The sequence below is a fragment of the Microbispora sp. GKU 823 genome, assembly GCF_002027145.1.
GTDB classification, from domain to species: domain Bacteria; phylum Actinomycetota; class Actinomycetes; order Streptosporangiales; family Streptosporangiaceae; genus Microbispora; species Microbispora siamensis.
Genome location: NZ_MWJN01000007.1, coordinates 1 through 109937 on the forward strand (window position 1 = coordinate 1; position 109937 = coordinate 109937).

Genomic DNA, 109937 nt, shown 5'->3' on the forward strand with positions numbered 1-109937 from the left:
CCGCACGTCACGACGGGCCGGTCCGGCCCCGGCACCGAGCACGCCCGCGCCCGCGTCCCGGCGGCCGGGCTGACCGCGGGCGCCCTGCTCGCGGTCGTGATCGCGACCTGGCTCACGCTGCCGGGAGCCGTGCCCGGGCTTCCCATGCCGGGCACGGTCGTGGAGTACGGACTGCCGGTCGTCCGGCTCGTGCTCGACCTGGCCGCCACCGCGACCATCGGTCTCAGCCTGCTTCCCAAGCTCCTCGGCTTCGACGACCCGGACAGGACCGAGCCGGTCGCCGCCAGGGCCCGGCACTGGGCCGTGCTGTTCTCGCTGGTCTGGTGCGCGGCGGCACTGGTGTCGGCCGTCCTCAGTGCCGCCGAGGTCACCCCGGGCGCGTTCCCCGACGTGGCGGCGTACGTCGACGGCATCGGCGCGGGGCAGGGCATGATCGTGAGCGCCTCGTGCGCGCTGGCCAGCGCCGCCGTGGGAATGCTCGCGGTGCGGTTCGGCGAGAAGGTGCCGGCCGAGCTGCGGGTGCTCGTCGCCGGGTTCGGGCTGCTGCCGCTCCCGGTCACCGGTCACGCCTCGAACTGGTACTGGCACGACCTCAGCATGGTCTCGATGGAGCTGCACGTCATCGGGGCCTGCGCCTGGGTGGGCGGCCTGGTCGCGCTCGCCGTCCTGCTGCCGCGCCACCGCGACCTGCTCGCCCGCACGCTGCCCCGGTTCTCCCGGCTGGCGACGTACGCGCTGGTCGTCGTGGGGCTGTCCGGGCTCTTCAACGGCCTGGTGGAGCTTCTGCTCACGCCCGCCGAGAGCTTCCCGGCGTCGCTGGTCACGACGGGCTACGGCCGGCTCGTGGTCGCCAAGGCGGTGTTCACCGCGGTGATCGCACTGCTGGGGGGCAACATCCGCTGGCGGCTGCTGCCGGCGGTCACGCGCCAGGCCCCGGCCGCGTTCGCCGCCTGGGCGGCCCTGGAACTCACCGTGATGGGCCTCGCGTACGGCGTCGCGGTCGCGCTGACCAAGACGCCGGTCGCCTGACCCACGGCCCCCGGACCCCGGCTCGCCCGACCCACGGCCCTGCCCGGCTCGCCCGACCCACGGCTCTGCCGGCTCGCCCCCAAGACGCCGAGAGCCGCCCCCGGAGAGGGAGCGGCTCGGAAAAGGCGCGTTGCGTGAGCGCGGGCGGGGCCCTCAGGCCGTCGGCTCGGACACGGCGGCGGGCGCGGGCGTCGCCTCGGACGCCGCCTCCGGCCCGGCGCCGGGCGCGGCATCGCGCGACGGGCCCGGCTCCGCCGTGGTCTCACTCTCCGCGGCCCGCGCCTCCCCGGCGATCCTGTCCTCCGCGGCGGCGGCCGTCAGCCCCTTGCGGCCGGTGAACCACTCCACCGCGTACCACACGACGGCCAGCGCGGCGAGCGCCACCGGCCAGGCCTCCGGCGCGTACGGCGGCGCTTCGAGCACCCGGTCCTGCGCCAGCAGCCCTCCGTACACCCCGGCGGTGGCGAGCACCGCGCCCACGAGCGGCCGCAGGTACTTGATCGGCACCAGGAAGGCCAGGTCGACGCCGAGGCCCGCGAGCAGGAAGAAGAACGGGATCGTCGACGGCGGGAACCCGCCGCCCACGAGCAGCGGCCAGATCAGGCACCGGTAGGCCACGTACGCCCCGGCGATCGCGGTGGCCGTGTAACGGCGGCCGACCATGACGCGGGCGAAGACCAGGATCGCGACGCCCACGACCCCCGCGTACACGGCATAGACGACGTCGGGGATCGGCAGCGAGAACTTGAGCACCATGGCCCGGTCCACGGCCCGCCCCATCTGGTTGGCCGCGAATTCGAGCAGCGTCGGCTCGGCGTACGGCTGCCCCCGGTCCCAGGAGGCCAGCTCCAGCACGCCGTACTCCTGCTGCAGCTGGGGGAAGTGCGCGTTCTCCAGGAAGAACGCGAACAGGCCGCCCAGCACCAGCGCACGCCGGCCGCGGGTGATCTCGGCGTAGCGGCCCGAGCCGACATACCAGCCGCGGATCGCTCCGGCGAGCATCAGCGCGGTGCCGATGTACAGCAGCGCGTGGGAGGGGCTCCACGCGGTGATGTCGAGCCCGTTGACCCGGTGGTTGATCAGGTCGAGCGGGATCGCGATGAGGAAGACGCCGGTGCCCCACACGATCAGGCGGGAGGACGTGCGGTCCACCCCGTAGCCGGTGTACCAGTGCACGATGGTCAGCGCCACGGCGATCACCGTGCCGACCGTGTTGAGCAGGTGCGGCGGGGCCAGGTCGTCGCGCAGCCACTTGAAGTGCCACGACACGTCCCAGCTCGACCCGAGCACCTTGAGGGCGAACGCCGCGAGCCAGCCCAGGTAGAGCACCCGGAAGAGGTCCTGCGGCGTCTGCCTGCCAGCCTCCCCCCGGGTCCAGTACGGAAGAGCCCACTCGATCACGCGAGCGGGGATCTGCTTGAGCGGCGTTCCATTCACGCGCGAAATGATGCCGTTCCCTATGGTGAGGCGCAATCAGGGTTTACCCCGATGCATCATCACGATTCGTGTGCGGAACGGGTCCGCGCACGCCGTCGCGGCGGTTGTCCACAGGCGCGGCGGCTCCTCAGCGGTCTCTCAGCAGAGACAAGTAGCATCGCGACATGACGTTTCCGGGTGGGCGGCGTGCCCTCGCGATCGTGGTCACGCTGGTCATCCTGATGACCGGAGGCGTGACGTGGGCCCTGTGGCCCTCCGGCCCCGTGGTGAAGGGGCACGACCTGGTCATCCCCGTCGTGGACGGACCGGCGGACGACCAGCACGTGGATCTCGACGCCACCTTCTATCCCCCGGCCTCCGGCGGCAGAGCCCCGGCCGTGCTGCTCGCCCACGGCTTCGGCGGCAGCAAGGAGAGCATGCGCGAGCAGGCGGGACGGCTCGCGGAGCAGGGCTACGCCGTGCTGACCTGGTCGGCCCGCGGGTTCGGCCGCTCGACCGGGCAGATCGCGCTCAACTCCCCCGACTACGAGGTCAAGGACGTGCGGGGGCTGATCGACTGGCTGGCCGAACGGCCCGAAGTGCGTCTCGACGCCCCCGGCGACCCGCGGGTCGGCATCGCCGGCGGCTCGTACGGCGGGGCGATCGCGCTGATGGCCGCGGCCTACGACAGCCGGGTCGACGCGATCGTCCCCCAGATCACCTGGTACGACCTCGCCGACGCGCTCTTCCCCGACGCCTCGGGCAAGGGCCCGCTCAACGGCGTCTTCAAGAAGATGTGGGCCGGCATCTTCTTCAGCGCCGCCGCCGACCGGCTGGCCCCGGACGGCGGTCTCGGCGCGGGTGGTCTCGCCGGCCTCACCGGCGCCGCCGCGGGCTCCGGCGGGAACGCGTCCGGGGGCCGGGAGACCGGCCAGGGACGCGGTCAGGGGTCCGGAGGGCAGTCAGGGCGGACGCCCGGGAGCGAGCAGGTCCAGTGCGGGCGGTTCCTGCCGCAGATCTGCGACATGTACCAGAAGGTGGCCGAGACCGGCAGGGCCACCGCGGAGGCCGTCGATCTCCTGCGGCGGTCGAGCCCGATCTCGGTGCCCGGCCGGATCAAGGTGCCGACGCTGCTGGTCCAGGGCCAGCGCGACTCGCTGTTCCCGCTCTCGCACGCCGACGCCAACGCCCGGGCCATCGCCGCCACAGGCGCTCCGGTCGAGGTCGTCTGGTTCAACGGCGGCCACGACGGCGGCGACGGCGAGGCGGACTGGCTGTCCGACCGTACGACCGGCTGGTTCGACCGCTATCTGAAAGGAACCGCTTCCTCCGGCGTCGACGACTCGGCCGCCTTCACCGTGACCAGGGACGGCGGCCGGGACCCGGGCACGCGCCGCCCGGTGCTCCTGCACGCGACCGCGGGCCGCTACCCGGGCCTGCCGGGCGTGCGGCGGACCACCGTCGCCCTCCGGGGCTCCCAGCAGCCGGTCGCCAACCCGGCGGGCGGATCGCCGTCGTCGATCTCGGCGGTCCCCGGCCTCGGCGGGCTGCTCGGCGGAAACGGCGGCGGCGCGTCGCTCGCGCTGGACATGCCCGGCCAGGCCGCCGCCTTCGAGTCCGCCCCACTGTCCGCGCCCGCACAGGTCACCGGCAGCCCCACCGTCACGATCAGGGTGTACGGCACGGGTGAGGCCACGTTGTTCGCCAAGCTCTACGACGTCTCCGGAGGGTCGCCTCCGGTGCTCCCGTCGAGCCTGGTCTCGCCCCTGCGGGTCACCGCGAGCGAGGCGGGCACGCCGGTCACGGTGACGCTTCCGGCCATCGACAGGCGCTTCGACGCCGGGCACAGGATGCGGGTGGTCGTGTCGACCACCGACCTGGGCTACGCGACGCCCGCCGCCCCCGCCGTCTATCGGATCGCGCTGGACTCCCCCACGCTGGAACTGCCCGGGGACGCGGCGCTGCGCACGCCCGCCACCGGCCCGGCCTGGTGGACGTGGGCCATGCCGCTCGCCGCGATCGTGGTCGCGACCGCGCTCCTGCTGATCGGCAGGGCCAGACGCGGCACGGAGGGGGGCGACGGCGCGGCGGTGGACGCCGAGTCGGCCGAGGTGCCCTTGGTGATCAGCGGGCTGGGCAAGCGCTACCGGAACGGCGAGAAGGCGGTCGACGGCCTGTCGTTCCGCGTCGAGAAGGGCCAGGTGCTCGGTCTGCTCGGGCCGAACGGTGCGGGCAAGACCACCACGATGCGCATGCTCATGGGTCTCATCCACCCGGACGAGGGCGAGATCAGGATCTTCGGCACCCGCGTGCGGCCGGGGGCTCCGGTGTTGTCGCGGCTTGGGTCGTTCGTCGAGGGGCCGGGATTCCTGCCGCACCTGTCCGGCCGGGCCAACCTGGAGCTGTACTGGCAGGCGACGGGACGACCGCCGCAGGACGCCCACATGGAGGAGGCGCTGGAGATCGCCGGGCTCGGCGCCGCCCTCGAACGCGCGGTGCGCACCTATTCGCAGGGCATGCGCCAGCGCCTGGCCATCGCGCAGGCCATGCTCGGCCTCCCCGACCTGCTCGTGCTGGACGAGCCGACCAACGGCCTCGACCCGCCGCAGATCGCCGAGATGCGCCGGGTGCTCAAGGCGTACGCCGAGCGGGGGCGCACCGTCATCGTCTCCAGCCACCTGCTCGCCGAGGTCGAGCAGACCTGCACCCACGTGGTCGTCATGCACCGCGGGCGGCTGGTGTCGGCCGGGCCTGTCGGCGACCTGCTCGGCACCGCGCCGGCCGCCAACGGCGCCGGCCCCCGCCTGGAGGACGTGTTCCTCGACCTGATCGGAGAGCGACGATGAGCCCGGCGAAGCGACCGGCCCCGGATCCGGCCGGACACGTCCCCGCCGGCGGGCGGGCCACTCCGGTCACCCAGGACGGGCCGGACACGCGCGGAGGTGGCGCGGGAGGCCGGGCCCCCGGCTACGCTCCGGGACGCACGCTGCCGCTGCGGGTGGAGTTCGTGCGGCAGTTGCGGCGGCGCCGCACCATGGCGATGTTCGGCGTGCTGCTCGCCCTCCCGTGGGTGCTCGTGGTGGCGTTCCAGTTCGGGCCGGCCGGACGGGGCCAGGGCAGCCTGCGCCTGTCGGACCTGGCCACGGCGGGCGGCCTCAACTTCGCGGCGTTCGCCCTGTCGGTGTCGGCCAACTTCCTGCTGGTCGTCGCCGTGGCGCTGTTCTGCGGTGACACGGTGGCGAGCGAGGCGAGCTGGTCGTCGCTGCGCTACCTGCTGGCCGCGCCCGTTCCCCGCGACCGGCTGCTGCGCCAGAAGCTGGTGGTGGCGCTGGCGTACTCGGCCGCCGCGGTGACCGTGCTTCCGCTGATGGCCCTGCTCGCCGGCACGCTGGCCTTCGGGTGGAACGACATCACCGTGCCGGGGACCGGTGAGGTGATCCCCGCCGCCGACGTGCTGCCCAAGTTCGCCGTCGTCATCGGCTACGCCCTGGTCAGCCAGCTGGTGGTCGCCGCGGTCGCCTTCCTGCTGTCGGTCGGCACCGACTCCCCGCTCGGTGCGGTCGGCGGCGCGGTCGGCCTGGTGATCGTCAGCAGCATCCTGCAGGCGGTCGAGGCGCTGGGCTCGCTGCGCGAGTTCCTGCCCACCTTCTGGAACGCCGCGTGGCTCGACGCGCTCGCGCCCGAGCCCGACTACAGCGGCATGGTGAAGGGCGTGGCGGTCTCCGTGACCTATTCGGTGGTTCTCGTCGCCCTGGCCTTCCGCCGCTTCCGGCGCCGGGACGTCGTCTCCTGACAGCACCCGCGCCGTCCCCGCACATTCCAGCTAGCCGGAAGGTCCGGGGACGGCTGGCGGTGGGGCCGGAATGGAGGCTGCCAGCGAAGACGAGCCCCCCTCGGCGGAGACATTGTGGTATCGGACCGATCAGGACATCCGGGTCGGCGCCCCTCACGCCCGGCCGAGCCCTGATCGATCACGGCGTCCGGCCCGCTGGACGCACGACACCGCTGCTGAACACGCGACCGTAGCCGGAGGTGACCGGGTGCCGATGACCTACCTGAGACCAGTGGCGCCCGGCTTGTGCCGAGCGCCCTCACCGTGGCCGCTCGCGCCACCCGCCGGGCCCCGCCACACGCCGCCTCCCCCTGCAGGCGGGGCTGCAGGGGCCGCGACACCGACGGCAGCATTGCGATGAGCGTCATGTGCCACTACGACCCCGCCCCCACCGGCGACCCGGAAACCCGCGTCCTCACCCCTGCCGGCGAGGACGAGACCGCCCCGCCGGTGCACGCCGAGAGGATGCCGGAACGGCTCGCCGACGCCGGAAGACGCCCGGACCGGAAGGCCGAGCGCCGGCGCCGGTTCCTGGTCGACGCCTCCCACGAACTGCTCACCCCGCTCGCCGGGCTGCGGGCACAGTTGGAGGAGGCCCGGCTGCACCCCGCCGAGACGGACCTCGCCGAGCTCGTCGACTGCTCGCTGAGAGACGTGGACCGCCTGCAGGCGGTCGTCTCCGACCTGCTGCTGCTCCTGAAGGCGGGGACCGAGCCGCCCCACGAGAGAAGAGCGGCCGACCTGGCCGAGCTGGTGCGGACGGAGGTCTCCAGCCGGGCGCACCGGTCGCCGGTGATGCTCCGCCTCATTCCCGGCGTGGCGGTCCACGCCGTCGAGCACGAGATCCACCGCCTGCTGGGCAATCTCCTGGACAACGCCCAGCGGCACGCCAGGAGCAGGGTGCTGGTGGAGGTCCGGCAGGAAGGCGCCCACGCGGAGCTCGCCGTCTCCGACGACGGCGGCGGCATCGCCGAAGCCGACCGGGAAAGGGTGTTCGAGCCGTTCACCCGGCTGGAGAAGTCTCGCGGCCGGGGCGGCTCGGGCCTGGGCCTGACCATCGCGCGGGAGATCGTGCGGGCGCACGGCGGGACCATCGGTGTGGAGGACGCGGCGGAAGGCGGCGCCCGCTTCGTCGTGCGCCTGCCGCTCGCCGATCCCCCGCCCGGCCGGGGGGCGTGACCGCCCCGTCAGCCGTTGCCGACCGGCATGGCCCCCCGTCGGCTCCTCCGCCCCGGGAGGTGGCCGCTCCGTCAGCGGCCGCCGATGGGGATCACGGCGGTGAGCGTCGTGCCATGGCCGATCGGACTGGTGACCTCGATCGCACCGCCGAGCGCCTGGACGCGGTCGATGAGACCGATCAGCCCGGAACCTTTGCCCGGGTCCGCGCCTCCTTTCCCGTTGTCACGGATCCAGACCCTCGCCGCGTCGCCCGTCGCCTCGACCTCGACGCACACCATCGAGGCCTGCGCGTGCTTGGCCACGTTCGTCAGGCACTCGGAGACGATGTAGTAGACCGCCACCTCGACCCGCTCCGGCAGACGCCCGTCGACCCGCACCTGGAGGTCGACGGGAACGGCCGAGCGGCGCGCGAGCATCTTCAGGGCCGGCCCGAGGCCGCCCTTGGAGAGGATCGCCGGGTGGATGCCGCGCGACAGCTCCCGCAGATCCTCCAGCACCAGCGTCAGCCCCTCGGCCGTGTGGGACAGCTGTTCCTTGAGTTTGGGCAGATCCGGTGGCACGGCGGTCTCCGCCATGCGCAACTGCAGCCCCAGGGAGACGAGGCGCTGCTGGGCCCCGTCGTGCAGGTCGCGTTCGATCCGGTGCCGGGTCTCATCCGAGGCGGCAACCACACGGGCCCGCGAGGCGGCGAGCTCGTCGCGGGCCTCGGCGTTGGAGATCGCGGTGGCGATCAGCTCGGTGAAGTCCCGCATGCGTTCCTCGACGTCGTCCGGCTGCGGCTCGGGAGCGCGGAAGAACGCGATCATCACGCCCCACAGGCGGGCCTCGACGACGATGGGACTGGCGACCGCGGAGACGATCTGCTGATCGCCGGCCCACCCGTCCAGTTCCCCTGCCGCGCCCTCCTTCGCCGTCATCCTGCCCGGCTGTCCCGTTCGCAGGACGAGGGCGGACAGGCCGCTCTCCTTGAGCGGGCGGCGCGAGCCCACCGGCGGCGGGGCCCCGCGGTCCGACCCGCTCCACGAGCCCACCAGGACGACCGTACGGTCGGGCTCGTAGCGTTCGATCGCGGTGTGGTCCGCGTTCACGATCAGGCCCATCTCGCGGGCGACCGCGCCGAAGATCTCCGTGGGCGGGACCCCGCGCGCGACCAGGGTGGCGACGCGTCGCAGGGCGGCCTGCTCCTTGGCGATCCTGGCCAGCTCGTCCCGGCTCGCCGCCAGGGCGGTGCTGATGGCCTCGCGGTCGCGCGCCGCCACCAGCAGCGTTTCCAGCGAGGGCACCACGCGCTCCCGCAGGCGACGCATCATGGTCGCCGGCAGGCCTGCGGGCACGACGAGCGTGCCGATCCCGGCACCGTCGTCGGTCAGCGGCAGCGTGATGTGGCGCGGATCGTCTCCGACCGGCCCGAGCTCGACGGCCAGGAACGGCAGGCCGAGGCCCTGTGCCAGGCGCCGGGCCACGACCGGCAGCGCCGCGCGCAGATGTTCGGCGCGCAGGAGGAGACGGGCCGTCCTGGCGTCGAGATCGGCTTCGCGGCGGCGTTCCTCCGCCTCGACGACCAGGGACCGCATCAGCGCGGCGGCCGCGCTCACCAGCAACCCGACGACCAGGAAGACCAGCATCGGCATCCACGACCAGCCGCTGAAGACAGTGACGGTATGGACGGGGGCCAACAGGAAAAAATCGTAGACGAAGCCACTCGCCACCGCGGTCAGCGTGCCGAGCCCCATGCCCCAGAGGTACGCGACCACGAGAACGCCGACCAGATAAACTACGTCCAGGGCGTTGCTGGGCGCCACCTGCGCCAGCGCAAGGGCTATGAACGTCTCGGCTGCCACGCATGCGGCGCCCGTCAGGATGCCCCACAGGAGAGGCGGGCGGCTCGCGCGTAGCAGCAACGACAGCAATCGCGCGCGCACAAGGCCACACTACTCTCGCCCGACGGATAGAGGACAGGCGAAAGCCCAGGTCAACACCGTCGCCCGCCACGCCTGACCGGCACGCCCGGCACGCGAAGAAGGCGGCAGAGCAGTGGACGAGACTCCGACGCGAGTGGTGCTGGCGGACGACGACGTCCTGCTGCGGGAGGGGCTGGCGAGCCTGCTGGAGCGATCGGGATTCGAGGTCGCCGGCCAGGCGGGCAACGCGGCCGAGCTGCTCGCCCTGGTGCGGGAACTCCGTCCGGATCTGGCCGTCGTCGACATCCGGATGCCTCCGGGGCACGCGACGGAGGGCGTCGAGGCGGCCAAGGTCATCCGCGCGGAGTTCCCCGAGGTGGGCATCCTGCTGCTGTCGGCGCACGTCGAGGTCGAGCAGGCGATGGAGCTGCTCGCCACCGGCCACCGGGTCGGCTACCTGCTCAAGAGCCGGGTGACCGCGGTGTCCGACTTCGTCGAGACGCTCCAGCGCATCGTCCACGGCGGCTCGGTCGTCGACCCCAGCCTCGTGGCCGAGCTGTTCAACGCCCGCCGCCGGCATGATCCACTGGAGGAGCTCACCCAGCGCGAGCGCGAGGTGCTCTCCCTCATGGCGGAGGGCCGGTCGAACGCGGGGATCGCGCACAAACTCTGGATCACCGAGGGCACGGTCGAAAAGCACGTGCGCAGCATCATGTCGAGGCTGCGGCTGCCGGAGACGGAGGACGACCACCGCCGCGTGCTCGCGGTGCTCGCGTTCCTCGACGCCCGCTGAGGCCGTACCGGTGTCGCCGGTCCGGCACGTTCAGGCGTCCGCGCCCCGGAGGATCTCGTCGATGGCCCGGCCCGACAGGCGCGGCTTCGACAGGAAGGCGAGGGCCGGGCTGGTCGCGATCATCTCGGCGAAGTCCTGCTCGTCGTACGTCGAGATCAGGATGACGCGCGGCGGACGGTCTCCCGCCTCCTCGTAGAGCCGCAGGGCCAGGTCGAAGCCGTTCTCCTCGCCCAGATCGATGTCGACCAGCACGAGATCCGGCCGCAGCTCCTGGATGGACCGGAGCGTCTCGGCCGTGGTGGACACCGTGCCGACGACAGCGATGCCGTCCGCCTCCAGCAACAGGCGGGCGGCCTCCTTGAAGTGATCGCTGTCGTCGACGATGAGACACCTGAGGGGCACATCTCACAGAGTGGCATCGGAACGCGTCCGCGTCATTGCAGCTAGCCGCCATCTCGCGATGCCCGTGGGCACACCCGTCGGATGGGGGCTGCCAGCGCAGACGGCGGGGCCTTCCAGAGGCCATCGTAGGGAGTGTCAGCGAACGACCGCGCCGTCTGCCGAAGGATCGAGGTGAACCTCATGTGCCCGCACACCCCGCCGTGTCCGCCCGCGTACGCCCCCGATCACGACGCCGCCCGTCTCGTGGCCTTCCACCCCGAGCAGGGGTGGGGACTGCTCTGCAACGGTGTCGTGGTCTTCGAGGACACCGGCGAACTGCTGCCCGACGGCCGCAGCCTTCTCCCCCACCGGGCCTGCTATGCCCAGGCCGCGTGAGTCCATGGGCACGGTCATGCTGGTCCCCATGGCTCGGCGGCCGGACGACGCCTACCCGTGGGAGCGGCTCCCGGCGGACGACGCGGCCGACGGGGTGACGCACGCGCACCGGGCCTCCTGGGTCCTCCCCGCCGTCCCGTCGTCCACGAGCCGGGCACGCCGGCTCGTCCGCGCCGCGCTGCGGGACTGGGCGGGCAGCGCGGCGGGCGAGGTGCCCGAGGTGGCCGAGCTGCTCGTCAGCGAGCTGGTCGCCAACGTCCTGCGGCACGGGCGGGGGGAGCCGGTCCTCACGCTCCTGCTGCGGGACGGTGTCCTGCGGTGCGAGGTCGAGGACGAGGCCCGCGTCCCGTTGCGGGCCCGCGACAGGTCACCGGACGACGACGAGGGCGGCCGGGGGCTGCTGATCGTCGAGTCCCTGTCCCGCTCCTGGGGCGTGCACCCGACGAGCAGGGGGAAGGCCGTCTGGTTCGAACTGGCCGTGCCTGAGGAGTGTCCGGCCTAGTCCCAGTGAGGCGGGCGTTCCTCCAGCAGGCGTGAGACGTCGGAGTCGGAGCGCCAATCGCCCCACCCGAGGTCGGTGTCGTCGCTCGTCTGGTCAGGCAGCACCGGCAGCCCCTCGTCGAAGAGGTCCACCGGACGCATGTCATCCGGATGCTGCACACTCACGCGGCCAATGCTACTGGCTCCGCCCGGAGCCGCGAAGCCGTGAGAGCCGTGCGGCCGGACACAGCGCCGAAGGCCCGGCGGCGCGCTGGGGCTCCTTCCCTCGAGGGGAGATCATCCCCCCTCATCGCCGGGCAAACGTCACGCCCGTACCACCGGACAGCCAACCGCACGCAAAGGTACGATGCGGGAGCAGGGAGCACGCCGGACGAACCCCCCGTGAGGCGGCATGGCAACGCCAGCAGGATGGCGGCAAGAGGGCAACCTGCCCGTGGAGCTGACCAGCTTCGTCGGGCGGACGCGATTGCTCGCGTCGCTGAGACAGAAGCTGCAGGAGTACCGGCTGATCACCGTGACGGGCATCGGCGGGGTGGGCAAGTCACGCACCGCGCTGCGTGTCGCGCACCAGGTGCGGCGGCAGTTCAGGGACGGCGTCTGGTACGTCGACCTGGCCCGGCTGCAGGACCCGGCGATGGTCTACCACACGATCACGTCCGCGCTCGGCATCGCCGACCAGTCGCCGCGTGAGGGGTCCGACACCCTCACCGAATGGCTGGCCGACCGCGAGCTCCTGCTCATCCTGGACACCTGCGAGCACCTCGTCGACGCGTGCGCCCAGCTCACGCAGGAACTGCTCAACACGGCGCCGCACCTGCGCATCCTGGCGACGAGCCGGCGGTCGCTGAACGCGCCGGGCGAGTACACCGCCGCCGTGCCTCCGCTGTCGGTGCCCGGCGACAGCCCCTCGGAGAACCCGTTCACCAACGAGGCCGTCGAGCTGTTCGGCGCGCGGGCCTCCGCCGTCGTGCCCGACTTCGTGGTCGACGAGGACAACATCACGGCCGTCGCCGAGCTGTGCCGCCGCCTCGACGGGATCCCGCTGGCCATCGAACTGGCCGCCGTACGCCTGCGCACGCTGTCGGTCGAGCAGATCCTCGCGCTGCTGGCCGACCGGTTCAGCCTGCTCGCCGGAGCCAGCCGTACGGCGCTGCCGCGGCACCAGACGCTGCGCGCGGCGATCGGGTGGAGCCACGAGCTGTGCGAACCGGCCGAACGGCTGCTGTGGGCGCGGCTGTCGGTGTTCGCCGGCGACTTCGAGCTCGATGCGGCCCGGCACGTCTGCGCCGGCGACGCCCTGCCCTCCGACCGGATCCTCGATGTGATCGGCGGCCTGGTCGACAAGTCGGTCCTGCTGAGCTTCCCCACCCCGGCCGGCCAGCGCTACCGGCTGATCGACACGCTGCGGCAGTACGGCGGCGAGTGGCTGGACAAGCTCGGCGAGACGCAGGACCTGCGCCGCCGCCACCGCGACTACTACCTCCAGCTCGCCGAGCGCAGCGAACACTCGTGGTCGGGACCGCGCCAGGTGCACTGGTACACGCGGATGCGCCAGGAGCACGACAACATCCGCGTCGCGCTCGACTACTGCCTGTCCACCCCGGGCGAGGAGCGCGTCGGCCTGGAGCTGCTGTCGGCCCTGTGGTTCCTGTGGGTCGCCTGCGGCTTCGCCCGTGAGGGCGTGATCTACCTGGAGCGCGCGCTCCAGGCCAGCCCCTCGCCCAGCAAGGAACGCTGCAAGGCCCTGTGGGTGCTCGCCTACATCCGCAGCGCCCAGGGCGACATGGCGGGCGCGCTCGCCGCGGCCGAGCAGTGCAGCACCGACGCGGTGCGCGTGGGCGACTCGGGCGCGGTGCTGCTCGCGACCAAGATGCAGGGCACCGCGGCCATGCTGCAGGGCGACGCGAAGAAGGCCACCGCGCTGCTCGGCGTCGCGATCGAGTTCCACCGCGGCGGCCGGGAGCTGAACCCGGGCCTACTGCCCGCGATCGTCGAGCTGTCCATGGTGCTGCTCGCGCAGGGCGAGTTCGAGGAGGCGGAGACGCTGCTGGTCGACTGCCTGCAGGTCTGCCAGGAGCGCGGCGAGCTGTGGCTGCGCTCCTACTCCTGGTACGTCTCCTCACTCGTCCACCGGGCGACCGGCCGGCGCGACGAGGCGCTGGTGGCGTGCAAGGAGGCGCTGCGCATCAAGCGGCACTTCCACGACGTGCTCGGGATCGTGCTGTGCGTGGACAACCTCGCGACGCTGAACCTGGAGGCCGGCGAGCCGGAACGGACGGCGACCCTTCTCGGGGCGGCCCAGGCCAACTGGCGGACCTTCGGGCTGCCCCAGTTCGGGTCGCCGTTCTTCACGACGGAGCACGAGCAGTGCGTCAAGGAGTGCAAGAAGCTGATCGGCGACGCCGCCTACGACGAGGCGTACGCCGCCGGGGCCCGGTTCAGCCTGGGCGACCTCGTCGAGTACGCGCTGGACGACGTCGACGACTTCCACCTGGACTGACCGGGCCGCCGGCCGCGGGTGATCACTGCCAGGCGCCGACGTACCGGGAGCTGGTCAGCGAGTAGTCCACGCTGCCGCTGATCCAGTACTTCAGGCCGTTCACGTACGCGTCGACGGCGGGCGAGCCGAGCGCCTCGGTGGCGGGGCTGAGCGCCGCCATCGCGGCGACCGCCTCGTCGCGCATCGCGCCGATCCGGTCCATCGCCTCCTGGACCGTGCAGCCGGTGTGCCCGACCAGCACGCTGACGAGGTTGTTGCGGATGTTCGCCTCACTCCGCTCCTTGGCGTACGAGATGAGGTCGTTGTCCCAGACGACCACGTCGTTGGCGTGCTCGGTCATCTCGTGCACCACCGGATGGCGCCACTCGTCCATAGTGAGGGGGACCTCCGCGGCCACGTCGATCAGCGCGAAGACGGTGAGCATCGCGCCGGTCCTGCGGCGCATGAAGATGTAGTCGTCGATCGTGGGAACGACGTCGTCCTCCCGGTTGGCGGCCTCCCAGACCTGGGCGAACAGGTAGTCCTTGGTCGTGGCGCGCCACCGGTCGAGCTGGTCGGCGGTGCCGTGCTTCCTGATCCGCGTCTTGATGTCGAGGAGCGCGCGGGCGAAGACGTTCTCGACCGGTTCGTCCCCCTCGTTGTCCTCGACCACGCTGTAGAGCTGGGGCAGGGCCCGGGCGATCTCGGCCGCCCGCCGGTCCGACTCGCAGTAGGCGTCGTCGAACGCGAACAGCCACACGCACCAGTCCGTGACGAGCTGGCACAGCTCCCGGGGGGCGTACGGGTAGGTCCGGGCGCCGAGCCATCCGTAGCGAGCGAGCCGGAAACGCTCGAACTGGTCGTCGTCGGCGATCATGCCGGAGGCGGCCAGCCAGGCCAGCGTGTCCCGGTTCACCTCGTCGACGTGCGGGTTCACCGCACTCGGGAAGGGGCAGGTGAGGGAGGGAAGGCGGAGGGGGCGCCCACTGAGGGAATCCGCTTTCGCAGTAGCCATCCGACAAGCATGGTCCTGCCGGACAAAGGGCGCCAGCCTTGCCATAATTACGGACACACTGGTCAGCCGGAACGGCCCAGTCGGATCAGCTCAGCCGGAACGGCTCAATCGGATCAGCCCTCCATGAGCGCGACGATCTCGTCGTCCCCGAACATGCGGGCGGTGTCGACGGCCGACGGCGTCCCGGCGTAGCGATCGGCTCCCAGCTCCAGCAGCACCCGCACGACCTCGGGCTCCTTCTTGAACACCGCGCCGGCGAGCGGGGTCTGCCCGCGGTCGTTGGCGAGGTCGGGGTCCGCGCCCCGCTCGCCCAGGGCGCGCACCGTCGCGCGTGCCCGTGGTAGGCCGCCAGCATGAGCAGGGTGTCGCCCTTCTGGTTGCGCAGGTTGACGGGCACGCCCGCGTCGACGTACGCGCACAGCGCCTCGGTCCGCCCCGACCTCGCGAGGTCGAACAGCCTGGTGGCGAACTCCTCCAGCTCAGGGTCCGGCTCCATGTTCCCCATAGTCCAACGGTAAGGTCGCCGCGACCGCCCCGGAATCGAGCGGAATCGACCGGGGGTCCCGTAGGTTCAGTAGGTAAAGACTTCGTGAGAAAGGCTGGGACACGTGTCCGACCCCACGGATCTCTATCGGCTCGACGGGGACCTGCCCGAGCTGACCGATCCGGTGCTGCTCTACCACTTCGAGGGGTTCGTCGACGCCGGCGCCGCCGGGCGGCTGGCCCTGGGGCACCTCCTCGCCGAACTGGAGCACCGGGTCATCGCGACCTTCGACGTGGACCGGCTGCTCGACTACCGGTCCCGCCGCCCGGTGATGACCTTCGACACCGATCACTGGAGCGACTACGACACTCCTGAGCTGGCCGTCTACCTGACCAAGGACGTCACCGGCACGCCGTTCCTCATCATGAGCGGCCCGGAGCCCGACCGGGAGTGGGAGCTGTTCACCGAGGCCGTCGGCATGCTGGTGACCCGGCTCAACATCGGCAGGCTGGTGACCGTCCACGGCATCCCGATGGGCGTCCCGCACACCCGGCCGCTCGGCATGACGGCCCACGCCACGCGCCCCGACCTCGTCCAGGGGCAGACCAGCCCCTTCGGCAAGGTCCGCGTGCCCGGGAGCCTCGCCGCGCTCATCGAGTTCCGGCTCGGGGCGAAGGGCCACGACGCGCTCGGCTACGCGATCCACGTGCCCCACTACCTCGCCCAGGCGGAGTACCCGCAGGCCGCCGTGACGGCGCTGGAGGCCGTCACCCGCGGCACCGGGCTGGTCTTCCCCATGGACACCCTGAGGGACGCGGCCGACAAGACCACCATCGAGATCGAGGAGCAGATCGCGGCGTCCGAGGAACTGGCCGGCGCGATCCGCGGCCTGGAGCAGCAGTACGACGCGTTCCAGTCGGGCGCCGAACGGGAGAGCCTGCTGGCCGAGGAGGCGCAGATGCCTACGGGTGACGAACTCGCCGCCCAGTTCGAGGCGTTCCTCGCCGAACGGGACGACCGCGACACCTGAGCCGCCGCGAAGCCGCCGCCCCCGACCCACCCGAAGGACCCCTCATCCCCTCATGCAGCCCTCAGATCTCCCCGAAATCCGCGTCGGATTGGCAGGTTTCGGTCCGGCCGGATCCTTCTTCCACGCGCCGCTGATCGCCGCCACGCCGGGACTGCGCCTCGCCGCCGTCGTCACCCGCGACCCCGCCAAGGCCGAGCGTGTCCGCGCCGGTCACCCCGGCGCGGACGTCGTTCCCGCCGTGGACGATCTGTGGGACCGCTGCGATCTCGTGGTGATCGCGACGCCGAACCGCACCCACGTGCCCCTGGCGACCGAGGCGCTCAAGGCCGGGCTTCCCGTGGTCGTCGACAAGCCGCTGGCCGGCGCCGCCGCGGAGGCCCGCGACCTCGTACGGCTCGCGCGCGACCGCGGGCTGATGCTGACGGTCTTCCAGAACAGGCGCTGGGACGGCGATTTCCTGACGCTGCGCGGGCTGCTGCCCGAACTGGGCGAGGTCCACCGGTTCGAGTCGCGGTTCGAGCGCTGGCGGCCGGTGCCCAAGGGCGGCTGGCGCGAGTCGGGCGGCCCGGAGGAGGTCGGCGGCACCCTCTACGACCTCGGCAGCCACCTGGTGGACCAGGCCCTGCGGTTGTTCGGCCCGGTCGCCCACGTGTACGCGGAGACCGACGTCAGGCGGGCCGGGGTCCGCAACGACGACGACGCGTTCGTCGCGCTGACGCACCGGAACGGGACCCGCTCGCACCTGTGGATGAGCGCGGTGGCCGCGAATCTCGGCCCGAGGTTCCGGGTGCTCGGCTCCCGCGCGTCGTACGTGAAGTGGGGGCTGGACCCCCAGGAGGAGCGCCTACGCGCGGGCGAGCGCCCGGACGCCGCCGACTTCGGCCGGGGTGGGGGCACCGGCTGGGGCGCCGAGCCCGCAGAACGCTGGGGCACGTTCGGGGCCGAGGGCGAGACCCGCCCGGTCGCCACCGAGCCCGGGGCGTACCAGCGGTTCTACGAGGGCGTCGTGGCCTGCCTGCGGGACGGCGCGCCGCCCCCGGTCCAGCCGGGCGACGCCGTCGAGACCATCGCCGTCCTGGAGGCCGCCGCCCTCTCGGCCGCCCGCGGCCAGGTGGTCGCCCTCCCCGATCGGGCGGAATAGCGTCCGCTACCTCGGGGCCCGCGCCGCAGGGGCGTCCGGGGCGGTGGCGAGCCTGCGGGCGACTTCGATCACCGTCTCGCGGCGGCGGGCCCAGGCGGCCTGCTCGGTCTCCTCGTCCAGGACGAGGCGGCACATCCGGGGCACCGCGAAGTTCCAGGAGATCAGTCCCATGACGGTGAACAGCAGATCCTGGCAGGCGCGGACCCGCGCGTCCTCGGGAAGGTGGCCGGCCGCGCCCGCGTCCACGAGTTGATCGACCTTCTCGCGGAAAGCGTCACGCCGCTCCCGCTCGCTCTCGCCGGGTTCGTCGCACGCCTCCAGCGCCTCCCACAGCAGCAGCCTGATCAGCTCCGGGTGATCCCGGTACCAGTCGAACATCTGCCCGACCGACTCGGCCACCGCGTCGGGATCGATGGAGACGGAGTCGCGGACCTCCTCCAGCTTCGCCCGCAGGACGGCGGCGAACAGCTTCTCCTTGCTGCCGTAATACAGGTAGATGGCCTGCTTGTTGGCCCTGGCGGCCGTCGCGATGCGGTCCACCCTGGCCCCCGCCAGGCCGTGCTCGGCGAACTCTGCCGCGGCGGCGTCGAAGATCCGCCGTCTGGTGTCCTCCGCGTCGTAGGCCATGAAGAAATTAAACCATCCGGTTGACTCCTTCCCACCCAGGCGGCAGTATCGAGGCCAGCAATAAAACAACCAGATGGTTTATTTCACCGAAAGGCTCTCCGATGAGCACCGAGACACCGAGCACTGCGACACCCATCCCCGTCCGCTCGCCGCTGCCGAGCGTCCTCTCCGGCACGACCGCCGTCCTCATCGGCGGAAGCTCGGGCATCGGGCTGGCGGCGGGCGTCCTGCTGCGTTCGGTCGGCGCCCGCGTCGTGCTGGTCGGCCGCGATCCCGAACGGCTGAAGGCCGCCGTCTCCCGCGTGCGCGGTGCGGGCGCGGCCGAGGATCCCGACGACGCCGTGCTGGGCGTTGCCGGAGACGGCGGAGACGAACAGACCCTCGCCGAGGCCTTCGACCGGGCCGGTCACGTCGACCACGTGTACGTCACCGCCGGCGGCATCACCGGCGCCGGCCCCCTGACCGGGCTGTCGGCCGACGACATCCGCACGAGCCTCGGCTCCGGCCCCCTCCAGACGGTCTTCGCCGCCGCCCGCGCGGCGGCGGCCCACCTTCCCGCGGGAGGCTCGCTCACGTTCAGCTCGGGGATCCTCGTGGTCCGCCCCTACCCCGGGATGACCGTCCCGCTGTCGGCCGCCGGGGCCGTGGAGACCCTCACCAGGGCCCTCGCCGTGGAGCTCGCCCCCGCACGGGTGCGCGTGAACACCGTACGCTACGGCCGGATCGACACCCCGCTCCTGCGCTCACTGCCGGGGCTGGACTCCGACGAGGCGATCGCCGCCGCCGGAACGTCCGCTCCCCTCGGCCGCTTCGGCACCGCCGAGGAGGCCGCCGCCACGGCTGTCTTCCTCATGGCCAACAACTACGTCACCGGCCAGGTCATCACCGTCGACGGCGGCGAAACCCTCGCCTGACCCCGCTTCCGGCGGCAGCCGGAGGTCAGTCGCGCAGCCGGCCGCGTAGGGCCTCGGTGTCGGCGTCGGTCCAGCCGTGGGTGCGCAGCCAGCCGAGGGGGCCGCCGAACCGGTCGTCCAGCGTCGACAGGAACTGGTCCATGTACTCGGGCCGCGGCAGGTGGCTGTCGGCCGGCTTCGAGTCGAGGTCCTCCCGGTAGGTGCGGCTGGCGCGCAGCCGGGCGAGGATGCCCTCCAGCCGTTCGCCGGTGGCGACGTAGTCCTCGATGATCGCCTCCCGGGTGGCGCCCGCGACGGCGAGCGCCAGGGCGCAGACCACTCCGGTGCGGTCCTTGCCCGCCGCGCAGTGCACCACGGCCATGCCGTCGTCACGGGCGAGCACCCGCAGGGCGGCCACCACCGAGTCGGGCCGGTCGCGCAGATATCCGTAGTAGTAGCCGGTCACGCGGAGTTCGGCCAGGTCCTCCTCGTCCCGCTCGCCCTGCCACGGCAGGGCCCTGTCGTCGATGGTGTCGGCCTCGACGTCGGTGAGGTGGCCGCCCTCCGCGAACAGGCTGTGGTGGTGGATGGCGACCTCCGGGAGGAGGGTCAGCGGGCCCGGCCCCTCCAGGCGTACCTCGGTCTCCGACCGCAGGTCGACCACGTGCCGCAGCTTGAGGTCGCCCACGAGCAGTGCCACGTCACCCTCGGTCAGGCCCTGCAGGTTGTCGGCCCGCAGGATCCGGCCGGACACCGTGGTCCCGCCGTCCGCGGTGGGCAGGCCACCCAGGTCCCGTACGTTCGCCGCGCCTTCCAGAACGATCCAACGCTCGTATGCATTCATCAAGCCGAGCCTATCCGTCCCTCTATGACGGAAGAATGAGTGCAGAGTGAAGATCTGTACCCGGCGTCACATCGATCCCGCTACCTGCCTCAAGGTCCCTTTCGGGTGACGCGGTCGAGCAGGGCCCGGGCGCGCGAGGCACCCGCCTCGTTGCCGAGGCTGTGGTAGATCTCCAGGGCCTCGGCGACGGGCTCGTGCGCCTCGTCCCTGCGGCCCGCCGCGAGCAGCACCTCGCCGAGCGTGCGAAGCCCCCGGGCCTGCCACCAGCGATCGCCCAGCTCCGCGAACTCGCGTACGGCCTCGCGCAGCGCCGCGACCGCCTCCTCCGTGCGGCCCAGCCTGGCCAGCGCCGCACCCTCCGACGACCGGGTCCTGGCCACACCCCAGGAGTCCCCGAGCTTCTCGAGCGTCTCCTTCGCCAGGCGCACCCCGGCGTACTCGCGCAGCCCGGCCTGCGGGTCGCCGATCTCGCCCGCGGCGCGCAGGCAGCGGGCCTCCTCCCACTCCTCCCCCCGTTCGTGGAACGCCCGGATGGCGAAGCGCAGGGCGTTGCCCGCCAGGACAAACCTGCGCTCCGCCGCCGAGCCGTCCCCGGCCTTGAGCAGCTCGCGCGCCTCCGCGGCCAGCACCTCTCCGAGCACCCGCTGGGTCTGGGCCTCCGAATAGCGGTTGCCCCCGCTCTCGAACACCGCGAGGGAGTCCTCCAGGAGCCGCCTCGCCTCGGCCAGCCTGCCCTGGGCCAGGCGCAGCTCGGCCAGGTTGCGCTGGGTGCGGGCCTGCCACCAGCGGTCGTCCTCGGCCTTGAACGCGCTGATCGCGCCGGTGAGATACCCCTGCCCGTGGTCGAGGTTGCCCTCGCCGAACAGCGTCATCCCGACCGTCCGCATGGCCCGCGCCGCCCACCACGACTCCCCCAGGCCGGTGAAGATCTCCAGCGCCCGCTCGGCGTCCGCCCTCGCCTCGGCCGATCGTCCGCTGCCGCCCACGACCGCCGCCCGTTCCATCAGCGCGATCCCCACGGCCCTGGGGTCGCCGGTGCGCTCGGCGGCCTCGCAGACGAGGTCGGCGACCTCCCGCCAGTCGGACCAGTACGCGCGCAGCGAGTGGCACAGCGAGCAGAAGGCGCGCCCGGTCGCCCAGGCGAGGTCCCACAGCTCCTGCGACCTGGCCATGTGGACGGCGGACAGCAGGGCGAGCCGCTCGGCGGTGAACCAGGCGGCAGAGGAGATCTCGCCGCTGTCGCCTCCGGTGCGTACGCCGCGCCGCCGCCAGTCCTGCGGCCAGCGCTCGGTGGCGGCGCTCTCGGCCCGGCGGCGATAGCCGTACAGGACCCGCTCGATGGCGGCGCGGCGGCGCTCCTCGGGCTCGTCCCGTACGGCGACCTCGCGGGCGAACAGCCGGACCAGGTCGTGCAGCCGGTAGCGCATGCTGCCGGTGACGTCGCGGCCCGAGCACTCGGCGAGCTGCGCGTCCACCAGCGCCTCCAGCTGGTCGGCGCCGTCGAGCTCCGAGGCGCCCAGCAGGTCGCCCGCCACCCACGCCTGCACGTCGGGCGCGGGCAGCAGGCCGAGCAGGCGCAGCAACCGGCGCTGGATGCCGGTGCAGTCGTCGTAGCTGAGCTGCAGCGAGGCCCGCACGCTGCGGTCGATCTGCGTGCCGACCTCCAGCTGGCCGAGCCTGCGCCGCTCGTCGGCGAGCCGGTCGGCCAGTTCCCGCAGGGACCACCGCTCCCTGGTCGCCAGGCGTCCGCCGCAGATGCTGATGGCCAGCGGCAGCCGATCGCACAGCCGCACGATCGCGAGGGCGGAGTCGAGGTCGGCGGCGACGCGCTCGTCTCCGGCGAGCCGGGCGAGCAGCTCGACCCCCTGCGCCTCGGTGAAGACGGCGAGCTGCCGGTCGTAGCGGTTGCGCAGGAACAGCGGCTGCCGGGAGGTGACGATCACGGCGCAGCCCGGCTCCGGCGGGATGAGGTCCCTGACCTGCTCACCGCTCTGCGCGTTGTCGAGGAATATCAGGACGCGCAGGTCCTTGGTCCACGTCCACCAGAGCTTCTGCAGCTCGACCAGGCCGCCGGGGTCGGTGGTCAGCCGGACGCCGAGGGCCCGCAGGAACGCGGCGAGCACCTCCTCGGGCCGCACCGCGCCGTCCGCGCCCCGCAGGTCGAAGTAGAGCTGGCCGTCGGGGAACTCGTCGATGACCTCGTGGGCGAACCGCGTGGCCAGCGCCGACTTGCCGACGCCGGCCCGCCCGTAGAGCGACACGACCAGAGGGGCGTCCCGGTCGCCCGAGGAAGGACGGTCTCGCAGGGCGAACTGCTCGTGCAGCTCCGCGAGCACCTCACGCCGCCCGGTGAAGTGCGCGATGACCGGCGGCAGCTCGGCGGGCGGGGGCGTCCCCTTCGCCGCCCGCGGGCCGGACGCCGGCGACTGCGGCGCGAGCGTGGCCCAGGTCAGGGCGCCGACGAGCGCCGCCGCCACCACGGTGATCACCACCCGGGCGGGCACCGGCAGCGTCCATATGTCAAGGGAGGTGCCGAGCGCGCTCGCCACGGCCGCCGCCACACCCGCGAGGGCGGGCGCGGCCAGCGAACCACGCCGGCGAGCGGGCGGCCGTACGCCCGGGACGTCGTCGTCGCGCGTGGACGGAAGCATCCGTCAGGTCCTCCAGGACGTCGGACGGCTCGGAGAACGGGCAAGGCTACAGTCGGGATTCAACCAGAATGTGGGCGACCGTTACGCCTGACGGTCAACTTCTCACCCGGTGTTCGCCAAACAGCCGTAATGTATGGCGTCGCGGACGCTTTTCGATCAACGGTCTCGGCGGATCGGAAGCGTCACCACCACGGACCCGCCCCAGGCAGCCACATCCCAATGGAGGACCCCGGATGGCACGGCCGGCTCACCGGTTGACCATTGCCGCTCTCGCCCTCGCCGTCAGCGGCGCGACCGCCGCGCTTCCCATGGCGCCGGTCCACGCGGAGTCCCTCACGGCCGCGCCGAGACCCGAAGGCGACTCGCCCGTACGGCGCCCCCTGGTCGGCGCGTGGACCACCTCGACCGACCGGATCACGGCGGCCCTCGGCGGGCAGACCGTCCGGATGGTCGTGCGCGCCAGCGTCGGCGGCGCCGGCGCGCGCCTGCGCCTGTCCAACGTCTTCGGGGAGGCGCCGGTGACGTTCGAGAACGTCCACGTGGGCGTCCAGGCGTACGGCGCCGAGATCCTCGCCGGCACCAACCGGCCGGTGACCTTCCGCAAGCGCGCCACGGTGCGGGTGCCGCCGGGCCAGGCCGTCTGGAGCGACCCGATCCCGGGCCGGATCGCCGGCGGCTCCGCCCTGGTCGTCAGCCTCCACCTGCCCGGCACGGTCATGGGGGTGACCGGGCACGAACGCGCCTACAGCACCACCTACCTGTCGGACCCCGGGGACCACGCGGCGGAGGAGAGCGGCGAGGGCTTCACCTACACCAGCACGCAGTGGTACTTCCTCGACCGGATCGCGGTCGAGGCGGGCGCGGCCACGACGGGCTCGGTGGTCGCGTTCGGCGACTCGATCACCGACGGCGCGGGCCAGGCCGTCGACGCCAACCGCCGCTGGACCGACTACCTGCGGCAGCGGCTGGCCCACCAGTCGTCGTCGCGGCGGATGGGAGTGCTCAACGCCGGCATCGCCGGGAACCGGCTGCTGCACTCCAACGTCGGCCCGAGCGGTCTCAGCCGGTTCTACCGCGACGCGCTGTCCCAGCCGGGGGTGCGCACGGTGGTGGTCTACGAGGGGATCAACGACATCGCCCGGGGCGACTACACCTCGATCAAGCCGCTCGCCTACGGATACAAGCGGCTGATCCGCGAGGCGCACGCCCGCAAGGTCAAGGTGCTGGGCGCCACGCTCACCCCCTTCTACGGCTGGAGCACCTGGACTCCGGAGCGCGAGGAGATCAGGCAGCGGCTGAACACCTGGATCCGCACGAGCGGGGTGTTCGACGGCGTCCTCGACTTCGACCGGGCCGTACGCGACCCGCAGTTCCCCGAGCAACTGGCCGTCTCGTACGACTCGGGTGATCACCTGCACCTGAGCGACGCGGGGCGGCGCGCGCTCGCCGACGCGGTGAACCCGCGCCTGCTCTGATCCCGGACCTGCCGCGGGATCGCTACGGTGTGACCATGCTCGGCCCCCTTGGTCCAGACGACCCGCGTACGCTCGGCGGGTTCCGCATCAGCGGACGGCTCGGCGAGGGCGGCCAAGGCGTCGTCTACCTGGGTCATGCGCCCGACGGCGCACCGGTCGCGGTGAAGGTGCTCAAGACCGGGCTCGACCCCGCCGTCCGGGCACGGCTGGCGCGGGAACTCGACGTCCTGCGCGGCGTCGCCCCCTTCTGCACGGCCAGGGTGATCACGGCCGTGGTGGACGGGCGCGAGCCGTACGTCGTGAGCGAGTTCGTCGACGGCCCCTCGCTCCAGCAGCGGGTGAGCGCGTCGGGGCCGCTGCGCGGAGGCGAGCTGGAACGGCTGGCGGTGGGGACGGCGACCGCGCTGGCGGCGATCCACGGCGCGGGCATCGTGCACCGCGACTTCAAGCCGGGCAACGTGCTGCTGGGTCCGGACGGTCCCCGCGTGGTCGACTTCGGCATCGCCCGCCAGGGCGAGAGCGAGACGATGACCGCGGGCCCGGTGGGCACCCCGGCCTACCTGGCGCCCGAGCAGATCGCGGGACATCCGGCCACCCCCGCCTCCGACGTCTTCGCGTGGGGAGCGACGATCGTCTTCGCCGCCACCGGCAGGGCGGCGTTCGGTGCCAGCAACGTCGCCGCCGTGCTGCACCGGATCATGACGACCTTCCCCGACCTGACGCCGGTGCCCCCGCCTCTGCGGGCGCTGGTCGAGCGCTGCCTCGCCAAGGACCCCGCCGCCCGGCCCGCCGCTCGCGACCTGCTGCTCGAACTGGTCGGCACCGCGCCCGGCCCGGCGCCCACGGCTGCGGCGGTGAACGTCCCCCCTGCCGCGCCGGCGCAGCCGTACGCGTCGCCGCCGGGGCCGACGGCCAGGTCGGTGCGTTCGACGGACCCGGTGCGCTTGGGGGGAAGGGTGCGGTTGCCGGGTTCGCTGGGGCGACCACGGTTCCCGGAGGCGTCCGGGGCGGATCGCGCACCCGGGTCCTGGCCGGAGCCGGGGCGGCCGTGGCGGCCCTCGGGATCACCGCGGCGCTGCTGGTCCCGCGCCTGACCGCGGTGTCCGCCGGCCCGTCACCCACACCCCTGGCGAGCGCTCCCGCCCGGAGCACGTACGCGCCGGAGCCGACGCCGGCCGGCACCGGAACCACGGACCCCGCGTCCGGCGACACGGGCGCGACGACCCCGGCGACCGCCTCCGCACCGGCGGGCATACCGCAGGCGTCGCCGGCAAGTGGCGGGGTCACATCGCGGACACCGCCGGCCTGCTCACGAGCGAGTACGACATCGAGATCGAGTTGAAGCGCGGCGAACCGTCCGGCAGGTGGAAGGAGCCGGCCAACTCGTGCGACGGCACGCTGCGGCTGACCGCGGCGTCCGGCTCCGCGCTCACGTTCCGGCTGGAGGACGTGCCGCAGTGCGTCCCGGGCGACGTCGTGCTCACCCGCAAGGGCGACGCTCTCTCCTACCGCCACACCGACGACCTCGGTCTGTTCGCCTACGAGGGCACCCTCACCAGGGACTCCTGATCTCCGGGTTCCGAGCTCCAGTCCCCGTCGTGAGAAAGCCGGGAGCTCCCACCCCTCGGGACCGGTGTGAGCGCGGTGGCGCCGGGTAGTGCGAGCGCGTCCACGCACAGGAGGAAACCCATGGCAACCGACGTCATCGGCCTGATCAAGGAAGATCACCGCGACGTGGAGTCGCTGTTCGAGCGGCTCCAGAAGATGCCGGAGAACCGCCCGGCCCTGCTCGCGGAGCTGGCGGCGAAGTTCATCGCCCACAGCGAGGGCGAGGAGGACGAGGTCTACCCCGTGCTCGCCAAGCGGCAGCCCGAGGAGAAGGAGGAGGTCCACCACGGCGCGGAGGAGCACCACGAGGCCGAGGAGATGATCTCCCGGCTCCTGGAGACCGCCCCGGAGAGCCCCGAGTTCGACACGCTGCTGCAAGAGCTGATCGACGCGGTGACGCACCACGTCGAGGAGGAGGAGAACGACATCCTCCCGGTCCTGGAGAAGGCCATTCCCTTCGAGGAGCGGGTGCAGCTCGGCAAGGCCTTCAGCAAGCGGAAGGCCGAGGTGCTGGCAGCTCCGATCAAGCCGCGCTCCCGGACCAAGGACGAGCTGTTGCACCAGGCCAGGGAACTGGGCGTCGAGGGCGCGTCGGGAATGAGCAAGGACGAGCTCGTCGCCGCCGTCAGGCGGAAGAAGCAGGAACAGGGCTGAGCGCCCCACGTCGCGGCGCTGTCCGTCCCCCGGCGGACCCGTCACAGGCACGCCTACAGCGCCGCGACCATGGGCTTCCACCTGGGATCGGGGCCGGTCGGGCTGACGACGAGGCGGCTCGGGGTGTAGGCGAGGGCGACGCCCGCGTCGGCGCCGGCGAAGGCGAGCGCCCCGCCCTAGCCGCTGTACCCGAAGGCCCGCGGGTTCGGCGCGAAAGGCCGGATCTCGCAGGGCAGCATGTAGCCGAGCGCGAACCTGGTCCGCGCCAGCAGGACCTCGTCGTGCCCCTCGCTCCGGGGCGCGACGGCCCGGTCGAGCACGTCCGGCCGGAGGATCTCGCACGACACCAGCCGGCCGTACAGCGTGGCGAGAGCCCTCGCGGTGGCGTGCCCGTTGGACGCGGGGATCTGGGCTGCGCGAACTCCTCGCCCGCCGGCTGCGGCCGTATTGAACAACTTCGGTCCCGGACGACCGGCGAGGGCCGCTTCAGTCAAGATTATTGCGCTGCCTGACGAGATTGGCGATGGCCAAGATCTTCGGACGGCCGGCGGCTTTGAACGACAGACCGTGACGGAAGATTTCGGGGATCCAGTACTGGTCTTCTTCGCGGAAAACAACTCCGTTGGCAGCAAGGAGATCGAGATCCTCGGCCGAGAGACCCACGATTTCGGGACTGAAAGGAATCTTCTTTTTCTCCGCACCCAGACCGTCCAGCCGGTTGAGGAGTTCTCCGACCTGCGGACTCTCCGCTCCGATCGCCGCGATCTTCTCCCGGCTGCATCTGACCAGCGCGTTTCTCATGGCGGATGGCGTCAGCAGCCGATCTGACCAGCGACTGTCATCCTTGGAGATATCCGCGGACTCCGCGATGAAAATGACGATGTCGCGCGCCTGAATCTGCCCGTTAAAATCGGAGAGGGCGGCAAGAAACCAGCCGTCCGACCTCGCCTCCCGAGAGCGAGGCGATCCCATTTTCTCCCCCCAGACAGGCATGAGCCGCCTGCTCAGATCCTTGTCCGTCGCCTTGGCCACCTCCTCGGATGACAGACGAGGGAGGCTTCCGGAGCGCTGGGCGATCCATAGGGCGAGTCGCAGCGCCTCCGCGGGGTTCCATTTGAGCTCGTACTCGCTGTATCGGGCAAGGAATTGGTTGTAGTTCTGCCGGACCGCCGCCTGGACGAGATCCCGGCGCACAAAGATGACCAGGCCGAGTGGACGGCCCCTCAAGCTGCGCAGCCAGTCGAGACAGTCGACCATGAGAACCCGAAGCGCCTGCCGCTGCGACTCATTACGAGCGAAATCTTGCAGCAGGTCCTCGAGCCCGTCGATGAGGAAGATCCGCGAGTCGGCATGGGCGAAGTCGGCCAGTTTCCGCTCGACATCGGTCGGCTCGGCATCGATGCCGACGGCTCGAGCCATGCAGGTGAGCCAGACTCGCCGCCATTCTGCGTCGGAAAGCTGCGAACGCAGCGCCCCATCGATGAGATCGCGCAGTTCCAGTTGACTCGCCGGCTCCGCCGCCCGGGAAACGCAGGCGTCGCGCTGGATCGCGCTGATCCGCTGATAAGTGTCGTCCTTCAGGTTCTTGGATATGAAGACCGGAGCCAACAGGGCCTGTAGTGCGACGCCCGGGACGCCGACGTCGGCTGCGTAATCACGCCAGGTCCGCCGGAAGCACATCTGGATTTGGGTGAACGTCTTGCCGGATCCTTTGGCACCCGCCACCACGCAGAGGGGAGGCTCGGTCCGGTGCGAGGTCAGCAGGTTCCGGAGTGACTCCGTCGGCAGGAACGCCGTATCGTCAGCGGTTTCGGCATACGCGAGCCGGCGGGCGAAGTCTCCGAGCCGCCCCCGGAGCGCGGCCAGATGCTCATCCGGACCGAAAGGCGACACAGGCGGACCCGCCTGCGGCGTGAATGCCGGCTCTTCCACTCGGCTCAGTTCATCCGCCAGCGGAGCCAACATATGGGTGAGTCGCTGACGACGCACCAGATCGACCACGGCCTCCCATGACGAGGGAAGCGCCAGGAGACGATCCTGAAACACGCTGAGTATCGGTTCCAGCGTGACATCTCCGTCGACTACCCGATCCTCGCCCTCCTGGCTGCCCGGCTCGAGCGTCTTGGAAATCACGTCACGCAGCATCGCCGCGGCTTGCACAGCGAGTTCGCCGTGACCCTGCGGATGGAACTGGGTGATGACAGCGGCACTCGCCGGGTCATCGGGGCGTGAGGGCGCCCTCCTGCCGAGTTCCTGGATAGTGCGGACAGTACCGATCAGTGCTTGGTCGCTGACTGTGGTGACGAAAATTCTCTGTACACGGGGGTCCAGGAGCACCGGGGCCGACAGCTCACTGCCGCCGGCTCGCAGGTCGATCAGAACGGCCCGCGCGTCGAGCTGATGGGCCAGTTGGCCCAGGGACTCTGTCAGGTAGTAGATCGACCGTTCGGGAGTCAGCAAGTCGGTGGGCTGGATGCGCGGTGGGGCGATGTCCTGCAGCGAACGTCTGGTCGGCATGACGATCACGTTGTCGATCGTCTGGTTCGGTAGGTAAGCGGACCCGAGCGTCACCGCGTCGTCGGGCCGCCCGTCCTCCGACGAATGCAGTAGCGACAGGAAGTCTTCGTAAGCGAAGTCCACCCGTCGGCCATGGGCTGCGAACATCCAGGTGATCCCGGGCGCTTCCAGATCGGCGTCGACCAGAAGCACCCGCTCGCCCCGCTGGGCAATGGCCTCGGCAAGGGCGACTCCGTGCAGCGTACGCCCCACTCCGCCCTTGAATGAGTGCAGAGCGGCGATCCGCACGTTGCCCGGGAAAGGACCGCCGGGTGGAGGCAGCGGTTGGCCGAGGGAACGGACGATACGACGCTCCCGCCAACGCGGCTCTCGTCTTGGCAGGTCGGGCTCCCGGTGCCGGACCGTGATCGGGAGCAGCCTGTTGGACAACCGCCCGGGGACATCGTCGAGCCGGAGTGCGGCGATCTCCTCATCGCGCACCAGCGAGCCCACGCCGAACTTCTCGCCCAGCCAGGACAGCGCGTCCTCACGCGACGCCCTCGGGTCGACAGTCAGCTCAACCCCGTCCCAGAACGCATCGCACTCGTGAAGCCATTCGGGCCACTCGTTGCGAACAGCGAGGTTGGCCAGGTGCGCATCAACGTCAACCCAGGTGTAGAGGCGATCAGGGACCGATATCTCGTCCGGCACGATCATGTCCTCAATTCTTGCCGACACCAGTCCAGCAACTCACGCAGCACGGCAAGGGCCTCTTTCTGGTGGTCCTTCCGCAGAGCGTGGCCATATCGCCACGCCTGGTGCAGATCACCGAAGGCCACGTGACCATGTGCGTCTGACTCGCACAGGGCTGCATCCGCTTGCAAAGAGAAGGAGAAAGTCTCAGTTCCTTGGCCAGGCGGTGCAGATCGTGGTTCCTGAGGTGCTCGGGAAGCTGCGCGGTGGACCGCAAGCCGAGGCGGTCCAGGATCGCCGCTTTCATGCCGCACTCTGCGCCGTAGAAGCTGAGCAAAGCCGCAGGCGGGCCGTCGGGCATCGACTGCGCGGCGTCCCTCTGGGCAGCGAAGCTCACGCGCAACTGGTTCCTGCCGACATCTACGGGCACGGCCGTGATCGTAGTACTACAGCAAGTAGCAGGTAGATCTTTCGGCCGTATCGGTGACGGCCATCTTCGATCTCCCGGGACGGCCTCGGCCGGATGACCTCGCGGCTCCAGCCGTCCCTGAGACGGTGCCCCGGAGTCAGCCGAGTGTGGGGACCAGGCGGACGAGGTCGGCGAGGCCGTCGGCGACGAGGTCGGCGCGGGCGGCGTCCGGGCGCTCGGAGTGCAGGTAGCCCCAGGGCCCCCGGCGGAGCAGGGCCGTCCGCATCCCGGCGCGCGCGGCGGGCAGGACGTCGTTGTCGAGCCGGTCGCCGACGTACAGGATCTGCCCGGGCTCATGGCCGCAGACGGCCGCGACCTTGGCGAAGAAGGCGGGGTCGGGCTTCTCCACCCCCCATCCGGCCGAGGTGTGGACGCCGTCCACCGGCAGGTCCATCGCGACCAGCGCGTCGTACGCCTGGGGTGGCTGGTTGCCCGCGACGACCAGGTCGTAGCCGGCCTCCCGCAGGGCCGCGAGGCCGGGCCGCACGTCCGGGTAGAGGTCGTCGGCGTCGAAGTTCTCGCGCAGCCCGTCCGGGTCCTCGCGCCGCCACGCCTCCATCTCGGCGTCGAGGTCGATGCCCGGCCTGAGCAGCTCGAACGCCTCCCGGTGGCTCCGGTCGAGGGCGGCCATGCCGCCGAGCACGCCCATGAAGGTCAGGCGCGGCACGCCCAGCCGGTCGGCCCATCGGGACCAGATCCGGGTCTCGTCGATGAGCGTCTCCCCCACGTCGAACACGAGCGCCCGGACCATGACCGCCTCTCCTTTTCGTCCTGTTACGGCAGCCACTCTATGGTGTGCCGTAACATCGCCGAACGTGAGCGAGACTCGGTATGCCCTGAACGGCATGGTATGCACCGTCGATCATCTGGCCTCCGCGGCGGGCGTCGCCATGCTCGACAGAGGCGGCAACGCGGTGGACGCGGCCATCGCCGCCAACGCCGTGCTGGCGGTCACCGCCCCGCACATGTGCGGTCTCGGCGGCGACCTGTTCGCCCTCGTCCACGACGGAACCGTGAACGCGCTCAACGCCTCGGGGCGGGCCGGCTCGGGCGCCGATCCCGGTCGGCTGCGGGCGGAGGGCCTCGGCCGGATGCCCCATCTGTACGACATCCGCTCGGTCCCGGTGCCCGGCTGCGCCGACGGGTGGCTGGCGCTGCACGAGCGGTACGCCCGCCTGCCGCTCGCCGACCTGCTGGCCCCCGCGATCCGGCTCGCGGCCGAGGGCTTCCCCGCCTCGCCGCTGCTCGCCCCGGGCGGGGAGTTCATCGGCTCGCTGCCCGGAGCGGGGGACTTCGCGGCGGCCCGCCGCGCCGGGGACGTGATCCGCAGGCCCGGCGTCGCCCGGGCACTCACCGCGCTCGGCGAGGGCGGCCGGGCGGCGTTCTACCAGGGCGAGTTCGGCAAGGGGCTGCTGGAACTCGGCGGCGGCGAGTACATCGAGGAGGACCTGGCCCGGCCGAACGCCGACTGGGTGGAGCCGCTGAGCGTCGAGGTGTTCGGGCACCGGATCTGGACCGTTCCGCCGAACTCCCAGGGCTACCTGCTCCTGCTGGCCCTGGAGATCCTCGCCGAGCTCGGCCCGCCCGCCGACCCGGCCGACCCGCGCTGGGCCCACCTGCTGGTCGAGTCGCGAGGGCGGCCGGGCACGACCGGCTCGACGTCCTCCACGAGGCCGCCGTCGCGCCGCTCGGGACGGCCGCCGCCCGCCGCGCGCTGGTCGACCCCGAGCGGCGCTCCTCCCTGCCCGACGCCCCCGCCGGGCCGGGCGACACCACGTACCTGTGCGTGGTCGACGGGGACGGCATGGGCGTCTCGCTCATCCAGTCGAACGCGTCGGGCTTCGGCAGCCTGCTCTTCGAGCCCAGCACCGGGATCAACCTGCACAACCGCGGCATCGGCTTCTCGCTCACGCCCGGCCACCCCGCGGAGTACGGCCCGGGCCGCCGCCCGCCCCACACGCTGTGCCCGGCGCTGGTCACCCGGCCGGACGGGACGCTGCGCACGGTCCTCGGCACGATGGGCGGCGACGCGCAGCCGCAGATCCTGCTGCAGCTGGTCACCCGCCTGCTCGCGCACGGCCAGACGCCCGGCGAGGCGATCGGCGCCCCGCGCTGGGCGCTCGGCAGCGGCACCGGCTTCGACACCTGGCGGTCCGCCCCCGTGGTCGAGGTCGAGGAGGGCGCGCCGTGGGCGGACGGCCTGCGCGAGCGCGGGCACGCCGTCGAGACGGTGGAGTGGGGCTCCAACTTCGGGCACGCCCACCTGATCGACCTGCTCCCGTCGGGCGTGCTCGCCGGGGCGGCCGACCCCCGCGCGCTGATCGGCGCCGCGCTCGGCCGCTGAGCTGTGTCCGGAAAACCCTGCCGCCGGGGTCACCCGGCCCGGGCGGCGGACTCGACCTGCTCCATGGCCTTGCGGATGCGCTTCTCGGAGACCGGGGTGGGAGTGCCGAGCTGCTGGGCGAAGAAGCTCACCCGGAGCTCCTCGATCATCCACCGGATGTCCCGTACGGCCTTGGCGTCCCGCTCGGCGGGCTTCAGCCGGTCGAGCAGGTCGCGGTACTCGTCCTCGACGTCGTGCACGCGGTGCATCCACTCGCGGTCGCGGCGGGGGTCGTCCGGGAGCTTGTCGAGCCTGCGCTCGACCGCCCGCAGGTAGCGGTGCACGTCCGGCAGCCGGTCGTAGCCCGTCTCGGTGACGAACCCGTCGTGCACCAGCCCGTCGAGCTGGTCGGCGATGTCGGCCCTGAGATCGGCCACGCCGCCGCCCAGCGCGCCGAGCCGGTTCTGCGCCGCGTGCCAGGCCGCCAGGACGCGCTCCACCCGGGAGACGACCTCCTCGGTCGTCTCGAACAACGAGGCGCGCACGTGGTCGCGCAGCCGCTCGAACCCTGCCTCGTCCCAGACGGGCCCGCCCGCCTCCGCCATCAGCTTGTCGGCGGCGCACGCCGTGCAGTCGTCGAACAGGGCGGCGGCCCCGCCGTGCGGGCTGCGGCTGAGGGCGAGCTTCTGCGCGGTGGTCAGGGTCCGCAGGATGGCCTTGGCCGGGTTGACCACGTTGAGCAGCAGCAGCCTCCTGGTGCCCGCCCACATGGCCCGGTCGCGCTCGCGCTCGGTCTCGAACATCCGGACCGCGACGCTCGTGCCCTCGTCCACCAGGGCCGGGTAGGCCCGCAGCCTGCCCTGCTCGAACACCTGCGGCAGGGTGCCGATCGTCCAGCCGTGCAGGCCGTCGCGTTCGAGGTCGTCGGCGGCCTTCGACAGCGTGGCGCGCAGCTTGGGTGCGAGCCGCCGCTTGAGCGCCTCCAGGTCCTTGTCCTCGTCCACCGTGCGCTTGCGGTCGTCGATCACCCGGTAGGTGATCCGCAGGTGGGCGGGGAGCTGGTCGAGGGCCCACGCGTCGCGCGGCACCTCCACCCCGGTCAGCGCCCGCAGCTCGCGCTCCAGCGCTTGCAGGAGCGGCTCGCCGCCGGGCCGTACGCGTTCCAGCACGGCCTTGGCGTAGTTGGGGGCGGGCACGAAGTTGCGGCGCAGGTTCTTCGGCAGCGACCGGATGAGCGCGGTGACGAGGTCCTCGCGCAGGCCGGGGATCTGCCAGTCGAAGCCGGTCGGGTCGACCTGGTTGAGCACGGCGAGCGGGATGTGGACGGTCACGCCGTCCGCCTCGCCCGTCTCCACCGCGCCGGGCTCGAAGCGGTAGGTCAGCCGCATCCGCTGGCCGTTCTGCCGCCAGGCGTCGGGGTAGTCCCTGGCGCTGACCCCGGCGCTGTCGTTGACCAGCATCTCCGGCGAGAACGTCAGCAGGTCGGGCGTCTCCCGCGACGCCTTCTTCCACCAGCTGTCGAAGTGCCTGCCCGAGACCACGTCGGCCGGGATCCGCTGGTCGTAGAAGTCGAACAGCGTCTCGTCGTCCACGAGGATGTCGCGGCGGCGGGCCTTCTCCTCCAGCCGCTCGACCTCCTCGAGCAGCTTGCGGTTCTCGTGGAAGAACTTGTGGTGGGTGCGCCAGTCGCCGTCGACCAGCGCGTGCCGGATGAACAGCTCCCGGCTCAGCTCGGGGTCGATGCGGCCGTAGTTGACCTTCCGCTCGGTCACGATCGGCACGCCGTACAGCGTGACCTTCTCCAGCGCGACGACGGCGGCCTGGTCCTTCTCCCAGTGCGGCTCGCTGTAGGTGCGCTTGACCAGGTGCTGCGCGAGGGGCTCGATCCAGCCGGGCTCGATCTTGGCGTTGACCCGGGCCCACAGCCGTGAGGTCTCCACCAGCTCGGCCGACATCACCCACTGCGGCTGCGCCTTGGCGAGGGCCGAGCCGGGGAAGATCGCGAAGCGGGCGTTGCGGGCGCCGATGTACTCCGTGATCGGCCTGCGGCCGTCCTGCCTGCGCTTCTCGACGACGTCCTTGACGCCGATGTGCGACAGCAGGCCGGCCAGCAGCGACTGGTGGATGCGCTGGGGATCGGCGGGCACGCTGTTGGGCACGATGCCCAGGGTCTTGGCCACCTGGCGGAGCTGGCTGTCGATGTCCTGCCACTCGCGCACGCGCAGATAGTTGAGGTATTCGGCCTTGCACAGCCGCCGGAACGCGCTCGACGACAGCTCCTTCTGCCTGTCGCGGAGGTGGTTCCAGAGGTTGAGGTAGGTCAGGAAGTCCGATTCCTTGTCGGCGAATCGGCGGTGCTTCTCGTCGGCCGCCTGCTGCTTGTCAGCCGGCCGCTCGCGCGGGTCCTGGATGGACAGCGCGGCCGCGATGATCATGACTTCGCGGGCGCAGCCGTTCTTGTCGGCTTCCAGCACCATCCGGGCGAGGCGGGGGTCGACCGGGAGCTGGGCCAGCTTGCGCCCGAGCGGCGTGAGCTGCGTGCCCTTCCCGGCCTCCCGGCCCGCGTCCTTGTCCGCGAGGGCGCCGAGCTCCAGCAGCAGGTTGACGCCGTCCCTGACCTGACGGCTGTCCGGGGGCTCCACGAACGGGAACGCCGCGACGTCGCCCAGGCCCAGCGACGTCATCTGCAGGATGACGCTCGCCAGGTTCGTACGGAGGATCTCGGGGTCGGTGAACTCCGGCCGGGAGAGGAAGTCCTCCTCGGAGTAGAGCCGGATGCACACGCCGTCCGACGTACGGCCGCAGCGGCCCTTGCGCTGGTTGGCCGACGCCTGGGAGACCGGCTCGATCGGCAGCCGCTGGACCTTCAGGCGGTGGCTGTAGCGGGAGATCCGGGCCGTGCCCGGATCGACCACGTACTTGATGCCGGGAACGGTCAGCGAGGTCTCGGCGACGTTGGTGGCGAGCACGATGCGCCGGCCCCTGTGGGGCTGGAAGACCCGGTGCTGTTCGGCGGCCGACAGCCGCGCGTACAGCGGGAGGACCTCCTCGGGACGGCCCTTGAGCGCGTCGGCGGTGTCGCGGATCTCCCGCTCGCCGCTGAGGAAGACCAGGATGTCGCCCGGCCCCTCGGCGCACAGCTCGTCCACGGCGTCGACGATGGCCTGGGTCTGGTCGTCGTCCTCGTCGACCGGGCGGTAGCGCACCTCCACCGGATAGGTGCGTCCGGACACCTCGATCACGGGCGCCGGCTCGCCACCCGGCCGGGCGAAGTGCCGGGCGAACCGCTCGGGGTCGATGGTCGCGGAGGTGATGACCACCTTGAGGTCGGGCCGTTTGGGGAGGAGCTGCTTGAGATAGCCCAGGATGAAGTCGATGTTGAGGCTGCGCTCGTGCGCCTCGTCGATGATCAGCGTGTCGTACTGCAGCAGGAGCGGGTCGGTCTGCATCTCGGCGAGCAGGATGCCGTCGGTCATCAGCTTGACCAGCGTCCCGTCGCTGGAGTGGTCGGTGAAGCGGACCTTGTAGCCGACCGCCTCCCCCAGCTCGATCGACAGTTCCTCGGCGATGCGCTCGGCGACCGTGCGGGCGGCGATGCGGCGCGGCTGGGTGTGGCCGATGAGGCCGTGGACCCCCCGGCCGAGCTCCAGGCAGATCTTGGGGATCTGGGTGGTCTTCCCCGAGCCGGTCTCGCCGGCCACGATGACGACCTGGTGGTCCCTGATGGCCTCGAGCAGGTCGTCCTTGTGCCGGCTGACCGGCAGCTCGGGAGGGTAACTGAGAGCGGGAACGGCCGCGCGGCGCGCGGCCACGCGGCGTTCCGCGGCCTCCACGTCCCCCGCGATCTCCTGGACGACGGACTGGCGGGCGGCGCGGTCGCGGACCCGGCGCATGCCGTCGAGACGGCGGCGCAGCCTGCGCTGATCGCGCAGCATCAGGTCGGGGAGGCGGGCCTGGAGATCGGCGAGCGTGTTCATTCCATGCTCAAGGATAGGCAACGCCCCCCGCCGATCTGCCAGCCGTTTTTCCGGCGGCCCCGTCAGGGCGTGTCAGCGGCGGCGCGGCGGCTGGTACTTGTACCCCACGTTGCGGACGGTCACGATGCGGCCGGCGTGCCGGCCCAGCTTGCGGCGCAGCCTGAGAACGTGCACGTCGACCGTACGGCCGCCCTCGTCGTCGTACCGGTCCCAGACGGCGGCCATGAGCTGGCGGCGGTTGTAGACCCGGCCGGGGGCCGAGCTGAGGTAGTCGAGCAGCTCGAACTCCCGGAAGGTCAGCTCGATCTCCTCGCCGCCGGCCCGGGCCACCCGCGCGGCCCGGTCCAGGACCAGTTCCTCCTCCTCGCCGGGGGCGTCCCGGCGCGGCGGGGCCGCGGGCGCACGCTCCCGCAGGACCGGCGGCTCCGGCGCGTCCGCCGCGGTCCCGGCGGGCACCAGGTAGCCCACGATCATCAGCACGGCGCCGGTCTCCGGCACCGGGAGCACCCCGAGCACGGACCCCTGCCCGAGGTCGGGGGGGCTCATGGCCCTGCTCGCGCCTGCGCTCCACAAAGTCGATCACGTTCTGGTGGGACATGCCCCTCTCCTTGCCTCGTGGCGTACCGGACGGTTGTGACCGCGGTCGTCAACAGGCGGCGGCGCAGACGCGCAGCAGGTCGATGTGCCGGCGCTGGGTCAACCTCCCCGAGGAACTCATGGGATCATCATGACAGCGATATTACCCGCTGTCCAGGTAGGAATAAGGGAGATCTATCGCTCAGGGGATGCGCGCGGCCCCCGCGGCCGCCATCGCCGCGCCGATGATCCCGGCCTCGTTCCGCAGCACGGCGGGCACCACCGGGGTGTCCCCGAGGTCGACGTACGGCAGGAACCTGTCCGCCTTCTTGCTCACGCCCCCGCCGACGACGATCAGGGTGGGCGACAGCAGGTCGCGCATGTGCCCGAGGTACTCCTCCACGCGCCGGGCCCACTTGTCCCAGCTCAGGTCCTCCTCCTCGCGCACCCGGTCGGACGCGCGGTGCTCGGCCTCCTTGCCGCGGATCTCGATGTGGCCGAACTCGGTGTTGGGCACGAGCGCGCCGTCTACGAAGAGCGCGCTGCCGATGCCGGTGCCGAAGGTCAGCATGAGCACGACCCCGTGCCGGTCCCGGCCCGCGCCGAAGGTCATCTCGGCGACGCCGGCCGCGTCCGCGTCGTTGAGCACGACCGCCTGCTCGCCGAACAGGTCGGCGCCCTTCACTCCGATCCACGACTTGTCCACGTTGGCCGCCGTCCTGACGACCCCGTCGAGGACCACTCCGGGGAAGGTGACGCCCATCGGGCCGGTCCAGGAGAAGTGCTCCGCGATCTCGCGTACGGCCTGGGCGACGGCCCCCGGCGCGGCGGGCCGCGGCGTCGGGATGCGCAGGCGCTCGCGGGTGAGCACGCCGGCGGCCGTGTCCACCGTGGCGCCCTTGATCCCGGAACCGCCGATGTCGATGCCCAGAACTTCCATGACTTCCCTCCTGGTCCGGCTGGACGGCTACCCAGCCGCCCCCGCCTCATGCGCGGTCGCGAGTATCGCACGACGTCGTGGGACCGGCCGGGTTACAGGAGGACAGGCCGGGTACGCCCCGAATCGGGGCAAATCACCGCAAGGGGGACACGCATGATCAGCACACTCCACAAAATGGGACTGCGCTCCAACGTGATGTACGGCGCCGCTTTGGGGTCGATCGGAATGTCGATCGCCTCGTGGGTCATCTCGAACAAGTACGAGGCGGCCGGCATCGAACGCGCCGACCGCTGGGCGTTGTTCGTCGGCGAGTGGGCGCCGACCTTCTTCGCGATAGGGATCGCCCTGCGCATGGAGGAGATGGCCGAGGAGAAGGGGCGGGAGACCCCCGAGTGGCAGGAGCAGAGCAGCGACATCCGCCGCCCCACCCGCGCCGGCGTGTAGCGGACGGGCAAGGGCTTCCACGAGCGGCCCGGGGGATCCGCCGGTCCCCCGGGCCGCTCCGTGCACGCCCCCGGCCGTTCCCGGGAAGTGTCAGGCCGCGGCCCGCATGTGTCCGAGCGCCCATTCCTCGAAGGTCGTGAGCGGGATGCCGAGGGCCCGCGCGTACTCGGGGCGGGCGGGCTGACCGATCGTGTCGATGAACTCGTGTGAAGTGATGCCGGCTCCCGGCATTCCCGCGGCGACCGCCTCCTCCATGGTCATGTCGGGCGCGGTCAGCTCGGTGCCCAGCGCCCGGGAGAGGACCCCGGCGATCTCCCTCATCGTCAGGTGGTCACTGGCCAGTTCCAGCTCGACCCCGTGGAACCGCTCCGGCGCGGCGATGGCCGCGGCGGCCGCCGCGCCGATGTCGTCGACCGCGACGAGGGAGAGCCGGGTGCCGGGCTTCAGCACGGTCACGATGCCCCCCTCGACACCACGGGGCAACAGGTACGCCAGGGACGGAAGGAAATTGTCCATGAAGAAGCCCGGCTTGATGATCGTCCAGTGCGTGAAGCCCGCCTCACGCACCCGGTCCTGGATGCCGGCCTTGGCGGCGTAGTAGGGCTCGAGCGACGCCCAGCGGCCTTCGGCCCAGCCGGGGGCCTCGGTGTGCTGACCCGCGCCGGAGACGGACGTGTGCACGAACTGCGGCACGCCCGCGGCCAGGGCGCCTTCGATCAGGTTGACGGCCTGGGTCAGCTCGCCTTCGAAGTCGAGGGTGTCTCCCTTCGGCTGGGGCATCTGCACCGAGAAGACGGCCCGGGCCCCTCGCGCGGCCCTGATCAGCGAGTCGCGGTCGTCGAGGTCGCCGACGACCAGTTCGGCGCCGAGCGCTTCGACCACCCTCGCTCGCTCGGTCGCGGGGTCACGGACGAGCGCCCGTACGGGAACGCCGTTCGCGAGCAGGGCGCGGGCGGTGGCGCCGCCCTGCCGTCCGGTGGCGCCGGAGACCAGGACGGGTGCGGAATCGGTGGGCATGAGGCCCCTCCTGTGGTGTGCGTCGACAAAACGGCGGGCCCCGCCGTTTATGCTTCGGTAAGATACGGCGGACCCCGCCACTTAGCAACCATGAGGTGACGCCATGCCCCTCCAGCGCGCGGACGCCCGGCGCAACTACGCGCGCCTGCTCGCCGTGGCCAAGGAGGCGATCGCCGTGGACGGCCCCGACGCGTCCATGGAGCAGATCGCCCGCACCGCGGGAGTCGGATCCGCCACCCTGCGCCGGCACTTTCCCAGCCGCCACGCGCTGCTTGAGGCGGTCTTCCGTGAACGGGTCGAGACCCTGTGCGCCCACGCCCGGGACCTGACCGGCAGGGCCGACACCCGGGCCGCGCTGCTGGAATGGCTGAGCGCCGTCCTCGCGGACGCCGCGACCATCCGGGGGCTGGCCACCGCGCTGACCCGGGACCGGGCGGACGACCCCGACGTGGCGCACGAGCACTGCTGCTCGGCGCAGCTCACCGAGGCGGGCGGCCCGCTGGTGCGCCGCGCCGCGGACGACGGCGCGCTGGCGCCGGGCGTGACCATCGGCGACCTGCTCGCCCTGATCACCGGCATCGCCCTGGCCACGGAACACCACCCGGACCCCGCCGCCGACGCACAGCGGCTGCTCGGCCTGTCCATAGCGGGAGTCAGCCCCCACCAGGGGTGACGGGACCGGCGCGCCGTGCTCCGTTAGGCTCGGCCCGCGTGACCCCCGATGCCGCCGCCGTCGCACGCTGGCTGCGTACGCGGCCCGCCCGCGCGGCCGGCACCCGCGTGCTGGCCGTCGAGGGACGCTCGGGCGCGGGAAAGTCGACACTGGCCGCCGCCGTGGCCGCGGCGCTCACCGCGCCGGTCGTCCGCATGGACGACCTGTACGACGGCTGGGACGGCCTGCAGGCAGGGGTGGACGCCCTGCTGGAATGGGTGCTGCGTCCCCTGGGCCGCGGGGGCCGGGCACGCTGGCGGCGCTACGACTGGACGCGGGGCCGGTACGCCGAATGGCACGAGGTGCCCGAGACGGACGCCGTCGTGATCGAGGGCGTGGGCTGCGGCGCCCGCGAGGCGGGGCCGTACCTCAGCGGGCTGGTGTGGCTGGAGGCCGGCGAGGAGGTCCGCAGGGCGCGGGCACTCGCCCGCGACGGCGAGCTGTACGCGCCCCACTGGCGGCGCTGGGCCGAGCAGGAGCAGCGCTACTACGCCCGCCACGACGTGCGCTCCCGGGCCGACCTCGTCATCGTCACCGGCTGAGCCGCGTCATGCCGCCCAGACCTTGTCCCGGCTGAGCCGTCAGGAGCGGATCCGCACGCCGACCTCGTCGAGCCGCGTCAGCAGGTCGGCGGGGTCGGCGTACACGCGGAAGGCGCCGGTGCGCTCCAGCTCGTCCCTGCCGTAACCGCCGGACAGCAGCCCGACGCCCAGGGCGCCCGCGCGCCGCGCGGCCAGCAGGTCCCAGACGCTGTCGCCGACGACCATGGTGAACCTCGGCTCGACGTCCAGCAGCGCCGCGCCCGCGAGGAACAGGTCCGGGTCGGGTTTGGCCCGGCGCACCTGGTCGCGGTGGACGAGCGGCACGCCGGGCGGCAGTCCGAGCATGTCCAGCGCGTGCCGGGCGGTGTCGGCCCGGCTGCTGGTCGCGATCGCCCAGCGGATGTCGTTGTCGGACAGCCGCTTCAGCAGCTCGGTCGCGCCCGGCAGCGGGCGCACCGAGTCGATCTGCTCCAGATACGCCTCGGCGTGCGCCTGCTGCAGGTCCTCGATCTGCTCGTCGCTCAGGGAGACGCCGGTCTCCCGCAGCAGCGCGTTGACGAGCAGGCCGCCGCTCATGCCGATCCTGCGGTGGATGCGCCACACCGACAGGTCGATGCCGACCCCGCGGAGGGCGGCGCGCCAGGCGATGACGTGCTGGTAGACGCTGTCGATCAAAGTGCCGTCGAGATCGAAGAGGAAGGCCGGGTCGGGCGGCTCCGGATAGTCGAATCGCGCGTTCATCTTGGCCGTTCTCACCGGCCGGCGCCCGCCGAAACACGTCCGGCCGCCTTCACACGTCCTCGGCCGGTGATCCAATATCCATCAGATGCGTTACAGGACTGCTTTACACCTCTTGGCGCTGCTGATGGTGTCGGCCTGTGGAGGAGCGCAGGACGCCGCGCTACCGAGCTCCGGGCAGCCTCCCGCATCCCCGCCGACGCCGCGGCGGAGACCGCCGCCTCAGCCGCTCCCGGCGCGGCCGCCACGAATGTCACGCTGACCGACGTCAAGGCCGGGCGCCGATACCTGCCCGGCCGCCTCCAGGTGCCGGCCGACGGCGGCGGCATCGACTCCTACTGCGCTTGCAGCGGCTTGTCCGGAGTGCGCTCGAGCACGGAGAAGTTCAGGCCGGGCCAGGTGAGGGAGTTCTGGGGCCTGTTCGCGCTTCCCGAGGATTCCGCCACGCTGAACGTCGGGATCGCCGGCTTCCGGGAACTGCGGGTGCCCGTCCGATAGCGCCGGCCGCCGGTGAACGACGGGCACCGGGCGTCCGGGCGCCGCTCAGCCCAGTCCCGCGCGGTACTCCTCGTCGGTCACCGGCCCGTGCCAGTGCGTCCTGCCGCTCGCCGTTACGGCGATGTGCACCAGCGTGTCGTCGTCGACGGCGCCGTGCCAGTGCTTCTCGCCCGGCTGCACGTGGACCCAGTCGCCCGGCCCGATGAGCGTGCCCCTGGTCTCGCCCCAGCGCGTCACCACCCCGCGCCCCGACAGCACGTACAGCGCCTGCTCCCCGTCGTGGGTGTGCCAGCCGGAGCGGGCCCGCGGGTCGTAGGAGAAGCGCTGGGCGCGCAGGCCGTCCGGCTCCACCGCCTTCAGCGCCTCCGCCTCCCACACGCCGTCGGTGAACCTGTCCGGTCCCGGCCGGGTGGCCTTGATCTCGCCTTCGCGTACGAACCTCATCGTCCACTCCCTTCGCCATGGGCCGGCCACGTCAGGCCGGCGCCGCTCGCACCCATCCCCGGTCGCCGCCGAGAAAGCCCTCCATCGTGAGCCCGGCCTCGCGCAGCAGTGCCTCGAACCGGTCGTCCGTGCGGCGCCTGCTGACGAACGTGTGGGTCCATCGCCGGTCCCCCAGGACGTACTCCATCGTCGCGGCGAGCAGATCCGGCTCCGGCCTGCTCACGTCCGTCATCCGGATCACCCGTCCGTCGCGGCGCGTCTCCGACGGCCCCACCGTGTCGTACCACTCGGGCGGCTGACGCTGCAGGATCACGCGCCCGCCCGGGGCGACGTGGCGGCGGCAGGTCCGCAGGAACGCGCGGCACAGGTCGTCGTCGGCGGTGTCGATCACGTACGACATCAGCAGGACCACGTCGAACACCCTCGGCAGGGACAGGTCCTGGATGCGGGACAGAACCGTCTCCGCTCCGTGGATGTGGGCGAGCATCTCGGGCGACTCGTCCACCGCGACCACCTCGTGGCCGAGCGCGAGGAGGGCGTGGGTGATCCGGCCCACCCCGGCGCGAGCTCGAGGATCGCCGCGCCCTCCGGTATCGCGGCGTGGACGATCTCGGGTTCGCCGTTGGGCGTGAGCGTCGCGTAGTAGTCGACCGCGCACCCGTCCGGAGTGATCGGGCCGGGGCCGGTGGCGTGATAGATCCGTTCTGGCGGCATGATCACATTCTGCGTCACGGGCCCGGCAGTGGCCGAGCGATGGCGATTTGTCCGATTTCTGCCGGGTATTTCTTCCATGATGAGTTCTGCCGGACGGAGGTGACAGGCATGGGCGTTCCGATGCGACGGGAGTCCAGGGGTCTCGTTCCCGACCTGTTCGACCTGCTGGAGGCGCCGATGGCCGCGCTCCGGCCGATGGCCGGGCAGCAGATGCGGCTTGAGGACTACGTGAAGGACGACCGGTACGTGCTGCGCGCCGAACTGCCCGGAATCGACCCGGACAAGGACGTGGAGATCAGCGTGTCGAACGGCGTGCTGACCATCCACGCGGAGCGGCGCCACGAGGAGCGGCAGGCGCACCGCACCGAGTTCCGGTACGGAGCCTTCACCCGGTCGGTCGTGCTGCCGCCGAACGTGGACGAGAACGACGTGAAGGCCACCTACGACAAGGGAATCCTCGAGGTGAGCGTGCGGCTCGCCGAGGAGCGGGAGGAGCGCAGGCGAATCCCGATCGAGAAGCCGGGAGCCGGGCAGCAGCAGAGCTGAAGCGGCCCACGCCGGCCGTCCGCACCGCGCGGACGGGCCCGAGCCGCGTCGGCGGCCCGCTCGACGTCCTCCCTCGTCCGGCGACTGTCGCTCGGCCGACTCAGTCAGGGCGCCGACGGGGACCGTACGACGGCGACCGGGCACTCGGCGTGGTGCAGCACTCCCCGGCTGACCGAGCCGAGCATCGCCGAGCCCACCACGCCTCTGCCGTGGGAGCCGACCACGAGCAGGCCGGCCCCGCGTGACGCCTGGACGAGCGCGTCGACCGGGTGTCCGTAGGCGATCTCCTCGCGCACCGGCACCTCGGGATACCGCCTCCGCGGGTCCGCCAGCTTCTCCCGCGTGACGCGCTGCCGGGCCTCGCGCACCTCCTCCACGTCGTAGGTGATCTCGGGCGCGAGCGGATGGGCGGGCAGGTGCCAGGCGTGCACGGCCCGCAGCGCGTCGCCGTGCGCCCTGGCCTGCTCGAAGGCGTACTCCAGGGCGGGCTCGCATTCGGGCGAGTCGTCCACGCCCACCGCGATCTCCCCCCTCTCGCCGCTCCAGCCGGGCCGTACGACGACGACCGGGCAGGGGGCGTGACCGGCGACGTGGATGCTGACCGACCCGATGACGATGCCGGCGAAGCCGCCGAGTCCCCTGCTGCCGAGCACGATCTCGACGGCCTCCTTGGCCTTGTCCCGCAGCACGCGGGAGGGGATGCCCTCGATGATCTCCGTACTGATCCTCACGTCCGGCTGCCGCTCGCGCGCCACGGCCTCCGCGGCGGACAGCGCCCGCTCTGCGTGCGCGGTGAGCGGGTCGCCGCCCGCGACGGGGAACTTCGGGATGCCGTACGCCCAGTGGTCGACGACGGAGACGAAGCGCAACGGGCAGCCGCGGCGGGCCGCGTCGTCCGCGGCCCACCGCACGGCGGCCGTCGCGGCGGGCGAACCGTCGGTGCCGACGATGATCGGGCCGGACATGGACGCTCCTTCCTGATCTGCGTCTTGCTCACCGGGCCTTCCCGAACCTCCTCCATGTGACCACCGGAGGCCGCGGCCCTCCAGGGTCGTAGGTCCTCGGCCCGGGGCCGGTGCCGGGGCCGCGCGGCCGAGAGGGATGCTGGAGTCCTGGAGGTGGTCCGACATGGAATCGAAGCGCTGGACCGTCGAGATCTTCGTGAACGAGGACGACAACGACGACGTCACCACCGCGACCGCCGTGCTCTACACGCCCACGGGACGACGCCACGAGAGCGTCGGCCGAGCCCGCCGCAACCCGGCCGACCGGCCCGTGCCCGACATCGGCGACGAACTGGCGGCCGGAAGAGCCCTCGCCGACCTGGGGGCGAAGCTCATCGGGGACGGCGCGGAGGACGTGGCCCAGCTCGCCGGCCCCGCCTACGAGTCGTACTGAGACCGTGACCCGCGCTCCGGCGATGCCGGCGGCGGCCTGTGCGTGCCGGAGGCCGGAGCGCCGGGGACGGGCCCGGTAGCGGAGCCGGCGCCCGGGGGCTCCGCCCGAGCCCCCGGGAGTCCGCGCTCCCAGCCTCATTCCACCGGGCCTCATTCCAACGGGTCCTCATTCGACCGGGCCTCATTCGACCGGGTCCTCATTCCACCGGGTCGGCCGGGCCCTCGCCGAGGAGCCCCGCGGCTCGCATCTCCTCCGTCAGCCAGGCCATGGCCGCCTGCTCGCCTCCGGCCGGGCCGGTCCCGCCCGCCGGTGTGCCGTTCGCCGTACGGGACCTGACGGGACGTCACCGGCCGGGCCTCCGGGTGCGGCCCGCGCCGGGCCGGTGCCGGTGCCGTACGGCCGGGCGGCCGGCCGTTCCCCGCGCTTGCCCCGTCGTCCCCGCGCCGCCGGGCGCCCTGCCCTGGTCGGCCGCCGGGACACCGCCGCTCCCGGTGGCGCGCCCGCGCCGCCGCCGGTGACGAGACCGCCGGGCACCGGCCCGTTGGCCGTCGTGCTCGCACCGTACGCCGCCTGCGGCGGCATTCCGGACTGTGCCCCGGGGCCCGTCTGTCCGCCCTGGCCCGCATGTCCGCAGTCGCCGCCCGGCCCCCAGGCCGCCGACACGAGCAGTCCCGCGCCGGTCATCTCGGCGGTGAGCTCCCCGAGCAGTGTGTCCGCCTCGACCGGCTCCGGCGTGATCTGCGCGAGTGCCGGTGCGAGAGCGCGCAGCGCGTTCGGCATCCCCGCGCCGGTGCGGTGGAGGTCGCCGAGGTTCAGCGGGACGCAACTCGACCTGATGATGTGGAAGAGGTGATCGACCCGCCGCGCGTCCCGCCCGCTGTAGGGGCCCCGGAAGTCGCCGTGGTGGGCGAGCACCAGGGCCGCGAGGCCGGCGACGTGCGGCGCGGCCATGGAGGTGCCGTCCAGTGCGGCGTACCCGTCCGGGGGCACGGCCGACAGCACGGCCACGCCCGGCGCGCACACGTCGATCTCCGGACCGTGACAGGTGAAGCGCGGCGAGAAGTAGCCGTCGCCCGTCATCGGCCCGCGGATCTCGGCCTCGTGGGCGGTGCCGGGCGGGAACGCGTCGGCCTTGCCGACGGCCGCGACGGTCAGCACGCCGGGCAGGATGCCGGGGAAGCCCACCGGTCCCCCGTCGTTGCCTGCGGCCACCACGCACGCCACCCCCGCCTCGCGCGCCTGCTCGATCTTCGCGGCCACGAGCGGGGAGTGGTGCCTGCTCGCCAGGCTCAGGTTGACCACGTCGATCCGCTGCTCGATGCAGTAGTCCAGCGCCTCGATGAGGTCGCTGAACCGCCCGCCCGGGAAGATCTTGCAGGCGTGCACCTCGGCCTCGACCGCGAAGCCGACGACGCCGCCGCCGTCGTCGCGCCCGAGACGACCGCCGCGCAGTGCGAGCCGTGGTAGGCGGCGTCGACGGACCAGCCGTCCGGCTCGCCGCCGACGAGGTCGACGCCGGCGCGGACGCGGTCACGCAGGTCGGGGTGCCGTACGTCGGCCCCGGAGTCGATGATGGCGATCCTGACGCCCGCGCCGCGCAGCGTGGGCGGCAGGCGGTCGAGGTTCATCGCCTGCTGGCCCCAGCCGAAGACCTGCTTGCCGGGGAAACCGCTGAAGGTCTCCGACAGGCGCATCGGCTCGATCAGATTGTCGCGGGTCGTGGACAGGGCGGGGCGGTCGATGTGGACGCTCCAGTAGCCGGAGCGCGGCCGGACCGTCACCCCGGTGATCGACTCGGGCGTCTCCCCCACCATCGTGACCACCGCGCGGCCGTCGGCCCCGGTGGACGTCTGGGCGGGCCAGCCGTGTCCGGTCACCAGGACGCTCGCGCCGGGCAGCGGCGTGCCGTCCGCGTCCCTGACCAGGAAGGCGAACGTGCTCTCCACGCCCGGCGGGACCACCGCCGGGGCGGGCCGCCGCCTGCGCGGCGGCTGGGGCACGTCGCTGTAGGTGAGCAGCCGGTCGCGCTCGAAGTAGAGCTGCGGATACTGCCGTCGCAGCGCCTCGACGTGCTCGGCGGTCATCTCCGCCACGACCACAGCGGGGAACCCGGGTGCCTGAGCCCCCGGGTTCCCCGCCGTCCCCCGCAGGCGGCGCAGCACGCGCACCTCGGGGTCGTCCTCCAGCAGCCTGCGCACCGTGTCGCCGTCGAGAGCCGGCACGGCTGCTCCCGGCGCCGCCGGATGCGGCTGGGGCAGCGCGGCCACCATGTAGCGCCGCGGCCGGGGCTCCACCGGCTGCGGCGCCTGGCGGGACGCCTGCCGCCCCCGCGGGGACGCCGGGCGCGGCTCCTCGCTTCCGTCCTTGGGCTTGTCGTTACTGGTCACAAACGTCTCCGACTCTCCCCAGCTCAGGCTGGCGTGGCCGGCCGCGCCTCGTACGGCGCGGCCGGCAGTTCAGGCTCTGTCATCACATTTCGCCGGTCTCGGGACGGCGGGGGCCCGGACCGGCCGCCGGCCGGTCCGGGCCACCGAGGTGATCACGTCACAGCAGTGGAACCGTGGGCCGTCCGGGGGTGACGGCGCCGAGCGCGAACTGGATCTGCGCCAGGCACGCGTCGTACCGCCCGGCCCGGTACAGCTGTACCGCCTGCACCAGCAGCGGGATGATCCCCGCGACCTGGGGCGCCTGCGGGAGTGACGCCTGCAGCCAGCCGTACAGCCGCTGGAGCGTCATGGCGCAGTGCGCCTGCAGCGGCGCGACCGGCGCCGGATGCCCCGTCGCGGCTCCCACGGCCGGGGGCGTCACCGGACCCATCCCGGGACCCATCGACTCCACGGTGTTCCTCCGATCAGAGTGCGGCACCGGCCGGCACCGGGACCTGCTGAGCGGCCTGCTGGTGCAGCTGGCCGTACGGCTGGCCGTAGGCCTGGCCGTAGACCTGCGACAGCGGCTGCATGGTCAGCGGGACCTGCTGCCCGTACGCCCCGTGGATCGAGGGGACGCCGAACTGGAGGGCCTGCTGGCCGGGGTGCTGCGCGTACGCCTGGGTGGCGTACGGCTGGCCGTAAATCTGCGGGATCTGCTGGGCCTGGGCCTGGATGGCCTGCAGGGCCTGCAGAACCTGCGGCGGAAGCACCTGCTGCTGAACCTGCTGCTGGATCTGCTCGCGGACCTGGTGCTGGTAGAGCACGCCCTCCAGCATCTGGCGGGCCGCGGGAGCGCCGTAACGCACGCTGTACCGCGCGACCTTGGTCCAGAAGGTCACCGGGCTCACCAGGTGCTCCTGCGGGAGGATGTGCTCCTCCTGCTGGATCATCGCCAGCGGCGACAGCTGCTGCTGCAGCCCCGGGATCTGCTGACCGAGCTGCTGCAGGGGCGAGATCTGGTGCTGAGCGCCGTACCCCAGCGTGGTCGCCATGGTCGCGGGATTCATAGCTGTGAACGTCATATTCACTCCTTCGGAGCCAGTAGGTCCGGCCCATCGCCGATGTGATTACATCGCGTGACAGATCAGTCGCACAACGTTATAGGAGTAATGAGTGGATAAGGCCGACTTGGCACTTGGCCGTCGACCCCAACCGACATCTCTCGTTGCCTTGACAATTTTGTTTGTCGGAGGCCATAGTTGAGGCATGGAAGACGTGGCGGTGATCGAGGATCCGGCGGCCGCGGAGGCCTCCCTGGATCCGATGCGGGCGCGGTTGCTCGCCGAGCTGACGGAGCCCAACTCGGCGACCATGCTGGCGGCCAAGGTTGGGCTGCCGAGGCAGAAGGTGAACTACCACCTCAAGACCCTGGAGCGGCACGGCCTCGTGGAGCTGGTCGAGGAACGCCGCAAGGGTAACGTCAACGAGCGGGTCATGCGGGCGACGGCGGCGGCGTTCGTGATCTCTCCCGCCGCGCTGGCGTCGGTCGCGCCCGATCCCTCACGCGCACCCGACCGGCTGTCGGCGCGGTGGCTGCTCGCGCTCGCCGCCCAGCTCGTACGCGACGTGGGCGCGCTGATCGTCGGAGCGTCGCAGGCACGCAAGAAGCTCGCGACGTTCGCCATCGACGGCCGGGTGCGCTTCGCCTCGGCCGCCGACCGAGCCGCGTTCGCCGAGGAGTTGTCGGCCGCCGTGGCCGCGCTCGTGAGCAAATACCACGACGATTCAGCCGAAGGCGGGCGCGAGCACCGCCTGGTCGTCGCCGTCCATCCCGCCGTCCCCCGGACGGCCGACCCAGAGGAGCGCTGAAGACGTGCCCCACGAGTTCGAACTGCACAAGGAAATCGAGCTGGACGCGACCCCCGAGCAGGTCTGGGAGGCGATCGCCACCGGCCCGGGGGTGGACTCCTGGTTCATGGGGCGCACCGAGATCGAGCCCGTCGAGGGCGCCGCGGCCGGTTCACCATGTTCGGCAGCAGCGAGGGCACCACCGTGACCGCGTACGAGCCCGGCAAGCGGTTCGCGTACCGCGGCGACGGCAACCCCGACGGCACGTTCATGGCGATGGAGTACCTCATCGAGGGACGCGACCACGGCAGCACGGTCCTGCGCCTGGTGCAGCACGGCTTCCTCGGCGACGACTGGGAGACCGAGTTCGAGGCGATGCGCGCCGACTGGGACATGTACCTGCACAAGCTCGCGCAGTACCTCACCTACTTCCGGGGACGCCCGGCCACCGTCGTGTCCGCCGTACGCCCCCAGGCGGCCGAGAACGAGCCGGCCTGGGCGGCGATCAAGGACGCGCTGGGCCTTGCGGGCACCGTCCGCGTTGGCGACACCGTACGGCTCACGGTGGACGGGCTGGCGCCGGAGGACGGGGTGGTCGACTACACCGGCTTCCCGACCTGCCTCGGCGTGCGGACCGCCGACGGGCTCTACCGGTTCATCCACTCCGGCCCGAAGCGGGGCAACGTGGTGGTCCTCGGACACCACGTCTTCGCGGAGGACGCCGACCAGGAGCAGGTCGAGGCCGCCTGGCGGTCCTGGCTCTCCCAGCTCTTCCCCTGACCCTCCCTCCGACGAGAACGCGCGTCCGAACTCCTGACCACGAAGGGCATGACGATGACGAACACCCCCGACCTCGAATACACCATCACCCGCGTCCTGGACGCTCCCCGCGAGACCGTCTTCGAGGCGTGGACCGAGCCGGAGCGCTTCAGCCAGTGGTTCGGCCCGCACGGCTTCACCACCCCGGTCTCGCTGATCACCATGGACCTGCGTCCCGGCGGGGAGTGGAGCGCGTGCCTCGTGTCGCCGGAGGGCGCGAAGGCCCCCCTCGGCGGGGTCTACCGGGAGATCGCGGCGCCCGAGCGGCTGGTGTTCACCACCGGCGACCCGGACAACCAGGAGGGCGCCGTGGCCTCGGTCGCGACCCTCACGCTCACCGACCTCGGGAACCGTACCGAGATGAGGTTCACCCAGGAGGGCTACAACACCGACGAGGCGCACGCCGAGGCCGCGAAGGCGGGCTGGCTCCAGTTCTTCGACCGGCTCGCCGAGCACCTCGCCTGAGGTCTCCCCGGCCGTACGCGGCGCCCCCGGGGGACGCGGCGTACGGCCAGGTCGTGCGGGCTCGGATGGCACGGCCGTCAGGCCCAGATGGCACAGGGGATGCCGTCGGAGAAGACCTCGGGAGGATCGGGCAGGGGCCGGGCCTCCCCGGACGCCACCCGCAGGGCCGTCCAGGCGGCGGCGCCCGCGTCGAGCACGTCGTCCACCCCCGCCGCCGCCCCCGCCCGGCCGAGGTCGCCCGCGAGCACGACGCCGGCCGCCGCCAGCAGTTCACGCCGCCGCTCGGCCCCCGCCCACGTCGTCTTCGGGTGCGGCAGGGGCGCCCCGGCGAGCCGGGCGAAGCTCAGCTCGGGGTGGATCTCGACGACCCGCCTGCCCGCCTCCCGCACCCAGCGCTCGACCTCCAGCAGCTTCTCCTTGAGCCCGAACGCCTGGCGGGAGACGCCCTCGCCGGTCAGGCGGCGGTTGACGGCCACGGCCGAGGCGTAGTCGTCCGCCTCCAGCGCGGCGCGCGCCGGGGTCATGAACACCGACCGCCACCGGGGGCCGAGCTCCGCGCGCGCCAGCACGTCGGCCCGGCGGCGGCCCCGGCCAGGAGGGCCGCCGGGGTGAGCGTCGGGGAGGCCGTCGGGCAGGCCGATCGGCATGTCCACCGCCACGACGGCGACCTCGCCGTCCGCGTCCGCCAGGGCGACCAGGTCCGCGACGCGAGGCGCGAAGTAGGCGCGGGCCGCACCCCCGTCCCCGGGGCCGGCGGGCGGGACCACCCCGATCCAGCCCGCCCTGCAGGCGTCGACGCCGAGCACACGAACACCGGGCACACGAACACCGGGCACACGAACATGGGTCATACGGCCATGCTCAGCCCTGGCGGGGGACGACGTGGCCGAAGCGGAACAGGTTCGCCGGGTCGTAGACCTCGCGCAGCTTCGCCAGCCGCCGCAGCGTCTCCTCCGGCCAGGCCCGGGAGATCTGCTCGGGGGCCAGGGCGCCGCCCTGGAAGTTGATCTGCGCGCCGCCGGTCGACCAGGGCGCGGCGGCCTCGATCACGGCCCGTACGGCGGCGGGGACGGCCGTGTCCATCAGCTCGGGCACCGGCGCGCCGATGGCCAGCAGCGTGAAGGCGGCGTCGCGCCCGCCCGACGGGCGTTCGGCTCCTTGGGCCGGCGGGCGAGCGCGCCGCCGAGCTGGCGGAGCTCGACCACGGCAAGCGGAACCGGCGCGGCCGGACCGGCGACCGCGAGCAGCGCCTCCACGGTCTCCGCGGTCAGCTCGCGCAGCAGCGCGCCCCGCTCCGCGACCGGCATGGGCTGGGTCGGGTCCTGGTGGATGGAGTCGATCGCCGCGTACGGCAGGGGCCCCACGGCGTCGAGCACCGGCTCGGCCACGGCCCGTATGGGGGTCAGCAGTGCCTCGGCCTCCTGCCCCTCCCCCACGTGGGCGACCCGCAGGTGCACGACGAACCTGCCGCTGAGCTGGGGCGGCAGCTCGGGCAGCGGGGGCAGGCGCAGCAGCGCGACCGAGGTGGTGGTGGTCTCCGGCAGCGTGCCGGTCCAGCTCCGGTAGGCGTGCAGGACCCGCCCGGCGTCCTCGGCCGCGTAGAACAGGCCGCCGCCGTACAGTCCGGTGAGCGGCAGCAGGTCCACGGTGATCGAGGTGACGACGCCGAAGCCGGCCTTGCCGCCGCGCAGCGCCCAGAACAGGTCGGGCTCGCGGACCGCGTCGGCGGTGCGGACCACGCCGTCCCCGGTGACGACGGTGAGCTCCCGCACGTGGTCGGCCGCGAACCCGAAGGTCCGCGCGATCGGGCCGATGCCGCCGCCGAGCGTGAAGCCGACCACGCCGACGCCGGTCGCCGAGCCGCACAGCGGAGCCAGGCCGTACGGCGCCGCGGCGGCGATGACCTCGCCCCACGTGCAGCCGGCCGCGATCGTGGCGGTGCGGGCGGAGGGGTCCACCACGACCTCACGCATCGCGCGGGTGCTGATCAGGACCGCGCCGTCGGCCGCCTGCACGGCGCCGTGGCCGGTCGACTGCACGGCCACGGGCAGCCCGTGCGCGGCGGCGAGCCGTACGGCCGCGGCCACGTCGCCGGCGTCCCGCGCCGCGACGATCACGGCGGGCCGGTGGCGCACGGCGAGGTTGAACCCGGCGGCCTCCTCCTCGAACCCGTCCTGTCCCGGAGCCAGGACCCGGCCGGCGACCTGTCCCCGCAGCGCGTCTTCGATGGTGCTGTGCATGTCCGTCCTTCTGATGTCGTCGTCTGTGACGGGGACAGTTGTCGCAGCCGGGTCTTGGTGTTCTCTTGGGCCTGCCGGGCCGGGATTCGGGGGGACGTTTGAAAGGGTTCCTAGAGACGTACTAGGAGTGTCCAAGGCAGCCTGCACACGCTGGGGCGATGTCGTCGCCGTCGAACAAGCGCCGGCCGCGGTACGCCGCGCCGTCCGGCACCCTGCTGCTGCGCGAGGTGCCGGCGCACACGGGCGCGCCGGGAGCCCGGATCATCGGCCCGGCTCTGGAACGCGTCCTGCGCGAGACTCCGGCCGCCCGGTGCCGCCTCTACGTGCTGACCGACCTCGCCCGGCCGGTCGCCGCCGCCCCGCTCGCCGCCGCGCTGCTGGAGACCGGGGCGCCCCGGCACGTCCCGCGGTGGGCCCTGCTGCACACGCTCGCCGTGGCCGTGCCGCACCACGGCCGTGGGCTGGGCCGCCGCCTGCTCGACGACCTGCTGATGGAGTTGCGAGCGGACGGCGTACGGGCCGTGTGGTTCCTCCCCGGGCCGGGGGACGACGCCCTGCGCAACCTGCTGGAGAACGCGGGTTTCAGGGACGGAACCGACCGCGGCCTCTCTCCGAGAACGAGCGGACATACGGGTATGATGAGCCAGAAATCCGGCCCTGGGCCGCCTGGCTCTTTCGGGAGTTGTGATGCGCACGAGCATCGACGGCGCGCGATTACCGGCGCCGCGCCCGGGCCTGGACGGCCGCCAGGGCCCCGCTCTGGACTTCCGCCTCCTCGGCACGCTGGAGGTCGCCGACGGCACGGGGACGATCCTCGATCTCGGGCCGCGCAAGCAGCGGGCCGTGCTGGCACTGCTGTTGCTGAACGCGCCTCACGTCGTGCCGCTCGACCAGCTCATCGACCGGCTGTGGCGGGACGAGCCGCCCTCCAGCGCCACGGGAACGCTCCAGGCGTACATCTCGCATCTGCGCAGGACGCTCGAACCCGGGCGCAGCCCGCGCTCCCCCGCCCGAGTCCTGCGTACGCGGGAGCCCGGCTACCTGCTGGACATCGAGCCGGACCAGGTCGACGCCGAGCGGTTCGGCCGGGCGGCCGAGGCCGCGCACGCCGCTCTGGCCGGAGGCCGTCCCGAGGAGGCCGAGCGGATCCTGGGCCCGGCGCTGGCGCTGTGGCGGGGCGAGCCGCTGGTCGACCTGGCCGACGAGCCGTTCGCCCGCTCCACCATCGCCCGCCTGGGCGAGACCCGCCTGCACGCGCTGACCGTACGCGCCGAGGCGCGGCTCGCGCTCGGGCGGGCGGCCGAGGTGACGGTCGAGGTCGAGCGCCTGCTCGAACAGGACCCCTACCGCGAGGGCCTGTGGGCGCTGCTCATGCGGGCCCTCTACCGGGAGCGCAGGCAGGCCGAGGCGCTGGCCGCCTACCAGCGGTGCCGCACGCTGCTCGGCGACGAACTGGGCCTCGACCCGAGTCCCGAACTGCGGCGGCTGGAGCAGGCCATCCTCGTCCAGGACGAGTCCCTGGCGGGGGTGTGGGCTCCCGTGGTCGCCGAGCCGCCGGAGCCGGGCCCGAGGACGGACACGGGGGAGAGCACCGAGGGCGGCCCGGCGGACGGGAAGGCCGGGAACGGGAACGCCGGGGACACGGCCGTGCCGGGACTGGTGGGGCGGGAGCCGCACCTGCGCCGGATCGCCGAGCGGCTCGACGACCTGCGCCGGGGCGTGGGCGGGGTGTTCCTGGTGAGCGGGGAGTCCGGCATCGGCAAGACCCGCCTCGCCGAGGCCGCCGCGAGCATGGCCGCCGAGCGCGGGGCCGCGGTGGCCTGGAGCAGGTGCGTCGAGGGCAGCGGCGCCCCCGCGTTCTGGCCCTGGATCCAGGCGCTCAACGCCCTGGGCGCGGACCAGGCACGGGAAACGGCCCAGGCTCGGGCGACGGACAGGGCTCCGGCGACCGGCGAGGCCGGGGAGGCGGGCGGCGACCTCGCCAGGCTCGCCCACCGCCTCTCGGACGGCGACCGTACGGACACGACCGACACGGCCGACCCCGACACCGCCCGGTTCCTGCTGCACGACAGCGTGGCGCGGGCGCTCATGCGGCGGGCCTCCACCGCCCCGGTGCTGGTCGTGATGGAGGACCTGCACTGGGCCGACGCCGCCTCGCTGAAGCTGCTCACCTTCCTCGGCGCCGACCTGCACCGCGTGCCGCTGCTGGTGCTCGCCACCGTACGGCCCGAGCCTGCGGTGGACAGGCAGGCGCTGACCGAGGCACTCGGCGAGCTGACCCGCCAGCGCGGCACCGAACGGCTGGCCGTCACACCGCTGACTCCTGAGCAGATCGCCGACTACCTGCGCGAAACGGGATGGGCCTGGCCGGAGTTCGCCTCGGCGCTGCACGACAGGACCGGCGGCAACCCGTTCTTCCTGGGCGAGCTGCTGCGCCTGCTGACCAGCACCCATCCCGACGGCCGGGTGAGCGTGGCGGACGTGCTCGCCCTGGCGGTGCCCGACGGCGTGCGCGACGTGATCAACCAGCGGGTGTCGCGGCTGCCGGAGGACTCCCAGACCCTGCTGCGGGCGGCCGCCGTGATCGGCAGGGACGTGGACGCCGACGTGCTGGAGACCGCCACCGGAGCCGGCGGCGCCCGGGTGATGATGCTGCTCGAACCGGCCGTCGCCATCGGGCTGCTGGTCGAGGTCGACGGCGGCTGGGACTACCGCTTCTCGCACGCACTGGTGCAGGAGGCGCTGTATTCCGGGCTCAGCCGCAGGCAGCGGGCCCAGCTCCACGGCCGGGTGGGCGAGGCCATCGAGACCCTGCGGTGGGGTGAGGCGGGGTCGCGCCTGCCCGCGCTGGCCCACCACTTCGGGCTGGCCGCCCGGGTCGGCTACGCGGACAAGGCCGTCTCGTACGCGATGGAGGCGGCCGGGCAGGCGACGGCCCGGCTCGCCTACGACGAGGCCGTCCTCTACTGGGAGCAGGCCCTCGACGCCTGCGCCGCCGGGCCCGCGGCCACCCGCTGCGCCCTGCTGATCGGCCTCGGCAAGGCCCGGCGGGTGACCGGCGACGTGGAGGGGGCGCGGAGCGCGCTGGACGAGGCCGTGACGCTCGCGACCGGAATCGGCGACGACGCCGCCGTCATCGAGGCGGCCACCGTCTTCGGCGGCGTCACCTTGTGGAACTGGCGCTCGTACGGCGTGGTGGACCACCGCATGGTGACCGTGCTGGAGGACCAGCTCTCCCGGCTCGGCCCGGACGCCGTGCGCACCCGCGCGGAGCTGCTCGGCACGCTCGGCGTCGAGCTGTACGAGGAGGGCCGCCGCCACGCCCTGGAGGCCGTGGAGCTGGCCCGGCGCACCGGCGACCCCCTGCTGCTGGCCCGCACGCTGAACAACTTCGTCATCGCGGCCTGGACTCCCGAGCACGAGGAGGAGCGCTACCGGGCGGCCGAGGAGATGCTGGGCCTCCCCGGCCTGCCCCGGGCCACCGAGATCGTCGCCCGCCTGCACCGCATGCCCAGGTTCATGAGGGCGGGCCTGCTCGCCGACTACGACGCGGAGCTGGCCCGCTGCCTGCGGCTCACCGCAGAAGTGCGGATGCCGGAGATCGAGACCCAGGTCGCGTACGCCGCGGCCGGACGGGCGGTGCTGGAGGGCGACTGGGCGGAGGCGAAGCGCCTCGCGGACCTCGGCACCGGGAGCTACCGCCGCACCAGCCTCTGGGGGCCGGACGTCCTGAAGCGGATCCACTCGTTCTTCGTGGAATGGGGTCAGGGCCGGGGCGGCGAACTCCTCGCCGAGCTCGTCGACACCGCGGCCGACGAGTCCAACCTGGTCGCGCGCCCCACAGCCGTGCTCGCGGCGATCGAGGCGGGGGACCGCGACCTGGCCCACCGGCTGATCGACCGCTGGGGAACCGTGGCACCGCAGGACTGGACGTGGCAGTTCGTCGTCTGGCAGTGGGGTCTGGTCGCCGCGCGGCTCGGCCGTCCCGACCCGCACGCCATGCTCGCGGAGCTGCGGCCCATCGCCCACGAGCTGGTGATCATGGGTACCGGCTGCGTCGCCTGGGGCCCGCTCCACGACGTGGTCGCCCGGCTCCTGCACCGGGTCGGCGACGTCCCGGCCGCCCTGGCACACGCGGAGGCCGGGCTGGACGCCCACCGGCGGCTCGGCCTGCCCCATCTCGTGAGCCGCAGCGAGGCCCTGCTGCGCGAGATCCGTGCGGCCGCGGGGAACCCCGGCCGCACCGGCGACGCGCCGGCCTGACACCGGGCGCGTCGCCGGAGTTCCGGAGGCGGGGCAGGTGCGGGGCGTTCGCAACTGCGCCGCGCCTGCTCTTGTCGAGATGCTGCGGCGGATTTTCCGCGGCATCGTGGGTGCCATGAGGCAGCGACAGGCCGCCCCCGGGCACGAACACGGGCACGGGCATGGGCACGGGCATGGGCACAGCCACGGGCACGGGCATGGGCGCGGCGCGGTGACGCTCCGCGCGCGGGTGGCGCATCTGCTGCGCCCGCACTCGCACGAGCCCGCCGACAAGGTCGACCCGGTGATGGAGTCGTCCGCCCGGGGGATGCGCGCGCTGTGGGTGTCGCTGGCCGGTCTCGGCGCGACCACGCTGATCCAGGCGGCGGTGGTGGCCCTGTCGGGGTCGGTGGCGCTGCTGGGCGACACCCTGCACAACGCGGCCGACGCGCTGACCGCCGTGCCGCTCGGGCTCGCGTTCCTGCTGGGCCGCCGCCCGCCCACCCGCCGCTACACCTACGGCTACGGACGGGCCGAGGACCTGGCCGGCGTGGTCATCGTCATGACGATCGCCGCCTCCTCGATCGCCGCGGCGTACGCCGCGATCGGGCGGCTCCTGGAGCCTCGGGAGGTCTCCCACCTGGGGGCCGTCGCGGCGGCGGCGCTCGTGGGCTTCGCCGGGAACGAGCTGGTCGCCCGCCACCGCATCCGCGTCGGGCGGGAGATCGGCTCGGCGGCCCTCGTCGCCGACGGGCTGCACGCCCGCACCGACGGCTTCACCTCACTGGCCGTGCTGGCCGGAGCCGGAGGGGCGGCCCTCGGCTGGACCTGGGCCGACCCCGTCGTCGGCCTGCTCATCACGGTCGCGATCCTGATGGTGCTGCGGCAGGCGGCGCGGGAGGTGTACCGGCGGCTGATGGACGCCGTCGACCCCGCTCTCGTGGACCGCGCCGAGGCGACCCTGCGGGGCACGCCCGGCGTGCTCGGCCTGGGCCAGGTGCGGCTGCGCTGGATCGGCCACCGGCTCAGGGCCGAGTGCGAGGTCGTCGTCGACCCGGCCGCCACGGTGGTGGAGGCGCATCGGGTCGCGGCCGAGGCCGAGCACAATCTGATCCACGCCATCCCCCGGCTGACGGCCGCCATCGTGCACGCCGACCCGCTGCCCCACGACGGCGTGGACCATCACGCCGTCCTCGACGGCCACCGGCACGACCGTCCCCCGGCCGACCGCTCCTCGCCCGACCGCTCCTCGGCCGCCCTCGCCCGGCACCGCGCCGGCTGACCGGAGCACGAGACGCCCGGCGTTCAGGGGCGCGGCATGGCCATCGCGTTGGGGAAGGGCACCCCTCCCCCGTCGATGATCCGGGTGACGAGCGGGCGCAGGAGGTGCGCGAGCCGGGCCACCCCTGCCTCGCCCAAAGCGTCCATCGGCGCCCGCGCAAGCCGTTCGGTGGCGGCCTCGACGGCGTCGCGCTCACGCAGGCCCTTCTCGGTCACGGCTCCCTCGCGGTCGAGGCCGCCGCGCTCACGCAGCCGGTCGGCCGCGGCCCGCCACTCCTCCTCGGTCCACCCTCGGTAGGCCCGCTGCTCAGGCGGCACGAGCCCGAGCGCCGAGGCGACGACGTTGGCCTCGCAGCCGTCCACCCCCGCGGTGACCAGGGCCGCCACGTGCCCGTCGCCGCGGAACTCGCGCAACGCGGTGAGCGCGTGCCACAGCGCCGCGAGCGGCTCGCCGGGCGGCGGCAGGGCGGCGTGCGCCGCGAACAGCACCCGCCCGGCCGCGGGGGCACGCCTCCACCGCGGCCCCGGCCAGGCCCGCCGCCTCCCGTACGTCCGGGTGATCGGCGAGATCGCCGAGCAGGCGGCGCAGGCACCGGCCGGCCACCTCCAGGCGCGCCGCCAGCACCTCCTCCGGCGGGCAGAACCGCCAGGCGTCGGGGATCGCACGGGCGACCATCGACGGGGCGAAGTTGTAGAACGCGGCGGTCACGACCTGCGGGGAGACCGGGCCGAGCGCGGCGGACCTGGACGCGAAATACCCCATCCAGAAGCCCCTGAGTCCCGCGGCGGCGTACGCCTCCTTCGCCTCGGGCGCGAAGTAGACCGGTGCGTGGCAGCACTCGACCAGCCGCCAGATCTCGTCCATGCCCGCCAGGCTAGTGCCGCAGCATCCAACGTTTGCCCCATGGCCCAGGCGTCGGCCCCACTGCTTGGATCATGCTTCTCGCGATATGAGCTGCTCAGTACGATCCTGGGATCTCAGGAGCTTTCCACGAAGCGCGCGCCCGGCCCGGGCGTGCGGCAGACGTCTTCCGGGGCGAGGTGGCTGTGCCCCGCAGCGCACTCGAGGACGACCTTGACCGGCTCGTCGCAGGAGCTCGCATCGTCGACGGGCCGTGCCGGACGATGACCGACGGGCCCTGCGGATCGGCGAGGTACGTGTCGCCCCATTCCAGGAGCGCCACGAGCGTGGGCCGCAACGCCCGGCCCTGCTCGGTGAGCTCGTAGGCGAAGCGCTGCCGATCCCCGGGATCCTGATAGGGCACGCGGCGCATCACTCCCGCGGTCACCAAGGTCTCGAGCCGAGTCGCCAGGAGATTTCTGGCGATCCCGAGGCGGGAGTGGAACTCTCCGAACCGGCGCGCGCCGTCCAGCGCTTCACGAACGATCAGCAGCGACCAGCGCTCCCCCACCACCGAGAGGGCGCGCGCCACCGAGCAGTTCACTGGGTCGATTCGCCGCGTCTCCATGGGACGAGTGTACCCATCTGGGTTTACAAGCTGTACTTAGCCCTCGTAGACTCCGGCCTGAGTTGAAAAACTAAACTCATAAAGGAGATCGACCATGCCCATGCTCGACGTGTACATTCCCGACGGCGCGCTCCAGCCGGACGCCGAGGCGGCCCTGCTGAACCGCATCACCGAGATCCTCGTCCGCAACGAGGGATTCGACCCCGCCGACCCGGTGAGCCGTTCCGTCTCCTGGCTCTGGCTGCACCGACCGGCCGGCATCTACGTCGGCGGAGAACCCGCGGACGCACCTCGCTACAAGGTCGTCCCGTCCGTCCCCGAGGGCCAGCTCGACGAGCAGAAGCGTGCGAGCGTCATCGCCGAGGTCACCGAGGCAATCCTCGACGCGGAGAACGGCGCCTGGCCGCGTGACGCCAGCCGGATCTGGGTATTCCCCACCGAGATCCCCGAGGGTCACTGGGGCGGCTGGGGCCAGATCAGGCCGCTCGCGACGATCCTCGCCCGACTCACCGGCGACACCAAACGGGCCCGTACGCTCGCGCGTGAGCGGATCGCTGCCACCCGAGCCGAACACGCCCGCCTGCCCTGATGAGCGGCGAACGAAGTGGGGATCGATGCGGCCGGTGACGCAGTCGTGAGGATCAGCATCCGAACGGCGCGTCACGTCACTACGGGGCAAAGGTTCTCTGATGCGGCACTAGATCACCGCGTACGGTGAACGATGGAAGGGTCAGGCGGGCCGCAGCGAGACCGGGTCGAGCCAGCCGAACGGCGTCAGCCTGGGCGCCGCGATCCTGCGCGAATACCCGGACGTGTCCCGGTAGAACCACAGCGGGATCGCCGGCATGTCCCGGACCAGCATCGCCTCGGCCCCGCGGTAGAGCCCGATCGCCTTGGCCCGCGACACCTCCCGGTCGGCCGCGCGCAGCAGCGCGTCGAACCGTGGGTTGCGGTACAGCCCGAAGTTGAACCCGTCGCCGGAGGCGAATGTGCCGAGCGCGTTCTGGATGTGGGGAAAGTCGAGCTGCCAGCCCATCCGGAACATCCCCTTGAGGGTGCCCCTGTAGGTCGCCCGCTGGAACTCGTCGAACGTCTTCACCGTCTTGGGGACGACCGTCACCTCGCCCTTGAAGACCGTGCCGACGCTCGCGGCGATCGCCTTGACCCACTCCTCGTACCCGACGCCGTCGGCGTTGTAGTAGAGCGGGATGCTCGCCGGTGTTCGCAAACCCTTCGCCTTCGCCCGGGCGAGGTACTTGCGCGCGAGGGCGGGGTCGTAGCGGCAGAACGCGCCGCAGGCGCCGGACTTCGCGCCCTCGGCGGTCGGCGGGACGAACGAGTCGGCCGGGACACGACTACCGCGGAAGACCTCGCGGGTGATCGTTTTACGGTCGATCGCCATCGAGACCGCCTTGCGGAGGTCGGCGTTCGTGCCCAGCCGGAGCGGGATGCCGATCTCCTGGACGGTGCCGACCACGGGCTTGATCACCCGGCCGTCGAGGTCCTCGGCGACATGCAGCGCCGCGACGGCCGGCACCTGGGAGAGGTAACGCGTAGGCGGCCTCGTCGCTCGAGTACGCCCGATAGGTGATCTTGCCCACCCGTGCCTTCGCCCGGCCCGCGTAGCCGTCGTACCGCTCCAGCTCCGTCTCGGTGCCGGGCGCCCACGTGACCACCCGGAACGGCCCGTTGCCGACCGGCTCGCGCCGGAACGACGCGGGGTTCTTGAGAACGGAGTCGGGCAGCGGCGAGAAGGCGACGTGGCCCAGTTTCTGGGTGAACGGCCCGAACGGCCGCTTCAGCTCGATCGTGAACGTGTGGTCGTCCACGACCTTGAGCCCGGACATCATGCGGGAGCCGAACCCCTTGATGTCCACTCTCCTGATCGAGGTCAGAACCAGCCGCGGTGCCGTGCCATCGCGGCGAGGCCGTCGCGCAGCGCCTGTTCCACCGTGCCGGGGTGGTCACCGTACCCGACCCGGAAGCGGTTGTAGACGTCGTGGCTGGAGGTGAGGAAGCCGCCTCGCTTGTCGGCCTCCAGGATCACGTCCATCGAGTGCGGTCCCGCGATGAACGTCAGCTCCAGCTCGCTGAAGTGGCGCCGCCACTCCGGACCGGCGTGATACTCGATCTCCTGGTAGAACGGCATGGTCGAGCCCCGGAGCGTGCCGCGCTCCAGGTCGGCCCGCTTGAAGTGGAAGCCCATGCGGACGAGCGCCCCCAGCAGATGGTCCTGCGCGGGCAGTGGGTTGACGTACAGCGGGTCGAGGTCGCCCTTGTCGAGCGCGCCCGCGAGCGCCAGCTCGGTGGCCACGCCGAGCCGCATGCCCGGCAGCGGGCGCCCGCCGACCGCGCTGACCGGCGTCTCCCACGGCACCGGGATCGCGAAGGGCAGCGCGCGGGCCTCCCCGGCGCGCAGGTCGAACGGCCCGGACACCGGGGCCCGCAGGAAGCTGTAGGTCGCGTGGTGTTCCTGGTCGCCGTGCTCGACCTCCACGACGGCGGTGAAGTCGACGGTGATCCCGTCCACCTTGTGGTCGGACGACCCGCCCCTGAAGCGGACCTCGCCGTGCAGGGTCTCCCCCGGACGCACGTGCGGGTCGCGCAGCACCGTGTCGACCTCGACGCCGGCCCCGAGCGCGGCCATCAGCTTCCGGAACACCGATCACTCCCTTGGTCGCGGGTCGTTCACCGCTGCCAACGACCCGTCCCCGCCGCCCGGTTCCCGTACAGGGGTGTCCATTCCGGCCGTCCCCGTTCGTCGTACAGACATGATGGGATACCGGTCCGAGGAGGACGCATGAAGTACGTGTTGCTGATCTGCGGCGACGAGTCGGCGGCGGAGCACGCCAACGACGGGTGCGACGGATGGTCGGAGGAGATGGCGGAACGCGGCGTGCTCCGGGGAGGCGCCGGGCTGCGCCCGCCGAGCGACGCCACCACGCTGCGGGTGCGCGAGGGCGAGGTGCTGCTGTCGGACGGGCCGTTCGCCGAGACCAAGGAGCAACTCGGCGGGTTCTGCCTGATCGAGTGCGCCGACCTGGACGAGGCCATCGAGATCGCCGCCGCCCATCCCGCCGCGGCGTACGGCACGATCGAGATCCGGCCGCTCATAGAGCTGTGACGCCGCCGGTCGAGGCCGCCGTCGACCGGGCCTTCCGCGAGGAGTGGGGGCAGGTCGTGGCCACCCTCATCCGCTGGACCGGCGACTGGGACCTGGCCGAGGAGTGCGCGCAGGACGCCTTCGCCCTGGCCCTGCGGACCTGGCGGCGCGACGGCGTGCCGCGCCGGCCCGGGGCGTGGCTGACCACGCCGCGCGCAACCGGGCCGTGGACGTGCTGCGCCGTGAGGCCACCGGCGCGCCAAACTACGGGAGGTGGCGGGCGTGCTCGAGACGGTTGACGACGGCGCCGGCGACGAGCCGGACGTGCCGGACGATAGGTTGCGGCTGATCTTCACCTGCTGCCATCCGGCGCTCGCGCTGGAGGCCAGGGTGGCGCTCACCCTGCGCACCCTCGCCGGGCTCGGCACGACCGAGATCGCGCGGGCGTTCCTGGTCGGCGAGCAGGCGATGGCCAAGCGGCTGGCCCGGGCCAAGCAGAAGATCAGGCACGCGGGCATCCCCTACCGCGTGCCGCCCGCCCACCTGCTGCCCGAGCGCCTCCCGGCGGTGCTCGCGGTGCTGTATCTGCTGTTCAACGAGGGCTACTCGGCGACGGCCGGCGCCGACCTCGTACGGCACGACCTCGCGGCCGAGGCGATCCGCCTGGCCCGGGTGCTGGTGCGGCTGATGCCGGACGAGCCCGAGGCGGCGGGCCTGCTCGCGCTGATGCTGCTGCACCACGCGCGCCGCGCCGCCCGCCTCGACGACGCCGGCGACCTGGTGGTGCTGGAGGACCAGGACCGCGGCCGGTGGGACGCCGGCCGGATCGCCGAGGGCGTGGCCCTGCTGGACGGCGCGCTGCGGCGGGGGCGGCCCGGTCCCTACCAGGTGCAGGCCGCCATCGCCGCCTGTCACGCCACCGCGGCCCGCCCCGAGGACACCGACTGGCCGCAGATCGCCGTGCTGTACGCGCGGCTCGCGCGGCTGGTCCCGTCGCCCGTTGTGGAGTTGAACCGCGCGGTGGCGGTCGGCATGGCGTACGGCCCGGCCGCGGGCCTGGCGCTGATCGACGGCCTGCGGGAGACGGGCGCCCTGGCCGGTTACCACCTGCTGCCCGCCGCCCGCGCCGACCTGCTGCGCCGCCTGGGCCGTACGGCCGAGGCCGCCGACGCCTACCGGGAGGCGGCCGGCCTGGCCACCACCGACGCCGAGCGCCGCTACCTCGCCCGCCGCCTCGCCGCCCTCGGCTGACGCTTCGCCGTCAGGCCCGGTAGCAGTCCGCCAGGACGGTGAACGCGGGCTTCGGTTCCCAGGGCAGGCCAGGATAGGCCGTGCCCGAACGGCCCTCCAGCACCTTCACCACGCCGCAACTGGCAGGGCGAGGTCGCCGCGCTCTCCCAGGTCGGCGGCGCCCCGGTGGGTGACGCACCCGAACTCGGTGACCGCCACCGGCTTGCCCAGTGCCCTCCCCTGCGCGACGAAGGCGCGGATGTCGTCCCGGTAGTGGGCCGCCGTGGCGGCCGACCGGTAGCCGGCGTCGGTGGCGATGACGTCGAAGGGCGTCCAGTCCACCTGTTCGAACGGGATCGAGCAGTAGCCGATCCGGCCGCCGAACCGCTCGCGGGCGACCGCGACCGCCTCGCGGAGGAAGGCGTTGACGCGGCCGGGCACCAGGGGCAGCACCTCCCGCAGGCTCTCCGGCCGGGCCAGCAGGGGGATCCGGTCCCCGAACGTCGCGCCGGGCAGGAACCCGTCGGTGAACAGGCTCACCTCCGAGCCGGTGACCAGCACGACCTCCGCACCCTCGCGGCGCAGCCGCTCGCCGTGCTCGGCGCAGCCGGCGATCACGGCGAGCAACTCGTCGGTGGTGATGTCGCAGGTGAACGGGCACAGCCAGACGTCCAGCCCGGCCGCGGCGGCGCGGGTGGCGGCGGCCTTGAGCCGTCCGGGGTCGCCGCCCGTGATCCGTACGGCGGTGCAGTGCAGGTCCTCACGGATGACGCGCATCTCCCGTTCGACCACGTCGAGGTCGAAGGGTTCCCGGGTGCTGCGCCCGGCGGCGCGGGCGGCCGCGTCCGCGAAGCCGGTGTCGAAGTTGATCCCCTTGCCGTTCATCTCCCGCTGTTCCCCCTATTCGGTCCTCGCGTGCCACGCACGATATGCGCGGCACGCACTGTGCGTACGCGCGCGGAGGGTGTCCATCCGGGACGCGCCCGTTCGTCGGAAGGGCGTACGGACGGACACACCGGAAAGGCGACGAATGGACACCGACATTCGGAAGCAGATCGCGGCGGAACGCCGCGAACTGGCGGACCTGCTGAGTGAGCTGCCGCCGCAGTCGTGGGAGGCGCCCTCGCTGTGCGCGGGGTGGCGGGTGCGGGAGGTGGTGGCCCACATGACGATGCCCTACCGGCACTCGGGGCTGAGCGTGCTGGCCGGCCTCGTCAGGGCCCGGGGCAACTTCGACCGGCTCGCCGACCGGCTCGCCCGCAGGGACGCGGCGGCGCTCGGCCCGCGAGAGCTGACCGCGTGCCTGCGGGACAACGCCGAGCACCCCTGGCGGCCGCCGGGCGGCGGCTACGCGGGCGCGCTGTCGCACGACGTGATCCACGGCATGGACATCACCGTGGCGCTCGGGATCGACCGGCGGATTCCCGGTGACCGGCTGCGCGTCCTGCTCGACAACGCGCTGTCCCCGCGGAGCCGCAAGTATTTCGGCGTCGACCTGGACGGCGTCGAACTGCGCGCCGACGACGTCGACTGGTCGCTCGGGACCGGCACCCCCTTGTCCGGCGCCGCGCAGGACCTGGTGCTGGTCCTGTGCGGCCGCCGGCTGCCCGAGGGACGGCTGCACGGCGAGCCCGCCGCCCGCTTCACCCACGTGATCCGCTGAACGCGCCACTTCGGCCGCTGATCGCACCGATGGAGAGGTCTGTGCCCGTTCGAGCGTCAAGAGCGTTAACGTGCTCGGGATCACCGACCTCTCCGGCCGGGGCGAGGAGGCTCCCGGAGGGGACTTCTCCGCTTTGCGCATCCCTGGAGGCCGCTCGATGTCGTCCCACCCTGCTTCCTGCTCCGGTGCCGTCGACCCCGACCCGCTGATCAGGAAGCACCGCACCGCCGGCGCCACGCTCACCGTGACCGCGAACGGCACGCCCCTCGCCGGTCAGGAGGTGGTCGTCGCGCAGCGCCGGCACAAGTTCCTGTTCGGCTGCATCGGGTTCGACTTCATCCCGCTGGCCAACGGCGAGACCGCGACGGACCCCGGCGGGCGGCGGTCGCTCGGCGAGGCCCCGGCTGCCGGGTCCCAGCAGGTCGCCGACCTGTGGTTCGACCTGTTCAACTTCGCCACGCTGCCCTTCTACTGGGGCCAGTTCGAGCCGGTCCGGGGCCGGCCGGACACCGAACGGCTGCTCACCACGGCGCGGTGGTTCGCCGACCGGGGCTGCGTCGTCAAGGGACACCCGCTCGCCTGGCACACCGAGACCGCCGATTGGCTGATGGACCTGTCGAACGCCGAGATCGCCAAGGCCCAGGTGGAGCGGATCCGGCGCGACATGACCGACTTCGCCGGCGTCATCGACATGTGGGACGTCATCAACGAGGTCGTGATCATGCCGATATTCGACAAGTACGACAACGGCATCACCCGGATCTGCCGGGAGATGGGCCGGATCCCGATGGTCCGGATGGTCTTCGACGCGGCCCGCGAGGCCAACCCCCACGCGACGCTGCTGCTCAACGACTTCGACATGTCCGCGGCGTACGAATGCCTGATCGAGGGCGTGCTCGAGGCGGGCATAAAGATCGACGTACTCGGCCTGCAGAGCCACATGCACCAGGGCTACTGGGGCGAGGAGAAGACGCTCGCCACGATCGACCGCTTCGCGCGGTACGGCCTGCCCATCCACTTCACCGAGACGACGATCGTCTCCGGCCACATCATGCCGGAGGAGATCGTCGACCTGAACGACTACCAGATCCCCGAGTGGCCGACCACGCCCGAGGGCGAGGCCCGCCAGGCCGACGAGGTCGTGCGCCACTACAAGACCCTGCTGTCCCACCCGGCCGTGGAGGCCATGACCTACTGGGGCCTGTCGGACGGCGGCTGGCTCGGCGCGCCGGGCGGCTTCGTCCGCGCCGACGGCACCCCCAAGCCGTCGTACGACGCGCTGCGCTCGCTCATCAAGGGCGAGTGGTGGCTGCCTCCGACGACGATGGTCACCGACGCGGACGGCCGCGTCCGCTTCGACGGCTTCCTCGGCGAGTACGAGATCACGGCCGGCGGCCGGACGGTCACGTTCACCCTGGACGAGCCCGGGGACGCCGAGGTGGCGGTGTCCCTCTGAGCCGTGCCCCTCTCAGACGGGCTGCGAGAAATTTTTGAGAATTCTCCGGCAGGATGTCGAGAAGCGGGGAGCCGGCTTCTACCCAGGGGTGAGCGCGCCCACGAAGGGCGGGCGACAGGAGGAGCAAGACATGAAGTACATGCTGCTGATGCAGTTCGGCCCGCAGAGCGGCATCGCCCCGATGGACGCCTGGTCGCCGGAGGACATCAAGGCGCACATCGAGTTCATGCACGACGTGAACCGCGGGCTCGTCGAGGCCGGCGAGTTCGTGGACGCCCAGGGGCTGGCGATGCCCGACCAGGCGCGGATCGTGCGGGCCGGCGAGGGCGGCGTCCCCGTCGTCACCGATGGCCCGTTCCCGGAGACCAAGGAGTTCCTGGTCGGCTACTGGATCGTCGACTGCGAGGGGCCGGAGCGTGCGTACGCGCTGGCGGCCCACATCTCGGCGGCGCCCGGCCTGAACGGCGAGCCGCTCAACATGCCGATCGAGGTGCGGCAGGTGATGGCGGCCCCGGCGCAGGAGCTGTGAACGCTTCGCACCCACACGTCGACGACCTGCTGCGCCCGCTGGCGCCGCAGGTCGTCGGCGTGCTCACCCGCAGGTTCGGCGACTTCGGCGCGGCCGAGGACGCGGTCCAGGAGGCGCTGCTCGACGCCCTCGCCCAGTGGCCGGCGGAGGGCGTGCCGGACAACCCGAAGGGCTGGCTCATCCAGGTCGCGTACCGGCGGATGATCGAGCAGGTGCGGGGCGAGCAGGCGCGCCGCCGCCGGGAGGAACTGGTGGCCGCCCGGGCTCCCGCCGACCACTGGACCTCCCCGGCGGCCGACCGGGTGCACGAGGCGGACGGGGACGACACGCTCGTCATGCTGTTCCTGAGCTGTCATCCCGCGCTGACGCCGGCGTCCGCCATCGCCCTGACCCTGCGGGCCGTCGGCGGGCTGACCACGGCCGAGATCGGCAAGGCCTTCATGGTGCCCGAGGCGACGATGGCGCAGCGGATCAGCCGGGCGAAGCAGCGCATCAGGGCGTCGGAGGTGCCGTTCCGCATGCCGGAGCCGGAGGAGCGCTCCGCGCGGCTCGCCTCCGTGCTGCACGTGCTCTACCTCATCTTCAACGAGGGCTATGCCGCCAGCGGCGGCCTCGGCCTGCACCGCGTCGAGCTGTCCCGCGAGGCGATCCGGCTGGCCAGGACGCTGCACCGCCTGCTGCGAGGTTTCCCGCACGACGACGGCGAGGCGGCCGGACTGCTCGCGCTGATGCTGCTGACCGACGCCCGGCGGCCCGCCAGGACCGGTCCGGGCGGCGTCCCCGTCCCGCTGGCGGAGCAGGACCGCGGCCTGTGGGACCGCGAGGCGATCGCCGAGGGCACCGCGCTGCTCACGGCCGCCCTGCGCCGGGGCGCCGCCGGGCCGTACCAGATCCAGGCGGCGATCGCGGCGGTGCACGACGAGGCGGCGACGGCCGAGGAGACCGACTGGCCGCAGATCCTCGCGTTGTACGGCCTGCTGGAGCGCATGTCGCCCAACCCGATGGTCTCCCTCAACCGCGCCGTCGCCGCCGCCATGGTGCACGGCCCCGCCACCGGGCTGGCCCTGCTCGAACCGCTGGCGGACGGGCCGCTTGCGGGGCACCACCGCCTGCACGCGGCGCGCGCGCACCTGCTGGAGATGGCCGGCGACCTCACGGCGGCCGTCGCGGACTACCGAGCGGCGGCCGGCCTCACGGCGAGCATCCCCGAGCGCGACCACCTCACCATGCGCGCCGCCCGCCTCGCCGCCTCCCTGTGACCGCCTCCCCGTGGCCCGCATCGTTATGAGCCGTCTCGGCACGTAAATCGCGGCGGCGCGCCGGTGCCCGGAACCGTGAGGATGGCGTCGTGGTCGACCTTTCCCTCTACCTGGCGTTCGTCGTCGCGGCGGCGGCCCTGTGCATCGCTCCGGGGCCCGACATGATGTTCATCGTGGCCATGGGCGGACGCGGCGGCCCGGCCACCGGCGTGCTCGCCGCCACGGGCGTGGCCTGCGGCGCCCTGGTGCACGCCCTGGCCGCGATGTCCGGGCTGTCCGCGCTGTTCGCCCACCTGCCGGTGCTGTACCACGTGCTGCGGTGGGCGGGCGCCGCCTATCTCGTGTATCTCGCGGTGAAGGCGTTCCGGGACCGCAGCACCGCCGCCGAGGACGAGGTGGCCCTGACCGGACCCGATCCGCGCCGTCTTCGTGCCTTCTGGCAGGGCATGGTCACGAACCTGCTCAACCCCAAGGTGATCCTGTTCAACATCGCGTTCCTGCCGCAGTTCGTGAACCCGGCCCTGGGCCATGTCGCCGTCCAGTTCCTGATCCTCGGGCTGACCCTGGTGCTGCTCGGCCTCGGCGTCGACGCGACCGTAGGCGCCCTCGCGGGACGGCTCGCGGCGCTGCTGCGGCGCAGCCGCCGGTTCGCGCGCGGCCTGAACGTCGTCAGCGGCTCCGTCTTCGCCGCCCTGGCCGTCCGGCTGGTGACCTCGCCGGAGTAGAGCCCGAGAACCGGTAGGAGTCGCGGTTCCACGCTGGACGAAGGCTATACACATGTATAGCCTGCTGTTCGTAGGAACAGTATCCTGCACGCGTGGAAAGGACGACGGTGGCGACACCTCCCGGACCGGATCCCGAAGACCTCACGGCGCGCGCCCGGATCAGGGACGCCGCACTGCGGCACTTCGGCGACGACGGCTTCGAGAAGGCGACGATCCGGGGCATCGCGAGGACCGCGGGCGTGTCCCCTGGGCTGGTCCGCCACCACTTCGGCTCCAAGCAGGCGCTGCGTGAGGCCTGCGACGAGCACCTCATGAAGATGATCCGGCGCCTGAACGACCAGGTCCGGGCCGACACGACGCTCAGCGACGTGAGCTACGTGGGCGCCGCCCGCGCGGCGATGGCTCCCTACCAGCTCTATCTGGCGCGCAGCCTGGCCGACGGATCGGCCGCGTCGATCTTCGACGAGATGACGCGGATCTGCGAGGAGTGGATCGCGGGCGCCGACGCCGGCCGCCCCGATCCCCCGGACGTTCCGGCGAAGATCAGAGCGGCCGTGTTCACGGCGATGGCACTGGGCATCCCGGTCCTCGCCCCGCACATCTCCCGCGCCATGGGAGTGGACATGTTCAGCCCCGAGGGGGACCTGCTGCTCTCCCGGGCACTGGTCGACCTCTACTCGCATCCCCTCATGGCTCCGGAGGACGCCGCCCGCGCCCGGGCAGGCCTCGACCGGCTCGCGGGCGCGCGGCCCCCCGGCCGCAGAACCGAGGAGAATTCCCCATGACAGACGCCATCTCCGTGGCCGGGCTGGTCAAGACGTTCGGACCGACCAAGGCCCTCGACGGCCTCGACCTCGTCGTGCGCACCGGCGAGGTCCACGGCTTCCTCGGGCCCAACGGCGCGGGCAAGAGCACCACCATCCGCATCCTGCTCGGCATGATGCGCGCGGACGCCGGCGTCGCCCGCCTGCTCGGCGGCGACCCGTGGGCCGACGCGACCGCACTGCACCGCCGCCTGGCGTACGTGCCCGGGGACGTCGTCCTGTGGCCCGGCCTGTCCGGGGGCGAGGTGATCGACCTGCTCGGCAGGATGCGGGGCGGGCTGAACAAGCGGCGCCGCGCCGAGCTGCTTGAGCGCTTCGACCTCGACCCCCGCAAGAAGGGGCGCGCCTACTCCAAGGGCAACCGGCAGAAGGTGGCGCTGGTCGCGGCCCTCGCCTCCGACGTGGAACTGCTGCTACTCGATGAGCCGACCTCGGGCCTCGACCCACTGATGGAGGAGGCGTTCCGCGAGGCCGTGCGGGAGGAGCAGCGCCGCGGCGACCGTACGGTGCTGCTGTCCAGCCACATCCTGTCCGAGGTCGAGGCGCTGTGCGACCGGGTCACGATCATCCGCGACGGCCGCACCGTGGAGACCGGCACGCTCACCGAGCTGCGCCACCTGACCCGCACCACGATCGAGGCCGAGTTGGCCGGCCCCGCGGACGGGCTGGCCGCGATGCCCGGCGTGCACGACCTGCTCGTACGGGACGGACGGGTGCGTTTCGACATCGACGCCGCCGCGCTCGACCCGGCGCTGCGCCACCTCACCGCGGCGGGCGTGCGCAGCCTCGTCAGCCGTCCGCCCACGCTCGAGGAGCTGTTCCTGCGGCACTACTCTTCCACGCCTGCTGCGCACGACTCCTCCCAGCCTGCTGCGCAGGACGCACCGGAGGCGACCCGATGACGGCGCTCACCGGAACCTGGGGGCTGGTCCGGCTGATCCTGCGTCGCGACCGTGTCCTGACCCCGCTGTGGGTGCTGGTCCTCGGCCTCGTCCCGATCTCGTACGTGGCCTCCATCGACGGGTTGTTCCCCAGCGCCGCGGCGCGGCAGCAGTACGCGGACCTGAGCGCGCACAACGCCGGCTTCGTCGCGCTGTACGGCCGCCTGCACGGCTCCAGCCTCGGCGAGCTGGTCGCCTGGCGGGGCGGGTTCATCCCCGTCATGGCGGGGCTGTTCTGCATCCTCACAGTCATCCGGCACACCCGGGCCGAGGAGGACAGCGGCCGCCGCGAACTGCTCGGCTCGGCCGTCGTCGGCCGCCACGCGCCCCTGGCGGCGGCGCTGGTTTCGGTCTTCGCCGCGGGCCTCGTCCTCTGCGCCGTCCTCGCCCTCGGGATGATCGGGCAGGGCCTGCCGGCCGCCGGCTCGTGGGCATTCGGCGCCGAGCTCGCCGTCACCGGCTGGGTGTTCGCCGCGGTCGCTGCGATGGCCGCGCAGCTGACCGCCGGCGCGGGAAGCGCGCGCGCAATCGCGATCGGCGCCCTCGCCGCCGCCTACGTCCTGCGGATCGTGGGCGACGTCGGCGCCCTGGACGACGGCACGCCGTCGTGGGCCGGTCGGCTGTCCCCACTGGAGTGGGTGACGTGGATCCGCCCGTACGGTGAGGACGCCTGGTGGCCCGTCGCCCTCACCGCCGGGGTGGCCGTCGCGCTGGCCCTGGGGGCCGCCGCACTCTCGACGCGCCGCGACCTCGGCGCCGGCCTGCTGCCGCCCCGGCTCGGCCGCCCGGCGGCGGGCCCCGCCCTGCGCTCGCCCCTGGCGCTGGCCTGGCGGCTGCACCGGGGACTGCTGGCCGGTTGGGCCGCCGGGTTCGCCGTACTGGGCGTCGTGCTCGGCTACCTCGCGGCGAGCGTCGCCGATCTCGTGCGCGACGCGCCGCAGATGGCCGACGTGTTCGCCCGCCTCGGCGGCGCGGCCGGGCTCGTCGACGACTACCTCGCCGCCACCACGAACCTGTTCGGCCTGATCGCCTCCGCGTACGCCGTGCAGGCCACCCTCAGGGCGCGGGCCGAGGAGACCAGCGGGCGGGCCGAGGCGGTGCTGGGCACCGCGGTCGGGCGGCTGCGCTGGCTGGGCGGCCATCTCGCCTTCTCCCTGGTCGGCCCGGCGGCCGTCCTCGCCGCCGCCGGGCTCGCGATGGGGCTGGCCCACGGGCTGAACACCGGTGAGGCCGCCCGGCAGACGTCCCGGCTGCTGGCCGCCGCGCTGGTCCAGCTTCCCGCCGTCTGGGTGCTCGCCGGGGTCACGGTCGCGCTGTACGGCCTGCTCCCCCGACTCACCGCCCTCGGCTGGGGCGCACCGGTGTTCTGCCTGCTGATCGGGATGGTCGGGGCCGCGATCGGGCTGGACCAGTGGGTGCTGGACGTCTCCCCGTTCACGCATGTCCCCCGCCTGCCCGCGGACCGCTTCGGCGTCGTGCCGCTGGCGTCGCTGTCGGCGATCGCCGCGGTGCTGACCGCCGCCGGCCTCGCCGCCTTCCGCCGCCGGGACCTGCCCATCCCCTGACGCCCCACCTACGGTCCGGCCTTCCCCGGCGTCAGGGACGGCGGGGCGCCGATCCCGGCGCGAGGCGGCGGGCGAGGAACTCGAGCGCATCGACGACCTCGGCGACCTGCGCCGGGTCGTCGGTGCCCAGAGCCGCCGCGAGGGGCCCCTCGACACCGGCCGCCCGCACGGCCTCCACACGCGCGGACCGCCCGGGCGCCTGCCTGATCACGATCCGGCGGCGGTCGGCCGGATCGGGGGCCGTCACGACCGCCCCGGCCTCCTTCAGCCGCGCGACGGCCCCCGACACCGCGCTCTGCGGCAACCCCGTACGCGCCGCGATCTCCCCGACGGAGGTCTCCGGCCGGCGCACATGCTCGGATGCAGCTTCGGCGCGGCCATCGGGCTGCATCTGGCCGTCGAGCATCCGGAACAGCTCGGCACCCTGATCGCGCACGAGCCGGTCGCCCCCGGTCTCCTGCCCGCCTCCGAACGCGTCCGTCACGTGCGGGAACTGGAGGAGCTGCAGCACCTCTACCGTGACCGCGGCCTCGCCGAGGCGTTCGTCAAGATCGCGGAAACGCTGGGCATCGACCCCGTCGCCCAGGACACCGAGCCCGGACTTACCCCGCATCCGATGAACGATCGGCGGCGGGCCGGCTTCGACTTCTTCATCCGCAACGACTTCACCGCGATCGCCCGCGACACGCTGGACGTCGCCGCCCTCGGGGACACCCCGGTCCGCGTCGTCCCGGCCTTCGGCCGGACCACGCCCCGGCACGTCTTCGACTACCGGTGCGCGCAGGAGCTCGCCGCGCTCCTCGGGGTCGAGGCGCGGGAGTTTCCCGGCGGGCACAACGGCAACACCACCCACCCACGCGCGTACGCCACGCGCATCCGCGACCTCGTGGCGCTCGAGGTGTCCAGTGGCGGGCACTCTTGACGTGAAACGACGCCACGCCCTAGGTTGCTGCCGAAACCGACAATTTTCACAAATTGCCCGAAAGCTTTCGGGTCAGCCGACACCCGCCGGACCGGGTGCGGCGCGGCCCGTAGCCGTCCCATGATTCGGAGTCCGCGTGAAGGTCCTCTACATCGGCGGCACCGGAACGATCAGCTCGGCCTGCGTGGCCGAGTCGGTGCGCCGGGGCCTTGACGTCCACGCGCTCAACCGGGGCCACACCGCCCGGCGCCGTCCCCTGCCCGAGGAGGTCACGACGCTCACCGCCGATGTGCGGGACCGCGACGCGGTGCGCCGGGCCCTGGCCGGGAGGACGTACGACTGCGTCGTCGACTTCCTCGGCTACACGGCCGAGGACGCCGCGGCGGCGGTGGACCTGCTGGACGGCCGCACCGCCCAGTACGTCTACATCAGCAGCGCCTCCGTCTACCACAAGCCGGTCCGGCGGGCGCCGTTCACGGAATCGACCGCCCGGCGCAACCCCTACCTCGCGTACGCACGAGACAAGATCGCGGCCGAGGACGTCCTGCGCCGCGCCTACGAGGAGCGCGACTTCCCCGTCACGATCGTGCGCCCCTCGCACACCTACGACGACGCGCACCCGCCGCTGCCCGGCGACTGGACGGCGTGGGACCGGGTCGTACGCGGCGACGAGATCGTGGTGCCCGGCGACGGCACCAGCCTGTGGACCCTGACGCACGCGGACGACTTCGCCGTCGGCCTCGTCGGCCTGATCGGCGCCTGGCAGGCGCTCGGCGAGGACTTCCACATCACCTCCGACGAGGCGCTGACCTGGAACGAGATCTACGAGGTCGTCGGGCGGGCGGCCGCGACACCGGCCCGGCTCCTCCACCTGCCCGCGGAATTCCTGCCGCTCGCCGCGCCGGACTGGTTCTGGTCCGACCTGATCGTCGGCGACCTCCAGCACACCGCCGTGTTCGACACCACGAAGATCAGGCGGTTCGTCCCGTCGTTCCGGCCGGTCGTCACCTGGCCGGAAGGGGCCAGGCGACTCCACGCGTGGCGGTCCGCTCATCCGGAGGAGACCCGGCCCGACGCCGCGACCGACGCGGTGCTGGCCCGGCTGGTCGAAGGACACCGGTTCGCCTCGGCGGCCGTGGCGCGCCTGGCGCCCGTCCACCGCTGACGGCTCGTGACGGAAGGACGCCCCCGATGCCCCTCGATTCCCGCGACGACCTGACGGTCCCGGACCCGGCGCTGCGCCGGCCGTTCGGGCGCACCGGCCTGGCGGTGACACCGATCTGCGTCGGCACCAGTCCCCTGGCGAGCATGCCGGGCCTGTACGGGTACGAGGTCGGCGAGCAGCGAGCGCGGGCCACGGTGGAGGCCGTGTTCGACGGGCCGTTCAACTTCCTCGACACCTCGAACAACTACGGCGGCGGCAGCGCGGAACGGCGCATCGGCGCCGTGGTCCGCCACCGCGGCGGCGTCCCCGCAGGATTCGTCCTGGCCACCAAGGTCGACGCGGACCCGGACACCGGTGACTTCTCCGGCGAGCGCGTGCGCCGTTCGGCCGAGGAGAGCCTGGAACGGCTCGGCGTCGGCCACGTGCCGCTCCTGTACCTGCACGACCCCGAATTCCACATCACCTTCGAGGAGGCCATGGGCCCGGGCGGGGCGGTGGAGGCGCTGGTCGCGCTGCGGGACGCCGGCGTCGCCGGCCATCTCGGCATCGCGGGTGGGCCGGTCGGCCTGTTGCGCAGATATGTCGCCACCGGCGTGTTCGACGCCGTGATCAGCCACAACCGCTGGACGCTGGTGAACCGCGAGGCCGCCCCGCTGCTCGACGAGGCCCGCGATCGCGGCGTCGCCTTCGTCAACGGCGCGCCGTACGGTGGCGGGATGCTGGTCAAGGGACCCGACGCCCAGCCCCGCTACGCCTACCGGGACACCGGCGAGTCCGTCCGGAACGCGGTCCGCGCCATGCGACGGGTCTGCGACGCGCACGGCGTGCCCCTCGCCGCCGCCGCGCTGCAGTTCTCGCTGCGCGATCCCCGGGTTGCGTCCACCATCGTCGCGTCTCGGAACCCGAGCGGCTCGAGGAGACGCTGAGCCTCGCCGCCACCCCGATCCCGTCGGTTTTGTGGGACGAGCTCGACCGGCACCTGCCTTCTCCCGCCGCCTGGCTGGACTGATCGTCCGACCGGCTTCCCGGCTCTCGGTCAGGTGCCGGCCCGGCGTGGGGCGCGTACGGGAAGTGGCGCTCACAGGAGACCGGCGTCGCGCACCTTCATCGCCACCTGGACGCGGTTGTCGGTGCCGAGCTTGGCGAAGATCCTCGTGATGTTCGCCTTCACGGTGGCGACGCTCATGTAGAGACGCTCGGCGATCTCGGCGTTCGACCTGCCGTGGGCCACCTCGACCGCGACCTCGAGTTCGCGCTCGGTGAGCCTGCCCCAGCTCCTCCCGCGCCGCCGGGGAGGGCCGGTCCGGGCCCGCCGGTCGCCGCGGCGATCACCTGCCGGGTGACGCTCGGCGACAGCACGGGCTCGCCCTTCGCCACGGCACGGACCGCCTCGATCATCCGAGGCGGTGGGGTGTCCTTCAGCAGGAAGCCGTCGGCGCCGAGCCGCAGGGCCCGCAGCACCATGTCGTCGGCGTCGAACGTGGTGAGCACGAGGATCCGTGGCGGGCCGGGCTGGGCCCGCAGCAGCTCGGTGGTGGTCAGCCCGTCCTGGTTGGGCATCCGGATGTCCAGCAGCACCACGTCGGGGCGCAGGTCGCTGATCACGTCCATGGCGCGAAGCCCGTCCTCGGCCTCGCCGACGATGTCGAAGTCGGCTTCGCCACCGAGGATGAGACGCAGCCCGGTCCGCACCATCGCGTCGTCATCCACTATCACCAGCCGGGTCACGATCCGCAGCCTCCCATGGCAATCGGACATCAAGGATGAATCGCCCGTCCTGGATCGTATGGGTGAGAGTGCGCCGGCCATTTTCGTCCGCTCCGCCAGGCCCACCAGGCCCAGCCTGCCGCCCGGTCCGGGAACCGAGCCGGGGCGTGCGGCGTTCGTCACCCGGATCCGCAGGCCCTCCCCCGGCCGTCCGCCGAGTTCCGCGGTGACCCTGGCGCCCGGCGCGTGCTTGCGCGCGTTGGTCAGCGCCTCCTGCACGATCCGGTAGGCGTGCCGGCCCGTCTGCGCGGGCAGCGACTCCCGGCCGGCGATGCGGTCGTCCACGTCGACCCGCTGGCCGGCGGCGCGGACCTCGCCGAACAGCGCGTCCAGATGGGCCAGATCGGGCTGCGGCGCCTCCACCGCGCCGTCGTCGCGAAGAGTGCGCAGCACCGTGCGCAACTCGTTGAGCGACTGGTGCGCGTTCTCCTGGATGGCCAGCGCGGCCTCGCGTGTCTGCTCCGGGCCGAGGTCCGTACGGTAGGCCAGGCCCCCGGCCAGCATCGCCAGCAGGGAGATCCGGTGCGCGAGCACGTCGTGCATCTCCTGGGCGATCTTGACCCGTTCCGCCAGCCGCGCCTGGTCGATCCGCTGCCGCTGCTCACGCTCGGCGGCCCGCGCCCGCTCGCGCAGGGACAGCTCCAGGTCGCGGCGTCCCCGCAGGTAGAGGCCGAACACGGTCAGCCCGCCGAGAATCGTCAGCCCCGAGACCGAGGAGACGACGGTGGCCTGGTCTATGCCGCCCAGAGCCCCGCTCACCAGCAGGCACGCCACGGACACGGCCGCGACCGGGATCGTCCGGCTCCATCGGCGATGGGTCACCAGGGACACGTACGCGACCTGCGCGGGGCCGGTCGCCGTGGCCGAGAACGCGGTCAGCAAGGCGGTCGCCAGGGCGATCTGCCACGGCCACCGGCGCCGCCACCGCATCAGGACCAGCCCGATCAGGCCGAGCGCCGTGTCGATCAGCGCCTGCGGGAGACGGCCGCCGTCGTGCAGCACGAGCCAGGCCAGCACAGTGCCGTGGAAGAGCATCGGCACCACGGCGCACAGGTAACGCAGCGCGACACCCTGCCTGTCCAGGGGTGGCTGGTAGTCCGGTCGGCCGCGCACAGCCCCACAGCTTAGGGACCACGCCGAACAGGTTTTAGCGACCTGGGTCGACCTGTGGACAACCGTAGGTATCGCCCGCGGGCGAAAGGCCGGGCCCCGCGTCGAACCACGGCGTACCCCGGTCCGATGCGGCGGCGTCCGCCCTCGCGGTGGACTGGGCGGCGTGATCGAGTTCAACCACGTCAGCAAGATCTACGGGAAGGTGAAGGCGCTCGACGACGTGACCTTCACCGTCGGGGCCGGGAGCGTCACCGGCTTCCTGGGGCCCAACGGCGCCGGGAAATCGACGGCCCTGCGCATCCTGGTGGGGCTCGCCCGCCCCTCCTCCGGTTCGGCGACCTTGCTCGGCCTGCCGTACGCCGGGATGGCCTGCCCGGGCCTGCGGGTCGGCACCCTGCTCGACGCCGGGGCCCAGCATCCGGGCCGCACCGGCAGGGAGGTGCTGACGCTCGGCGCGACGACCCTCGGATTACCGCGGACCCGGGTCGGCGAGGTGCTCGACCTGGTGGGGCTGACCGAACGGGAGAGCCGGCGGACGATCGGCGGCTACTCACTCGGGATGCGCCAGCGGCTCGGCATCGCGCACGCCCTGCTCGGCGAGCCCGAGGTGCTCGTCCTCGACGAGCCCGCCAACGGTCTCGACCCCCAGGGCATCCACTGGATGCGCCGCCTGCTGCACGACCTCGCCGACGCCGGATGCGCGGTGCTGCTCAGTTCGCACCTGCTGCACGAGGTGGAACAGGTGGCGGACCGCATCGTGATGATCGGCCGTGGCCGCGTGCTCGCCCAGGGCACGGTCGACGAACTGAGCCGGGGCCGCGGCCTCGAAGAGACCTTCCTCGAACTGACCGCGCACACGGACCGGAGCCCGGGCGGCGGCGCGTCCCCGGGCATCGACGCGGGCCGGGGCGCCGCATGACCCGCGCCGCGCACCACCTGGACGACATCGCGGGGCCCGGATCGAACCCCGTCACGAAGGACGACGACATGACCGCCGACACTCCGATCCCGTTCCGCAGACTGCTCATCGTCGAAGCCCGCAAGCTCGTCGACACCCGAAGCGGCACGATCATCTCGTTGATCATGGTCGGGCTGGTGGTCGCATCCGTCGTCGCGCGCGGCGCCGTCGCCGGGCCGAAGCTGCAAACCCTGGTGGGCACGGCGGGGATCGCCCTCGGCACCCTGCTCCCGGTGCTCGGCATCCTCACGGTGACCGGCGAGTGGGCGCATCGCACGGCGCTGACCACCTTCGTGCTCGAACCGCGCCGCCATCGCGTCCTCGCCGCCAAATGCCTGCCGCCCCTGCTCGCGGCGGTGGCGCTCTCACTGTTCGCCATGCTGGTCGCGGTGCCGGCCACGGCCGTCGTGGCCGGGGTCCGGAACATGCCCGCCACCTGGGAGGTCCGGCCTCTCGGGCTGCTCGGCTGGACCGGGGGGAACGTCCTCGTGGCCGCGGCGGGCCTCGCCCTCGGCGCGCTGCTCCTCAACGCGCCCGCCGCGATCGTGATCAACTTCTCGACTCCGGTCCTGTGGGCCGTCGTCGGCAGACTCGGCTCCGTCGGCGCGACCCTCGCCGAGTGGCTCGACCTCAACACCACCGCCGCCCCATTGACGAGCGGCGACATGACCTGGAGCGAGGGGGCCCGGCTCGCGGCGTCGGTCGCCTTCTGGATCGTCCTTCCCATGGCCGCCGGCCTGGTCCGCGTGCTCCGCAAGGAGGCGACCTGACCGGGCGCAGCCTGGGCTACAGGCAGCCGAGGAGCGTGGCGACGCGGTCGGTCTCCGCGGCCAGGAGGTGCTCCGGCACCGGTTCGAAGAGCTCGACGACCGGACGCCCCTCCTTGGCCTCCCAGACGCCCGCCACCCGGCCCTGGTGGACGACCACGGGTGAGATCCACCCGGCCGTCCGGCTCACCTTGGGCCGCACGGCCTTCGGCAGGAGCGGTTCCAGGTCACGCGGCGCCCCCAGGATGAACTGGTCGAAGCCGGGCAGCAGATGCACGTCCTCCGACGGCGGGCAGGCCAGCAGATCGTCCAGAAGCTCCGCCGGCAGCACGGCGGGCATGCCCTCCACCTCGACCTGCGCGAGCTCACCCTCCAACTCCCCGAACCAGCCGCGCAGGACGGCCTTCGGCGTGACGCCGCGGAACAGCCAGGCGTCGAACATTCGGGGAGTGGCCGGGCCGTGGGCGCCGAGGAACGCGCGGAGCACCCGCACTCCCCCTTCCTCCGGCGACAGCGCCTCCCCCCGGCCGCCCGGCAGCCAGTCGGCGGGCGTGGTGAAGGTGACCCTGCGGTCGCGCGGCGGGCCGTAACACAGCTCGCCCAGGAAGCTGAGCGGCTTGAGCAGCGCGCCCCAGCCGGACGTGAGGGCCTCTCTCAGGTGGGCGTCCCCGGTCACCTCGATGACCGCCTCGACCAGTTCCTCGCGGGTCAGCACCGGCCGGACAACGCGCGAGGAACGGCGTCCACGACGGCCTCGATCTCCCGGGCCGACACCCCGTGGCCGCGCTGCCAGGAGGCCCTCTCCCAGAACCGGAGCGACCCGAGGGCGGCGCGGTAGGCGGGGAACTCGTCGGCCGGGAGGAGGTGGAGCGTGCTGCGCATCGTCCAGGTCTTGACGAGCGTGCGGTCACGCCACAGGGCGTCCTCGATCTCTCCCGGCCGCGGGTTCGCGTGCCGTACGGCCACGGCCAGCGCCGCCGACGAGGCGACCTGCGCCTGCACCCCGCACAACCGCCGGGCGATCGCCACCGCGTCGCCGCCGCCCGCGGGCTCGACGAACTGCCGTCTCAGCCTCCAGGCGAGCACCTGCGCCCAGGTCGTCTCAGCAACCACGTCACACTTCTACACCTCGGGTACGACAAGTCGCGCACCCCCGATACGCGCGGTCCCGCGGTCCGCCTCCAGACGACTCACGGCCGGACGCCCCGGAGGTGGCGGTCTCCGGTGGACACCCCGAGGCTAGAGTTGTCGCTTCCTGAAAGATCAAGGGATCAGGAGGCAGCCGTGGCGTTCGGCAGGTCCGGGAAAGCCGATGAGCCGCCGGTGGAACCCGTCGCGTGGACGGAGGTCTGGGAGTTCGTCGTCAGCAGGGTGGAGCGCCCGGAGACGCCCAAGCGCAAGACGGCGAGCCGGGGGGCGCGTGCCGTACGGGTGCCCCGAGGAGGGAAGTTCGACAAGGTCCTCGCCCCCTGCGCGTATCTCGCCTCAGGGCAACTCCAGGGGCTGCCCGCCGCTCCGGAGCTGACCCTCTTCGAGGACACCGCCCAGCGGCGCCTGCTCTGTTACGTGGCGGCTCCCCGGGAGGTGGACGGAGAGCGCCACCACGTCGTGCACGACGGCCAGGGACAGGTCATCGGCACCGTGAAGCGGATCCCGCCGAAGCGCCCGTTCCGGCACACCTGGCGGATCGAGCAGCCGGGGCATCCGGAGATCACGGGGCGCAACGAGTGGGTGAGCGGCGGCCTCAAGAACGTCGCCGGGCGCGCGGCCGAACGGTTGTTGCACGGGGCCCTCGACGGCGTGCTCGCCGGCCCCGATCTGTCGGACCTGGGCCGGGGATCCCGTTCGCTCGAATGGCGGTCCGGTGAGGAGATCGTGATGACGTCGGAGGGCAGCGCCCACGTCAGGATCCGCAAGGCATGGCTGGATCGGCGTCTCGCGTTCGCCTTCGCGCTCATCGGGGACGCCTGAGACGCCGCGCATGCTCTGTCGCCCCGGATCCGGTAGCCGCCTGGCACCCCTTTGCCGCATACCGTCTCCTACTCACCCCCGGGACTTCGAGCTGTCGGAGTCCGGCGTGTAGCCGCAGCTTTCCGGGCTGCATTCGGTCTTGTGGTCCTGGCCCCAAAGGCCGGTGTCTCGTTCGATCGCCCGAGCGAGGTGAACCAGGCTGCGTTGCCGCCTGCGGGAAAGGTTGGAGGGCAGTGCGGTGAAGGTTTCGGGGAGTACGGCGACCGAACTGCTGACCTGTTCGCCGTCGGCCATGCGCAGCAGCGTCCGGCATTGCCACCAGCGGATCTTCCCATCGGGGTCCGGCCAGTAGTAGTCCGCCGGGTCCGGCACCAGGTAGTGGGCACTTTCCGGATCGAGGTGGGCACGCAGCCACGACCCGCCTCCGCCGAGGCCGAGCCGAAGCGTTGCGGCTTCGTCGTGGATGGCGCACATGGCGTCGGCATCCAGCGTCTTGAGAACACGTGCTTGCCGAGGAAGCGGCGGGCGCCCGGCAGGGGTTCGTACGGGCCAGCGTTCCGGCACGCCCAATCGCTGCCGCAGACCGAGGCGTGGCGGGCCGCCCTTACGGGGAGTCGGAAGCGGAGGCGGGGGCGTCCAGCGAAATCCGGCCTGATCGAGTCGCTCCAGGATCCATGTGCGCCCTTCCGCGCCGGCGGTGTTCCACGTCCAGCTCATCGGTCGTTCGGCCATCGCGCGCTCCCGGGTGCTCGTACGCGGGTTCGTACGGGAGTCCTGCCGAGATGACGGCCTGGCGATCCCCGGCATGTTGTGGCAGAGGTCGGCCAGGAACCTGATGCGGTCGAGAACAGCGGCCGGTGAGACCCCTTCCTCTTCGCGTCGGACCTTCCCTGCCAGGTATCGGATTTCGACGAGTGCCGTGGCTGCGAGGAATGCGGCCGCCTCCCGGTCGGCCTCAACTGCGCCGTGGCTCCCGCGGCGGCCTCTCATGCTCGCCTCGTGGGGAGGGCGAGTTCGATCCGCCGTCGGGTGACGTCGACGCGAATGATCTCGACCGTCAGGACGTCGCCGTGCCGCACGTCCCTGTCGGCCAGTTCGGACCTGGGTACGAGTCCCTCGAACCCGTTCTTCACGTCCTCGATGCGGACGAAGGCGCCGATGGGAACGACCTTGGTAACGGGGCCGGTGACCGTGCGGCCGATCCGCTGCCGAAGGTCGATCAGCGGGTCTTCCTGGAGCGCCTTCAGAGACAGCGGCACCCGCCCGCGCTCGACATCGACGTCGAGGATCTCGGCCGTGACCTCTTGGCCGACGGCGACGACATCCGCCGGGTGATCTATGCGCCGCCACGACAGCTCGGGGATATTGATCATGGCAGTGAAGCCGCCGATGTCCACGAAGGTCACGCCGAAGTCGGCGATCTCGATGACTCTTCCCGTGATGCGCTGACCTCGGCGAAGTGTTCGCAGATAGGCCAGTTCTCGCTCGTTGAGCGCTGGGTTCGGCATGTCATCGTTCCTTCGCCGACGAGGGGTGTGCGCTGAGGCGAATCGACCCGGCGCGGCCCTGGGGAATGCCGGTCTCGCCGGCAAGGGGATGCGCCAGTCCGCACGGTCCTGTGACGGCACCGAGCACGGTTTCTCCGGGGGTCAGCCGAGCCGGCGCAGGAGGTGGTCGCGCGCGGCACCGTCGCCGGGCCCGCCCCGCTCCGCGAGACGTTCGGCGACGTACCGGCGGTGGTCCTCGTCCACGTTCCCGCCGTACTTGAACTTGCCGTTGACCTTCTGGACGGCCAGCCGGAGGCCGCGGATGCCCGGCAGGCTCCGGTGGTGCTCGGCGGGGTCGGCGAGATCGTGGTCCAGGCGGGCGAGCTGGGCGCGCAGGATGCCGAGCTTCCCGTCGCGGTCGTCGACGATCTCCGCGTGACAGACCAGCTGGACGGCCGCGTAGTACGTCGTGGGGATGCCGAGCCGGGGATTCTCGTCGGTGCCGGGCAGCGCCTTCCACGCCCCCTCGACGTACGCCCAGTCGCCGGCCACGGCCATGACCACGGCAGGGTTCTCCTCGATCGCCGACCAGATCGGGTTCGGCCGGGCGAGGTGCAGCAGGATCGTGGACTCGTCGGCGAGGAGGAACTGCGTCGGCACGACCACCGGCACATCGCGGTCGCGTCCGGACGCGATGAGGTGGCCGAACTCGTTCGCGCGGACGAAGGCCAGCGCCTCCTCGTCCGTGGCGGCGTCCCAGGGGTGAATCAGCACAGCCTCACTTTACTCACCGACAATCCGGACAAATCCGAGAGATCGACAGGTCACGCCGCGCACCGAGACCGGTCGCACCCCGTGGACGATCGATCCTCATGGCACAGCACCGGCCCGCCCGCAGCCGATAAGGCCCGTTCCTACCGGCCGACGAGGCCCGCTGCTACCGGCCGCCGAGGCCGGCGTCCCTGGCGCGCGCCACCGCCGCGGCCCGATCGGAGACGCCGAGCTTGGCGAAGATGTTCGACACGTGGTTGCGCACGGTCTTCTCGCTCAGATACAGGCGCCGCGCGACGGCGTTGTTGGTGAGACCCGCGGCGACGAGGTCGAGCACCTCCACCTCCCGTTCCGTCAGCTCGGGCAGCGGCCGGGGCCGTACGGGCGACGCGGTGAGAGCGGCCAGCACCCGGCTTCCGGTCGCAGCGCCGAACACGACCTGGCCCGAGGCCACCGCCTCGAGCGAGCGCACGATGTCCGCGGGCGTCGCCTCTTTGAGCAGGTAGCCGCGGGCGCCGGCCCGTACGGCGGCGAGGATCGACGCGTCGTCGGACAGCATGGTCAGGGCCAGCACGGCCACGCCGGGGTGCCGGGCCGTGATCCGGGACGTCGCCTCGATGCCGCTGATGCCCGGCAGGTGCAGATCCATCAGGACGACGTCGGGAGCGACCTGGTCCACCAGCTCGACGGCCGCCTCGCCGGTGCTCGCCACCCCCGCCACCTCCACCTCGGGCAGATCGCGGAAGAGCGCGACCAGCCCTTCGGCGAACACCGGGTGGTCCTCCACCACCATGACCCGGATCATCGGACCGCCAGCGGGAGCCGTACGACCAGGTGCGTGCCCGCCCCGGCCTGGTCGAGCAGTTCGAAGGTGCCGTTGAGCTCCTCGGACCGGCGCCGCATGGAGGCGAGGCCGAACCCGTGGCGGGCGGGCGACCCCACCCCGACACCGTCGTCGTCGACCCGCAACTCCAGGACGTCCGGCGCGTCGCCCGCCCGCAGGCTGACCGTGCACCGGGACGCCATGGCGTGCCGTACGGCGTTCGTCATGGCCTCGGCCGCGATCCGGTACGCGGCCAGCTCGACCGGCGGCGGAAGGGCGGGCAGGTCGGGCGGGACCTCCACCTCGACGGCGAGATCACCCGCGAAGCCCCTGCCGAGCTCGGCCAGCGCGCCCGTGAGCCCCCAGAGTGTCCAGGGGCGGCGGGCGCAGGTCGTTGACGATCGCGCGGACGTTCTCGACCGTGCCGCGGATGCGGCCGGACAGCTCCTCCATCACCCGTTTCGCCTCCTCGGGGTCGGTGTCGACCAGGCGCCTACTCCGGTCCACCTGCAGCGCGAGGGCCGCCAGCGTGGGGCCGACCCCGTCGTGGAGCTCGTAGAGCAGCCGGTCACGCTCCTCCTGCCGGGCCGCCAGCAGCCGCCCGTGCGAACGCTCCAGGTCCGCGCCGAGGCGGTGCGCCCGTACGGCCACCGCGACGTGCGGCGCGAGCTGCGCCAGCAGCGCACGGTCCTTGGGGCGCAGCCGCTCGCCCAGCACGAGCGTGCCGACCGGCTCGCCCTGGTAGAGGAGCGGAACGCGCTCCGTCACATCTGCGCCGACCCCGCCCGGGCGGCCCCAGGAGGCCACGACCACGCCCGATTCCTCAACGGCCACGTAGTGCATGCGCAGGACCCGCCCGACCTCCGCGGCCATCCGTTCCAGGAGGTCGCCGGGCGCACCGGCGTCCGAGAGCCGCACGCCGAGCCGGCGCAGCGCACGCGCCGGGTCGTCGCGGTCGCCGTACACCAAGCGGTTCGCGGCGGCGGACACCCGCAGATAGACAGGGTGCACCGCGAGCGCCACGATCAGCGCGGACGCCCCGGAGCCGATCGCGTTCCCGAGTGTGGCCGCGACCAGGGCGTACGCGGCCAGCAGGGCGACGCTGACGGCGCCGAACGCGAGCGCGCGCGACAGCAGGAGATCGAGGTCCCACAGGCGGTGCGCGACGACGGCCACCGCCACCGCCACCGGCAGCGGGACGGCGGCGAGCGCCACGATGACCGGCCCCCACGGCACGAACAGCGCGACGCCGAGCAGGCCCACCGTCAGCAGCGCGGCGGCGAGCACCCATTGGAGCCGCCGTCGCACCTCCTCCCCCGCGGACCGGTAACGGACGACGAGCGAGCCGACCGCGGCGAGCACCGCGCCGACCGTGCACACCGTGCCCGCGGTCCTGAGGGCGTCCGGGACCCCGGTGAGTCCGGCCAGCACACCGGCGTATCCCTTGGGGAAGAGCCCGGGGACCTGCTCGTAGGTCACCGGGCGGGCCATCCAGTCGAGCGTGTGGACCCCGATGCCGGCGTACGCAGCGGCCCGCGCGGGCCACCATCGGCGCGAGGGGAGCCGGCCGTCCGGGAAGATCAGCAAGAAGATCGTCGGGACCAGCAGGTAGGCGGGGATCCACAGCCAGTTGGACACCCACATCGCCCAGTCGTCCCCCGGCAGGCCGGTGCCGCCACCGACCGCGCCGCCGTCGAGGCTGCCCTTGACGCCGCCGTTGAGACCGCCGTTGATGCCGCCGTTGATGCCGAGCAGGCCGTACGCGCCGAGGGCGAGCCCGAGCGCCTGGGCCGTGCCGACGACCACCATCACCCAGCCGACCCGGCTCCCCGGCCGCTGCGCCACCACGAACAGGCCGGGCACGCCGAACGCCAGCGCCGCGACCGCCCGAAAGGCGTCGAACCGTTCGACGATCCCCGTCACGCCCAACTGCCGCAGCCTGGGCTCGACGACCAGCGTCCCGAGGACCAGGACGAGCAGCGCGCCCGCCGCCACGGCGCGCGCCGGGCCGATCTGTCCGTCATGAGGGGGATGTTGCCACCCGCACGTCCCGTCGTCACGGGACGAGATGTCCCGTCCCGCGGAGGACCGGCGGCTCATGCCGGCCGGACGTCCTCCGCCGGACCCTCGAATTCGCAACCATCCCGTGCGTTCTTCGAGGAGACGACATGTCCGCACCCGCCACCACACCCACCACCGTTCCCGCCGCTCGCCCGCTCTCGTCCGCGCTCGCCGCCGGCGTGGGCCTGCTGCTCGCCATGGACGTCGCCGGCGCGATCATCTCCCTGTCCGCCGGCCTCAGCCCGACGCTTCTCGACGCCCTCGGGCCGCAGGCGCGGCTGTCGGCGCCGATTCCGATGATGATCGCGCAGGTCCTGATGGTCATCGGCGCGACCCGGCGTCATCGCGGCGTCGCCGTCCCCGCCTCGGTCCTCCTGGTCATCGCCGGAGTGCTCGCCTTCATGTCCGGCTTCTACGACGGCGGCTACGCCGCCGACCTCACCGCGGGTCAGCGGGTCTTCCAGATCGCCCTCGTCACGGCCCACCTCGGAGTCGGCGTCCTGGCGGGATTCCGCCTGGTACGGCTGCTGCGCCGCTGACGAAGGTCAGACGCGCATGAGGAGCAGGGTGACGAAACCGAGAGCACCCCGGTAGCCGTTGAGCCACATGTCGCGGTGCTCCCTCATCACGGCGAGGGCCTGCTCACCGTCGGGTCCTGGATTGTCCGCGGCCCATCGCGCCAGCGTGCCGGTCCACGACCACTCGTACTCGTCCCACTCCGCCAGGTCGCTCACGTGGGCGTAGACGGTCAGCCACCCCTTGGATTCGGCGGACTCCACCGTGCCCGCGAGATCGGGATATTCGCCGATGGCGTCGGCGACCTCGGGAGCGGGAGGGCGCTCCCAGAACCCCTCCCCCACGAGGGCGAGGCCGCCGGGCCGTACGAACCGGGCGAGAGCCTCCATCGTCTCCGTCAGCCCGCCGAAGGCGTGCGTCGAGCCCACGCACAGCGCCAGGTCGTACGGCTGGGCGGCCGTGAACGCGTCGGCCGGCGTCGTGTGCAGCGTCAGCCGGTCGGCCAGCCCTCGCCTGACGGCCGCCTCGTTCGCGGCCGCCACGGCGTGCGGCGAGATGTCCACGCCGTCGGCGCGGGCGGACGGGACGAGTTCGAGCGCCCGGAGCGACCACTCGCCCTCGCCGCATCCCAGGTCGAGGACGCGGGCTCCCTCCGGCAGCGCGGCGCGGCGCAGCAGCCGATCGAGGTTGGCGGCCGAGACGGGCGCGGCGATGGGGTGGTCACGATGGGCGATGGCGCTGAGCAGTTGTCGATCCACCCCGCCATGCTTCCAAGACAGGCGAAGCGCCCGCATCCGGATTTCCGGCGGCCCCGGCCGTCGTCGCGCGGCGGCGGGTCAGCCGGTCCAGGAGCTGTTGAGGAAGGACATCATCATCGGCACCATGAGCGGCCCGATCACGGTCGCGTAGAGGACGATCGACCACCGGTGGCGGGCGCCCGCCCGGCCGATGAGCACCCACAGCGGCCACCACAGCAGCGCCGACCGGGGGATCGACATGTAGAACGTGGAGGTGATCAGCGCGCCCACCTGCAGCCCGACGTAGACGAACTCGGCCCAGCGGCGGGTGACGAGCAGCCAGACGAGCAGCAGCACCCCCACGATCGCCGCCGCGATCTCAAGGCGGAACATCGGCGCGAACCCGCCGTCGCCGCCGGTCGAGTCCCACGTGGTGCGGAACGCCTCCCAGGGCCAGACGAGTTTCCGCCCCCATCCGGTCTGCTGCGCGTTGTTCCAGGCCAGCCAGTCACCCGTACGGGAGTGCTGGTAGGCGGCGTACGTGAGGATCGGCGCGAACGGCAGCAGCAGCCAGGCCCCCGCCACCAGCCCGCCCAGCCGTCCCTCCGGATGCGGCTCACGACGAACTCGACGATCAGCGCGACGGCCAGGAACAGGCCGGTGATCCGTACGCAGGACGCCCCGGCGGCCAGGGCGCAGGCCAGCGGCCACGCGCGGCGGCGGGCCGCCAGCCAGGCGGGCAGCGCGAAGGCGAGGAAGAGCGCCTCGGAGTAGCCGGCGAACAGGAAGACGGCGGGGGGACACAGCAGCAGCGCCAGGACGGCCCAGCGTCCCGCGCCGGCGGGCCCCTCGAAATCGGCGAGCCGGGCCAGCGCCACCACGGCCACCGCGCCGGCCACGAACGAGATGATCAGCCCGGCCAGCGTCCAGTCGTCGACCACCAGGTGGACCAGCCGCAGCGCCAGCGGCAGGCCGGGGAAGAACGCCGGCAGCCCGGGATCGGGCTCCAGCTTCGGGTCGCCGTCGTAGCCGAACTCCGCGATCTTCCGGAACAGGTCGACGTCCCAGAACTTCCACCGCTCAAGCAGCGGGGCGTGGTTCTGCCCGGAGACGATCAGGATCCCGTAGACCGCCACGAGGAGCATGCCGGCCCTGGTGCCCACCCACAGCAGCAGCGCGTCCCGGACGGTGGCGCTGCGCCGCAGCGGTTCGGCGGCGACCCCGCCTTCGGGGGGACTCGCCTGCCCGGGAGCCTCCGTGTCCGGCCCCGTTCGTTCCCCGTGCTCGGGGTCGTGCTCAGCTTCCTCGACGAAAGCCGTCACGTGCCGTCTCCTCTCGCACCTGCCGGCCCTCGCCGCGGATGTCGTTCCGCCTCGAATCGGGGCCGTCCCCCGGATCGCCGCCCGCTCCCCTGCCGCCTGTTCCCCCGGGCCGTACGAAGCGAGCGGCGGCCGTGCTCATGATCGGCAATGATGTCAAGCGCCCGGCGTCCCGCGCCAGGGCGATTTCGGCGCCGCCCGCATGAGCCGCCGGTGAACTCGGGTTTCCGCCGGATAAGCCGGCATAAGCCGGTGTGGCGGATGAAAATTGCAGGGCCCGGGGAAACGGGAGATCCGAGGAGTCATGCCGTGGTGGGCAACTGCCGGCGGGTATCCCTTGATCCTTGTGCGGGAAAGTCGGGACAATTTCCCCGTTATTCGCCTCAAATCGCATCCATCCCTTTCACCGCCGCCCGTACGGCGGCGCGTGGCATGCCGCCGTGCCATACCACCGCGACCCACGAGTGAGCGGAGGACGGCGGCGACCTCAGGGTCGGCCAACCCGACGACCCTGCCGACAGAAAGGATCGTGATGAGTCACTCAGCGCAGCGCCTGGGCGTGGTCGCCGAATCGGCGCCGGGCGAGACACGCGTGGCGGCCACCCCGGCCACCGTCCCGCAGTTGGTCTCGCTCGGCTACGAGGTGATCGTCGAATCGGGCGCCGGCAGACGGTCGGGCTTCACGGACGACGCGTACGCCAGGGCCGGGGCGCGGATCGCCGGCCACGACGAGACGTGGGACGCCGACGTCGTGCTGAAGGTGAACGCGCCGACGCCGGACGAGATCGCGGCATTGCACGACGGCGCCATGCTCGTCTCCCTTATCGGCCCGGCGGCGAACGCCGACCTGGTGGACGCGCTCGCGCGACGGCCGATCACCGTGCTCGCGATGGACGCCGTGCCGCGCGTCTCCCGGGCGCAGGCGCTCGACGTGCTCAGCTCGATGGCGAACATCGCCGGATATCGCGCCGTCATCGAGGCGGCGCACGCGTTCGGGCGGCTCTTCACCGGCCAGGTGACCGCGGCGGGGAAGGTCCCTCCGGCCAAGGTCCTGGTGGCGGGCGCGGGCGTGGCCGGACTGGCGGCCATCGCCACGGCGACCAGCCTGGGCGCGGTCGTACGGGCGACCGACCCCCGTCCCGAGGTCGCCGAGCAGGTGCGCTCGCTGGGCGCGGAGTTCCTCGACGTCGGGGTCGCCCAGGAGGCGAGCACGGACGGGTACGCCCGGGAGACCTCCCGGGACTACGACCGCCGCGCCGCCGAGTTGTACGCCGAGCAGGCCGCCGACGTGGACATCGTCGTCACCACCGCCCTGATCCCCCGGGCGTCCCGCCCCCCCGGCTGCTCACGGCCGACCACGTGGCGCGCATGCGGCCGGGCAGCGTCATCGTCGACATGGCCGCCGCGCAGGGCGGGAACGTCGAAGGCACCCGTCCCGGGGAGGCGGTCGTCACCGGCAACGGCGTGACCATCATCGGCTACACCGACCTCGCGGGGCGGCTGCCGGCGCAGGCCTCGCAGCTCTACGGCACCAACGTCGTCAACCTGATGAAGCTGCTCACCCCCGGCAAGGACGGCCGGCTCGTGCTGGACTTCGACGACGTCGTGCAACGCGCGATGACCGTCGTCCGCGACGGCGAGAAGACCTGGCCGCCGCCGCCCGTGCCGGTGAGCGCGGCCACCGCCGCGCCCGCCGCCCCCTCGGCCCCGGTGCGGGGAACGGCGGCGGCTCCCGCCGGGAGACCGCCGTCCCCGCCCGGACGGCGGCGCCATCTGGTCACCGCCGCCGTCGCCGCCGCGCTGTTCCTCCTGACCGCCTTCTCCCCGAACGCGCTGATCGAGCACGTCACCGTCTTCGTCCTGTCGATCGTGATCGGCTACTACGTCATCGGCAACGTCCACCACGCGCTGCACACACCGCTGATGTCGATCACCAACGCCATCTCCGGGATCATCGTCGTCGGCGCGCTGCTCCAGATCGGCCAGGGCGACACGGTCGTCGCCGTCCTGTCGTTCGTCGCCATCCTGCTGGCGAGCGTCAACATCGTCGGCGGCTTCGCCGTGACCCGGCGCATGCTCGGCATGTTCACGAGGAGCTGACCGTGACCCTCGCCACGGCCGCGCAGGCCGCCTACATCGTCGCCGCCCTTCTGTTCATCCTCAGCCTCGCCGGCCTGTCCAAGCACGAGACCGCGCGCTCTGGCGTCGTACTTGGCGTCGCCGGCATGGTCATCGCGCTCGCCGCGACGGTCGTCCTCGCCGCGGACGGCGGTGAGGCCCTCGCGGTGGTCCTGCTCCTGGCCGCGATGGCGATCGGCGCCGCCATCGGGCTCTGGCGGGCCCGGATCGTCGAGATGACCGCCATGCCGGAACTGATCGCCGTACTGCACAGCTTCGTCGGTCTCGCCGCCGTCCTGGTCGGGTGGAACGGCTTCCTGGAGGTCGAGAACGGCGGCGGGGCGCAGGCGGAGGTCCCCGGCTCGCTGCTGGGCATTCACCACGCCGAGGTGTCCATCGGCGTGTTCATCGGGGCGCTCACCTTCACCGGGTCGGTCGTCGCGTTCCTCAAGCTGTCGGCCCGGATCGACTCCCGCCCGATGACGCTGCCGGGCAAGAACGCCCTGAACCTGGGCGCGCTCGCGGCGTTCGCGGTCCTGACCGTGCTCTTCGTGATCTCCCCGAACCTCGGGCTGCTCGTCGCGCTGACCGCCGTGGCGCTGCTGCTCGGCTGGCACCTGGTCGCCTCCATCGGCGGCGGGGACATGCCCGTCGTCGTCTCGATGCTGAACAGCTACTCGGGATGGGCGGCCGCGGCGTCCGGGTTCCTGCTCGACAACAACCTGCTGATCGTCACCGGTGCCCTCGTCGGCTCGTCCGGCGCCTACCTGTCGTACGTGATGTGCCAGGCGATGAACCGCTCGTTCATCTCCGTGATCGCCGGGGGTTTCGGCATCGAGGCGGGGCCCGCCGGCGACCACGACTACGGCGAGCACAGGGAGATCACCGCCGCCGAGACCGCCGACCTGCTCAAGGAGGCCAAGTCGGTCGTCATCACCCCCGGGTACGGCATGGCGGTCGCGCAGGCGCAGTATCCGGTCGCCGACCTCACCCGCAAGCTGCGGGAACGCGGCGTCGAGGTGCGCTTCGGCATCCATCCGGTCGCCGGCCGCCTGCCCGGTCACATGAACGTCCTGCTCGCCGAGGCCAAGGTGCCGTACGACATCGTCCTCGAAATGGACGAGATCAACGACGATTTCGCCACCACGTCGGTCGTCCTCGTCATCGGCGCCAACGACACCGTCAATCCGGGGGCCGTCGAGGACCCGGACAGCCCCATCGCCGGGATGCCCGTCCTGCGCGTGTGGGAGGCGGAGAACGTCGTCGTCTTCAAACGGTCGATGGCCACGGGATACGCCGGAGTGCAGAACCCGCTGTTCTTCCGGCACAACAGCAGGATGCTCTTCGGCGACGCCAGGCAACGCGTCGAGGAGATCGTCTCCGCACTCTGACGGCGGCCGGCCTGCCGACGAACGCCGTTTCCGGCCGGGAGGACGACGCCTCCCGGCCGCGGTCACCCGTACTCGAGCTTCGTCAATCCGAAGCCGAGTTGGCTGTAGAGCTCCAGCTGGTCGAAGTATTCGCGGTGGGTGACGATCTTGCTGTCCTCGACGAAGGTCGAGCAGGTGGCGCGGAGAGTGATGTGGCGGCCCGTTCCCTCTATCTCACTGCCGTCGGGCAGGAGGAAAGGCCCGGTGTGGGTGCCGGTATAGGTCCACTCCGTGACGGCGGGATTGTCACAGTCGCCGAGCTCGAACCAGGCCGTCGCGCGGAAGTCCGGAAACCCCGTGAAGAACTGCTCGTACACCCAGGTGATCTGGTCGTGTCCTTCCACCACGCCTGACGGCGCGACGTACACGGCGCCGCGGCTGTAGCAGGACAGGATTCCCGGCATGTCGTGAGCGTTGATCGCGTCGGCCAGCCGATGCTTGAGCTCCCAGAAAGTGGCCATGGGGTGCCCTCGGTTCAATCGAATCTCGGCTTTTCAATGTACGCAGCGAGTGGTCTCTCCCTGGTTCCCGGAGTGCCTTGCCTTGGCAAAACCGCCTACTTCCCCGAGCGGCCGTGACGGTCGCAGGACACACTCAGGAAATACAAGATCTGTTGCACAACAACTCTTGTACGCCTAGGGTGAGCGGGTGAATGATCGTCCAACGCGTGAAGTGCGCGACTCCAAGGTGCTCGCCGCGATGTCCCATCCGCTGCGCCGGCGGCTGCTCGACATCCTGCGGGTGGACGGGCCCTCGACGGTGTCGGTGCTCGCCGACAGGACCGGGCAGGCCGTCGGCAACATCAGCCACCACCTGAAGGTCCTCGCCGCGAGCGAACTCGTCGAGGAGGTCCCCGAGCTCGCGCGTGACCGCCGGGAACGCTGGTGGCGCAGGTCGCCGGAGGTTCTCAGCTGGTCGGCGTCGGACTTCCCCGACGATCCCGTGGCCGCGGCGGCGGAATCGCTCGTCCTTGACCGGCAGACCGCCCTCGTACGGCAGTGGTTCGCCGAGCGCGACGGCTACCCGGAGGCGTGGCGGCGAGCGGCGTTCACCACCGACCACTGGGCGAGGCTGTCGGTCACCGAGCTCGCCGAACTGGAAGAGAAGATCTTCGCCCTGTTCGCCTCGCTGGCCGACCGGGAAGTCCCCGACGACGGGCAGGAGCGCAAGCTGGTCTTCCTGACCGTCCGCGCCGTACCGGGCCGGCCGTGACCACGACGCCGGTGGTCCGGGGCGGTCCGCTGGGGACGCGCGACTTCCGGCTCCTGTGGATCGGCGAGACGACGAGCGTGCTCGGCAGTTCCGTCGGCGGGGTGGCGCTTCCGCTGGTCGCCGTGGTGACACTGCACGCGAGCCCGCTCACCGTCGGGCTGCTGACCGCGGCCGCCTGGCTGCCGTGGCTGCTGGTCGGACTGCCGCCGGCGCATGGGTGGACCGGATGCCGAAACGGCCGGTGATGCTGGTGTGCAACATCGTGTCCATGATGGTGTTCGCGAGCGTGCCGATCGTGGCATGGTCCGGCGCGCTGACGACGTCGCACCTGCTCGCGGTGGCCACGGCGGGCGGGGCGGCGAAGGTGTTCTTCACCCTCGCCTACCGCGCGTACCTGCCCATGCTGGTCGAGAGCCGGCGGCTGCTGGAAGCCAACGCCAAGCTCCAGGGCGGCGAATCGGCCGCGCAGATCGCCGGTCCCGGGCTGGCGGGGCTGCTCGCGCAATGGTTCGGCGCGGTCAGCGGCGTGCTGGCCGACGCGGTCAGCTTCGCGATCGCCGTGCTGTGCCTGCGCTCCGTGGGCACGCGCGAGACCCGCCGGGAGAGTCCGGCGCGACCGCGGCTGCGCGCGGAGATCCTCGACGGGCTGCGGTTCGTCGTCCGCGACCCATACCTGCGCACCCTCACGGCCTTCGGCGCGATGTCCAACATCGCCCTGGTGGGCTACTCCTCGATCCAGGTGGTGTTCCTCACCCGGGATCTCGGCGCCGGGGCAGGACAGGTGGGTGTCGTGCTGGCGGTGGCAAGCTCGGGCGGCCTGTTCGGCGCCGCGCTGTCCGGGCGGATGGCCGCGCGGTTCGGAACGGCACGGGGATTCCTGCTGTGCGAGGCGCTCGCCGCACCGATGGCCCTGCTCGGGCCGATCGGCAGCGGCGGCACGGGACTGACGCTCTTCACCGCCGCAGGCTTCGGCACCGGCCTGGGCATCGTGGCGTCGAACATCCTGACGAGCACCTTCCGCCAGCGCTACTGCCCGGCCGAACTGTTCGGACGGATCACCGCGAGCGCCTCGGCCCTGAACTACGGCGCGATCCCCCTCGGCGGGCTGCTCGGCGGCCTGCTGGGCGATGCGATCGGCGTACGCGAGACCTTGGAGCTGATGGCCGTCATCCAGCTCTTCTCGGTCGCCATCCTGCTGCTGGGCCCATTCCGCCGCCTACGCGACTTCCCCGCCCTCCCTCGTCCTGTCGACCATGCCGCACCGGTCGCACCGAGATGATCAGAAGCGCGCCCTGGGCTCGTTGCCGGACATGCCGCTCGTACAGATCACGGAGGCGTCGGCGCTGGATGGTCGAGCAGGCCGCGGCGGCAGGGCACCCGCTGGAGCGCTTCCTGTCGCCTCCGGTTGCGGAGCCACCTTCATCGTGCGTCGCGGAGCTTGAGAATGTATGTGGCGGTAAGCGCAACGGCACGGTCGTCGTCGTTCGACAGATCTGCGAGGGCACGCGACGCCGTGATCCCCGGGATGTCCGCGAGCGCCTGTGTCAGCCGTCGACGTGCGGACGATTCGACGCCGCCGTGGGCGAGGCGGTCGACGAGCCCGGTAGCGATCTGATCGGCCAGGTCGGCATCACTCGCCAGCGCGCCCAGTGCGTCGGCCGCATCGACGTCGTTCGCCCCCTCGACGATCATGTCGATGAGCGCCGGGACCGCGTCGGCCACTCCACGTGCCCCGAGCGCCAGAGCCGCACACCTGCGAACCACGACGTCGGAGTTCGCGAGGGCGTGCCGCAGCAGTGCGGTGGCCGCACCGTCCGGAATCTCGGCGATGGACTGGACGGCACGTTTCCGCACCTCGGCTACCGGTGACTCGAGTCCCTCCGCCAGCAGCGGCACTCCGCTGTCGCCCGATTGCGCCAGAGCCCATCGAAGGGCTCCGGCGACGTTCGGGTCCGTCTCGCTCAGCGCCGCCTCGACCAGGGCTTCCACCGGCGCCGGAACCTCTTCGACCGCGGACAAGGCCGCGCGCTGGCGCTTCCCCGCGCTCTCCGACCCCAAGGCCTGGAGGAGTGCCACGATCCGGAGGACGTCCTCCCAGTCGGCGGGTTCCGCGGCACCGATCCGACGCAGCCGCGTGAGCAGTTCCGTCTCGGCCGCGATCCGTTCTCGCGTCTGGCGGATGAGATCGGCGACGAGCTCCGAGGGCGTGAAGCCGGGGTCGTCCAGCGCGCGCCCGACTTCACGCAGCGACAGCCCCAATGACCGCAGGCTCTCGATATGGAAGACTCGCCGGATGTCCTCGCTGGAGTACTCCCGGTAGCCGGCCTCGGTACGACCCGTTGGCCGCACCAGGCCGAGCGATTCGTAATGCCTGAGCATCCGGGCGCTGACCCCGGACCGTCGTGCCACATCACCGATCAACACCGCCTGTCACCCCTCCTGGCCGGCCGTGCCGAGGACCGCGACGCGCTTCGCCTCCTCGATCGCGTACTCGAATCCCGCATCCGGGTTGCGCAACAGCCGTTCCGTGGCGATCGCGTGCTGACGCACACGAGGGTCGCGATTCGTCATCGCGGCGCGCAGAGTCGGCATGATCACCTCACCGAGCGCGATGAGCGCCCGGCTGAGGCTCAACTGCGTCTCACGCTCGCCGCGTCCGAGCTGCGTCGCCAACACCCCGGCCAATTCGGATTCTTCACCTTCCGGCGCGAGTACGACCGCTGCCCGCCAGGCACTCCGCGCCACCTCGTCGTCGGCGTCGGTGAGCAGCTCCCGCGTGATCGCCGGCCATGCCCGCCGATCCCCGATCTTGGACAGCGTGTGCAACGCCTGGCTTCGCGCCTGCGCACGCTCCGAGCGAAGTTCGTCGATGAGCTTCGGAACCGTCATCGATGACGAGTGACGGGTGAGCGCCCAGGTAAGCATGTCGCGCACGTAGAAATCGGGCTCGATCGCGCACCGTTCGATGAGCTTGTCGATGAACCGCGGGTCCGGGGCCGTGCCGACCGCCAGCACTGCCTGCAGCCGCACCGACGAGCTGCTGTTCTCAAGCCCTTGAAGAACTCGCGACGTGTTCGTGTCCTCTTCTGGCGTGGTCATCGGGATCACCTCCGTGGCCACAGTGAAGGCCTTGTCACTGTGTCAAGGTCAAGCGGGGCCACGCCGTGACATGTCGGGGCACCCTCGGCGAGCCGACGGTCACGGCGGCGCGGGCGCCGCCGCCTGATCCCTGTCTGGACCCGCGTCGGTCTCACCCGCCGGTGTATACAAGGCGAATATGACAGCGGATACCTTCACGGATTCGACAGCATTCCTCGCCTCCAAGGGCGCCGCCGAGATCCCTCACCCCGGCGGCACGCTCCTGGAGCACCTGCACCGCGTCGCTGCCCAGCTCGAGGACTGGGACGCGCCTGAAGAGGTGCGACTCGCCGGTCTGTGTCACGCGGCCTACGGCACGGACGGCTTCGACCACCGGCTCCTCGACCTCGCCGACCGGGCCGTGCTGGCCGCGGTGATCGGGGCCCCGGCCGAGGCGCTGGTGTATCTCTACGCCTCCTGCGACCGCGCAGCCACCTACCCCGCCCTGCGCTTCGCAGACCGCTTCACGGGCCGGCCGGTGGACCCTTCCGACGCCGAACTCCGGGCGTTCATCCTGATCACGGCCGCGAACGAGATCGACGTCGCCCGGCACAACGCGGACATCCGCGCGGAACACGGGCCCGCGCTTCACGCGTTCTTCGCCCGTAACCGGCACCTCCTGCCACCGGTCGCCTGGGAGTCCGTCAAGGAGACCTTCGCCGTCCGCATCGCGAGCCTCGATCACCTGGTCCTGACCGTGGCCGACATCCCCCGGACGATCGACTTCTATCGGGACGCCCTCGGAATGGAGCCGGTGACCTTCAGTGGGGGCCGCCACGCGCTCGCCTTCGGTTCCAGCAAGATCAACCTGCACCGGGCCGGGCACGAGATCCGGCCGCACGCCCTCCGCCCAGTGCCAGGCAGCGCCGACCTCTGCCTGATCACCCACTCACCCCTGGATCAGGTGGCCGCGCATCTGAACGCCGTGGGCGTGCCCATCGAAGAGGGTCCGGTCCCCAGGACCGGCGCGCTCGGCCCGATCACCAGCCTGTACATCCGCGACCCGGACCACAACCTCATCGAGATCTCCAACTACGACTGAGGACGTAGCCGAGTGAGCCCGCGCTGGGCGAGGTCTCGAGGAGACGCGCCGGGGCCACCCGGTCAACGGGGGCAGCGGTCGTCGGCGAGGGATCTGTTCGCATCGGGATTCCCGAGGGACACCGCCGCGTTCCAGTCGGCGCAGGCGGCGCCGGTGTCGCCCAGCCGGGATTCGGCCACTCCACGCTGGTAATAGGCGTCGGCGTATTGCGCAATCAGTCCGATCGCCGCGTTCAGATCGGATATCGCCCCGCGCGGGTTGCCCAGCGCAATCCCGGCCACTCCCCGGGAGTAGTAGGCCTCTGCCAGCTGCGGGTCATAGGCGATGGCCGTGGAGAGGTCCGCGTACGCGCCCGAGTAATCGCCCAGAGCGATTTTGGTCTTACCGCGCTCGCTGTAGGCGGCGGGGAAGGTCGGAAGCCGCGACACCTCGTAGTCGAGCTCGCCGAGTGCCCCGATGTAGTCGCGGTCGTGGTACTTGATCAGGCCGAGGTAATGGTGCGCCAGGACGAAGTCCGGGTCGAGGGCGACGGTGCGCTCGAAATCCGATGTGGCGCCGGTGTGGTTTCCGTCGCGGAACCTGGCGATGCCCCGGCTGTTGTACGTGAACGCAACGCCGGGCTCTTTGGCGATGGCGTCGCTCATGATGGTTTCCGTATTCTGCCAGGCCGTGTTCCGGATGACGGTCAGCGTGGCGAAGAGGATCACGAACACCGCCGTCGCCCCGATCGCGCCGACACGCAGCCTGCGATCAGGGTGCCGGAGCGCTGTGTCCGCGAAATGTCCGGCGATGAGGAAGAGGCCGAGATACGGCAGGTACGCATATCTGTTCGCGTGGTAGCCGTCGATGAGGAGAACGGCCTGGGTCGGCGCGATGGTGACCGCGAAGAACCCGAGTCCGAAGACGACGATTCCGCGAGCTCGCCTCACGAGCAACAAAGCGGCGGTCCCGGCCGCGAGCGCGAACGGGAGAAGGTAGAGGTACCAGGGAAAGGGCGTGTGGGGGTACTCGTAGGCGAGGGACAGGTGGAATGGGAAGATCGCCTGCACCAGATGGTTGACCAACGCCGAGCAGGTCAGGAGAACCCGGTCGGCAAGGGTGTACCCGTGCTGCGGGATCACATCCTGCCGTACGTTCAGCGCGACGAGAACCGTGATCGCGGCGACGACGAGAAACGGGATCTTCTCCAGGAACAGTCGCCGGTTCGGCCTGCGGCCCTGCACGTGGTCCACCAGGAACAACACCAGGGGAAGCGCGACGGCGGTCGACTTGGAAAGCGCGGCCAGCCCGAACAGGACCAGGGACCAGGCCAACGGCTGCCAGCGCTGTGACGTGGTGTAACGCAGGTAGACCAGAAGCGCGGCCAGTGAGAAGAGCGTGGCCAGCAGGTTGCTGCGGGCGGAGATCCAGGCGACCGTGTCGGCGTTCACGGGATGGATCGCGAACGCCGTCGCGACGAAGCAGGCCAGGAAGGCACGCTCGGTGAGCCGGCGGAACAGCAGGAACACCAGCACCACATTGGCCAGGTGCAGTATCAGGTTCGTGAAGTGGTACATGCCGATCGCGCCGTGTCCGAACAGATAGTCGATCGCGTACGACACGTACACCAGCGGCGTATACATGAACTGCAGCGGCGTGGTGAACCAGTGGCCGATGTTGGCCCCGCTGAACTCCCGGATGGAGACGTTGTCCACCACGCCTTCGGGATCGTCGAAATAGATGAAACCGTTGCCGAGGCCGTTGGCGTGGACGGCGAAGGCTCCCGCGACGATCAGGAACAGAATCTGCCATTGCAGGGAAGGATTCCGCGTTCCGGTCGCAGGTCTGCGCGCGGCGGCATAACGAGCACCGCGGCGAACGGCCGGGCGAGCGGGCGTCATCACACGCCTCCAGTGAGCGTCGTCGCTGTCGGGCGTCCCAATCCCACCGGCGCTCTTTCGCCGGCTTTCCGGTTGTCCGCGACGCGGCCGTACCCTTCACGGCGCGCATTCACCGGGAGTGGCGGACCGTCTCGGACTGTACGCCCGCACTGATCGGATCCGATACCGACCGCGGCCCTCGTCGTCCCGCAGAGGGGCCTGATCAGGCGAGCTTGTCCAAGGCGGCGAGGTCGCCGTCTGAAACGATCAGACCGCGGTACGGTCCGGCCGCCCTCGCAAGGCGACGATGCCGATGGCGAACAGCGCCGCGAAGAAGACGAGGTCCGGCACCAGGAACCAGGCCCCGGGCAGCCCGAGGGCGCCGAGGAGGCACGAGACGATCAGCGCGACCCCGATCCACCACGGCAGCGTCCGCGCCCTCAGCACGGCGATGCCGAGGCAGATCGAGCCGACGACCAGCGCCAGGAGCGCGACACCCTCGAATACCGCGAAGCCCGCCGGTTCCTCCGCGGGGATGCCGCCGTGGCCGACCAGATAGGGCTTGACGAAGGCCTCAGTTGTGCCCTCGCCGACATTGAGCATCACCAGCGCGGCGAACACGCCGACGTAGCCGGCGATGTGCAGCTTCGGCGCGCGCCCGGCGAAGGTCAGGATCACCGGCAGCCCCAGCGCGATGACGACGTCCCCGACCAGTGCGATCCCCTCGAACAGCGGCCAGTTCTGGTAGCGGAACACCTCCTCGCCGCTGCCCGGCGCGAGCAGGTTGGCGGCGAGGTAGCCCGCCGCCGCGACGATCGTGCCGACGATGAGCGCCCATCCGGCGAGACGTCTCACGTTCACGGTCATGGTCTCCTCCATGGTGTGCAGCGCCAGGCGCTGTGCGCGATGCCGTCCGTCGGCGGCGCGTCCTCAGCGTCGGTCCCGCGCACCCGCGGCGTCGTCGTACGGGGGTCGGCGCCGGTTCATACCCCGGTCGCGAACCACGCTGCCGGAAATGCGACCTCCGGATGACGTCACGCGAGCGTGCCCGCAGTAACTTGCGGGTGTGATGGACGTGACAAACCCGGTCCAGCCCCGGGCGGAGTCGCCGGCGCGTGCGTGGCTGCGGCACAGGCCCGCCGGGCTGCTCCCCGACGCGCTGCTCGCCCTTGCGATCACCGGCTTCGCCCAGGCCGACCTCGCGTTCCATCTCGACAACTCGACGCCGTACGGCCCGATGCCGGCCGTGGTCGTCTCCACGCTGGTGGCGACCTCGATCCTGGCGTTGCGCCGGGTGACGCCGCTCGCCACCGCCGTGATCGTCGCGGTCGCGATCGCCGGGCCGATGCTGGCGACGCCGCTGACGGTCACACTGTGGGGCGACTTCCTGCCCATCCTGGTCGCCACCTACTCGGTGGCCCGGCACAGCGTGTCGGCACGGGCCTTCATCGGCGTGGCGGCCGTCGGCGCCGGCCTGGTCGTGGTGTTCCTGCGCAACCCGGAGTCCGGCACCGTCGGCAACATCCCGTTCGTCGCGGTGCCCTTGGCGGTGTGCTTCGTCGCCGGCCGGGTGCTGCGTGCCCGCGCCCGCAGCCACTCCGACGACCGCGCCCGGGCCCGGCAACTGGAGGCCGAGCGCGAGGAAGCGATCCGAGTCGCGCTTGCCGACGAGCGCGCCCGCATCGCGCGCGAGTTGCACGACATCGTCGCCCACTGCGTCAGCGTCATGGTGGTCCAAGCGGGCGCCGCCGAGGACCTGCTCGACCGCGACCCGCAGAAGGCGCGAGCACCGCTGCGCTCGATCCAGGAGACCGGACGGCAGGCCGTCGGCGAACTCGGGCGCATGCTCGGCCTGCTACGCGGGGAACGGGCCCAGCTCGAGCTCAAGCCGCAGCCGGGCACGGCCGACCTGGCCGAACTGGTCGACCACATGGCCACGATCGGCCTGCCGGTCGAGCTCACCGTGGAGGGTTCGGGCCGCCCCCTCCCACCCGGCCTGGACCTGACCGTCTACCGGATCGTGCAGGAGGCGCTCACCAACGTGCTGAAACACGCCGCTCCGACCACCGCGCACGTCAGGTTGCACTACGACGATCAGTCCGTACGGGTGAGCATCCGCGACACCGGGCGAACAGACGGATCGGGCGGAGCCGACACCGACCGCGTCGGGCACGGCCTGATCGGGATGCGCGAACGGGTCGGGCTCTACGGTGGTTCGCTCGAGACAGCGGGCACGCCCGGCGGCGGCTTCACCGTGACGGCGCAGTTGCCGCTGGAGGCGGGCCAGCGATGATCAGGGTTTTGCTCGTCGACGACCAAGCCCTCGTACGCGGCGGTTTCCGCTCGATCCTGGAGGGTCAGGACGACATCGAGGTGGTCGGCGAGGCGGTCGACGGCATCGAGGCCATCGACCGGGGGTCCGTGCTGCAGCCCGACGTCATCCTCATGGACATCCGCATGCCCCGCCTGGACGGCATCGAGGCGACGCGCCACCTGCTGAACCGCGGCCACTGCCGGGCGCGCATCCTCATGCTCACGACATTCGACGAGGATGAGTACGTCTACCAGGCGCTGCGGGCCGGGGCGAGCGGCTTCCTGCTCAAGAGCGCACCACCGCGCGAGCTGGCCGGAGCCGTCCGTACGGTCGCCGCGGGCGAGGCACTACTGGCACCGGAGATCACCCGGCGGATGATCGAGGACTACGTCCGCCGCCCACGGCCGGGCTCCGGCCACCCGGCCGGGCTCGAGACGCTGACGCCGCGCGAACTCGAGGTACTGAGGCTCATCGCCCGAGGCCGCTCCAACGCAGAGATCGCCGCGGAACTCTACCTCAGCAAGCCGACGGTCAAGACCCACGTCACCCGCATCCTCGCCAAGCTGGGTCTCCGCGACCGAGTCCAGGCCGTGGTCTTCGCCTACGAATGCGGTCTCGTCCACCCCGGCCACTGACCCACTGCGCCGAAGAGGCCAACCCCCGCGTCGACCGGCGACGTCCGCTGCGGCGGCCGAATGGTGGCGACGTAATCGGTCGGCGCACGCGGAAGCGGCCCACCTGAAGAGTGGCCAGGAATATAGATGGCTCAGTTGTCGGTGTCGAGCGATGCTGTACCGGTGTCGTCGTTGCTGACCGCGGTGAGATATGAGCGGACGACTGCCCTGTTGCGAGGCAGACGCATCCGAAGAGTCGTCTACTACCCATTGACAGGCGGGGAAGACGGCCGCCATGTCGAGGACTGGGACTTCGGGCCCTGGCACCAGCCGACGATGGGCGTCGAGCTGTTCACCGACGATGGCGCTTGCTTTTCAGCTGTATGGGGAAGCAACTTCGACCACTACGGGCTTGAGCTCTTCCCTGAGCCGATGACCGCTCATCTGCGCCTGATCGGAGAGCCGTACGGGTCAGCTCCGGTGGAAGTGACCGACCACCCGCGCTGGTCGAGCCTGGTCGACAGGAAACTGACCTGCGTTGACATTGCCTGGTCCGAAGACCCTGAGCGCGGCAACCGGGTGCCGGACGCGATCCGGTTGTGCTCACGAGAGAGGGCAGTGTGGATTGCCGCCGGCCGACCGGCGGACTGGCCACCAGGCGAGGTCTACTACCTCGGTACCGACGACGTGATGGTCGTCTTCACCGCCGAGTTCGCGGCCAAGGTAGGCATTCCTGTTGTCCGCTGATTCGTTCGGCCGAGCGCAGTCACGCCACGCGACAACCGGCCCGGCGAGGCGGACGACACGATCCGTCTTGCCCGAACCGCGGCCCTCGCCATGGGACGCGACCCGACGCCGGATGAAGACTTCTGCCGCGATTCTCCGGCGCCCCAGGTCGTATGTTCACGCGAGGTGCCGTGACTGATCCGTCGTGGTACACATGGGGAATTCGGCAGCGTTAGCCCATTCCGTCCATTGAGAGGGTGCATGGCCGCAGGGAGGCGATGGATCTGGGGCGTACTGGTCGCGATCGCGGCCGTTGCCGTCCTGACCGGTTGTTCCTCGACCGCGACCATTGCGGAGATCCCATGGCCGCAGCCGACTTGGCATCCCGAGACGGGCCCCGATTCGCATTTCGCAGCCGACGATCTTTGTCCGAAGGGTCGGGGGCCGAGAGGCCTGGATTGTCGCTCGAAAGCTCCCGGATACAAGGCGTGCATGAAGCGGCATCCGGTGAAAAATTCGGCCATGCTGTGTCAGCAAGCGCTTGTCGTACGAATTGAATGCCGTTTCGGAGAACGAGCCATCTTTCACAGCGGACAGGACTGTGCCTCGTCGTTCGATTCTTACATCTCATGCCGCACGGGAACTCCGAAGCGGTCTGATGACGTGTGCGCCGGAGGCGAGAGAGAGTTCCTGCGCTGTCCGGGCAACTTTGATCCGGCCAGCGATTTCAACTGCGTGAAGGCGCGAGACGCCTACTACGATTGTCGCGGCGACACGCGAGGCGATGACATAATTTGTGCAACGTATATCGAGGTTGTCAGTGTGTGTCGCACACTGCGCGTGAACTGCTCCGACCTTCGCGACAAGTACCTCACTTGCACGACCGAATGGCCATCCCCCAACGAGTGCGCATTCGGGTTGAACATGAGAGTCAATTGCTTACGCGATCTCCACGCCGGCATCTTCCTGCAGATCGCAACATGCGACTCCATATGGAGTGATCACCTCAGAGATTGCGCTGGCATCAAGGGATTGAACGTCGACAGCTCTACGCCCTGCACACACGCCGCCAACTGGAATGAAGCGAGCTATTCGATCTGCGAAAAGCATGGCGACTCCGCCGAGACGGTTGGCGTGGATTATGTGAACCCGAAGGACCGCAATAATGACCGGTTGCCGGTTTGCTGGGCACCTCAGAGCGAGAAGCACCATGTGGAGGAGGAGGCCGAACACGCCATAGGTGGAAGGAGTGTCCGCGTCATACACCGCTTCGGCGATACCCGCTACGAATCCATGTGATCACTAGAGAGGCTTGATGGCTGGGGTTACGGGGTCGAAAGTCCAGTCCGACCTCGGCGAGCAAGCCGGTGACGGCACGAGCAACGGTCCCTCCGCCTGGCGGAGCAGCTTGAGACAGGTGGTGCTTTCGAGGTGTGGCCTGAGTTCCGCATCGGACGCAGCCGCATCAGCGACAGGGGACGCCCGAGCAGTTCGCTCGTATGCAGCGGGCGGGCGAGCGGGCAACCACGCTCGCCCGGCGACGCTCTTCGTCATGACCGCGTGAGGGGTCGGGTCTCCACTGCGCCGGTGACCGCGAGGTGGCGGCGGCGGCTCGGCATCATCATGGTCGGATGGGAGACGCTCCAGGCCGCGCTAGCGCAGATCATCTCCTTGATGCGGGCGGCGGTCCGGCCCGTGAAGACGGTGGACGTGACCTGATCGTCGGGGGTCACGCGCTGGATGATTCCATCGCGGCGTCCGAGGCTGATGCACTGCAGGGAGTAGCCGATCGTGGTCTCGGGAACCTTGCGGCCAGTCAAGCGCGCGGCGATGACGTCGGCTGCCAGCCACGCCATCGGGTTCGCCGAGGCGCAGGACATCCGCAGCGGCTTGCCACCCGCGCCCATGGCGAGCGCGGCGTCGCCGACGGCGTACACATCGGGGTGCGAGACCGATCGCATGCTGGCGTCGACGACGATCCGGCCTGTGTCGGACACCTCAAGGGTGGTGGCGGCCGCGATCGGGTGCACGGTGAAACCTGCGGTCCACACGGTCACCTGGGCCCGGATCTTGCTGCCTGTACCGGTGACCGCGCCGTCCGGTTCGACGCGCGTGATGTCGACGTGGTCGTGGACCGTGATGCCGAGCCGGTCCAAGGCGCCGCGCAAGTGGCGCTGGGCCTTGTCGCTGAGCCAGCCGCCGACGCGACCGCGGGCGGCGATCGCGACCTCAAGGTCCGGGTGGGCTTCGGCGATCTCGGTGGCCGCCTCGATGCCGGTCAGGCCGCCGCCCACGATCAGCACGGTCCCACCGGGCTTCACCTCGCTCAGGCGCGCCCGCAGTCGGAGAGCGGCCTGCTTGCCGGCCACGTTGTAGGCGTGCTCGGCGACACCAGGGACGCCGTGATCGGCGATGGCGCTGCCCAGGGCGTACACGAGGGTGTCATAGGCGAGGGTCTCACCGTCGAGATCGACGGTCTTGCCTTCCACATCGACAGCGGTGACCCGCGCGATCCGGACCTGTACGCCGGTGCCCGCGTAGAGGTCGCGCAGTGCGCGAGGCTGCAGATCCTGCCCGCTCGCGAGCTGGTGCATGCGCACCCGTTCGACGAACTCCGGATCGCCGTTGACCAGGGTGATCTCGACGTCGTCGCGGTGCAGCCGCTTGGCGAGGCGACCGGCGGTGTTGGCTCCGGCGTACCCGCCTCCCAGGACGACGATGCGGTGCTTCATGGCTCGCTCCTATCTGGTTGCTTTCACCTCCTGAACCGGACAGGCGCGCGATCCCTGACAGGGACCAAATGTGATGTGGGTCACCAACTCGCCGGGAGCGGGCGATGAGGTCCAGCGGCCGCCCACTGGCGCGCGATGCGCTGAAGTTTGTCGGGGTTGACCTGGATGTGGATCGAGGCGAGGCCTTCGGGGGTCGCATCGAGGCAGAGCACGCCGATGATCTGCTCGCCGACCTCGACCAGCACGGCAGGACCGCCGTTGACGACGACAGCGTAGAAAACGGGATCGCCGCCCACGAGGGCTCGTTTGGAGTCGCTCCGCTGGAACATGCCACGCAGGTACTGGGCGATGCCCATCGCTCCGATGATCGGGGTCCTGCGAGCGACGACCTTACCGCCGCCGTCGGCCACGCTGACCGCGTCGTCGGCGAGCAGCCGAATCAGTGGCTCGGTGTCGCCGCTGAGGGCCGCGGCGAGAAACTCCTCGACGATCTTCCGCGCGGCGACCGCATCAATCTCCGTACGGGATCGTTCGACAGCCAGATGCTGCCTGGCACGCCGGTAGATCTGCTGGCAGTTCGACTCGGTGATGTCCAGAATCTCCGCGATCTCGCGGTGCGCGTACCCGAACGCCTCGCGCAGCACATACACGACGCGCTCATTGGGTGACAGCCGCTCCATAAGGGTGAGCATCGCCATGGAGACCGACTCACGCTGCTCGAAAGTGTCGGCGGGGCCGAGCATCCGATCTCCGTCCAGCACCGGCTCAGGAAGCCACTGCCCCACGTAGGTCTCCCGCCTGGCCCGCGCCGAGGTGAGCTGGTTGAGGCAGAGATTGGTGAGCACCTTCGTCAGCCACGCTTCGGGCGTCTCGATCCGTTCCCGGTCCGCCGCATGCCAGCGCAGGTACGTATCCTGCACCGCGTCCTCCGCATCACCGGCCGATCCCAGCAGCCGGTAGGCGATCGCCTCCAAACGGCCCCTGGAGCTCTCGAACAGATCGGCCTCGTGCGTGCGGAGCGACATTGCCCCATGATCGGGCATGCGCGCAGGTCGCGTCCACACCGTGCCAGATACCGCAAGGCATCGTCCGGCAGGGCCGCGATCTGTTCTTGAGCGAGAGGATCGGGCTCGACGATCGAGTACGCCTACCGCTCGATCCCGCGCTCCGCCAGCAGCTGGCGCCACGCCATGCCACCCCGAGGAATCGGTTTGCCGGCTTCGGCCAGTTCCTGGACGTGGGCAGCCCCGCTCGTAGACATCTATGCGACCCTGTGGATCTTTTCTGCAGGGACGGCCCGACCGCGGGGCGGGTGGCGATGCACGCCACTGCTTGAGCTTGTTGATCAGTGTTCCGTAGCTGTGGACGCCTCGGTCGAAGGCGAGTGGCCGCCCACCTCGGCGGCCTTTGCGCAGCCGGTTGCGGACTTGGTCGGCGCGTTCGGGGATGTGGTGCCCATGCCATGCTGGCGTGCCTCATGGGATCGCGAGCGCGCCATTAACGCCGTTATGTGCCCTCGCCCAAGGCGTTCTCGCGAGCGGTCTTCGCCTCCTCGCCCATCAGGTAATGCACGGCCGTGCCCGGCAGGGTGGGCAGCTCGGCCCAGTGAGTGATCGGGTCGTCACAAATCTGGGGGTCGTCACGGTCCCGGCCGTAGGGCAGGCGGACGACACCGTCAGAGTCGACGAAGCAGTCGTGGTGCTCACGCCCGTCCTCATCGAAGTGACGGGTGGTGAAGTACATCGGCCTCACCAGCCAGAATTCCTGCCCGGCGTCCGGATCGCGCCCGTCCACATCGTCGGACGCGAAACGGCCCGTGATCGCGGCGGCCACGGGCATTCCGTCCTCCGGCAGCCTCTGCCGTGAGTCCACCCACTCCACCTCCGCGCGCATGTTCATGCCGGCTCCGATCTTTTGTCAGGTACGGCCATTTTCGCATTTCCGCCCTTGCCCCTCCGTTCAGCGTTGGCGAGCGGAATGCGCAGCCCTGTACGCCCCCGAAGCGATCGATACCAGCGCTCTACTATCGCGCCGAGGAGCGAAGGAGAAGGCGTCGGAGACGGATCCGGCGGACACACCAAGCCGTCATCGCCGACGCGATGAATCGCAATATCAAAAATGCCAAGATCCAAAGTTGATGGCACGTTAATGACACGAAGCCCCGTGGCGTGATCGCAGGCTTGTAAGTCAACCCAGGAACGGGCGGGACCAGCACCGGAACCCGCCCCGACCTGGGCGTACGGTCCATCATCGTCCACCGCTGTCCGGGCTCGTCCATGGCGATCGTCACCCCAGACGGCAGCGTCCGTAATCAGCCTTGGGCAACAGCGTGAAGGCCTCGACGTGGCGTGGGCGCACGATCCGGAAGTGCCGCTGGTCGACTGTCGCGACCTCCCTCAGCCCCAGACCGTCCGCGATCTCGATGACGGCAGCGTCCACCAGTCCAAGAGGAAGATCGAGGTACCTCTCGACGAGTTCCGTCATGCGCGGAAAGTTCACGCAGGAGCACGTCAGAGGCTCATCTCGGAGCGCAGGATCTCCTCATGGCGTTCGGCAAGGTCCGGTTCAGCCTCGAACGACGCGAAGAAGGGAAGGTCGCGCTCCGCCGGGGCAGGCTCGTCCAGACGGCCGCGGATCAACTCCAGAGCCGGGCGTAGCTCCGACTCCGGCAACTGCCCCCGAGCTCAACCCGGTCGAGGGCGTGTGGGCGCACACGAAGAAGAGCCTGGCCAACGCCGCCATGCGCGCCGTCGACCAGCTGATCGCCCTGGTGAAGAACCGGCTCAAACGGATGCAGTACCGCCCCGCCCTCGTCACCGGCTTCCCCGCCAAGACCAGCCTGGACTTCCGACCCCCGTAACCCCAGCCATTAAGCCTCTCTAGTGCGGATATTCCGGAGCCGAGACAACCGGACGGGCAGGTGTCACCGTCGAGGTCAGCTGCCGACGGGGTACCGGCTGGTGATCGCGACGCGGTTGAAGGCGTTCATCACGGTAGCGAGCCAGGCGACTGCCGAGACCTGGTCTGCGGTGAGTACGGCCGCGGCAGCGTTGAAGTCCTCGTCGCCGACGTGTCCGTCCGGCACGCGTGTGATCGCCTCGGTCAGGCGGAGGGCGGCGCGGTCGGTCTCGGAGAAGTAGTCGGTCTCTTCCCAGGCGGGCAGCACGGCGATCCGGTCGGGATTTTCGCCCTTCTTGAGGGCGGCGCGAGTGTGCATGCGCAGGCAAAACGCGCAGCCGTTGATCTGGGAGGCGCGGATCCTCAGCAGCTCGACCAGGAGCGGGTTGAGGCCCGCTGCGGCAGCGGCCTCTTCCACCTCCGACGACAGGGCGATGAGGGCCTTGTAGGCGGCCGGGTGCTGCTCGCCGATGTTGACGCGCTGGTGGTTAATCATGGTTCCTTTGATTCCTTCGTGGTCTGCCCGCGCCCTTCGGGCGCGTCTTGGTGGCGGGTGGTGTGTGTTCTGGCAGGGGCAGAGTTGTGCGAGTGTT

The 109937-nt window shown here is 71.8% G+C and carries 110 protein-coding genes and 10 pseudogenes; 62 read left to right on the forward strand and 58 right to left on the reverse strand.

Annotated elements, in window-relative coordinates; translation table 11 throughout:
* Nucleotides 1–1029 (forward strand): copper resistance D family protein (locus B1L11_RS05685; protein WP_256862265.1); only part of this gene is annotated, 1029 nt, incomplete at its 5' end.
* A 153-nt stretch (nt 1030–1182) separates the two neighbouring features.
* Here the strand turns inward: B1L11_RS05685 and B1L11_RS05690 are convergent.
* A complete protein-coding gene (locus tag B1L11_RS05690) occupies nt 1183–2466 on the reverse strand; it encodes a hypothetical protein (RefSeq protein WP_179154991.1) in 1284 nt (427 codons plus the stop codon).
* Nucleotides 2467–2630: 164 nt separating this feature from the next.
* Between B1L11_RS05690 and B1L11_RS05695 the strand changes: the two genes are divergently transcribed.
* The 4 genes and pseudogenes from B1L11_RS05695 to B1L11_RS54545 all read left to right on the forward strand — a co-directional run bounded on the left by B1L11_RS05695 (nt 2631) and on the right by B1L11_RS54545 (nt 7456).
* Complete coding sequence (locus tag B1L11_RS05695; RefSeq protein WP_079313508.1) at nt 2631–5291, forward strand: CocE/NonD family hydrolase; 2661 nt, start codon at nt 2631–2633, stop codon at nt 5289–5291.
* Nucleotides 5288–6238, forward strand: coding sequence for an ABC transporter permease (locus B1L11_RS05700; protein ID WP_079313509.1), 951 nt, complete (start codon nt 5288–5290; stop codon nt 6236–6238). Before B1L11_RS05695 ends, B1L11_RS05700 begins: the two co-directional genes overlap by 4 nt.
* Nucleotides 6239–6742: 504 nt before the next feature.
* Nucleotides 6743–6970, forward strand: a pseudogene (locus B1L11_RS54540) (histidine kinase dimerization/phospho-acceptor domain-containing protein); the annotation flags it as partial.
* Nucleotides 6971–6973: 3 nt separating this feature from the next.
* Nucleotides 6974–7456, forward strand: a complete 483-nt coding sequence (locus B1L11_RS54545) for a sensor histidine kinase (protein WP_372974649.1) — start codon at nt 6974–6976, stop codon at nt 7454–7456.
* Between the two features lie 71 nt (nt 7457–7527).
* Here the strand turns inward: B1L11_RS54545 and B1L11_RS05710 are convergent, their stop codons facing one another.
* Nucleotides 7528–9378 (reverse strand): GAF domain-containing sensor histidine kinase, encoded by a 1851-nt coding sequence (locus B1L11_RS05710; RefSeq protein WP_079313511.1) that lies wholly within the window; start codon nt 9376–9378, stop codon nt 7528–7530.
* 112 nt (nt 9379–9490) lie between these two features.
* On the opposite strand from B1L11_RS05710, the gene B1L11_RS05715 reads away from it, so the two are divergent.
* The gene (locus B1L11_RS05715; RefSeq protein WP_079313512.1) at nt 9491–10150 is read left to right on the forward strand and encodes a response regulator transcription factor; all 660 of its coding nucleotides are present in this window, start codon (nt 9491–9493) and stop codon (nt 10148–10150) included.
* A gap of 30 nt (nt 10151–10180) precedes the next feature.
* Here B1L11_RS05715 and B1L11_RS05720 read toward each other — a convergent pair whose 3' ends face one another.
* Nucleotides 10181–10552, reverse strand: a complete 372-nt coding sequence (locus tag B1L11_RS05720) for a LytTR family DNA-binding domain-containing protein (RefSeq protein WP_079313513.1) — start codon at nt 10550–10552, stop codon at nt 10181–10183.
* A 180-nt stretch (nt 10553–10732) separates the two neighbouring features.
* Between B1L11_RS05720 and B1L11_RS05725 the strand changes: the two genes are divergently transcribed.
* Both B1L11_RS05725 and B1L11_RS05730 read left to right on the forward strand, forming a co-directional pair.
* A complete protein-coding gene (locus B1L11_RS05725; protein WP_079313607.1) occupies nt 10733–10927 on the forward strand; it encodes a DUF5999 family protein in 195 nt (64 codons plus the stop codon).
* Entirely contained in the window at nt 10911–11429 is a 519-nt protein-coding gene (locus tag B1L11_RS05730) for an ATP-binding protein (RefSeq protein ID WP_079313514.1), read from the forward strand. The genes B1L11_RS05725 and B1L11_RS05730 overlap by 17 nt, the downstream gene beginning before the upstream one ends.
* Here B1L11_RS05730 and B1L11_RS46490 read toward each other — a convergent pair.
* Nucleotides 11426–11593, reverse strand: coding sequence for a hypothetical protein (locus tag B1L11_RS46490; protein ID WP_167530435.1), 168 nt, complete (start codon nt 11591–11593; stop codon nt 11426–11428). The two genes, B1L11_RS05730 and B1L11_RS46490, sit on opposite strands and share 4 nt — an antisense overlap.
* A gap of 226 nt (nt 11594–11819) precedes the next feature.
* Here B1L11_RS46490 and B1L11_RS05735 point away from each other — a divergent pair, with 226 nt between their 5' ends.
* Nucleotides 11820–13928, forward strand: a complete 2109-nt coding sequence (locus B1L11_RS05735; protein WP_079313515.1) for an AAA family ATPase — start codon at nt 11820–11822, stop codon at nt 13926–13928.
* Nucleotides 13929–13950: 22 nt separating this feature from the next.
* Here B1L11_RS05735 and B1L11_RS05740 read toward each other — a convergent pair whose 3' ends face one another.
* Nucleotides 13951–14844 (reverse strand): 4-epi-cubebol synthase, encoded by an 894-nt coding sequence (locus B1L11_RS05740; RefSeq protein ID WP_079313516.1) that lies wholly within the window; start codon nt 14842–14844, stop codon nt 13951–13953.
* 191 nt (nt 14845–15035) lie between these two features.
* A pseudogene (locus B1L11_RS05745) lies at nt 15036–15427 on the reverse strand (ankyrin repeat domain-containing protein).
* Nucleotides 15428–15530: 103 nt separating this feature from the next.
* Between B1L11_RS05745 and B1L11_RS05750 the strand changes: the two are divergent.
* Entirely contained in the window at nt 15531–16436 is a 906-nt protein-coding gene (locus tag B1L11_RS05750) for a proteasome assembly chaperone family protein (protein WP_143736993.1), read from the forward strand.
* A gap of 52 nt (nt 16437–16488) precedes the next feature.
* Nucleotides 16489–17577, forward strand: a complete 1089-nt coding sequence (locus B1L11_RS05755; RefSeq protein ID WP_079313518.1) for a Gfo/Idh/MocA family oxidoreductase — start codon at nt 16489–16491, stop codon at nt 17575–17577.
* Nucleotides 17578–17583: 6 nt separating this feature from the next.
* On the opposite strand, the gene B1L11_RS05760 is transcribed toward B1L11_RS05755, so the two are convergent.
* Complete coding sequence (locus B1L11_RS05760; RefSeq protein ID WP_079313519.1) at nt 17584–18204, reverse strand: TetR family transcriptional regulator; 621 nt, start codon at nt 18202–18204, stop codon at nt 17584–17586.
* Nucleotides 18205–18305: 101 nt separating this feature from the next.
* On the opposite strand from B1L11_RS05760, the gene B1L11_RS05765 reads away from it, so the two are divergent.
* Nucleotides 18306–19118 carry an SDR family oxidoreductase gene (locus tag B1L11_RS05765; RefSeq protein ID WP_079313520.1) on the forward strand — a complete coding sequence of 271 codons (813 nt, stop codon included), beginning with the start codon at nt 18306–18308 and terminating at the stop codon, nt 19116–19118.
* 25 nt (nt 19119–19143) lie between these two features.
* Here B1L11_RS05765 and B1L11_RS05770 read toward each other — a convergent pair whose 3' ends face one another.
* Together B1L11_RS05770 and B1L11_RS05775 are read right to left on the reverse strand one after the other, a co-directional pair.
* Nucleotides 19144–19941, reverse strand: coding sequence for a tyrosine-protein phosphatase (locus B1L11_RS05770; protein WP_079313521.1), 798 nt, complete (start codon nt 19939–19941; stop codon nt 19144–19146).
* A gap of 89 nt (nt 19942–20030) precedes the next feature.
* Nucleotides 20031–22592, reverse strand: coding sequence for a tetratricopeptide repeat protein (locus B1L11_RS05775; protein WP_079313522.1), 2562 nt, complete (start codon nt 22590–22592; stop codon nt 20031–20033).
* Between the two features lie 233 nt (nt 22593–22825).
* Here B1L11_RS05775 and B1L11_RS05780 point away from each other — a divergent pair, with 233 nt between their 5' ends.
* From B1L11_RS05780 to B1L11_RS05795, 4 genes are all read left to right on the forward strand, one after another.
* On the forward strand, nt 22826–24067 hold the full coding sequence (locus B1L11_RS05780; protein WP_179154992.1) for an SGNH/GDSL hydrolase family protein: 1242 nt from the start codon (nt 22826–22828) through the stop codon (nt 24065–24067).
* Between the two features lie 35 nt (nt 24068–24102).
* Nucleotides 24103–25161, forward strand: coding sequence for a serine/threonine-protein kinase (locus B1L11_RS05785; RefSeq protein WP_079313608.1), 1059 nt, complete (start codon nt 24103–24105; stop codon nt 25159–25161).
* A 244-nt stretch (nt 25162–25405) separates the two neighbouring features.
* Nucleotides 25406–25636 carry a hypothetical protein gene (locus B1L11_RS05790; RefSeq protein WP_079313524.1) on the forward strand — a complete coding sequence of 77 codons (231 nt, stop codon included), beginning with the start codon at nt 25406–25408 and terminating at the stop codon, nt 25634–25636.
* A gap of 120 nt (nt 25637–25756) precedes the next feature.
* The gene (locus B1L11_RS05795) at nt 25757–26329 is read left to right on the forward strand and encodes a hemerythrin domain-containing protein (RefSeq protein ID WP_079313525.1); all 573 of its coding nucleotides are present in this window, start codon (nt 25757–25759) and stop codon (nt 26327–26329) included.
* 176 nt (nt 26330–26505) lie between these two features.
* On the opposite strand, the gene B1L11_RS46495 is transcribed toward B1L11_RS05795, so the two are convergent.
* The 4 genes from B1L11_RS46495 to B1L11_RS05810 form a co-directional block, all read right to left on the reverse strand.
* Nucleotides 26506–26823 (reverse strand): serine hydrolase, encoded by a 318-nt coding sequence (locus tag B1L11_RS46495; protein WP_179154993.1) that lies wholly within the window; start codon nt 26821–26823, stop codon nt 26506–26508.
* The gene (locus B1L11_RS05800) at nt 26816–29542 is read right to left on the reverse strand and encodes a KGGVGR-motif variant AAA ATPase (RefSeq protein WP_079313526.1); all 2727 of its coding nucleotides are present in this window, start codon (nt 29540–29542) and stop codon (nt 26816–26818) included. The genes B1L11_RS46495 and B1L11_RS05800 overlap by 8 nt, the downstream gene beginning before the upstream one ends.
* 4 nt (nt 29543–29546) lie before the next feature.
* Nucleotides 29547–29948, reverse strand: coding sequence for a hypothetical protein (locus B1L11_RS05805; RefSeq protein ID WP_079313527.1), 402 nt, complete (start codon nt 29946–29948; stop codon nt 29547–29549).
* 136 nt (nt 29949–30084) lie between these two features.
* Nucleotides 30085–30738, reverse strand: a complete 654-nt coding sequence (locus B1L11_RS05810) for an HAD family hydrolase (protein ID WP_079313528.1) — start codon at nt 30736–30738, stop codon at nt 30085–30087.
* Nucleotides 30739–30877: 139 nt separating this feature from the next.
* Here B1L11_RS05810 and B1L11_RS49860 point away from each other — a divergent pair.
* Nucleotides 30878–31558 (forward strand): annotated as a pseudogene (locus tag B1L11_RS49860) (gamma-glutamyltransferase); the annotation flags it as partial.
* A gap of 170 nt (nt 31559–31728) precedes the next feature.
* Nucleotides 31729–32331, forward strand: coding sequence for a gamma-glutamyltransferase (locus B1L11_RS49865; protein WP_256862278.1), 603 nt, complete (start codon nt 31729–31731; stop codon nt 32329–32331).
* Between the two features lie 29 nt (nt 32332–32360).
* Here B1L11_RS49865 and hrpA read toward each other — a convergent pair whose 3' ends face one another.
* From hrpA to ppgK, 3 genes are all read right to left on the reverse strand, one after another.
* The gene (gene hrpA, locus B1L11_RS05820) at nt 32361–36287 is read right to left on the reverse strand and encodes an ATP-dependent RNA helicase HrpA (protein ID WP_079313529.1); all 3927 of its coding nucleotides are present in this window, start codon (nt 36285–36287) and stop codon (nt 32361–32363) included.
* Between the two features lie 72 nt (nt 36288–36359).
* Nucleotides 36360–36833: a winged helix-turn-helix domain-containing protein gene (locus B1L11_RS53720; RefSeq protein WP_079313530.1), complete on the reverse strand. Its 474-nt coding sequence runs from the start codon at nt 36831–36833 to the stop codon at nt 36360–36362.
* A 232-nt stretch (nt 36834–37065) separates the two neighbouring features.
* On the reverse strand, nt 37066–37803 hold the full coding sequence (gene ppgK / locus B1L11_RS05830; RefSeq protein ID WP_079313531.1) for a polyphosphate--glucose phosphotransferase: 738 nt from the start codon (nt 37801–37803) through the stop codon (nt 37066–37068).
* A gap of 153 nt (nt 37804–37956) precedes the next feature.
* Between ppgK and B1L11_RS05835 the strand changes: the two genes are divergently transcribed.
* Nucleotides 37957–38247 (forward strand): hypothetical protein, encoded by a 291-nt coding sequence (locus B1L11_RS05835; protein WP_079313532.1) that lies wholly within the window; start codon nt 37957–37959, stop codon nt 38245–38247.
* A 90-nt stretch (nt 38248–38337) separates the two neighbouring features.
* Here the strand turns inward: B1L11_RS05835 and B1L11_RS05840 are convergent, their stop codons facing one another.
* Nucleotides 38338–39264 (reverse strand): NmrA/HSCARG family protein, encoded by a 927-nt coding sequence (locus B1L11_RS05840; RefSeq protein ID WP_079313533.1) that lies wholly within the window; start codon nt 39262–39264, stop codon nt 38338–38340.
* A gap of 103 nt (nt 39265–39367) precedes the next feature.
* On the opposite strand from B1L11_RS05840, the gene B1L11_RS05845 reads away from it, so the two are divergent.
* Both B1L11_RS05845 and B1L11_RS05850 read left to right on the forward strand, forming a co-directional pair.
* Nucleotides 39368–39937 carry a TetR/AcrR family transcriptional regulator gene (locus B1L11_RS05845; protein WP_079313534.1) on the forward strand — a complete coding sequence of 190 codons (570 nt, stop codon included), beginning with the start codon at nt 39368–39370 and terminating at the stop codon, nt 39935–39937.
* A 38-nt stretch (nt 39938–39975) separates the two neighbouring features.
* Complete coding sequence (locus tag B1L11_RS05850) at nt 39976–40518, forward strand: dephospho-CoA kinase (RefSeq protein ID WP_079313535.1); 543 nt, start codon at nt 39976–39978, stop codon at nt 40516–40518.
* A gap of 39 nt (nt 40519–40557) precedes the next feature.
* Here the strand turns inward: B1L11_RS05850 and B1L11_RS05855 are convergent, their stop codons facing one another.
* Nucleotides 40558–41259: an HAD family phosphatase gene (locus B1L11_RS05855; protein ID WP_079313536.1), complete on the reverse strand. Its 702-nt coding sequence runs from the start codon at nt 41257–41259 to the stop codon at nt 40558–40560.
* A 66-nt stretch (nt 41260–41325) separates the two neighbouring features.
* Here B1L11_RS05855 and B1L11_RS44865 point away from each other — a divergent pair, with 66 nt between their 5' ends.
* A complete protein-coding gene (locus B1L11_RS44865; RefSeq protein ID WP_143736999.1) occupies nt 41326–41754 on the forward strand; it encodes a hypothetical protein in 429 nt (142 codons plus the stop codon).
* 45 nt (nt 41755–41799) lie between these two features.
* Here the strand turns inward: B1L11_RS44865 and B1L11_RS05865 are convergent, their stop codons facing one another.
* Together B1L11_RS05865 and B1L11_RS05870 are read right to left on the reverse strand one after the other, a co-directional pair.
* Nucleotides 41800–42198, reverse strand: a complete 399-nt coding sequence (locus B1L11_RS05865) for a cupin domain-containing protein (RefSeq protein ID WP_079313538.1) — start codon at nt 42196–42198, stop codon at nt 41800–41802.
* A gap of 31 nt (nt 42199–42229) precedes the next feature.
* Nucleotides 42230–42754, reverse strand: coding sequence for a bifunctional 2-polyprenyl-6-hydroxyphenol methylase/3-demethylubiquinol 3-O-methyltransferase UbiG (locus B1L11_RS05870; protein WP_179154994.1), 525 nt, complete (start codon nt 42752–42754; stop codon nt 42230–42232).
* A gap of 266 nt (nt 42755–43020) precedes the next feature.
* Between B1L11_RS05870 and B1L11_RS05875 the strand changes: the two genes are divergently transcribed.
* Entirely contained in the window at nt 43021–43458 is a 438-nt protein-coding gene (locus B1L11_RS05875; protein WP_079313540.1) for an Hsp20/alpha crystallin family protein, read from the forward strand.
* A 104-nt stretch (nt 43459–43562) separates the two neighbouring features.
* Here the strand turns inward: B1L11_RS05875 and B1L11_RS05880 are convergent, their stop codons facing one another.
* Nucleotides 43563–44423 carry a universal stress protein gene (locus B1L11_RS05880; protein WP_079313541.1) on the reverse strand — a complete coding sequence of 287 codons (861 nt, stop codon included), beginning with the start codon at nt 44421–44423 and terminating at the stop codon, nt 43563–43565.
* A gap of 163 nt (nt 44424–44586) precedes the next feature.
* Between B1L11_RS05880 and B1L11_RS05885 the strand changes: the two genes are divergently transcribed.
* Entirely contained in the window at nt 44587–44856 is a 270-nt protein-coding gene (locus B1L11_RS05885) for a DUF1876 domain-containing protein (protein WP_079313609.1), read from the forward strand.
* Nucleotides 44857–45111: 255 nt separating this feature from the next.
* Here the strand turns inward: B1L11_RS05885 and B1L11_RS54550 are convergent.
* The 3 genes and pseudogenes from B1L11_RS54550 to B1L11_RS05900 all read right to left on the reverse strand — a co-directional run bounded on the left by B1L11_RS54550 (nt 45112) and on the right by B1L11_RS05900 (nt 48307).
* A pseudogene (locus B1L11_RS54550) lies at nt 45112–47126 on the reverse strand (S8 family serine peptidase).
* Nucleotides 47127–47400: 274 nt separating this feature from the next.
* Nucleotides 47401–47685: a hypothetical protein gene (locus B1L11_RS05895; protein WP_143737004.1), complete on the reverse strand. Its 285-nt coding sequence runs from the start codon at nt 47683–47685 to the stop codon at nt 47401–47403.
* Between the two features lie 22 nt (nt 47686–47707).
* Nucleotides 47708–48307 carry a hypothetical protein gene (locus B1L11_RS05900; protein WP_079313543.1) on the reverse strand — a complete coding sequence of 200 codons (600 nt, stop codon included), beginning with the start codon at nt 48305–48307 and terminating at the stop codon, nt 47708–47710.
* A 184-nt stretch (nt 48308–48491) separates the two neighbouring features.
* Between B1L11_RS05900 and B1L11_RS05905 the strand changes: the two genes are divergently transcribed.
* Genes B1L11_RS05905 through B1L11_RS05915 form a run of 4 tightly spaced genes read left to right on the forward strand, consistent with a single transcriptional unit; the run spans nt 48492 to nt 50357 of the window.
* Entirely contained in the window at nt 48492–49094 is a 603-nt protein-coding gene (locus tag B1L11_RS05905; protein ID WP_179154995.1) for a helix-turn-helix domain-containing protein, read from the forward strand.
* 4 nt (nt 49095–49098) lie between these two features.
* A complete protein-coding gene (locus tag B1L11_RS44880; RefSeq protein WP_143737006.1) occupies nt 49099–49281 on the forward strand; it encodes an SRPBCC domain-containing protein in 183 nt (60 codons plus the stop codon).
* Complete coding sequence (locus B1L11_RS05910; protein ID WP_143737008.1) at nt 49251–49853, forward strand: SRPBCC domain-containing protein; 603 nt, start codon at nt 49251–49253, stop codon at nt 49851–49853. The genes B1L11_RS44880 and B1L11_RS05910 overlap by 31 nt, the downstream gene beginning before the upstream one ends.
* Before the next feature lie 48 nt (nt 49854–49901).
* Nucleotides 49902–50357, forward strand: a complete 456-nt coding sequence (locus B1L11_RS05915) for an SRPBCC domain-containing protein (RefSeq protein WP_143737010.1) — start codon at nt 49902–49904, stop codon at nt 50355–50357.
* A gap of 77 nt (nt 50358–50434) precedes the next feature.
* Here B1L11_RS05915 and B1L11_RS05920 read toward each other — a convergent pair whose 3' ends face one another.
* Genes B1L11_RS05920 through B1L11_RS05925 form a run of 3 tightly spaced genes read right to left on the reverse strand, consistent with a single transcriptional unit; the run spans nt 50435 to nt 52597 of the window.
* Nucleotides 50435–51208: a DUF429 domain-containing protein gene (locus tag B1L11_RS05920; RefSeq protein WP_079313544.1), complete on the reverse strand. Its 774-nt coding sequence runs from the start codon at nt 51206–51208 to the stop codon at nt 50435–50437.
* Nucleotides 51209–51218: 10 nt separating this feature from the next.
* Nucleotides 51219–51452 carry a BBE domain-containing protein gene (locus tag B1L11_RS47930; RefSeq protein WP_218670924.1) on the reverse strand — a complete coding sequence of 78 codons (234 nt, stop codon included), beginning with the start codon at nt 51450–51452 and terminating at the stop codon, nt 51219–51221.
* Entirely contained in the window at nt 51440–52597 is a 1158-nt protein-coding gene (locus B1L11_RS05925) for an FAD-binding oxidoreductase (protein WP_218670925.1), read from the reverse strand. Before B1L11_RS05925 ends, B1L11_RS47930 begins: the two co-directional genes overlap by 13 nt.
* A gap of 158 nt (nt 52598–52755) precedes the next feature.
* Between B1L11_RS05925 and B1L11_RS54555 the strand changes: the two are divergent.
* The 3 genes and pseudogenes from B1L11_RS54555 to B1L11_RS05940 all read left to right on the forward strand — a co-directional run.
* Nucleotides 52756–53169, forward strand: a pseudogene (locus B1L11_RS54555) (GNAT family N-acetyltransferase); the annotation flags it as partial.
* 115 nt (nt 53170–53284) lie between these two features.
* Nucleotides 53285–56860: a BTAD domain-containing putative transcriptional regulator gene (locus B1L11_RS05935; RefSeq protein WP_079313545.1), complete on the forward strand. Its 3576-nt coding sequence runs from the start codon at nt 53285–53287 to the stop codon at nt 56858–56860.
* A 115-nt stretch (nt 56861–56975) separates the two neighbouring features.
* Nucleotides 56976–58121 carry a cation diffusion facilitator family transporter gene (locus B1L11_RS05940; protein ID WP_079313612.1) on the forward strand — a complete coding sequence of 382 codons (1146 nt, stop codon included), beginning with the start codon at nt 56976–56978 and terminating at the stop codon, nt 58119–58121.
* A 23-nt stretch (nt 58122–58144) separates the two neighbouring features.
* On the opposite strand, the gene B1L11_RS47935 is transcribed toward B1L11_RS05940, so the two are convergent.
* From B1L11_RS47935 to B1L11_RS05950, 3 genes and pseudogenes are all read right to left on the reverse strand, one after another.
* On the reverse strand, nt 58145–58609 hold the full coding sequence (locus B1L11_RS47935; RefSeq protein WP_218670926.1) for a hypothetical protein: 465 nt from the start codon (nt 58607–58609) through the stop codon (nt 58145–58147).
* A gap of 34 nt (nt 58610–58643) precedes the next feature.
* Nucleotides 58644–58985 (reverse strand): annotated as a pseudogene (locus tag B1L11_RS54560) (hypothetical protein); the annotation flags it as partial.
* 94 nt (nt 58986–59079) lie between these two features.
* On the reverse strand, nt 59080–59589 hold the full coding sequence (locus tag B1L11_RS05950) for a helix-turn-helix domain-containing protein (RefSeq protein WP_218670927.1): 510 nt from the start codon (nt 59587–59589) through the stop codon (nt 59080–59082).
* A gap of 94 nt (nt 59590–59683) precedes the next feature.
* Here B1L11_RS05950 and B1L11_RS05955 point away from each other — a divergent pair, with 94 nt between their 5' ends.
* Nucleotides 59684–60178, forward strand: coding sequence for a tautomerase family protein (locus B1L11_RS05955; RefSeq protein ID WP_079313546.1), 495 nt, complete (start codon nt 59684–59686; stop codon nt 60176–60178).
* 141 nt (nt 60179–60319) lie between these two features.
* Here B1L11_RS05955 and B1L11_RS05960 read toward each other — a convergent pair whose 3' ends face one another.
* The 3 genes and pseudogenes from B1L11_RS05960 to B1L11_RS05970 form a co-directional block, all read right to left on the reverse strand.
* Complete coding sequence (locus B1L11_RS05960) at nt 60320–61126, reverse strand: ABC transporter substrate-binding protein (RefSeq protein ID WP_179154996.1); 807 nt, start codon at nt 61124–61126, stop codon at nt 60320–60322.
* 22 nt (nt 61127–61148) lie between these two features.
* Nucleotides 61149–61439, reverse strand: a pseudogene (locus tag B1L11_RS54565) (ABC transporter substrate-binding protein); the annotation flags it as partial.
* A 41-nt stretch (nt 61440–61480) separates the two neighbouring features.
* Nucleotides 61481–62251 (reverse strand): sporulation protein, encoded by a 771-nt coding sequence (locus B1L11_RS05970; protein WP_239108220.1) that lies wholly within the window; start codon nt 62249–62251, stop codon nt 61481–61483.
* Nucleotides 62252–62389: 138 nt separating this feature from the next.
* On the opposite strand from B1L11_RS05970, the gene B1L11_RS05975 reads away from it, so the two are divergent.
* The 3 genes from B1L11_RS05975 to B1L11_RS05980 are packed head-to-tail and all read left to right on the forward strand — an operon-like array spanning nt 62390 to nt 63943.
* Nucleotides 62390–62713 (forward strand): YciI family protein, encoded by a 324-nt coding sequence (locus tag B1L11_RS05975; protein ID WP_079313549.1) that lies wholly within the window; start codon nt 62390–62392, stop codon nt 62711–62713.
* A complete protein-coding gene (locus tag B1L11_RS49880) occupies nt 62710–62991 on the forward strand; it encodes a sigma factor (protein ID WP_256862266.1) in 282 nt (93 codons plus the stop codon). Before B1L11_RS05975 ends, B1L11_RS49880 begins: the two co-directional genes overlap by 4 nt.
* Entirely contained in the window at nt 62975–63943 is a 969-nt protein-coding gene (locus B1L11_RS05980) for an RNA polymerase sigma factor (protein ID WP_256862267.1), read from the forward strand. Before B1L11_RS49880 ends, B1L11_RS05980 begins: the two co-directional genes overlap by 17 nt.
* 105 nt (nt 63944–64048) lie before the next feature.
* Here the strand turns inward: B1L11_RS05980 and B1L11_RS05985 are convergent, their stop codons facing one another.
* A complete protein-coding gene (locus B1L11_RS05985) occupies nt 64049–64807 on the reverse strand; it encodes a hypothetical protein (RefSeq protein ID WP_256862268.1) in 759 nt (252 codons plus the stop codon).
* A 145-nt stretch (nt 64808–64952) separates the two neighbouring features.
* Here B1L11_RS05985 and B1L11_RS05990 point away from each other — a divergent pair, with 145 nt between their 5' ends.
* The 8 genes from B1L11_RS05990 to B1L11_RS46505 all read left to right on the forward strand — a co-directional run bounded on the left by B1L11_RS05990 (nt 64953) and on the right by B1L11_RS46505 (nt 72884).
* Nucleotides 64953–65585, forward strand: coding sequence for a maleylpyruvate isomerase family mycothiol-dependent enzyme (locus B1L11_RS05990; RefSeq protein ID WP_079313550.1), 633 nt, complete (start codon nt 64953–64955; stop codon nt 65583–65585).
* A 70-nt stretch (nt 65586–65655) separates the two neighbouring features.
* Nucleotides 65656–67041 (forward strand): endo-1,4-beta-xylanase, encoded by a 1386-nt coding sequence (locus B1L11_RS05995; protein WP_218670928.1) that lies wholly within the window; start codon nt 65656–65658, stop codon nt 67039–67041.
* 130 nt (nt 67042–67171) lie between these two features.
* On the forward strand, nt 67172–67570 hold the full coding sequence (locus B1L11_RS06000) for a YciI family protein (protein ID WP_079313551.1): 399 nt from the start codon (nt 67172–67174) through the stop codon (nt 67568–67570).
* On the forward strand, nt 67567–68829 hold the full coding sequence (locus tag B1L11_RS06005; RefSeq protein WP_079313552.1) for an RNA polymerase sigma factor: 1263 nt from the start codon (nt 67567–67569) through the stop codon (nt 68827–68829). Before B1L11_RS06000 ends, B1L11_RS06005 begins: the two co-directional genes overlap by 4 nt.
* A gap of 89 nt (nt 68830–68918) precedes the next feature.
* Nucleotides 68919–69554, forward strand: coding sequence for a LysE family translocator (locus B1L11_RS06010; RefSeq protein ID WP_079313553.1), 636 nt, complete (start codon nt 68919–68921; stop codon nt 69552–69554).
* Nucleotides 69555–69646: 92 nt separating this feature from the next.
* Entirely contained in the window at nt 69647–70339 is a 693-nt protein-coding gene (locus B1L11_RS06015) for a TetR/AcrR family transcriptional regulator (protein WP_256862269.1), read from the forward strand.
* Nucleotides 70336–71280 carry an ABC transporter ATP-binding protein gene (locus B1L11_RS06020; RefSeq protein WP_079313554.1) on the forward strand — a complete coding sequence of 315 codons (945 nt, stop codon included), beginning with the start codon at nt 70336–70338 and terminating at the stop codon, nt 71278–71280. Before B1L11_RS06015 ends, B1L11_RS06020 begins: the two co-directional genes overlap by 4 nt.
* Nucleotides 71277–72884 (forward strand): ABC transporter permease, encoded by a 1608-nt coding sequence (locus tag B1L11_RS46505; protein ID WP_079313555.1) that lies wholly within the window; start codon nt 71277–71279, stop codon nt 72882–72884. Before B1L11_RS06020 ends, B1L11_RS46505 begins: the two co-directional genes overlap by 4 nt.
* A 31-nt stretch (nt 72885–72915) precedes the next feature.
* Here the strand turns inward: B1L11_RS46505 and B1L11_RS06030 are convergent, their stop codons facing one another.
* Nucleotides 72916–73236, reverse strand: a complete 321-nt coding sequence (locus B1L11_RS06030) for a MarR family transcriptional regulator (protein ID WP_256862270.1) — start codon at nt 73234–73236, stop codon at nt 72916–72918.
* Between B1L11_RS06030 and B1L11_RS06035 the strand changes: the two genes are divergently transcribed.
* From B1L11_RS06035 to B1L11_RS06045, 3 genes are all read left to right on the forward strand, one after another.
* Nucleotides 73237–73806 carry an alpha/beta fold hydrolase gene (locus B1L11_RS06035; RefSeq protein ID WP_079313556.1) on the forward strand — a complete coding sequence of 190 codons (570 nt, stop codon included), beginning with the start codon at nt 73237–73239 and terminating at the stop codon, nt 73804–73806.
* A gap of 136 nt (nt 73807–73942) precedes the next feature.
* Nucleotides 73943–74971, forward strand: coding sequence for an NAD-dependent epimerase/dehydratase family protein (locus tag B1L11_RS06040; protein WP_079313557.1), 1029 nt, complete (start codon nt 73943–73945; stop codon nt 74969–74971).
* 26 nt (nt 74972–74997) lie between these two features.
* On the forward strand, nt 74998–75897 hold the full coding sequence (locus tag B1L11_RS06045) for an aldo/keto reductase (protein ID WP_218670929.1): 900 nt from the start codon (nt 74998–75000) through the stop codon (nt 75895–75897).
* Nucleotides 75898–76049: 152 nt separating this feature from the next.
* Here B1L11_RS06045 and B1L11_RS06050 read toward each other — a convergent pair.
* Together B1L11_RS06050 and B1L11_RS06055 are read right to left on the reverse strand one after the other, a co-directional pair.
* Nucleotides 76050–76729, reverse strand: a pseudogene (locus B1L11_RS06050) (response regulator).
* A 390-nt stretch (nt 76730–77119) separates the two neighbouring features.
* Nucleotides 77120–77773, reverse strand: a pseudogene (locus tag B1L11_RS06055) (histidine kinase dimerization/phosphoacceptor domain-containing protein); the annotation flags it as partial.
* Between the two features lie 241 nt (nt 77774–78014).
* Here B1L11_RS06055 and B1L11_RS06060 point away from each other — a divergent pair.
* Both B1L11_RS06060 and B1L11_RS06065 read left to right on the forward strand, forming a co-directional pair.
* Nucleotides 78015–78770, forward strand: coding sequence for an ABC transporter ATP-binding protein (locus B1L11_RS06060; protein ID WP_079313558.1), 756 nt, complete (start codon nt 78015–78017; stop codon nt 78768–78770).
* Nucleotides 78767–79579 (forward strand): hypothetical protein, encoded by an 813-nt coding sequence (locus tag B1L11_RS06065; protein ID WP_079313559.1) that lies wholly within the window; start codon nt 78767–78769, stop codon nt 79577–79579. Before B1L11_RS06060 ends, B1L11_RS06065 begins: the two co-directional genes overlap by 4 nt.
* Before the next feature lie 16 nt (nt 79580–79595).
* On the opposite strand, the pseudogene B1L11_RS06070 reads toward B1L11_RS06065, so the two are convergent.
* Nucleotides 79596–80689 (reverse strand): annotated as a pseudogene (locus B1L11_RS06070) (winged helix DNA-binding domain-containing protein).
* A 210-nt stretch (nt 80690–80899) separates the two neighbouring features.
* On the opposite strand from B1L11_RS06070, the gene B1L11_RS06075 reads away from it, so the two are divergent.
* Nucleotides 80900–81547, forward strand: a complete 648-nt coding sequence (locus tag B1L11_RS06075; protein ID WP_143737019.1) for a hypothetical protein — start codon at nt 80900–80902, stop codon at nt 81545–81547.
* 72 nt (nt 81548–81619) lie between these two features.
* Here the strand turns inward: B1L11_RS06075 and B1L11_RS44895 are convergent, their stop codons facing one another.
* The 6 genes from B1L11_RS44895 to B1L11_RS06105 form a co-directional block, all read right to left on the reverse strand.
* Nucleotides 81620–82279: a hypothetical protein gene (locus tag B1L11_RS44895; protein ID WP_143737021.1), complete on the reverse strand. Its 660-nt coding sequence runs from the start codon at nt 82277–82279 to the stop codon at nt 81620–81622.
* 254 nt (nt 82280–82533) lie between these two features.
* Entirely contained in the window at nt 82534–83055 is a 522-nt protein-coding gene (locus tag B1L11_RS06085) for a S1 RNA-binding domain-containing protein (protein ID WP_079313562.1), read from the reverse strand.
* A 141-nt stretch (nt 83056–83196) separates the two neighbouring features.
* Nucleotides 83197–83808, reverse strand: coding sequence for an FMN-binding negative transcriptional regulator (locus tag B1L11_RS06090; protein ID WP_079313563.1), 612 nt, complete (start codon nt 83806–83808; stop codon nt 83197–83199).
* Nucleotides 83809–83971: 163 nt separating this feature from the next.
* On the reverse strand, nt 83972–84610 hold the full coding sequence (locus B1L11_RS06095; protein ID WP_143737023.1) for a response regulator transcription factor: 639 nt from the start codon (nt 84608–84610) through the stop codon (nt 83972–83974).
* Nucleotides 84607–84930 (reverse strand): sensor histidine kinase, encoded by a 324-nt coding sequence (locus B1L11_RS06100; protein WP_079313564.1) that lies wholly within the window; start codon nt 84928–84930, stop codon nt 84607–84609. The genes B1L11_RS06095 and B1L11_RS06100 overlap by 4 nt, the downstream gene beginning before the upstream one ends.
* Before the next feature lie 13 nt (nt 84931–84943).
* The gene (locus B1L11_RS06105; RefSeq protein WP_143737025.1) at nt 84944–86728 is read right to left on the reverse strand and encodes a histidine kinase dimerization/phosphoacceptor domain-containing protein; all 1785 of its coding nucleotides are present in this window, start codon (nt 86726–86728) and stop codon (nt 84944–84946) included.
* Nucleotides 86729–86796: 68 nt separating this feature from the next.
* Here B1L11_RS06105 and B1L11_RS06110 point away from each other — a divergent pair, with 68 nt between their 5' ends.
* Nucleotides 86797–87228, forward strand: a complete 432-nt coding sequence (locus B1L11_RS06110; RefSeq protein ID WP_079313566.1) for a hypothetical protein — start codon at nt 86797–86799, stop codon at nt 87226–87228.
* Between the two features lie 6 nt (nt 87229–87234).
* Here the strand turns inward: B1L11_RS06110 and B1L11_RS06115 are convergent, their stop codons facing one another.
* The 3 genes from B1L11_RS06115 to B1L11_RS06125 all read right to left on the reverse strand — a co-directional run bounded on the left by B1L11_RS06115 (nt 87235) and on the right by B1L11_RS06125 (nt 89264).
* Nucleotides 87235–87963 carry a cyclopropane-fatty-acyl-phospholipid synthase family protein gene (locus tag B1L11_RS06115; protein ID WP_079313567.1) on the reverse strand — a complete coding sequence of 243 codons (729 nt, stop codon included), beginning with the start codon at nt 87961–87963 and terminating at the stop codon, nt 87235–87237.
* A gap of 78 nt (nt 87964–88041) precedes the next feature.
* On the reverse strand, nt 88042–88299 hold the full coding sequence (locus B1L11_RS06120; RefSeq protein ID WP_079313568.1) for a hypothetical protein: 258 nt from the start codon (nt 88297–88299) through the stop codon (nt 88042–88044).
* Entirely contained in the window at nt 88221–89264 is a 1044-nt protein-coding gene (locus B1L11_RS06125) for a hypothetical protein (protein WP_079313569.1), read from the reverse strand. The genes B1L11_RS06120 and B1L11_RS06125 overlap by 79 nt, the downstream gene beginning before the upstream one ends.
* A 529-nt stretch (nt 89265–89793) precedes the next feature.
* Between B1L11_RS06125 and B1L11_RS49890 the strand changes: the two genes are divergently transcribed.
* From B1L11_RS49890 to pntB, 3 genes are read left to right on the forward strand one after another with little or no spacing between them, the layout of a single operon-like run.
* Nucleotides 89794–90729 (forward strand): Re/Si-specific NAD(P)(+) transhydrogenase subunit alpha, encoded by a 936-nt coding sequence (locus B1L11_RS49890; RefSeq protein ID WP_256862272.1) that lies wholly within the window; start codon nt 89794–89796, stop codon nt 90727–90729.
* Nucleotides 90630–91361, forward strand: a complete 732-nt coding sequence (locus B1L11_RS49895) for a proton-translocating transhydrogenase family protein (protein ID WP_256862273.1) — start codon at nt 90630–90632, stop codon at nt 91359–91361. The genes B1L11_RS49890 and B1L11_RS49895 overlap by 100 nt, the downstream gene beginning before the upstream one ends.
* A gap of 2 nt (nt 91362–91363) precedes the next feature.
* Complete coding sequence (gene pntB / locus B1L11_RS06135; RefSeq protein WP_079313570.1) at nt 91364–92770, forward strand: Re/Si-specific NAD(P)(+) transhydrogenase subunit beta; 1407 nt, start codon at nt 91364–91366, stop codon at nt 92768–92770.
* Nucleotides 92771–92832: 62 nt separating this feature from the next.
* Here the strand turns inward: pntB and B1L11_RS06140 are convergent, their stop codons facing one another.
* A complete protein-coding gene (locus B1L11_RS06140; RefSeq protein WP_079313571.1) occupies nt 92833–93270 on the reverse strand; it encodes an ester cyclase in 438 nt (145 codons plus the stop codon).
* Between the two features lie 187 nt (nt 93271–93457).
* On the opposite strand from B1L11_RS06140, the gene B1L11_RS06145 reads away from it, so the two are divergent.
* Genes B1L11_RS06145 through B1L11_RS06150 form a run of 3 tightly spaced genes read left to right on the forward strand, consistent with a single transcriptional unit; the run spans nt 93458 to nt 95300 of the window.
* Entirely contained in the window at nt 93458–94021 is a 564-nt protein-coding gene (locus B1L11_RS06145; protein WP_079313572.1) for a helix-turn-helix domain-containing protein, read from the forward strand.
* Nucleotides 94018–94266: an MFS transporter gene (locus B1L11_RS54570; protein WP_218670930.1), complete on the forward strand. Its 249-nt coding sequence runs from the start codon at nt 94018–94020 to the stop codon at nt 94264–94266. Before B1L11_RS06145 ends, B1L11_RS54570 begins: the two co-directional genes overlap by 4 nt.
* Entirely contained in the window at nt 94248–95300 is a 1053-nt protein-coding gene (locus B1L11_RS06150) for an MFS transporter (RefSeq protein WP_218670931.1), read from the forward strand. Before B1L11_RS54570 ends, B1L11_RS06150 begins: the two co-directional genes overlap by 19 nt.
* 140 nt (nt 95301–95440) lie before the next feature.
* Here B1L11_RS06150 and B1L11_RS06155 read toward each other — a convergent pair whose 3' ends face one another.
* Nucleotides 95441–96445 carry a HEAT repeat domain-containing protein gene (locus B1L11_RS06155; protein ID WP_079313573.1) on the reverse strand — a complete coding sequence of 335 codons (1005 nt, stop codon included), beginning with the start codon at nt 96443–96445 and terminating at the stop codon, nt 95441–95443.
* 6 nt (nt 96446–96451) lie between these two features.
* Nucleotides 96452–97120, reverse strand: a complete 669-nt coding sequence (locus B1L11_RS06160; RefSeq protein ID WP_079313617.1) for a HEAT repeat domain-containing protein — start codon at nt 97118–97120, stop codon at nt 96452–96454.
* A gap of 178 nt (nt 97121–97298) precedes the next feature.
* On the opposite strand from B1L11_RS06160, the gene B1L11_RS06165 reads away from it, so the two are divergent.
* Nucleotides 97299–98201, forward strand: coding sequence for a VOC family protein (locus B1L11_RS06165; protein WP_079313574.1), 903 nt, complete (start codon nt 97299–97301; stop codon nt 98199–98201).
* Nucleotides 98202–98263: 62 nt separating this feature from the next.
* Here the strand turns inward: B1L11_RS06165 and B1L11_RS06170 are convergent, their stop codons facing one another.
* Both B1L11_RS06170 and B1L11_RS06175 read right to left on the reverse strand, forming a co-directional pair.
* Entirely contained in the window at nt 98264–100081 is a 1818-nt protein-coding gene (locus B1L11_RS06170) for a tetratricopeptide repeat protein (protein ID WP_079313575.1), read from the reverse strand.
* Between the two features lie 246 nt (nt 100082–100327).
* Nucleotides 100328–100927: a hypothetical protein gene (locus tag B1L11_RS06175; RefSeq protein ID WP_143737029.1), complete on the reverse strand. Its 600-nt coding sequence runs from the start codon at nt 100925–100927 to the stop codon at nt 100328–100330.
* A gap of 202 nt (nt 100928–101129) precedes the next feature.
* On the opposite strand from B1L11_RS06175, the gene B1L11_RS06180 reads away from it, so the two are divergent.
* From B1L11_RS06180 to B1L11_RS44900, 4 genes are all read left to right on the forward strand, one after another.
* Entirely contained in the window at nt 101130–102353 is a 1224-nt protein-coding gene (locus tag B1L11_RS06180; protein ID WP_256862280.1) for a sensor histidine kinase, read from the forward strand.
* On the forward strand, nt 102350–103009 hold the full coding sequence (locus B1L11_RS06185) for a response regulator transcription factor (RefSeq protein WP_079313578.1): 660 nt from the start codon (nt 102350–102352) through the stop codon (nt 103007–103009). The genes B1L11_RS06180 and B1L11_RS06185 overlap by 4 nt, the downstream gene beginning before the upstream one ends.
* A 126-nt stretch (nt 103010–103135) precedes the next feature.
* Nucleotides 103136–103735, forward strand: coding sequence for a hypothetical protein (locus B1L11_RS06190; RefSeq protein ID WP_079313579.1), 600 nt, complete (start codon nt 103136–103138; stop codon nt 103733–103735).
* Nucleotides 103736–104206: 471 nt separating this feature from the next.
* Nucleotides 104207–105013: a hypothetical protein gene (locus B1L11_RS44900; protein ID WP_143737030.1), complete on the forward strand. Its 807-nt coding sequence runs from the start codon at nt 104207–104209 to the stop codon at nt 105011–105013.
* 251 nt (nt 105014–105264) lie between these two features.
* Here the strand turns inward: B1L11_RS44900 and B1L11_RS06195 are convergent, their stop codons facing one another.
* The 5 genes from B1L11_RS06195 to B1L11_RS46510 all read right to left on the reverse strand — a co-directional run bounded on the left by B1L11_RS06195 (nt 105265) and on the right by B1L11_RS46510 (nt 109118).
* Nucleotides 105265–106446, reverse strand: coding sequence for an NAD(P)/FAD-dependent oxidoreductase (locus tag B1L11_RS06195; protein WP_079313580.1), 1182 nt, complete (start codon nt 106444–106446; stop codon nt 105265–105267).
* Nucleotides 106447–106526: 80 nt separating this feature from the next.
* Entirely contained in the window at nt 106527–107471 is a 945-nt protein-coding gene (locus tag B1L11_RS06200; RefSeq protein ID WP_079313581.1) for an RNA polymerase sigma-70 factor, read from the reverse strand.
* 481 nt (nt 107472–107952) lie between these two features.
* A complete protein-coding gene (locus B1L11_RS06205) occupies nt 107953–108345 on the reverse strand; it encodes an AQJ64_40280 family protein (RefSeq protein WP_079313582.1) in 393 nt (130 codons plus the stop codon).
* Between the two features lie 387 nt (nt 108346–108732).
* Nucleotides 108733–108930, reverse strand: coding sequence for a hypothetical protein (locus B1L11_RS06210; RefSeq protein WP_179154997.1), 198 nt, complete (start codon nt 108928–108930; stop codon nt 108733–108735).
* Nucleotides 108931–108956: 26 nt separating this feature from the next.
* Entirely contained in the window at nt 108957–109118 is a 162-nt protein-coding gene (locus B1L11_RS46510; protein WP_179154998.1) for a hypothetical protein, read from the reverse strand.
* A gap of 29 nt (nt 109119–109147) precedes the next feature.
* Between B1L11_RS46510 and B1L11_RS46515 the strand changes: the two genes are divergently transcribed.
* Nucleotides 109148–109306, forward strand: coding sequence for a hypothetical protein (locus B1L11_RS46515; protein ID WP_179154999.1), 159 nt, complete (start codon nt 109148–109150; stop codon nt 109304–109306).
* A gap of 75 nt (nt 109307–109381) precedes the next feature.
* On the opposite strand, the gene B1L11_RS06220 is transcribed toward B1L11_RS46515, so the two are convergent.
* A complete protein-coding gene (locus B1L11_RS06220) occupies nt 109382–109840 on the reverse strand; it encodes a carboxymuconolactone decarboxylase family protein (RefSeq protein ID WP_079313583.1) in 459 nt (152 codons plus the stop codon).
* Nucleotides 109841–109937: the final 97 nt, after the last annotated feature.

What these genes read in the sequence shown, in the direction of transcription:
- B1L11_RS05695 (WP_079313508.1), top strand. Translation starts at nt 2,631, where the DNA reads ATGACGTTTCCGGGTGGGCGGCGTGCCCTCGCGATCGTGGTCACGCTG.
- B1L11_RS05700 (WP_079313509.1), top strand. Translation starts at nt 5,288, where the DNA reads ATGAGCCCGGCGAAGCGACCGGCCCCGGATCCGGCCGGACACGTCCCC.
- B1L11_RS05725 (WP_079313607.1), top strand. Translation starts at nt 10,733, where the DNA reads ATGTGCCCGCACACCCCGCCGTGTCCGCCCGCGTACGCCCCCGATCAC.
- B1L11_RS05730 (WP_079313514.1), top strand. Translation starts at nt 10,911, where the DNA reads ATGCCCAGGCCGCGTGAGTCCATGGGCACGGTCATGCTGGTCCCCATG.
- B1L11_RS05735 (WP_079313515.1), top strand. Translation starts at nt 11,820, where the DNA reads ATGGCAACGCCAGCAGGATGGCGGCAAGAGGGCAACCTGCCCGTGGAG.
- B1L11_RS05755 (WP_079313518.1), top strand. Translation starts at nt 16,489, where the DNA reads ATGCAGCCCTCAGATCTCCCCGAAATCCGCGTCGGATTGGCAGGTTTC.
- B1L11_RS05760 (WP_079313519.1), bottom strand. Translation starts at nt 18,204, where the DNA reads ATGGCCTACGACGCGGAGGACACCAGACGGCGGATCTTCGACGCCGCC.
- B1L11_RS05765 (WP_079313520.1), top strand. Translation starts at nt 18,306, where the DNA reads ATGAGCACCGAGACACCGAGCACTGCGACACCCATCCCCGTCCGCTCG.
- B1L11_RS05770 (WP_079313521.1), bottom strand. Translation starts at nt 19,941, where the DNA reads ATGAATGCATACGAGCGTTGGATCGTTCTGGAAGGCGCGGCGAACGTA.
- B1L11_RS05775 (WP_079313522.1), bottom strand. Translation starts at nt 22,592, where the DNA reads ATGCTTCCGTCCACGCGCGACGACGACGTCCCGGGCGTACGGCCGCCC.
- B1L11_RS05780 (WP_179154992.1), top strand. Translation starts at nt 22,826, where the DNA reads ATGGCACGGCCGGCTCACCGGTTGACCATTGCCGCTCTCGCCCTCGCC.
- B1L11_RS05785 (WP_079313608.1), top strand. Translation starts at nt 24,103, where the DNA reads ATGCTCGGCCCCCTTGGTCCAGACGACCCGCGTACGCTCGGCGGGTTC.
- B1L11_RS05795 (WP_079313525.1), top strand. Translation starts at nt 25,757, where the DNA reads ATGGCAACCGACGTCATCGGCCTGATCAAGGAAGATCACCGCGACGTG.
- B1L11_RS05800 (WP_079313526.1), bottom strand. Translation starts at nt 29,542, where the DNA reads ATGATCGTGCCGGACGAGATATCGGTCCCTGATCGCCTCTACACCTGG.
- B1L11_RS05810 (WP_079313528.1), bottom strand. Translation starts at nt 30,738, where the DNA reads ATGGTCCGGGCGCTCGTGTTCGACGTGGGGGAGACGCTCATCGACGAG.
- hrpA (WP_079313529.1), bottom strand. Translation starts at nt 36,287, where the DNA reads ATGAACACGCTCGCCGATCTCCAGGCCCGCCTCCCCGACCTGATGCTG.
- B1L11_RS53720 (WP_079313530.1), bottom strand. Translation starts at nt 36,833, where the DNA reads ATGAGCCCCCCCGACCTCGGGCAGGGGTCCGTGCTCGGGGTGCTCCCG.
- ppgK (WP_079313531.1), bottom strand. Translation starts at nt 37,803, where the DNA reads ATGGAAGTTCTGGGCATCGACATCGGCGGTTCCGGGATCAAGGGCGCC.
- B1L11_RS05835 (WP_079313532.1), top strand. Translation starts at nt 37,957, where the DNA reads ATGATCAGCACACTCCACAAAATGGGACTGCGCTCCAACGTGATGTAC.
- B1L11_RS05840 (WP_079313533.1), bottom strand. Translation starts at nt 39,264, where the DNA reads ATGCCCACCGATTCCGCACCCGTCCTGGTCTCCGGCGCCACCGGACGG.
- B1L11_RS05845 (WP_079313534.1), top strand. Translation starts at nt 39,368, where the DNA reads ATGCCCCTCCAGCGCGCGGACGCCCGGCGCAACTACGCGCGCCTGCTC.
- B1L11_RS05855 (WP_079313536.1), bottom strand. Translation starts at nt 41,259, where the DNA reads ATGAACGCGCGATTCGACTATCCGGAGCCGCCCGACCCGGCCTTCCTC.
- B1L11_RS05865 (WP_079313538.1), bottom strand. Translation starts at nt 42,198, where the DNA reads ATGAGGTTCGTACGCGAAGGCGAGATCAAGGCCACCCGGCCGGGACCG.
- B1L11_RS05875 (WP_079313540.1), top strand. Translation starts at nt 43,021, where the DNA reads ATGGGCGTTCCGATGCGACGGGAGTCCAGGGGTCTCGTTCCCGACCTG.
- B1L11_RS05880 (WP_079313541.1), bottom strand. Translation starts at nt 44,423, where the DNA reads ATGTCCGGCCCGATCATCGTCGGCACCGACGGTTCGCCCGCCGCGACG.
- B1L11_RS05885 (WP_079313609.1), top strand. Translation starts at nt 44,587, where the DNA reads ATGGAATCGAAGCGCTGGACCGTCGAGATCTTCGTGAACGAGGACGAC.
- B1L11_RS05895 (WP_143737004.1), bottom strand. Translation starts at nt 47,685, where the DNA reads ATGGGTCCCGGGATGGGTCCGGTGACGCCCCCGGCCGTGGGAGCCGCG.
- B1L11_RS05900 (WP_079313543.1), bottom strand. Translation starts at nt 48,307, where the DNA reads ATGACGTTCACAGCTATGAATCCCGCGACCATGGCGACCACGCTGGGG.
- B1L11_RS05905 (WP_179154995.1), top strand. Translation starts at nt 48,492, where the DNA reads ATGGAAGACGTGGCGGTGATCGAGGATCCGGCGGCCGCGGAGGCCTCC.
- B1L11_RS05910 (WP_143737008.1), top strand. Translation starts at nt 49,251, where the DNA reads ATGTTCGGCAGCAGCGAGGGCACCACCGTGACCGCGTACGAGCCCGGC.
- B1L11_RS05915 (WP_143737010.1), top strand. Translation starts at nt 49,902, where the DNA reads ATGACGATGACGAACACCCCCGACCTCGAATACACCATCACCCGCGTC.
- B1L11_RS05920 (WP_079313544.1), bottom strand. Translation starts at nt 51,208, where the DNA reads ATGACCCATGTTCGTGTGCCCGGTGTTCGTGTGCCCGGTGTTCGTGTG.
- B1L11_RS05925 (WP_218670925.1), bottom strand. Translation starts at nt 52,597, where the DNA reads ATGCACAGCACCATCGAAGACGCGCTGCGGGGACAGGTCGCCGGCCGG.
- B1L11_RS05935 (WP_079313545.1), top strand. Translation starts at nt 53,285, where the DNA reads ATGCGCACGAGCATCGACGGCGCGCGATTACCGGCGCCGCGCCCGGGC.
- B1L11_RS05940 (WP_079313612.1), top strand. Translation starts at nt 56,976, where the DNA reads ATGAGGCAGCGACAGGCCGCCCCCGGGCACGAACACGGGCACGGGCAT.
- B1L11_RS05950 (WP_218670927.1), bottom strand. Translation starts at nt 59,589, where the DNA reads ATGGAGACGCGGCGAATCGACCCAGTGAACTGCTCGGTGGCGCGCGCC.
- B1L11_RS05955 (WP_079313546.1), top strand. Translation starts at nt 59,684, where the DNA reads ATGCCCATGCTCGACGTGTACATTCCCGACGGCGCGCTCCAGCCGGAC.
- B1L11_RS05975 (WP_079313549.1), top strand. Translation starts at nt 62,390, where the DNA reads ATGAAGTACGTGTTGCTGATCTGCGGCGACGAGTCGGCGGCGGAGCAC.
- B1L11_RS05985 (WP_256862268.1), bottom strand. Translation starts at nt 64,807, where the DNA reads ATGAACGGCAAGGGGATCAACTTCGACACCGGCTTCGCGGACGCGGCC.
- B1L11_RS05990 (WP_079313550.1), top strand. Translation starts at nt 64,953, where the DNA reads ATGGACACCGACATTCGGAAGCAGATCGCGGCGGAACGCCGCGAACTG.
- B1L11_RS06000 (WP_079313551.1), top strand. Translation starts at nt 67,172, where the DNA reads ATGAAGTACATGCTGCTGATGCAGTTCGGCCCGCAGAGCGGCATCGCC.
- B1L11_RS06020 (WP_079313554.1), top strand. Translation starts at nt 70,336, where the DNA reads ATGACAGACGCCATCTCCGTGGCCGGGCTGGTCAAGACGTTCGGACCG.
- B1L11_RS46505 (WP_079313555.1), top strand. Translation starts at nt 71,277, where the DNA reads ATGACGGCGCTCACCGGAACCTGGGGGCTGGTCCGGCTGATCCTGCGT.
- B1L11_RS06035 (WP_079313556.1), top strand. Translation starts at nt 73,237, where the DNA reads ATGCTCGGATGCAGCTTCGGCGCGGCCATCGGGCTGCATCTGGCCGTC.
- B1L11_RS06045 (WP_218670929.1), top strand. Translation starts at nt 74,998, where the DNA reads ATGCCCCTCGATTCCCGCGACGACCTGACGGTCCCGGACCCGGCGCTG.
- B1L11_RS06065 (WP_079313559.1), top strand. Translation starts at nt 78,767, where the DNA reads ATGACCCGCGCCGCGCACCACCTGGACGACATCGCGGGGCCCGGATCG.
- B1L11_RS44895 (WP_143737021.1), bottom strand. Translation starts at nt 82,279, where the DNA reads ATGGCCGAACGACCGATGAGCTGGACGTGGAACACCGCCGGCGCGGAA.
- B1L11_RS06085 (WP_079313562.1), bottom strand. Translation starts at nt 83,055, where the DNA reads ATGCCGAACCCAGCGCTCAACGAGCGAGAACTGGCCTATCTGCGAACA.
- B1L11_RS06095 (WP_143737023.1), bottom strand. Translation starts at nt 84,610, where the DNA reads ATGATCCGGGTCATGGTGGTGGAGGACCACCCGGTGTTCGCCGAAGGG.
- B1L11_RS06105 (WP_143737025.1), bottom strand. Translation starts at nt 86,728, where the DNA reads ATGAGCCGCCGGTCCTCCGCGGGACGGGACATCTCGTCCCGTGACGAC.
- B1L11_RS06110 (WP_079313566.1), top strand. Translation starts at nt 86,797, where the DNA reads ATGTCCGCACCCGCCACCACACCCACCACCGTTCCCGCCGCTCGCCCG.
- B1L11_RS49890 (WP_256862272.1), top strand. Translation starts at nt 89,794, where the DNA reads ATGAGTCACTCAGCGCAGCGCCTGGGCGTGGTCGCCGAATCGGCGCCG.
- B1L11_RS49895 (WP_256862273.1), top strand. Translation starts at nt 90,630, where the DNA reads ATGCGGCCGGGCAGCGTCATCGTCGACATGGCCGCCGCGCAGGGCGGG.
- B1L11_RS06140 (WP_079313571.1), bottom strand. Translation starts at nt 93,270, where the DNA reads ATGGCCACTTTCTGGGAGCTCAAGCATCGGCTGGCCGACGCGATCAAC.
- B1L11_RS06150 (WP_218670931.1), top strand. Translation starts at nt 94,248, where the DNA reads ATGCCGAAACGGCCGGTGATGCTGGTGTGCAACATCGTGTCCATGATG.
- B1L11_RS06160 (WP_079313617.1), bottom strand. Translation starts at nt 97,120, where the DNA reads ATGACCACGCCAGAAGAGGACACGAACACGTCGCGAGTTCTTCAAGGG.
- B1L11_RS06165 (WP_079313574.1), top strand. Translation starts at nt 97,299, where the DNA reads ATGACAGCGGATACCTTCACGGATTCGACAGCATTCCTCGCCTCCAAG.
- B1L11_RS06170 (WP_079313575.1), bottom strand. Translation starts at nt 100,081, where the DNA reads ATGACGCCCGCTCGCCCGGCCGTTCGCCGCGGTGCTCGTTATGCCGCC.
- B1L11_RS06175 (WP_143737029.1), bottom strand. Translation starts at nt 100,927, where the DNA reads ATGACCGTGAACGTGAGACGTCTCGCCGGATGGGCGCTCATCGTCGGC.
- B1L11_RS06180 (WP_256862280.1), top strand. Translation starts at nt 101,130, where the DNA reads ATGGACGTGACAAACCCGGTCCAGCCCCGGGCGGAGTCGCCGGCGCGT.
- B1L11_RS06185 (WP_079313578.1), top strand. Translation starts at nt 102,350, where the DNA reads ATGATCAGGGTTTTGCTCGTCGACGACCAAGCCCTCGTACGCGGCGGT.
- B1L11_RS06190 (WP_079313579.1), top strand. Translation starts at nt 103,136, where the DNA reads ATGGCTCAGTTGTCGGTGTCGAGCGATGCTGTACCGGTGTCGTCGTTG.
- B1L11_RS44900 (WP_143737030.1), top strand. Translation starts at nt 104,207, where the DNA reads ATGAAGCGGCATCCGGTGAAAAATTCGGCCATGCTGTGTCAGCAAGCG.
- B1L11_RS06195 (WP_079313580.1), bottom strand. Translation starts at nt 106,446, where the DNA reads ATGAAGCACCGCATCGTCGTCCTGGGAGGCGGGTACGCCGGAGCCAAC.
- B1L11_RS06200 (WP_079313581.1), bottom strand. Translation starts at nt 107,471, where the DNA reads ATGTCGCTCCGCACGCACGAGGCCGATCTGTTCGAGAGCTCCAGGGGC.
- B1L11_RS06205 (WP_079313582.1), bottom strand. Translation starts at nt 108,345, where the DNA reads ATGAACATGCGCGCGGAGGTGGAGTGGGTGGACTCACGGCAGAGGCTG.
- B1L11_RS06210 (WP_179154997.1), bottom strand. Translation starts at nt 108,930, where the DNA reads ATGACGGAACTCGTCGAGAGGTACCTCGATCTTCCTCTTGGACTGGTG.
- B1L11_RS06220 (WP_079313583.1), bottom strand. Translation starts at nt 109,840, where the DNA reads ATGATTAACCACCAGCGCGTCAACATCGGCGAGCAGCACCCGGCCGCC.